This is a genomic window from Variovorax nivicola (genome assembly GCF_051216475.1).
Classification (GTDB): Bacteria; Pseudomonadota; Gammaproteobacteria; order Burkholderiales; family Burkholderiaceae_C; genus Variovorax.
Genome location: NZ_JBPJZK010000002.1, coordinates 334,131 through 445,831, shown reverse-complemented (window position 1 = coordinate 445,831; position 111,701 = coordinate 334,131). Strand labels below are relative to the sequence as shown.

Annotated in this window: 106 protein-coding genes and 1 tRNA gene (2 of these 107 cut by a window edge); 52 read left to right on the top strand and 55 right to left on the bottom strand. The window is 64.7% G+C overall.

Annotation, left to right across the window (positions count from 1 at the left end; all coding sequences use genetic code 11):
• From ACSFBF_RS10680 to nac, 5 genes are all read right to left on the bottom strand, one after another.
• Positions 1-767 carry the 5' portion of a 5-oxoprolinase subunit C family protein gene (locus ACSFBF_RS10680; RefSeq protein ID WP_435466688.1) on the bottom strand. Its footprint begins 217 nt before the window's first position, so 767 of the gene's 984 nt are visible here — the first part of the coding sequence; it begins with the start codon at positions 765-767; its stop codon lies off the left edge, out of view.
• On the bottom strand, positions 764-1,435 hold the full coding sequence (gene pxpB, locus ACSFBF_RS10675) for a 5-oxoprolinase subunit PxpB (protein WP_435466686.1): 672 nt from the start codon (positions 1,433-1,435) through the stop codon (positions 764-766). The genes ACSFBF_RS10680 and pxpB overlap by 4 nt, the downstream gene beginning before the upstream one ends.
• The gene (gene accC / locus ACSFBF_RS10670; protein ID WP_435466684.1) at positions 1,432-2,784 is read right to left on the bottom strand and encodes an acetyl-CoA carboxylase biotin carboxylase subunit; all 1,353 of its coding nucleotides are present in this window, start codon (positions 2,782-2,784) and stop codon (positions 1,432-1,434) included. Before accC ends, pxpB begins: the two co-directional genes overlap by 4 nt.
• A gap of 13 nt (positions 2,785-2,797) precedes the next feature.
• Positions 2,798-3,235, bottom strand: a complete 438-nt coding sequence (locus ACSFBF_RS10665) for an acetyl-CoA carboxylase biotin carboxyl carrier protein (RefSeq protein ID WP_435466682.1) — start codon at positions 3,233-3,235, stop codon at positions 2,798-2,800.
• Between the two features lie 136 nt (positions 3,236-3,371).
• Positions 3,372-4,310 carry a nitrogen assimilation transcriptional regulator NAC gene (gene nac, locus ACSFBF_RS10660; RefSeq protein WP_176928866.1) on the bottom strand — a complete coding sequence of 313 codons (939 nt, stop codon included), beginning with the start codon at positions 4,308-4,310 and terminating at the stop codon, positions 3,372-3,374.
• A gap of 136 nt (positions 4,311-4,446) precedes the next feature.
• On the opposite strand from nac, the gene ACSFBF_RS10655 reads away from it, so the two are divergent.
• Positions 4,447-5,661, top strand: coding sequence for an aspartate transaminase (locus ACSFBF_RS10655; RefSeq protein ID WP_435466680.1), 1,215 nt, complete (start codon positions 4,447-4,449; stop codon positions 5,659-5,661).
• A gap of 29 nt (positions 5,662-5,690) precedes the next feature.
• Complete coding sequence (locus tag ACSFBF_RS10650) at positions 5,691-6,362, top strand: RraA family protein (RefSeq protein WP_435466678.1); 672 nt, start codon at positions 5,691-5,693, stop codon at positions 6,360-6,362.
• Between the two features lie 11 nt (positions 6,363-6,373).
• Here the strand turns inward: ACSFBF_RS10650 and ACSFBF_RS10645 are convergent, their stop codons facing one another.
• Complete coding sequence (locus tag ACSFBF_RS10645) at positions 6,374-7,309, bottom strand: LysR family transcriptional regulator (protein ID WP_435466676.1); 936 nt, start codon at positions 7,307-7,309, stop codon at positions 6,374-6,376.
• Positions 7,310-7,417: 108 nt separating this feature from the next.
• On the opposite strand from ACSFBF_RS10645, the gene ACSFBF_RS10640 reads away from it, so the two are divergent.
• Genes ACSFBF_RS10640 through ACSFBF_RS10625 form a run of 4 tightly spaced genes read left to right on the top strand, consistent with a single transcriptional unit; the run spans position 7,418 to position 11,278 of the window.
• Positions 7,418-8,356: a dihydrodipicolinate synthase family protein gene (locus tag ACSFBF_RS10640; RefSeq protein ID WP_435466674.1), complete on the top strand. Its 939-nt coding sequence runs from the start codon at positions 7,418-7,420 to the stop codon at positions 8,354-8,356.
• 48 nt (positions 8,357-8,404) lie between these two features.
• Positions 8,405-9,376, top strand: coding sequence for a Bug family tripartite tricarboxylate transporter substrate binding protein (locus ACSFBF_RS10635; RefSeq protein WP_435466672.1), 972 nt, complete (start codon positions 8,405-8,407; stop codon positions 9,374-9,376).
• Positions 9,366-10,076, top strand: coding sequence for an SDR family NAD(P)-dependent oxidoreductase (locus ACSFBF_RS10630; protein WP_435466670.1), 711 nt, complete (start codon positions 9,366-9,368; stop codon positions 10,074-10,076). The genes ACSFBF_RS10635 and ACSFBF_RS10630 overlap by 11 nt, the downstream gene beginning before the upstream one ends.
• A 35-nt stretch (positions 10,077-10,111) precedes the next feature.
• Positions 10,112-11,278 carry a mandelate racemase/muconate lactonizing enzyme family protein gene (locus ACSFBF_RS10625; RefSeq protein WP_435466668.1) on the top strand — a complete coding sequence of 389 codons (1,167 nt, stop codon included), beginning with the start codon at positions 10,112-10,114 and terminating at the stop codon, positions 11,276-11,278.
• Between the two features lie 12 nt (positions 11,279-11,290).
• On the opposite strand, the gene ACSFBF_RS10620 is transcribed toward ACSFBF_RS10625, so the two are convergent.
• Positions 11,291-12,277: a tripartite tricarboxylate transporter substrate-binding protein gene (locus ACSFBF_RS10620; protein WP_435466666.1), complete on the bottom strand. Its 987-nt coding sequence runs from the start codon at positions 12,275-12,277 to the stop codon at positions 11,291-11,293.
• A gap of 188 nt (positions 12,278-12,465) precedes the next feature.
• Between ACSFBF_RS10620 and ACSFBF_RS10615 the strand changes: the two genes are divergently transcribed.
• Positions 12,466-13,014, top strand: coding sequence for a MarR family winged helix-turn-helix transcriptional regulator (locus tag ACSFBF_RS10615; protein WP_435466664.1), 549 nt, complete (start codon positions 12,466-12,468; stop codon positions 13,012-13,014).
• 1 nt (position 13,015) lies between these two features.
• Here the strand turns inward: ACSFBF_RS10615 and ACSFBF_RS10610 are convergent, their stop codons facing one another.
• A complete protein-coding gene (locus ACSFBF_RS10610; protein WP_435466662.1) occupies positions 13,016-13,378 on the bottom strand; it encodes a FlxA-like family protein in 363 nt (120 codons plus the stop codon).
• 134 nt (positions 13,379-13,512) lie between these two features.
• Between ACSFBF_RS10610 and ACSFBF_RS10605 the strand changes: the two genes are divergently transcribed.
• Positions 13,513-13,959 (top strand): universal stress protein, encoded by a 447-nt coding sequence (locus ACSFBF_RS10605; protein WP_435466660.1) that lies wholly within the window; start codon positions 13,513-13,515, stop codon positions 13,957-13,959.
• Here ACSFBF_RS10605 and ACSFBF_RS10600 read toward each other — a convergent pair.
• Positions 13,956-14,888 (bottom strand): LysR substrate-binding domain-containing protein, encoded by a 933-nt coding sequence (locus ACSFBF_RS10600; RefSeq protein WP_093179277.1) that lies wholly within the window; start codon positions 14,886-14,888, stop codon positions 13,956-13,958. The genes ACSFBF_RS10605 and ACSFBF_RS10600 overlap by 4 nt on opposite strands.
• 130 nt (positions 14,889-15,018) lie before the next feature.
• Between ACSFBF_RS10600 and ACSFBF_RS10595 the strand changes: the two genes are divergently transcribed.
• From ACSFBF_RS10595 to hpaI, 4 genes are read left to right on the top strand one after another with little or no spacing between them, the layout of a single operon-like run.
• Positions 15,019-16,014 (top strand): tripartite tricarboxylate transporter substrate binding protein, encoded by a 996-nt coding sequence (locus tag ACSFBF_RS10595; RefSeq protein ID WP_435466657.1) that lies wholly within the window; start codon positions 15,019-15,021, stop codon positions 16,012-16,014.
• A gap of 55 nt (positions 16,015-16,069) precedes the next feature.
• Positions 16,070-17,593, top strand: a complete 1,524-nt coding sequence (locus ACSFBF_RS10590; RefSeq protein WP_435466656.1) for a UxaA family hydrolase — start codon at positions 16,070-16,072, stop codon at positions 17,591-17,593.
• 31 nt (positions 17,594-17,624) lie between these two features.
• Complete coding sequence (locus ACSFBF_RS10585) at positions 17,625-19,097, top strand: NAD-dependent succinate-semialdehyde dehydrogenase (protein ID WP_435466654.1); 1,473 nt, start codon at positions 17,625-17,627, stop codon at positions 19,095-19,097.
• A gap of 42 nt (positions 19,098-19,139) precedes the next feature.
• Positions 19,140-19,949, top strand: coding sequence for a 4-hydroxy-2-oxoheptanedioate aldolase (gene hpaI / locus ACSFBF_RS10580; protein ID WP_435466652.1), 810 nt, complete (start codon positions 19,140-19,142; stop codon positions 19,947-19,949).
• Between the two features lie 67 nt (positions 19,950-20,016).
• Here hpaI and ACSFBF_RS10575 read toward each other — a convergent pair whose 3' ends face one another.
• From ACSFBF_RS10575 to kdpF, 10 genes are all read right to left on the bottom strand, one after another.
• Complete coding sequence (locus ACSFBF_RS10575; protein ID WP_435466650.1) at positions 20,017-20,508, bottom strand: PTS sugar transporter subunit IIA; 492 nt, start codon at positions 20,506-20,508, stop codon at positions 20,017-20,019.
• Between the two features lie 59 nt (positions 20,509-20,567).
• Positions 20,568-21,266: a DUF1826 domain-containing protein gene (locus ACSFBF_RS10570; RefSeq protein ID WP_435466648.1), complete on the bottom strand. Its 699-nt coding sequence runs from the start codon at positions 21,264-21,266 to the stop codon at positions 20,568-20,570.
• 1 nt (position 21,267) lies between these two features.
• Positions 21,268-21,612 (bottom strand): hypothetical protein, encoded by a 345-nt coding sequence (locus ACSFBF_RS10565; RefSeq protein WP_093057336.1) that lies wholly within the window; start codon positions 21,610-21,612, stop codon positions 21,268-21,270.
• A gap of 427 nt (positions 21,613-22,039) precedes the next feature.
• A complete protein-coding gene (locus ACSFBF_RS10560; protein ID WP_435466646.1) occupies positions 22,040-22,939 on the bottom strand; it encodes a TorF family putative porin in 900 nt (299 codons plus the stop codon).
• Positions 22,940-23,064: 125 nt separating this feature from the next.
• Complete coding sequence (kdpE, locus tag ACSFBF_RS10555) at positions 23,065-23,757, bottom strand: two-component system response regulator KdpE (RefSeq protein WP_093179898.1); 693 nt, start codon at positions 23,755-23,757, stop codon at positions 23,065-23,067.
• Positions 23,758-23,762: 5 nt separating this feature from the next.
• On the bottom strand, positions 23,763-26,507 hold the full coding sequence (locus tag ACSFBF_RS10550; RefSeq protein WP_435466644.1) for a DUF4118 domain-containing protein: 2,745 nt from the start codon (positions 26,505-26,507) through the stop codon (positions 23,763-23,765).
• Between the two features lie 183 nt (positions 26,508-26,690).
• Positions 26,691-27,272 (bottom strand): potassium-transporting ATPase subunit KdpC, encoded by a 582-nt coding sequence (gene kdpC, locus ACSFBF_RS10545; protein ID WP_435466642.1) that lies wholly within the window; start codon positions 27,270-27,272, stop codon positions 26,691-26,693.
• A 13-nt stretch (positions 27,273-27,285) separates the two neighbouring features.
• Positions 27,286-29,388, bottom strand: a complete 2,103-nt coding sequence (kdpB, locus tag ACSFBF_RS10540) for a potassium-transporting ATPase subunit KdpB (protein WP_435466640.1) — start codon at positions 29,386-29,388, stop codon at positions 27,286-27,288.
• Between the two features lie 10 nt (positions 29,389-29,398).
• Complete coding sequence (kdpA, locus tag ACSFBF_RS10535; RefSeq protein WP_435466638.1) at positions 29,399-31,204, bottom strand: potassium-transporting ATPase subunit KdpA; 1,806 nt, start codon at positions 31,202-31,204, stop codon at positions 29,399-29,401.
• Between the two features lie 2 nt (positions 31,205-31,206).
• Positions 31,207-31,305, bottom strand: a complete 99-nt coding sequence (gene kdpF, locus ACSFBF_RS10530) for a K(+)-transporting ATPase subunit F (protein WP_093059552.1) — start codon at positions 31,303-31,305, stop codon at positions 31,207-31,209.
• A gap of 503 nt (positions 31,306-31,808) precedes the next feature.
• Here kdpF and ACSFBF_RS10525 point away from each other — a divergent pair.
• Positions 31,809-32,063, top strand: a complete 255-nt coding sequence (locus tag ACSFBF_RS10525; RefSeq protein ID WP_435466636.1) for a hypothetical protein — start codon at positions 31,809-31,811, stop codon at positions 32,061-32,063.
• A 21-nt stretch (positions 32,064-32,084) separates the two neighbouring features.
• Positions 32,085-32,297 (top strand): hypothetical protein, encoded by a 213-nt coding sequence (locus tag ACSFBF_RS10520; RefSeq protein ID WP_435466634.1) that lies wholly within the window; start codon positions 32,085-32,087, stop codon positions 32,295-32,297.
• A gap of 46 nt (positions 32,298-32,343) precedes the next feature.
• Here the strand turns inward: ACSFBF_RS10520 and ACSFBF_RS10515 are convergent, their stop codons facing one another.
• Positions 32,344-33,135 (bottom strand): alpha/beta fold hydrolase, encoded by a 792-nt coding sequence (locus ACSFBF_RS10515; RefSeq protein ID WP_435466632.1) that lies wholly within the window; start codon positions 33,133-33,135, stop codon positions 32,344-32,346.
• Between the two features lie 271 nt (positions 33,136-33,406).
• A complete protein-coding gene (locus ACSFBF_RS10510; protein WP_093059556.1) occupies positions 33,407-34,015 on the bottom strand; it encodes a TetR/AcrR family transcriptional regulator in 609 nt (202 codons plus the stop codon).
• Between the two features lie 108 nt (positions 34,016-34,123).
• Between ACSFBF_RS10510 and ACSFBF_RS10505 the strand changes: the two genes are divergently transcribed.
• On the top strand, positions 34,124-35,155 hold the full coding sequence (locus ACSFBF_RS10505) for an MBL fold metallo-hydrolase (RefSeq protein WP_435466630.1): 1,032 nt from the start codon (positions 34,124-34,126) through the stop codon (positions 35,153-35,155).
• Between the two features lie 30 nt (positions 35,156-35,185).
• Here the strand turns inward: ACSFBF_RS10505 and ACSFBF_RS10500 are convergent, their stop codons facing one another.
• Complete coding sequence (locus tag ACSFBF_RS10500; protein ID WP_435466628.1) at positions 35,186-35,989, bottom strand: FadR/GntR family transcriptional regulator; 804 nt, start codon at positions 35,987-35,989, stop codon at positions 35,186-35,188.
• 112 nt (positions 35,990-36,101) lie between these two features.
• Between ACSFBF_RS10500 and ACSFBF_RS10495 the strand changes: the two genes are divergently transcribed.
• The 5 genes from ACSFBF_RS10495 (at position 36,102) to ACSFBF_RS10475 (ending at position 42,946) form a co-directional block, all read left to right on the top strand.
• Positions 36,102-36,551, top strand: coding sequence for a nuclear transport factor 2 family protein (locus tag ACSFBF_RS10495; RefSeq protein WP_435466626.1), 450 nt, complete (start codon positions 36,102-36,104; stop codon positions 36,549-36,551).
• Positions 36,548-37,000 (top strand): GlcG/HbpS family heme-binding protein, encoded by a 453-nt coding sequence (locus tag ACSFBF_RS10490; protein WP_435466624.1) that lies wholly within the window; start codon positions 36,548-36,550, stop codon positions 36,998-37,000. Before ACSFBF_RS10495 ends, ACSFBF_RS10490 begins: the two co-directional genes overlap by 4 nt.
• Positions 37,001-37,058: 58 nt before the next feature.
• Positions 37,059-38,036: a tripartite tricarboxylate transporter substrate-binding protein gene (locus tag ACSFBF_RS10485; RefSeq protein ID WP_435466622.1), complete on the top strand. Its 978-nt coding sequence runs from the start codon at positions 37,059-37,061 to the stop codon at positions 38,034-38,036.
• A 172-nt stretch (positions 38,037-38,208) separates the two neighbouring features.
• Positions 38,209-40,329, top strand: coding sequence for a TonB-dependent siderophore receptor (locus ACSFBF_RS10480; RefSeq protein WP_435466620.1), 2,121 nt, complete (start codon positions 38,209-38,211; stop codon positions 40,327-40,329).
• Between the two features lie 52 nt (positions 40,330-40,381).
• The gene (locus ACSFBF_RS10475; protein ID WP_435466618.1) at positions 40,382-42,946 is read left to right on the top strand and encodes a PepSY domain-containing protein; all 2,565 of its coding nucleotides are present in this window, start codon (positions 40,382-40,384) and stop codon (positions 42,944-42,946) included.
• 14 nt (positions 42,947-42,960) lie between these two features.
• Here ACSFBF_RS10475 and ACSFBF_RS10470 read toward each other — a convergent pair whose 3' ends face one another.
• Positions 42,961-43,605 carry a TetR/AcrR family transcriptional regulator gene (locus tag ACSFBF_RS10470; RefSeq protein WP_435466616.1) on the bottom strand — a complete coding sequence of 215 codons (645 nt, stop codon included), beginning with the start codon at positions 43,603-43,605 and terminating at the stop codon, positions 42,961-42,963.
• A gap of 240 nt (positions 43,606-43,845) precedes the next feature.
• On the opposite strand from ACSFBF_RS10470, the gene ACSFBF_RS10465 reads away from it, so the two are divergent.
• The gene (locus tag ACSFBF_RS10465; RefSeq protein WP_435466614.1) at positions 43,846-45,549 is read left to right on the top strand and encodes a tannase/feruloyl esterase family alpha/beta hydrolase; all 1,704 of its coding nucleotides are present in this window, start codon (positions 43,846-43,848) and stop codon (positions 45,547-45,549) included.
• Positions 45,546-46,706, top strand: a complete 1,161-nt coding sequence (locus tag ACSFBF_RS10460; RefSeq protein WP_435466612.1) for an ABC transporter substrate-binding protein — start codon at positions 45,546-45,548, stop codon at positions 46,704-46,706. The genes ACSFBF_RS10465 and ACSFBF_RS10460 overlap by 4 nt, the downstream gene beginning before the upstream one ends.
• A gap of 34 nt (positions 46,707-46,740) precedes the next feature.
• Here ACSFBF_RS10460 and ACSFBF_RS10455 read toward each other — a convergent pair whose 3' ends face one another.
• The 7 genes from ACSFBF_RS10455 to ACSFBF_RS10425 form a co-directional block, all read right to left on the bottom strand.
• Positions 46,741-47,646, bottom strand: a complete 906-nt coding sequence (locus ACSFBF_RS10455; RefSeq protein ID WP_435466610.1) for a 2OG-Fe(II) oxygenase — start codon at positions 47,644-47,646, stop codon at positions 46,741-46,743.
• A gap of 19 nt (positions 47,647-47,665) precedes the next feature.
• A complete protein-coding gene (locus tag ACSFBF_RS10450; protein WP_435466608.1) occupies positions 47,666-48,337 on the bottom strand; it encodes a hypothetical protein in 672 nt (223 codons plus the stop codon).
• Between the two features lie 47 nt (positions 48,338-48,384).
• Positions 48,385-49,038, bottom strand: coding sequence for a hypothetical protein (locus ACSFBF_RS10445; protein ID WP_435466606.1), 654 nt, complete (start codon positions 49,036-49,038; stop codon positions 48,385-48,387).
• Positions 49,035-50,438, bottom strand: a complete 1,404-nt coding sequence (locus ACSFBF_RS10440; protein ID WP_435466604.1) for a cytochrome-c peroxidase — start codon at positions 50,436-50,438, stop codon at positions 49,035-49,037. The genes ACSFBF_RS10445 and ACSFBF_RS10440 overlap by 4 nt, the downstream gene beginning before the upstream one ends.
• 161 nt (positions 50,439-50,599) lie before the next feature.
• Positions 50,600-53,050, bottom strand: a complete 2,451-nt coding sequence (locus ACSFBF_RS10435; RefSeq protein ID WP_435466602.1) for an alkaline phosphatase family protein — start codon at positions 53,048-53,050, stop codon at positions 50,600-50,602.
• Positions 53,051-53,607: 557 nt separating this feature from the next.
• Positions 53,608-54,819 carry an MFS transporter gene (locus ACSFBF_RS10430; protein WP_435466600.1) on the bottom strand — a complete coding sequence of 404 codons (1,212 nt, stop codon included), beginning with the start codon at positions 54,817-54,819 and terminating at the stop codon, positions 53,608-53,610.
• Positions 54,820-54,917: 98 nt separating this feature from the next.
• Positions 54,918-55,889, bottom strand: coding sequence for a LysR family transcriptional regulator (locus ACSFBF_RS10425; RefSeq protein ID WP_435466596.1), 972 nt, complete (start codon positions 55,887-55,889; stop codon positions 54,918-54,920).
• A gap of 74 nt (positions 55,890-55,963) precedes the next feature.
• Between ACSFBF_RS10425 and ACSFBF_RS10420 the strand changes: the two genes are divergently transcribed.
• The 7 genes from ACSFBF_RS10420 (at position 55,964) to ACSFBF_RS10390 (ending at position 62,243) form a co-directional block, all read left to right on the top strand.
• Positions 55,964-56,533, top strand: a complete 570-nt coding sequence (locus tag ACSFBF_RS10420; RefSeq protein WP_435466594.1) for a GAF domain-containing protein — start codon at positions 55,964-55,966, stop codon at positions 56,531-56,533.
• A gap of 2 nt (positions 56,534-56,535) precedes the next feature.
• Entirely contained in the window at positions 56,536-58,137 is a 1,602-nt protein-coding gene (locus ACSFBF_RS10415; RefSeq protein WP_435466592.1) for an FAD-dependent monooxygenase, read from the top strand.
• Positions 58,138-58,141: 4 nt separating this feature from the next.
• Complete coding sequence (locus ACSFBF_RS10410) at positions 58,142-58,549, top strand: VOC family protein (RefSeq protein WP_435466590.1); 408 nt, start codon at positions 58,142-58,144, stop codon at positions 58,547-58,549.
• Positions 58,546-59,337 (top strand): alpha/beta fold hydrolase, encoded by a 792-nt coding sequence (locus ACSFBF_RS10405; RefSeq protein WP_435466588.1) that lies wholly within the window; start codon positions 58,546-58,548, stop codon positions 59,335-59,337. Before ACSFBF_RS10410 ends, ACSFBF_RS10405 begins: the two co-directional genes overlap by 4 nt.
• Positions 59,334-60,152: an ABC transporter ATP-binding protein gene (locus ACSFBF_RS10400; RefSeq protein WP_435466586.1), complete on the top strand. Its 819-nt coding sequence runs from the start codon at positions 59,334-59,336 to the stop codon at positions 60,150-60,152. The genes ACSFBF_RS10405 and ACSFBF_RS10400 overlap by 4 nt, the downstream gene beginning before the upstream one ends.
• Positions 60,153-60,164: 12 nt before the next feature.
• Entirely contained in the window at positions 60,165-61,052 is an 888-nt protein-coding gene (locus tag ACSFBF_RS10395) for an ABC transporter permease (protein WP_435466584.1), read from the top strand.
• Between the two features lie 87 nt (positions 61,053-61,139).
• On the top strand, positions 61,140-62,243 hold the full coding sequence (locus tag ACSFBF_RS10390; protein WP_435466582.1) for an ABC transporter substrate-binding protein: 1,104 nt from the start codon (positions 61,140-61,142) through the stop codon (positions 62,241-62,243).
• Positions 62,244-62,283: 40 nt separating this feature from the next.
• Here ACSFBF_RS10390 and ACSFBF_RS10385 read toward each other — a convergent pair whose 3' ends face one another.
• Positions 62,284-63,072, bottom strand: coding sequence for a DeoR/GlpR family DNA-binding transcription regulator (locus ACSFBF_RS10385; protein WP_093059624.1), 789 nt, complete (start codon positions 63,070-63,072; stop codon positions 62,284-62,286).
• Positions 63,073-63,335: 263 nt separating this feature from the next.
• On the opposite strand from ACSFBF_RS10385, the gene deoC reads away from it, so the two are divergent.
• The 8 genes from deoC to ACSFBF_RS10345 all read left to right on the top strand — a co-directional run bounded on the left by deoC (position 63,336) and on the right by ACSFBF_RS10345 (position 73,013).
• The gene (gene deoC, locus ACSFBF_RS10380; protein WP_435467398.1) at positions 63,336-64,355 is read left to right on the top strand and encodes a deoxyribose-phosphate aldolase; all 1,020 of its coding nucleotides are present in this window, start codon (positions 63,336-63,338) and stop codon (positions 64,353-64,355) included.
• Positions 64,356-64,359: 4 nt separating this feature from the next.
• Positions 64,360-66,768 (top strand): aldehyde dehydrogenase family protein, encoded by a 2,409-nt coding sequence (locus ACSFBF_RS10375; protein ID WP_435466579.1) that lies wholly within the window; start codon positions 64,360-64,362, stop codon positions 66,766-66,768.
• Between the two features lie 123 nt (positions 66,769-66,891).
• Positions 66,892-67,344, top strand: a complete 453-nt coding sequence (locus ACSFBF_RS10370) for an RbsD/FucU family protein (RefSeq protein ID WP_435466577.1) — start codon at positions 66,892-66,894, stop codon at positions 67,342-67,344.
• A gap of 4 nt (positions 67,345-67,348) precedes the next feature.
• A complete protein-coding gene (rbsK, locus tag ACSFBF_RS10365) occupies positions 67,349-68,293 on the top strand; it encodes a ribokinase (protein ID WP_435466575.1) in 945 nt (314 codons plus the stop codon).
• A gap of 13 nt (positions 68,294-68,306) precedes the next feature.
• Positions 68,307-69,359: an ABC transporter permease gene (locus ACSFBF_RS10360; RefSeq protein ID WP_435466573.1), complete on the top strand. Its 1,053-nt coding sequence runs from the start codon at positions 68,307-68,309 to the stop codon at positions 69,357-69,359.
• Positions 69,360-69,367: 8 nt separating this feature from the next.
• Positions 69,368-70,372, top strand: a complete 1,005-nt coding sequence (locus tag ACSFBF_RS10355; protein WP_435466571.1) for a substrate-binding domain-containing protein — start codon at positions 69,368-69,370, stop codon at positions 70,370-70,372.
• 11 nt (positions 70,373-70,383) lie between these two features.
• Positions 70,384-71,973, top strand: coding sequence for a sugar ABC transporter ATP-binding protein (locus tag ACSFBF_RS10350; RefSeq protein ID WP_435466570.1), 1,590 nt, complete (start codon positions 70,384-70,386; stop codon positions 71,971-71,973).
• A complete protein-coding gene (locus ACSFBF_RS10345; RefSeq protein WP_435466567.1) occupies positions 71,970-73,013 on the top strand; it encodes an ABC transporter permease in 1,044 nt (347 codons plus the stop codon). Before ACSFBF_RS10350 ends, ACSFBF_RS10345 begins: the two co-directional genes overlap by 4 nt.
• 16 nt (positions 73,014-73,029) lie before the next feature.
• On the opposite strand, the gene ACSFBF_RS10340 is transcribed toward ACSFBF_RS10345, so the two are convergent.
• Entirely contained in the window at positions 73,030-74,391 is a 1,362-nt protein-coding gene (locus ACSFBF_RS10340; protein WP_435466565.1) for an MFS transporter, read from the bottom strand.
• On the bottom strand, positions 74,388-75,671 hold the full coding sequence (locus ACSFBF_RS10335; protein WP_435466563.1) for a metal-dependent hydrolase family protein: 1,284 nt from the start codon (positions 75,669-75,671) through the stop codon (positions 74,388-74,390). The genes ACSFBF_RS10340 and ACSFBF_RS10335 overlap by 4 nt, the downstream gene beginning before the upstream one ends.
• Before the next feature lie 155 nt (positions 75,672-75,826).
• Between ACSFBF_RS10335 and ACSFBF_RS10330 the strand changes: the two genes are divergently transcribed.
• Complete coding sequence (locus ACSFBF_RS10330) at positions 75,827-76,096, top strand: hypothetical protein (RefSeq protein ID WP_435466561.1); 270 nt, start codon at positions 75,827-75,829, stop codon at positions 76,094-76,096.
• Between the two features lie 26 nt (positions 76,097-76,122).
• Here the strand turns inward: ACSFBF_RS10330 and ACSFBF_RS10325 are convergent, their stop codons facing one another.
• Complete coding sequence (locus ACSFBF_RS10325) at positions 76,123-77,028, bottom strand: helix-turn-helix transcriptional regulator (protein ID WP_435466559.1); 906 nt, start codon at positions 77,026-77,028, stop codon at positions 76,123-76,125.
• Positions 77,029-77,407: 379 nt separating this feature from the next.
• Here ACSFBF_RS10325 and ACSFBF_RS10320 point away from each other — a divergent pair, with 379 nt between their 5' ends.
• Positions 77,408-79,114: a tannase/feruloyl esterase family alpha/beta hydrolase gene (locus ACSFBF_RS10320; protein WP_435466557.1), complete on the top strand. Its 1,707-nt coding sequence runs from the start codon at positions 77,408-77,410 to the stop codon at positions 79,112-79,114.
• Between the two features lie 3 nt (positions 79,115-79,117).
• Here the strand turns inward: ACSFBF_RS10320 and ACSFBF_RS10315 are convergent, their stop codons facing one another.
• From ACSFBF_RS10315 to ACSFBF_RS10305, 3 genes are all read right to left on the bottom strand, one after another.
• Positions 79,118-79,879, bottom strand: a complete 762-nt coding sequence (locus ACSFBF_RS10315; protein WP_435466555.1) for an ABC transporter permease — start codon at positions 79,877-79,879, stop codon at positions 79,118-79,120.
• Positions 79,876-80,805 carry an ABC transporter ATP-binding protein gene (locus ACSFBF_RS10310; RefSeq protein WP_435466553.1) on the bottom strand — a complete coding sequence of 310 codons (930 nt, stop codon included), beginning with the start codon at positions 80,803-80,805 and terminating at the stop codon, positions 79,876-79,878. Before ACSFBF_RS10310 ends, ACSFBF_RS10315 begins: the two co-directional genes overlap by 4 nt.
• Positions 80,806-80,960: 155 nt before the next feature.
• Positions 80,961-83,345 carry a DNA polymerase II gene (locus ACSFBF_RS10305; RefSeq protein ID WP_435466551.1) on the bottom strand — a complete coding sequence of 795 codons (2,385 nt, stop codon included), beginning with the start codon at positions 83,343-83,345 and terminating at the stop codon, positions 80,961-80,963.
• Between the two features lie 42 nt (positions 83,346-83,387).
• Here ACSFBF_RS10305 and ACSFBF_RS10300 point away from each other — a divergent pair, with 42 nt between their 5' ends.
• The 3 genes from ACSFBF_RS10300 (at position 83,388) to ACSFBF_RS10290 (ending at position 86,629) form a co-directional block, all read left to right on the top strand.
• A complete protein-coding gene (locus ACSFBF_RS10300) occupies positions 83,388-83,654 on the top strand; it encodes a hypothetical protein (RefSeq protein ID WP_435466549.1) in 267 nt (88 codons plus the stop codon).
• Positions 83,655-84,037: 383 nt separating this feature from the next.
• Positions 84,038-85,711, top strand: coding sequence for a discoidin domain-containing protein (locus ACSFBF_RS10295; RefSeq protein ID WP_435466547.1), 1,674 nt, complete (start codon positions 84,038-84,040; stop codon positions 85,709-85,711).
• Positions 85,712-85,828: 117 nt separating this feature from the next.
• Complete coding sequence (locus tag ACSFBF_RS10290) at positions 85,829-86,629, top strand: hypothetical protein (RefSeq protein ID WP_435466545.1); 801 nt, start codon at positions 85,829-85,831, stop codon at positions 86,627-86,629.
• Positions 86,630-86,842: 213 nt separating this feature from the next.
• Here the strand turns inward: ACSFBF_RS10290 and ACSFBF_RS10285 are convergent, their stop codons facing one another.
• Positions 86,843-87,547, bottom strand: a complete 705-nt coding sequence (locus ACSFBF_RS10285) for an HNH endonuclease (RefSeq protein WP_435466543.1) — start codon at positions 87,545-87,547, stop codon at positions 86,843-86,845.
• An 11-nt stretch (positions 87,548-87,558) separates the two neighbouring features.
• The gene (locus tag ACSFBF_RS10280; RefSeq protein WP_435466541.1) at positions 87,559-88,719 is read right to left on the bottom strand and encodes an HNH endonuclease; all 1,161 of its coding nucleotides are present in this window, start codon (positions 88,717-88,719) and stop codon (positions 87,559-87,561) included.
• 229 nt (positions 88,720-88,948) lie between these two features.
• Here ACSFBF_RS10280 and ACSFBF_RS10275 point away from each other — a divergent pair, with 229 nt between their 5' ends.
• Entirely contained in the window at positions 88,949-90,397 is a 1,449-nt protein-coding gene (locus tag ACSFBF_RS10275; RefSeq protein WP_435466539.1) for a hypothetical protein, read from the top strand.
• A gap of 278 nt (positions 90,398-90,675) precedes the next feature.
• Here ACSFBF_RS10275 and ACSFBF_RS10270 read toward each other — a convergent pair whose 3' ends face one another.
• Both ACSFBF_RS10270 and ACSFBF_RS10265 read right to left on the bottom strand, forming a co-directional pair.
• The gene (locus ACSFBF_RS10270) at positions 90,676-91,383 is read right to left on the bottom strand and encodes a hypothetical protein (protein WP_435466537.1); all 708 of its coding nucleotides are present in this window, start codon (positions 91,381-91,383) and stop codon (positions 90,676-90,678) included.
• A gap of 159 nt (positions 91,384-91,542) precedes the next feature.
• Positions 91,543-92,502, bottom strand: coding sequence for a restriction endonuclease (locus tag ACSFBF_RS10265; RefSeq protein ID WP_435466535.1), 960 nt, complete (start codon positions 92,500-92,502; stop codon positions 91,543-91,545).
• A 228-nt stretch (positions 92,503-92,730) separates the two neighbouring features.
• Between ACSFBF_RS10265 and ACSFBF_RS10260 the strand changes: the two genes are divergently transcribed.
• A complete protein-coding gene (locus tag ACSFBF_RS10260) occupies positions 92,731-93,915 on the top strand; it encodes a tyrosine-type recombinase/integrase (protein ID WP_435466533.1) in 1,185 nt (394 codons plus the stop codon).
• A gap of 168 nt (positions 93,916-94,083) precedes the next feature.
• On the opposite strand, the gene ACSFBF_RS10255 is transcribed toward ACSFBF_RS10260, so the two are convergent.
• The 6 genes from ACSFBF_RS10255 to ACSFBF_RS10230 all read right to left on the bottom strand — a co-directional run bounded on the left by ACSFBF_RS10255 (position 94,084) and on the right by ACSFBF_RS10230 (position 99,055).
• Positions 94,084-95,100 (bottom strand): radical SAM protein, encoded by a 1,017-nt coding sequence (locus tag ACSFBF_RS10255; RefSeq protein ID WP_435466531.1) that lies wholly within the window; start codon positions 95,098-95,100, stop codon positions 94,084-94,086.
• Positions 95,101-95,105: 5 nt separating this feature from the next.
• Positions 95,106-95,483, bottom strand: coding sequence for a hypothetical protein (locus ACSFBF_RS10250; RefSeq protein WP_435466529.1), 378 nt, complete (start codon positions 95,481-95,483; stop codon positions 95,106-95,108).
• A 37-nt stretch (positions 95,484-95,520) separates the two neighbouring features.
• The gene (locus ACSFBF_RS10245; RefSeq protein ID WP_435466527.1) at positions 95,521-96,531 is read right to left on the bottom strand and encodes a radical SAM protein; all 1,011 of its coding nucleotides are present in this window, start codon (positions 96,529-96,531) and stop codon (positions 95,521-95,523) included.
• Positions 96,525-97,313 carry a S8/S53 family peptidase gene (locus tag ACSFBF_RS10240; protein WP_435466525.1) on the bottom strand — a complete coding sequence of 263 codons (789 nt, stop codon included), beginning with the start codon at positions 97,311-97,313 and terminating at the stop codon, positions 96,525-96,527. Before ACSFBF_RS10240 ends, ACSFBF_RS10245 begins: the two co-directional genes overlap by 7 nt.
• 672 nt (positions 97,314-97,985) lie before the next feature.
• On the bottom strand, positions 97,986-98,321 hold the full coding sequence (locus ACSFBF_RS10235; protein WP_435466523.1) for a hypothetical protein: 336 nt from the start codon (positions 98,319-98,321) through the stop codon (positions 97,986-97,988).
• 317 nt (positions 98,322-98,638) lie between these two features.
• Positions 98,639-99,055: a hypothetical protein gene (locus ACSFBF_RS10230; protein ID WP_435466521.1), complete on the bottom strand. Its 417-nt coding sequence runs from the start codon at positions 99,053-99,055 to the stop codon at positions 98,639-98,641.
• 197 nt (positions 99,056-99,252) lie between these two features.
• Here ACSFBF_RS10230 and ACSFBF_RS10225 point away from each other — a divergent pair, with 197 nt between their 5' ends.
• From ACSFBF_RS10225 to ACSFBF_RS10205, 5 genes are all read left to right on the top strand, one after another.
• Positions 99,253-99,543 carry a helix-turn-helix transcriptional regulator gene (locus ACSFBF_RS10225; protein WP_435466519.1) on the top strand — a complete coding sequence of 97 codons (291 nt, stop codon included), beginning with the start codon at positions 99,253-99,255 and terminating at the stop codon, positions 99,541-99,543.
• Positions 99,540-100,097 (top strand): hypothetical protein, encoded by a 558-nt coding sequence (locus ACSFBF_RS10220; protein WP_435466517.1) that lies wholly within the window; start codon positions 99,540-99,542, stop codon positions 100,095-100,097. The genes ACSFBF_RS10225 and ACSFBF_RS10220 overlap by 4 nt, the downstream gene beginning before the upstream one ends.
• Before the next feature lie 26 nt (positions 100,098-100,123).
• On the top strand, positions 100,124-100,651 hold the full coding sequence (locus tag ACSFBF_RS10215; protein ID WP_435466515.1) for a hypothetical protein: 528 nt from the start codon (positions 100,124-100,126) through the stop codon (positions 100,649-100,651).
• Positions 100,652-100,803: 152 nt separating this feature from the next.
• Positions 100,804-102,717 (top strand): DUF927 domain-containing protein, encoded by a 1,914-nt coding sequence (locus ACSFBF_RS10210; RefSeq protein WP_435466513.1) that lies wholly within the window; start codon positions 100,804-100,806, stop codon positions 102,715-102,717.
• Between the two features lie 326 nt (positions 102,718-103,043).
• Positions 103,044-103,487, top strand: a complete 444-nt coding sequence (locus ACSFBF_RS10205; protein WP_435466511.1) for a DUF4124 domain-containing protein — start codon at positions 103,044-103,046, stop codon at positions 103,485-103,487.
• An 81-nt stretch (positions 103,488-103,568) separates the two neighbouring features.
• On the opposite strand, the gene ACSFBF_RS10200 is transcribed toward ACSFBF_RS10205, so the two are convergent.
• The 3 genes from ACSFBF_RS10200 to ACSFBF_RS10190 form a co-directional block, all read right to left on the bottom strand.
• Positions 103,569-103,847, bottom strand: a complete 279-nt coding sequence (locus ACSFBF_RS10200; protein WP_093059669.1) for a DUF3892 domain-containing protein — start codon at positions 103,845-103,847, stop codon at positions 103,569-103,571.
• A 206-nt stretch (positions 103,848-104,053) separates the two neighbouring features.
• On the bottom strand, positions 104,054-104,557 hold the full coding sequence (locus ACSFBF_RS10195; protein WP_435466509.1) for a DUF1643 domain-containing protein: 504 nt from the start codon (positions 104,555-104,557) through the stop codon (positions 104,054-104,056).
• A gap of 13 nt (positions 104,558-104,570) precedes the next feature.
• Positions 104,571-105,107 (bottom strand): lysozyme inhibitor LprI family protein, encoded by a 537-nt coding sequence (locus tag ACSFBF_RS10190; RefSeq protein ID WP_435466507.1) that lies wholly within the window; start codon positions 105,105-105,107, stop codon positions 104,571-104,573.
• A gap of 506 nt (positions 105,108-105,613) precedes the next feature.
• Between ACSFBF_RS10190 and ACSFBF_RS10185 the strand changes: the two genes are divergently transcribed.
• From ACSFBF_RS10185 to ACSFBF_RS10175, 3 genes are all read left to right on the top strand, one after another.
• Positions 105,614-105,844 (top strand): helix-turn-helix domain-containing protein, encoded by a 231-nt coding sequence (locus ACSFBF_RS10185; protein WP_435466505.1) that lies wholly within the window; start codon positions 105,614-105,616, stop codon positions 105,842-105,844.
• 231 nt (positions 105,845-106,075) lie between these two features.
• Complete coding sequence (locus ACSFBF_RS10180) at positions 106,076-106,354, top strand: hypothetical protein (RefSeq protein ID WP_435466503.1); 279 nt, start codon at positions 106,076-106,078, stop codon at positions 106,352-106,354.
• 71 nt (positions 106,355-106,425) lie between these two features.
• Positions 106,426-107,460 (top strand): ParA family protein, encoded by a 1,035-nt coding sequence (locus ACSFBF_RS10175; protein WP_435466501.1) that lies wholly within the window; start codon positions 106,426-106,428, stop codon positions 107,458-107,460.
• A gap of 718 nt (positions 107,461-108,178) precedes the next feature.
• Here ACSFBF_RS10175 and ACSFBF_RS10165 read toward each other — a convergent pair.
• From ACSFBF_RS10165 to ACSFBF_RS10145, 5 genes are all read right to left on the bottom strand, one after another.
• Positions 108,179-108,266, bottom strand: a tRNA-Ser gene (locus ACSFBF_RS10165).
• Between the two features lie 32 nt (positions 108,267-108,298).
• Positions 108,299-109,561, bottom strand: coding sequence for a radical SAM family heme chaperone HemW (hemW, locus tag ACSFBF_RS10160; protein ID WP_435466497.1), 1,263 nt, complete (start codon positions 109,559-109,561; stop codon positions 108,299-108,301).
• The gene (locus ACSFBF_RS10155) at positions 109,561-110,160 is read right to left on the bottom strand and encodes a non-canonical purine NTP pyrophosphatase (protein WP_435466495.1); all 600 of its coding nucleotides are present in this window, start codon (positions 110,158-110,160) and stop codon (positions 109,561-109,563) included. The genes hemW and ACSFBF_RS10155 overlap by 1 nt, the downstream gene beginning before the upstream one ends.
• Before the next feature lie 53 nt (positions 110,161-110,213).
• Positions 110,214-110,948 (bottom strand): ribonuclease PH, encoded by a 735-nt coding sequence (gene rph / locus ACSFBF_RS10150; RefSeq protein WP_258353088.1) that lies wholly within the window; start codon positions 110,946-110,948, stop codon positions 110,214-110,216.
• A gap of 46 nt (positions 110,949-110,994) precedes the next feature.
• On the bottom strand, positions 110,995-111,701 hold the 3' portion of the coding sequence (locus tag ACSFBF_RS10145) for a PP2C family protein-serine/threonine phosphatase (protein ID WP_093059685.1). 202 nt of this gene lie beyond the right edge of the window; the window shows 707 of its 909 coding nt (coding positions 203-909); its start codon lies off the right edge, out of view — the gene reads right to left on this strand; its stop codon occupies positions 110,995-110,997.

The following is a 111,701-nucleotide window of genomic DNA, read 5'->3' as shown; positions in this document are numbered from 1 at the left end:
ATGATGGGCTGCCCGTTGTGCGGCACCTGGATCACGCCGGGCACGATGCCGTGGGAGCGCAGTTCCATCGGCGCGATGGGCCGCAGCGCCTCTCCGTCGAGGCGGTAGCCGTAGCGGTCGCTCTGGGAGGTGATCTTCCATTCGCCGGCCCAGAAGGCATCGCGCGAGGTCGGCTCGAAAGCCGTGTATTCGGCCGCGGGCAGCACGCGCACGGCTGCCACGCCGTCGCGCTCCAGCGGCAGTGCGAGCGCGGGCGGCACGAGGCCGAAGCCGGTGCGGCACGCATTGCCTGCGTCGGCTGCGCGAAGCACATCGCCCCGGCGCAGCGCGCGCCCCTCGTGCCCGCCGAAGGCGCCGCGCAGCTGGGTGCTGCGCGAGCCCAGCACCTCGGGCACGTCGATGCCGCCGGCCACGCACAGCACGGCGCGGCTGCCGCGCTGCGCGCCGCCTTGCGGCAGGCCCAGCGTGAGCACCTGGCCGGCGCGCGCCTGATGCACCCACCAGGGCAGCAGGGGCTGGTCGTCGAGCTTGGTGGCGCAGTCGGCGCCGGTCAATGCGAAGGCACAGTCTTCGTCGAAGCGCACCTTGAACGGGAACACCGGCACCTCGATGGCAGCCGCACCGAGCGCATTGCCCAGCAGCAGGTTGCCGGCGGCCAGCGCGAGGTTGTCCATGGCGCCGGAGGTGCCGACACCCCAGCGCAGGCTGCCGGTGCGGCCCAGGTCCTGCACGGTGGCGAGCGCGGCGGACGAAAGGATTTCGATCATCGGACGATGCCCTCCACGCGGAAACGGATCATGTCGCCCGGCTGCAGCATGGCGGGCGGGTCTTGCGCCGGATCGAAGAACACCATCGAGGTGCTGCCGATGGTGTTCCAGCCGCTGGGGCCGGCCGATGCCGACACGCCCGTCTGCGCACCGCCGATCGACACCGCGCCACCCGGGATGCTGAGCACTGGCGTCTTGCGACGCGGCGTGGCGATGCGCGGGTCCATGCCGCCCAGGTAGCAGTAGCCGGGATGGCTGCCGAGCGCATACACCGGGTAGAGCGGCGCGCTGTGCAGCTCGACGATGGCCTCGACGCTCAGGCCCGTGTGGGCCATCACGTCGGCCATGTGCGGACCGCCCTCGCCGCCGTAGACCACGGGGAGCTCGACCACGCGGCCTTCGCGCGGCACGGCGGGGGCCGCGCTCCAGGCGTCGCACAGGCGCGCGCACAGCGCATCGAGATGGCGCGGCGCGCGCGTGAAGGTGAGCATCAGGTTGTTCATGCCCGGCACGGCCTCGCGCACTTCGGGCCAAGCCTCGGCTTCGTGCGCCAGCGCCCAGATGCGCTGCTGCGACGGCAGGTTCATGTCGCCGGGCGCTTCGAACAGCAGCGCCGTGGTGCCCAGAAGGCTGATGGACGGTTCGGTACGGGATGCCTGTGCGCTCACGCCGCGCTCCTTTGCTGCAGCCAGCGTTCGAGGTGATGGATGTCGACGCCGCCGGCGGCAAAGCCGTCGTCGCGCAGCAGTGCGCGGTGCAGCGGCACGTTGGTGGCAATGCCTTCCACGTACGTCTCGGCCAGGGCCAGGCGCATGCGGTCGAGTGCATCGGCGCGGGTGTCGCCGTGCACGATGAGCTTGGCGATCATCGAGTCGTAGTACGGCGGCACGCGATAGCCGGCGCCGGCGTGCGAATCGACGCGCACGCCGAAGCCGCCGGGCACCTGCCAGCCAGTGATGCGGCCGGGCGCGGGCGCAAAGGTGTCGGGGTTCTCGGCATTGATGCGGCACTCGATGGCATGGCCCTGGCAGCGCACGTCGGCCTGCGCCAGCGACAGGCGCTCGCCGAGTGCCATGCGCAGTTGCTGCTGCACGATGTCGATGCCGGTGGTCACCTCGGTCACCGGGTGTTCCACCTGCAGGCGGGTGTTCATCTCGATGAAATAGAAGGCGCCCTTCTCGTACAAAAACTCGAAGGTGCCAACGCCGCAGTAGCCGATCTGCCGGCACGCGGCCGCGCAGCGCTCGCCCACCTCGGCCATCAGCGCGTCGTCGATGCCGGGCGCGGGGGCCTCCTCGATCACCTTCTGGTGGCGGCGCTGCAGCGAACAGTCGCGGCTGCCCAGCCACACGGCGTTGCCGTGGCTGTCGGCCAGCACCTGGATCTCGACATGGCGCGGATGCAGCAAGAACTTCTCGATGTAGACCTCGGGGTTGCCGAAGGCCTGGCGCGCTTCTTCGCGCGTGAGCGCCATGGCGTCGAGCAGCGCGGCCTCTTCGTGCACCACGCGCATGCCGCGCCCGCCGCCGCCGCCCGCGGCCTTCACAATCACCGGGTAGCCGATGTCGCGCGCCAGGGCCAGCACTGCGGCCGGGTCGTCCGGCAGCGCCTCGTCGGGACCGGGCACGCAGGGCACGCCGGCCTTGCGCATCGCGCGCTTGGCAGAAACCTTGTCGCCCATGGTGCGGATGCAGGCGGCGCTGGGCCCGACGAACACGAGGCCGGCCTGCTCGACGCGCGCGGCAAAGCCCGCGTTCTCCGAGAGAAAGCCGTAGCCGGGATGGATTGCCTGCGCGCCGCTCACCTCGGCGGCGAACAGGATGGCGGACTGGTTGAGGTAGCTCAGGCGCGGCGCTGCGGGCCCGATGCACAGCGCCTGGTCGGCCTGCGCGACATACATCGCGTCGCGGTCGGCCTCGGAGTACACGGCCACCGTTCGCAGGCCGAGGCCCCGGCAGGCGCGCTGGATGCGCAAGGCGATTTCTCCCCGGTTGGCAATGAGCACGGTGTCGAACATCGCGCGTGCCTCCTTACCCGAAGCGGAACAGGGGCTGCCCTGCTTCCACTTCCTGGCCCGAGTGAACGAGCACCTGCTGCACGGTGCCTGTGCGGTCGGCGCGGACTTCGTTGAACATCTTCATCGCCTCGATCACGCACAGCAGTTGGCCGGCTTCCACGGCCTGCCCCGGTTGCACGAAGGGCGCCTCACCGGGCGCGGGCTGCAGGTGCACCACGCCGAACAGCGGTGCAAGGCACTCGGCACTGGCAACCGCCGTTGTTTCGTCCAGGGCCTGTCGCGGAGCCTTGCGTACGCCGGACGGGCTTCGCGCAACGGATGGAGCGGGCGCGGCGCCCAGCGCCGACAGCTTCACCAGCCGCAGCGTGCTGCCGTTCTCGCTGTACTCCAGTTCCGCCAGGTCCGATGCGGCCAAAGCGTCGATGAGCGTCTTGATCTGTTCCTGCTTCATGCCGGTGGCTGTGATGGCCGACGCGTTCCGCGAACGCGTGACGGCATGCATGAAAGGTAACGGGCCGCGGGCCTGAAGCCAAAGACGGATTGGCTGTGCCGGGATAAGGGCGCCTTATGACGGGCGCCTTGCGGCCTTACGACAAGGCGGCGAGCTCGGGCTCAGGCGTCGATGCGACGGTGCGGGCCAGGTCGACCACGAGTTCGAGCAGGATGTCCTTCACCGCCTGCGCGGGCTCGGACAGCGGCAGGTGGTCGGACTGGCACAGCGCCAGCGGCGCCTCGATGACCGGGTCGACGATGGGGAATTGCCAGGCCCCGCAGCTCGCGACCACCTCGCGCGCCATCGACGCCGGCAGGATGGTTGCGCCCAGCCCGTCGGCGATGGCCGCCGTGAGGGTGAAGGCCGATTCGATCTCCGCCACCACGCGCGGCACCATGCCCGCGCGCACGAAGGCCGCATCCACCAGCTTGCGCACCACGTTGTACGGGCGCGGCAAAAAGAGTTCGATGTCACGCAGGTCGGCCAGCTTCACCGGCTGCGAGGGTGCGGGCATCGATGCGGGGCCGACAAGGAACAGCGGCTCCTTGAGCAGCGGCAGGAACGTGAGCCCGTGAATCGCCTTGTCGCCATACAGCACGGCCAGGTCCATGCGGCCGTTCATGATGAGCTCGCTCAGCGTAGTGCCGTAGTTCTCGTTCAGGTAGAGCAGGATGCCCGGGTGGCGCGCGCGCACGGTGCGCAGCAGCGGCAATGACAGCGCCGATGCGGCCGTGCCGGGCGCGAGCCCCACCGACACCTGGCCCGAAAGCCCTTCGCCGGCAGCCTCCATGTCGACGCGGGCCTGCTCGCACTGGCGCAGGATGATCTGCGCATGGCGGTACAGCACCTTGCCGGCTTCGGTGGGCGTTACGCCGCGCTTGGTGCGCACCAGCAGTTGCTGGCGCACTTCGCCCTCGAGCGTGGCCAGTTGCTGGCTCAGCGCGGGCTGGGCAATGAAAAGGACCTCGGCGGCCTGCGTCAGGCTGCCGATGTCCACGATCTTCACGAAATATTTGAGGCGTCGCAGGTTCACGCCTTGTCCCCAAGCAAAAGCCAAGCCTAGCACCGGCCCTGCACAGCCGGTATCAGGGCTCACCATAAGCTGCGCCTATACGACCAGTGAAAAGTCGTCTTGGCCTCGCACCTTCGATGTGCGTACCGTTCGGTCCATGCAAGCCACTACCTCCCGCATTGCCGCCCGCGTGCGGCGCATCAAGCCCTCGCCCAGCACCTCGGCCGCCGACCGCGCCAACGAACTGCGCAGGCAGGGCAAATCGATCGTGAACCTCGTGGTGGGCGAGCCCGACTTCGACACGCCGCCCCACATCCGCCAGGCCGCGGCCGCCGCCATCGAGCGCGGCGCCACGCGCTACACGCTGATGGCCGGCACGGTGGAGCTGCGCGAAGCCATCGTCGCCAAACTCGAACGCGAAAACGGCCTGCGCTACGCGATGAACGAGATCATTGCCACCAGCGGCGCGAAGAGCGCGATCTACAACGCCTTCGCGATCACGCTGGAGCCGGGCGACGAGGTGATCATTCCCGCACCCTACTGGGTGTCGTACCCCGACATGGTGCTCGCCTGCGAAGGCACGCCCGTCACCGTGGCCTGCCCCGAAGCTCAGGGCTTCAAGCTGGCGCCCGCGCAGCTCGAGGCTGCCATCACGCCGCGCACGCGCTGGCTGCTGATCAACTCGCCGAGCAACCCGACCGGCGCGAGCTACACCGCCGCCGAATACCGCGCGCTGGCCGAGGTGCTGGAACGCCATCCGCACGTGATGGTGATGACCGACGAGATCTACGAGCACATCCGCTTCGACGGCGAAGCAACGCCGCATCTCCTCGTGGAAGCGCCCGCGCTGCGCGATCGCACGCTGATAGTGAACGGCGTCTCCAAGACCTATGCGATGACCGGCTGGCGCATCGGCTATGCGGCCGGGCCGGTGGACCTGATCAAGGCGCTGGACACGCTGCTGTCGCAGTCCACCGGCAACTGCTGCTCGGTGAGCCAGGCGGCGGCCGCAGCAGCACTGAACGGCGACCAGAGCTTCGTGGCCGAGAGCGTGGCCGTGTACAAGCAGCGGCGCGACCGCACGCTGGAGCTCGTCAACGACATTCCCGGCCTGAGCTGCGCCACGCCGCCCGGCGCCTTCTATCTGTACATCAACTGCGGCGGCCTCATCGGCAAGACCACGCTCGAGGGCAAGCGCCTGAACGAGGACGGCGACGTGGTGATGTACCTGCTCGAAAGCGAAGGCGTGGCCGTGGTCGCGGGCACCGCATACGGCCTGTCGCCCTACTTCCGTCTTTCCATTGCCACGTCGATCGAGACGCTGGAAGAAGGCTGCACGCGCATCGCGCGTGCCGTGGCCGCACTGCGCTGACGCGCGCTGAAAACTCACAAGGACCAGTCATGCCCTACAAAGCCATCCGCAAGAACCCGTCGGCCCCGCAGGTTGCGCCGGCCATCATCGCCGCGCTGCGCGACATTCCGGTGGCCGCGCTCAGCGACAACCTGCACCGCAACATCGGCAGCGTCGGCCTGCAGCCGTACCACCGCCCCGGACACAAGACCATGGCGGGCACGGCCGTCACCGTGAAGACGCGCGGCGGCGACAACCTCACGCCGATGCGCGCCTTCGAGTTCTGCCGGCCCGGCGACGTGCTGGTGATCGATGCGGGCGGCGACGTCACCAACGCGGTCATCGGCGGCATCCTGTCGTTCTATACCGCGACCATCGGCACCGCGGGCCTGGTGCTCGACGGCGCCATCCGCGACGTGGCCGAGATCCGGGAGCGCGACTACCCGGTGTACGCGCGTGGCGTGAACCATCGCGGCCCGTACAAAGATGGCCCCGGCGAAATCAACGTGCCGGTGTCGGTCGGCGGCATGATCGTGAACCCGGGCGACATCGTGGTGGGCGATCAGGACGGGCTGCTGGCCTTCTCGCCCGACGAGGCCGAGTTGCTGATCGAGAAGGCTCGCGCGCACCTGGAGACGGAAGCACGCACGATCCAGGCGATGAAGGAAGGCCGCTGGGACCGCTCCTTCCTCGATGCGCTGGAAGCGCGCTGCGCGAATTGAAACTGAAGCAGTCAGGCGCCTGAAGCGCCACCGCTGACCAGCGCCCACAGCGCCTCGGCCACCGGCGCCATGTGCGCCTGCTGGCGGTACAACCGGATGTCCACCGGCACGCGCCATCCGCCCGCGCCGGCATCGACCAGCGTGCCGCTGCGCAGATCGTCGGCCACCAGGCTCATCGGCAGCCACGCAAGGCCGCGACCTTCGAGCGCCATGGTGCGCAGCAGCGCGGCATGGTGGGCCGTGAAAACGATCGACAGCGACGCGGCGAAGTCCTTGCCGAACTCGCTGTCCTGCATGGCCCGCATGATCCGGCCCAGTCCCGAGGCATCGCTGTAGGCCAGCACAGCGGGCGACTGGCCGGCGCCCAGCGCATGCAGCGGCGCGCCGTTCGCATCGGGCGCGCTCACAGGCACCAGCACGTCTTCGCTCAAACGCTGAACCGGGTAACCGGTGTCGTCGAGCCGCCCCGGCGCACCCGCGTGCCCGTGGCACAGCACGAACTGCACGCGGCGCTGCAGCATCAGGTCTTCGCAGGCGTACGAGCTGTCGGAAACGGTCTGGATCGGGCCCATGCTCAGGCGCGACTCCACGCTGCCCAGCCAGCGCGGAAAGAATGTGAGCGACAGCACGTGCGTGGCGGCGAAGCTCAGGCTGGCGGCGTCGAGGTCGTGTGCGGCGCGGGCCTTGATGCGGGCGGCTTCAAGGCCCGCGAGCACTTCCTGCAGCAGGGGCTGAAAGCGCTTGCCCGCCGCCGTGAGCGCGGTCGGGTGCCCGCTGCGGTCGAACAGGTCGACCCCCACCCACTCCTCCAGCGACCGGATGTGGCGGCTGAAGGCGGGCTGCGCAATGGAGCGCGCCTGCGCGGCACGCGAGAAATTGCCGGACTCGGCCAGGGCCAGGAAATCTTCCAGCCATTCGAGGTCGAGGGGTCGGTTGCCGGGGCCCATGCGCAGCGCAGTTGAATAGTTGTATGCGATTCGAGTATTGGACGGCCCGCGCCCCGCCGGCAAAAGATGCACCCATTCCTGCACCTTGAACCACAACGGAGACACAGCATGCCTTCCATCGCGAATTATCGCGGGATCATCCCCGCCATTTCCTGCCCCTTCACGGTCGATCACCGCATCGACGAACCGGCACTGCGCAAGCTGGCTTCGTGGCTCGCCGGCCATGACGGCGTGGTGGCGATCATGACCAATGGCCACACCGGCGAAGTGTTTTCGCTGACGCCTTCGGAGCGCGCCGAGGTGACGCGCATCGTCGCCGACGAGCTGCGCGGGCGCACTCCGGTGATTTCATCGATCGTGTGCGAGGGCCTGGCCGAGGCCGCCGAGCATGCACGCGCCGCGCAGGCCGCGGGCGCGGTGGCGCTCGACGTGATGCCGCCGCACCACTGGCTGCGCTTTGGCTTCACGCCCGGCCATGCGCTGCAGTACTTCGAGGCCATCCACCGCGCCGCGCCGGAGCTGGACCTGGTCTGCCACGTGTACCCGGCATGGACGCGCGCCTCGTACTCGTCGCAGCTGCTGGCCGAGCTGGCGCGCCTGCCCTACCTGCAGGCCTTCAAGGTCGGCCAGCGCGACATGAACAAGTACGCCCGCGACATCCAGGCGATCCGCGAGGCCGATGCATCGAAGGCCATCCTGACCTGCCACGACGAGTACCTGCTGGCCTCGATGGTGCAGGGCGTAGACGGCGCGCTGGTCGGCTTCGCGACCTTCATTCCGCAACTGATCATCGACCTGTGGAACGCGGTGAAGGCCGGTGACCTGAAGAAGGCAATGGCGGTGCAGGCGCTCATCACGCCGCTGAAAGATGCCGTGTACGGCGGCGGCGAGCCGACCGGCGAGGCGCATGCGCGCATGAAGGGCGGCATGTTCCTGGCGGGCGTGCTCGACAACGCCACCGTGCGTCCGCCAACCGAAGCGCCGAACGCGCGCGAGATGGATGCGCTGCACGCCGCCGTGCAGCAGGCCGGCCTGTCGAAGCACTGAGCCACGGGCCACGTTGCCCCGATGAAAAACCACAAGGAGACAAGAGACATGCAACGCAACCATTTCCTGCGGGCCACGCTGGCCGCCCTCGCGCTGGCTGCAGCGTCAACCGCCGGCTTCGCCCAGACCTGGCCCAGCCGCCCGGTGCGCATGGTGATTCCGTTTCCGCCCGGCGGCACGCTCGACACCATCGGCCGCCTGCTGGCGCAGAAGCTCGGCGAGCAGACGGGCCAGAGCTTCATCGTGGAGAACCGCGCGGGCGGCAACGGCGTGATCGGTGCCGACGTGGTGTCGAAGGCGCCGGCCGACGGCTACACGCTGCTGTTCAACGCCTCGACCTTCACGACGGCGCCGATGACCATGAAGTCCGTGCCGTACGAGGTGGTGAAAGACTTCACCCCGGTAGCGCTGGTGGCCAAGGCGCCGCTGTCGGTGGCCGTCAACAAGAACCTGCCGGTGACGGACGTGAAGTCGCTCATCGCATACGCCAAGGCGCACCCCGGCAAGATGACCTTCGCGGTGGGTTCCATCGGATCGGCCGGGCACCTTTCGACCGAACTGCTCAAGCGCGCGGGCGGCGGACTCGACTACCTGATCGTGCCGTACAAGGGCACGGCACCCGCGTTCCAGGACCTGATCGGCGGGCAGATCGACGGCTTCATCGACCCCATCCTCGGCTCGCTGCAGTACCACAAGAGCGGCATGCTGAAGGTGATTGCCGTCACCTCGGCCACACGCGCCACCAGCCTGCCGAACGTGCCCACCGTGGGCGAGAGCATTCCGGGCTACGAGTTCTACAGCTGGTATGGCCTGTGGGGGCCGGCGAAGCTGCCGGCCGCCGTCACGCAGCGGCTGAATGCCGAAGTCAACAAGGCGCTCGGCACCGACATGCGCGAGACGCTGGGTGCGCAGGGCCTGCTGCTGACGCCGGGCAGCGTCGAGGACTTCGTGAAGTTCCAGGCCGACGACATGGCGCGCTCGAAGAAGATCATCGTGGAGGGCAACATCCATGTCGAATGAGGCCACCACTGCCCCGCACGCGGTGGTGACGGGCAGCAGCGGCGGCATCGGCCGCGCCATCGCGTCGCAGTTGCTCGAAGCGGGTTGGCGCGTGAGCGGGCTCGACCTGGCAGCGCCCACGTTGTCGTCTCACGCGCGCTTTGCGCATGTGGCTGTCGACCTGTGCGATGCCGATGCCATCGCGCGCACAGCCGCCGCGCTTCAGGACGCCGATGCGCTGGTGCATGCGGCCGGCGTGCTGCGCGTCGGCCCGCTGGGCGCGCTCGACCATGCGGGCGGCGAACTGATGTGGCGCCTGCACGTAGACGCAGCCACGCGGCTGGCCGATGCGCTCGTGCCAGCGATGGCCGCGCGCGGCCACGGTCGCGTCGTGTTCGTCGGCAGCCGCGTTGCACAGGGCCTGCCCGGTCGTGGCCAGTACGCCGCGACCAAGGCGGCGCTGATCGCGCTCGCGCGCAGCTGGGCGGCGGAGGTAGCCGCACAGGGCGTGACCGTCAATGTGGTGTCGCCCGGCGCAACGCAAACCTCAATGCTGCAGGACCCGGCCCGCGCGGGCAGTGCGCCGCGCATGCCGCCCATCGGCCGGCTGATACAGCCCGAAGAAATCGCTGCGCTCGTGGGCTTTCTTCTGTCGCCGCCAGCGGCGGCCATCACGGGGCAGGACGTCGCCATCTGCGGCGGCTCGTCGCTGCACCGCTGAACGTTTCTTCGCTTTCCCATCCCTCGAACCCGACCATGAAAATCGTCAACATCCTCGAATCCACCCGCCCCATCAAGTCGGACATCCGCAACGCCTACATCGATTTCTCGAAGATGACCCTGAGCCTCGTGGCCGTGGTCACCGACGTGATCCGCGACGGCAAGCCCGTCATCGGCTATGGCTTCAACTCCAACGGCCGCTATGGCCAGGGCGGGCTGATCCGCGAGCGCTTCCTGCCGCGACTGCTCGAAGCCGAGCCCGCGTCGCTGCTCGACGAAACCGGCGACAACCTCGATCCGCACAAGATCTGGGCCCGCATGATGATCAACGAGAAGCCCGGCGGCCACGGCGAGCGCTCGGTGGCCGTGGGCACCATCGACATGGCCGTGTGGGACGCGACCGCCAAGATCGCGGGCAAACCTCTGTACCAGCTGCTGGCCGAGCGCTACGGCACCGGCACGCCCAACCCGCGCGTGTTCGTCTACGCGGCGGGCGGCTACTACTACCCCGGCAAGGGCGTGGAAGGCCTGCAGCGCGAGATGACCAGCTATCTGGAGCGCGGCTACTCGGTGGTGAAGATGAAGATCGGCGGCGCCACGCTGGCCGAAGACTGCGAGCGCATCGAATCGGTGCTGAAGATCCTCGGCCCCGGCCAGCAACTGGCAGTGGACGCCAACGGCCGCTTCGACCTGAAGACCGCCATCGACTACGGCCGCGCGCTCTCGCAGTACCCGCTGTTCTGGTACGAGGAAGCCGGCGATCCGCTCGACTACGAGCTGCAGGCCAAGCTCGGCGAGGTGTACGCCGGCCCGATGGCCACGGGCGAGAACCTGTTCTCGATGCAGGATGCGCGCAACCTCATCCGCCACGGCGGCATGCGGCCCGACCGCGACTGGCTGCAGTTCGACTGCGCGCTGAGCTACGGGCTGGTGGAGTACCTGCGCACGCTCGACATGCTGAAGGCGCACGGCTGGTCGCCCTCGCGCTGCATTCCGCACGGTGGCCACCAGATGTCGCTGGCCATCGCGGCCGGCCTCGGGCTCGGCGGCAACGAGAGCTACCCCGATCTGTTCCAGCCCTACGGCGGCTTCCCCGACGGCGTGAAGGTGGACAACGGCTACGTCACGCTGCCGCCGCTGCCGGGCATCGGCTTCGAGGGCAAGGCCGATCTCATTGCGCAGATGCGGGCGCTTGCGAGCTGACGAAAGAAAGTCTCAGGGCTGAAAGCCGGAGCGGCGCACGACCGGCTCCCATTGCGCGCGAAAGGCCTTGAGCATCTGCGCAGTCTCGGCCGCATTGCTGACCACGGGCGTGATGTAGAGCGCGTCGGCCGCCTTCTGCAGCCCCGGGTCTTTCATGACGTCGCGGATCGAGTTGGCCAGCAGCTGCACCTTGGCGGGCGGCATGGTGCTGGGCGCGAAGAAGGTGTTCCAGCCGTCGGCATCGATCTTCATGCCGGCTTCGCGGAAGATGGGAATGTTGGGCGCGAAGCTCGCGCGCTTCTTGCCCGAGGTGGCCAGGATGCGGATCTTGCCGGCCACGTGCTGGGGATAGAGCGAATCGAGCGTATCGATGGCAATGGGCAGGCTGCCGCCGCTCAGGTCGGCCGCCAGCGGCGCCGAGCCGCCGTAACCCTTGATCTGCGGCTGCACGCTCAGCGCATCGCCCACCATCAGGCCGAAGAAGTGAGGCAGGCTGCCGGTGGCAGGCACGCCGAAAATCGCCTCTTCCGGATGCGCCCACAGCCGGCTGACGAGGAACATCGCGCGGTCGAGCTGGAGCTTGTTGCCCACCGCAAGCGCGAAGTCGTAGCTGCTGACTTGCGAGACGGGCACGAAGTCCTTGTCAGGGTCGTAGCCCGCGTCCTTGAAGACCAGCGGCGCGACCACCATCACGGCGGGGTTGCCGAGCATCAGCACGTTCTGCCCAGCGGGGGCCCGCTTCACTTCCTTGGCCGCGAGCCGGCCGCCCTCGCCCGGACGGTTTTCCACGCTCACCTTGACGCCGAGCTTCGGCGTGAGCCGGTCGGCAATCAGGCGCGCGATGCGGTCGGTGCTGCCGCCCGGCGCATAGCCGACCACGAGGGTGAGCGGACCACCGTCCAGCGCGGCGGGCGCCTGGGCGTGGACCATGGGAGCGCAAGCGGCCAGGGCAATGCCCCACGCCATGATGAGCTTGCGCCTGGAAAGAAATGCGGGCATCGGATCTCCTGCGAGCGGTTGTCGTGAACGGGAACGCGCGAGTTTTCACGGCGAAAATCGCGCGCCAAGACTGTTTCCGTTCGTTCAAATTTGTTACCGGTTTATACGTATGGGCAAACAGTTGATCTAATCCACTACCAGTGCTCCGAGGCGGGCGAACCACACTCCCCACCCCACTTTCCATCCGTATGCAACAAGCTTTTCCCGATGCAGCAGCGTTGCGCGCGCCCCGTTCCCTGAACGACCTGCTGCTGTACCGGCTGGCACGTGCCATGCGCTCGGGCAGCGGCATGGCGACCCGCCTGGTCGAAGGAGGCTTCGGCATCACGCGCCGCGAGTGGGGAATGATCGCCACGCTCGCGCAGGAGGGCGAGATGACTTCGTCGACGCTGGCCACGCACCTGCACCTGGACCGCGTGCGCACTTCGCGCGGGCTGCGCAGCCTGGTCGAGAAGAAGCTGGTGGTGCGGCGGCAGGACGCTCAGGACCGCCGCGAAGTGCACGTGCGGCTGAGCGCTTCGGGCCAGCAGCTGTTCGGCAGGCTGTTTCCGCGGATTGCGGGGCTGAACACCGAATTGCTCGAAGGCATCGAGCCCGCGGATCTCGATGCCTTTCTTCGCTGCCTGCAGCATCTGGAACTGCGCGGAGAGCAGCTGCTCGCGCAGGGTGCGGTCATGGAGAAGGCGGACCGGCGCTCGGGAGGCACACGGCACCGGTGGCCGGAGCGCGGGGGCTGAATCAGGCCTTCACGTCCAGCATGCTGCCGATCGAAGTGCCACCAGCACCACCGGCGTTGGCGCGCTGCGATGTGCTGCCACTGCTGCTGCCGCTCTCGTCCATCGAAGCCATCGCGCTCTTTTGAACGCTGGCCGTGCGCAGCGCATTCATCTGCTGCTGCAGCATGGCGAGCTGGGCTGCCAGCGCTTCGATCTGCTGCTGAATCGCCTTGCGCGCATCGCCCTCGGGCACGCTGAGCAGCTGGCCCTGCGTCTCCTTGATCTGTTTCTGCGTCGCCGTGATCTGGCGCTGGATCTTCGCGATCTCGGCGTTGACGTCGCCTCCGCTCCTCGCACCGCCGGTCGCACTGATGGCATTCAGCATCTGGGTCCTCTGTTGTGTCCTCAAAGGGGGGTTATCGGCAGCTGGAAGAAGAAATGAAGGGCCTTGCATGACCGCAATCGCGAACTAGACTGAACATGAGGGCACCCGCGGTGCCGGGGGCCAAGGAGCCTGCCATGTACAAGCGTGTTCTTGTCGCAACCGACGGCTCCGCGCTGTCGGAGCAAGCAGTCAGCGCCGCCATCGACCTGGCCCTGTTGACCAACGCGGAACTGGTGAGCGTCACCGTCGCGCACATCGAACCGGTCGGCTACTTCGAAGGCTCGATGATGCTGAGCCAGCGCGACATACAGGCCACGCAGGAGCACACGGACCGCGCCGCGCAGCAACTGGTCGACAAGGTCGTGGCCACTGCGGTCGCCAAGGGCGTTCGCAGTCCGCAAGCCATCGTCATGAAGTCGAACCAGGTGGCCGAAGCCATCATCACGACCGCGAAGAACCAGCAGTGCGACCTGATCGTGATGGCCTCGCACGGACGGCGCAGCCTGGCGCGCCTGCTGATGGGCAGCGAGACGCTGCACGTGCTGACGCACTCGCACATTCCGGTGCTGGTGCTGCGCTAACGCGGCGGCGCAACCTTTCGCAGGCACTCCATCAAGAGCTGACTGGCGGGCGTCTGCGAGCGCCCCCGCAGCGTGATGATGCCCACGGGCGGAAGCTCGATGGGCACGTTGATCTTCAGGATGCATAGCTGCCCCTGCTTCGCAAAGTGCCGGGCGACGCTTCGCGCCAGGAACCCCACGGCCGGCCGCTCATGCATGACGGACAGCGTGACGAGAAACGAAGCGGTCTCGACGATGTCCGCCGGCGGCACGAGGCGGTGCTTGTAGAACATCTGGGCCAGCTTCGAGCGCGACGAAGCCCACGGCGGGGGCACCACCCAGGGCAATTCGGCGAGCATCTTCCAGCTCGGCCTGGAAGCCTCCGCCAACGGGTGCCCGGGGCTCACCACGATGCACATCGGCTCCGTGTAGAGGGCCTCGGTTTCGAGGTCTGGCGAGGCATAGCCGGGCTCCAGCCGGCCGACGATCAGGTCGAGCTCGCCTACGCGCAGGCGGGGGAGCAGCCGCGTGAGGTCGCCCTCTTCCACCATCACGGTGGTCAGCGCCGACTGCTTCTTGAGCTGCTGGATGGCCTTGACGAGCAGGCTCGGCGTGGCCACCACCATCGCGCCCACACTGGTGCGGCCGGCACCGCCGCTGGCCACGGCGTCGATCTCGTCGCGCGTGCGCTGATAGTCGGCCAGCACCGAGCGCGCAAAGCGCACCACCGTGACGCCGAAGGGCGTGGGCTCGGTGCCGCGCGTGGAGCGCGTAAACAGTTTCAGATCGAACATGCGCTCGATCTCTGCCAGCATCTTCGAAACGGCCGGCTGCGTGATCGAAAGAAACTCCGACACCCGCCCCAGGTGGCGGAACTCGTCCAGCGCAACCAGCAGTTGCAGGTGACGCAGCTTGAGGTTGGAACGAAGAACGCGGTCGATCTGGCTCATGGCGCTTTGAGCGGGCTTTCTGCTTCATAACCTGCAGCTCATGAAGAGAGTCCGCTATTTCATTGGATGGCAATGATTGTCTCCGGAAGAATCCGCTGTGCTTGCCGAACAACGATTTCTGGAGACAACGATGAAAACCCCTCGCAACATGGCGCGGCGTCAGCTCGTGCTGGGCGGCCTCGGCGCCGCCGCGCTCGCCACCGTCCCCGCTCGCGCGCTGGCCGCCGACTACCCCGAACGCCCCCTCACATTCATCTGCCCGTGGCCCGCGGGCGGCACGGCCGACCGGTCGATGCGCATCATCTGCCAGATCGCCGCACGCGAGCTCGGGCAGCCCATTGCGCTGGAGAACCGCGCAGGTGCCTCGGGAATGATCGGCACCAAGGCCCTGGCCTCGGCGCGGCCCGACGGCTACACCATCGGCCAGATACCGATTTCGGTCACGCGCTTCTCCCAGATCGGCACCGTGCAGCTCGATCCGCTGAAAGACCTCACCTACCTCGCGCGCACTTCTGGCCAGACCTTCGGCATCGCGGTGCCGGCGCGCTCGCCGTTCAAGTCGCTGCGCGACGTGGTGGCGCAGGCCAAGGCCCAGCCCGGCACCATCACCTATGCGCACGCCGGCATCGGCGGTGCAACGCACGTGGGCATGGAGCAGTTCGCGCAGGCCGCTGGCGTGAAGTTCAATGCCATCGCCTACAAGGGCGGCTCGGCCGCGCTGCAGGACGTGCTGGGCGAACAGGTCGACATGCTGGCCGACAGCAGCTCGTGGGCGCCGCATGTGGAAAGCGGCAAGCTGCGCCTGCTCGCCACCTGGGGCGAGGCGCGCACGCCGCGCTTCAAGGACACGCCCACGCTCAAGGAGCTCGGCTTCGACGTGGTGGTGGAAGCGCCCAACGGCATCGGCGCGCCCAAGGGCCTGCCGCCCGCAGTCGAGAAGCGGCTGCGCGATGCGTTCCGCACAGCCGTCAACAGCGAAGAATTCCGCAAGGTGGCGGAAAGCATCGATGCGCCCGTCATGTACCAGGACGGCCCTGAATACCAGAAGTACGTGCAGACCGTGTACCGGCAAGAGACCGACCTGATCCGCAAGCTCAACCTCAAGGAGCTGATGGAAAAGGGCTGATGAAGCCCTCGCCCACCGGCATCCGAACCTGCTCGAAGCAACCCCACGCCACGCCATGAACGACAGCCCCCTGCTTCGCCTGCACCCGAACGACAACGTGCTGGTCGCCAAGAGCGCCATTGCCCTGGGCGAGACGATCGCCGAGTTCGGCGTGCGCGCCAGGGCGCAGATTCCCGCCGGTCACAAGATCGCGTCGCGCGCCATCGCCTCCGGCGAGGAAGTGAAGAAGTACGACACGGTGATCGGCGTGGCCTCGCGCGACCTGCAGGCCGGCGACTACGTGCACAGCCACAACCTCACGCTGGTCGACAGCTACCGCGATCCGGCCTTCTGCCAGGACGTGCGCCCGGTGGACTTCGTGCCGGCTGCAGAGCGCGCGACCTTCATGGGCTTCGAGCGGGCTGGCGGCGGCGTCGGCACGCGCAACTTCATCGGCATCCTGTCGTCGGTGAACTGCTCGGCCACGGTCATCAAGCGCATCGCCGCGCACTTCACGCCCGAGCGCATGGCCGCGTTTCCCAACGTGGATGGCGTGGCCGCCTTCGCGCAGACCAGCGGCTGCGGCATGTCGTCGCCGAGCGAGCATTTCGACGTGCTGCGCCGCACGCTGGCGGGCTACGCGCGCCATCCGAACCTGGCCGGCGTGCTGATCGTGGGCCTGGGCTGCGAGCGCAACCAGGTCGATGCGCTGGTCGATTCGCAAGGGCTCGAAGCAGGCCGTCTGATGCGCACGCTGGTGATGCAAGAGGTGGGCGGCACGCGCCAGACCATCGAGGCGGGCATCCGCGCAATCGAGGAAATGCTGCCCGAGGCCAATGCGGCGCGGCGCACGCGCGTGGGCGCGCATCACCTGAAGATCGGGCTCGAATGCGGCGGCTCCGACGGTTTCTCGGCCATCACCGCCAACCCGGCGCTCGGTGCGGCGATGGACGTGCTGGTGCGCCATGGCGGCACGGCCATCCTGTCGGAGACGCCAGAAATCCATGGTGTGGAATTCATGCTCACGCGCCGCGCCGCGACGCCCGAGGTCGGACAGAAGCTGCTCGACCGGCTCGCATGGTGGGAGCGCTACGCGGCCGGCCAGAACGCGCAGTTCAACGGCGTGGTGGGCCATGGCAACCAGGCCGGCGGCCTGGCCAACATCTTCGAGAAATCGCTGGGCTCGGCGATGAAGGGCGGCACCACGCCGCTGCGCGCGGTGTACGAATACGCCGAGCCGATCAGCGAGCCCGGCTTCGTCTTCATGGACTCACCGGGCTACGACCCGGTGGCCGCAACGGGGCAGATTGCCAGCGGTGCGCAGTTGATCTGCTTCACCACCGGACGCGGCTCGATGTTCGGCAGCAAACCTGCGCCGACCATCAAGCTCGCGAGCAACACGCCGATGTTTCGCCGCCTCGAGGAAGACATGGACATCAACTGCGGCGTGGTGATCGACGGCGAACTCTCCGTGCCCGAACTGGGCCAGCAGATCTTCGAGCAGATCCTGCGTCACGCTTCAGGCGAGCCGACCAAGAGCGAGACGCTGGGCCTGGGCGACCACGAATTCGTGCCATGGCATCTGGGCATCGTGAGCTGACTGCCTTCTTTCCTCCTTTCTTCTTCTCGCCATGCCCCTGACCCTTTCGCGCCCCAACCTGCAACGCACGGCCAACTTCATCGCCGGCGAATGGCTGCGCTCCGCTTCCGGCCGCACGCTCGACGTGACCGACCCGGCCACCGGCGCCCTCATCGCGCAGGTGCCCGACTCCAATGCAATCGACGCGCGCGCAACCGTCGATGCCGCGCATGCCGCCTTCCCCGCCTGGCGCAGGACGCCCGCCAAGCAGCGCGCGCAGATCCTCAAGCGCTGGAACGATCTGGTGATGGCGCACCAAGAAGACCTTGGACGGCTCATCTCGCGCGAGCAAGGCAAGCCGCTGGCCGAGGGCCGTGGCGAGGTCGCCTATGCGGCCAGCTACATCGAGTGGTTTGCCGAAGAAGCCACGCGCGCCAACGGCGACATCATTCCGGCGCCCATGCCGGGCCGGCGCATGTTTGCGCTGCGCGAACCGGTCGGCGTGGTCGCGGCGATCACGCCGTGGAATTTTCCGGCCGCGATGATCGCGCGCAAGATCGCGCCAGCGCTTGCTGCGGGCTGCACTGTGGTGTGCAAGCCGGCCGAGGACACGCCGCTGACCTCGCTGGCCCTCGTGGCGCTGGCCGCCGAAGCCGGCGTGCCACCGGGCGTGCTGAACATCGTGACCGCATCGCGCGAGCGCACGCCCGAGGTGGTCGATGCCTGGCTCGACGATGCGCGCGTGCGCAAGATCACCTTCACCGGATCGACGCCCATCGGCAAGCATCTTGCGCGCCGTTCAGCCGACACGCTGAAGAAGCTGTCGCTCGAACTCGGCGGCAACGCGCCATTCATCGTGTTCGAAGATGCAGATATCGAGGCCGCGGTGGAAGGCCTGATGGCCGCCAAGTTCCGCAACGGCGGCCAGACCTGCGTGTGCCCGAACCGGGTCTTCGTGCACGAAGCAGTGCACGAGCGTTTTGCCGAGCTGCTGGTCGCACGCGTGGCGGCATTGCGCGTCGGACCTGCCAGCGATGCGGCCTCGCAGATCGGGCCGATGATCAATGCGCGCGCGGTCGAGAAGATCGAGCGCCACGTGCAGGACGCGGTGGCGCGCGGCGCGCGCGTGCTCACCGGCGGCACGCGGCTTCCCGAGTTGGGCGCGAACTACTTCGCGCCAACCGTGCTCGCCAATGCAGATGCCACCATGGCCTGTGCCTGCGAGGAAACCTTCGGCCCGGTCGCGCCGCTGACGCGCTTCTCGAACGAGGCCGAAGTGATCGCGCAGGCGAACGACACACCCTTCGGCCTTGCCGCGTACTTCTATTCGCGCGACGTGCGCCGCATCTGGCGGGTGGCCGATGCGCTGGAGACGGGCATCGTCGGCATCAACGAAGGCGCTCTGGCAGCCGAGGCCGCGCCCTTCGGCGGCGTGAAGGACTCGGGCTACGGCCGCGAGGGCTCGGTCCACGGGCTGGACGACTACCTGCACACCAAGTACGTGTGCCAGGGGCAGCTGGACTGACTCCCTGCCCCTATTCATCACTACTCCAGGAAGACAAGCCCCATGCCCGCTCACAACCCGTTCAAGGCGTCACTGGCCGCGCGCCGGCCGCAGGTCGGCCTCTGGCTTTCGATGGCCGATCCGTACATGGCCGAGGTCAGCGCGACCGCCGGCTTCGACTGGCTGCTGATCGACGGCGAACATGCCCCCAACGACCTGCGCTCGACGCTGGCTGCGCTGCAGGCCGTGGCGCCGCATCGGGCCCAGCCGGTGGTGCGCGCCGTGCAAGGCGACACCGCACTCATCAAGCAGCTGCTCGACATCGGCGTAAAGAACCTGCTGGTGCCGATGGTCGACACTGCCGAACAGGCGCGTGCACTGGTGTCCGCCACGCGCTATCCGCCGCGCGGCATCCGCGGCGTGGGCAGCGCGGTCGGACGCGCGTCGCAGTGGAGCGCGCGCACCGACTACCTCGATGCGGCCGACGACGAAGTCTGCCTGCTGGTGCAGGCCGAGACGGTGCAGGCGCTGGGCAACCTGGCGTCGATCTGCGAGGTCGATGGCGTGCACGGCGTGTTCATCGGCCCCGCCGACCTCGCGGCCTCGATGGGCCATCGCGGCCGGCCCGGCCACCCCGAAGTGCAGGCGGCCATCGAAGGTGCGATGCGGACCATCGTTGCGTCTGGCAAGGCGGCCGGCACGCTGACCTCCGATCCGGCGCTGGCGCGTCGGTACCTCGAACTCGGCTGCACCTTCGTCGCCGTCGGCGTCGATGTGCTGCTGTACGCGGGCGCCGCGCGCAAGCTGGCGGCCGACTTCCTCGGTGCGCCGGTTGCTACTCCCGTGCCGCCTGAATCGCGCGGGGCGTACTGAGCCACAGCGCATCGGCAGAACGACAAGTGCTGCCGGTGCCACAGGAAGCGGGATAGAGAACCCCTGGCTACGAGGAGGCAGAAGCCACGCGCGCAGTCCCGGCCCGAAACGCGTCCTCGACCGCCACCGCATCCCGCGCGCCATCGAGCTGCGCCCGGAAACGATGTTCGGAGAACAGGCGGGCCATCAGTGCGAGCAACTGCAGATGATCGCCCTTGGCGCCGTCCTCCGGCACCATGATGGCCAGCAGTCGGGAGACCGGCTTGCCGTCCGGGGCATCGAAGGCAATCGGTCGCCTGGTGCGAATGAACAGGGTGATCGGCCGTTCGATGCCGTTGATGCGTGCATGCGGAATCGCGAATCCATCGCCGAGGGCGGTCGATCCGGCCTGTTCGCGTCGACACAACGCGCGAAAGACTGGTGCCGGGTCGAGGCCGCGAGCACCGCAGATCGTCGCCGCAACGAGTTCGAGTACGTGCGTTCGATCCCGGACATCGGCTTCGAACAGGATGTCCTGCGGTTGAAGCCAGGCAGCAATCTGCGCGATGTCGTGCGTCATCGAATCGTCTCCTCGAATTTCATGAAAATGCGCCCGAGATGCGCCCGGTCAGAGCGCCTCTACCGCAGTTCGTCCAGACGCAACACGTAGCGGTATGACCCAAGGTTGCGCAGTTGCGGCGAACGGTGCACCAGCCCTCGATCACAGCCTCGCGCATCCACGCCACACCCCTGAAGGAGCGCAACGGCCTGGAGCGGCATGCGCTCGAAAGGTCCCATAAAGCACTTCGGCATCCGCAGTGCCGTGTCTGCGTGCGGAGATGCCACCCACTCCGTGCCCAGGCCGCTGTAGCTGCACAGCAGATGCAGTCCGGCATGGTCAAGGTGCCAGTTCTCTTCGATGTCACAGCCGAGAACCTGCAGCGTAAGGGTCATCCGGGGGCTTCCGGTGATCAGCGCGAAGCGTGTGGCGAGCATGTCGATGTCTGCCAGCAGGGCGTCTCGCCCGGGCCCACGCGGTGTGCGCGAGGTCTTGCACGCCGCGTGCAGCGCAGCCGCCACATCGGCCGCGCGCAATTGCAGTTGCGCCACGGGATGCCTGGCCGGGGGCAAGGCGTCCAGCCACGCAGCAATCGGAGCCTGCGGTTCGCGCCGCCACAGTGCCAGGTCGATGCCCGGTTCCAGAATGCGTTCGAGCACGTCGATGTCCTGGCCGAGCAGGATCTCCGGCGGGAGCCGCATGGGCTCTGGCCGACTCAGGCAATCGCGGAGAAAGGTCTTGCCGGAGTCGATCGGCGCATCGGCGACCGCGCTCTCCATATCAGCCGCCATTGGCCAGACCACAACGCTGGAGATGCTCGCGCCAGCTTGTGAGGTGGCCGATCTCGCCATCGGGCGCGCATTCGAGCAGACAGTGCACCACGGAGGCATAGCTCTCCAGGGGCAGACGAATCATGAGGCGGGCGCGCGGAGCGCCATTTGCGCACGTTGCATTCACACGCATCAGGGGCTCGCAACGCAGCACGCCGGCACCCTTGCATGCGGCAATGCCGCGCCGCACGCGGCACGCGTCGACCGACGGCACCGTGACATCGAGCACCTTGAAAACTGTCTCGCTCTTGGCACGCACAGTGCCTGCGTATTCCCGATAAGCGGCGTAAGCCATGAAACTCCTGCAATGGAAAAGAACACGGCTTCAGTATCGGCAGGCGCGTGTGAAAACGGTGTAAACAATGCACCCTGCGGTGGAAATGCCGCGTAAATATGCTGGCTTCAGCGCTGGCCCGATCTGGAACTGGCCGTCGACGAGCAAGAGATTTCCCAGTAACCCGGGCGGCCCTCTTGCGGAACAACGCTCAACCAACGCGCTCCGCAATGACCGCAGGAAGCCAGGAGAACTTCAGCGCCGTCTTCGCTTCGAAGGCGCTCCTGCACGGGATCGAGCATGGGCGTGCCGCAGCAGGACCAATGCAGGCTCATGTCAGGCAAGGCGCGAGCCGCCCGAACCCACGCCGCAGCGCGAGACCTGAGCGTTTCTCCTGGAGGCATGGTGTCCACGAAGGCGGGCCGCAGCCCGCCTGTCGCCTTGAGGATCAGAGCGTCTTCGTCAGCGTAAGGATGAAGCGCGCCTTGTTCGGCGAGTAGGTCGTCTGGCCGAAGGTGCCGAAGCCCAGGTCGACGCCGGGGTTGGCCACCGCGAGGTACGAGCTCTTCTTGTTGGCGCCCTGCACCGAGCCGGTCAGCGACAGGCCGTTGCCGAAGTCGTAGCTCGCACCGACGTTGTAGTCGACATAGCTCTTGTAGCCCAGGCTGCGGATGTCGCTGGACATGTTCGTGTAGCCCACGGCCGCCTTCAGCGTGACCTTGGGCACGATTTCCTTGCTGTACGACAGGTTCAGGTAGCCGGTGTTGGTGCCCTTCAGGCCCGAGCCGGCCTTGTTGCCCGCGTAGCCGAAGTAGTCCTTGGACACGGTGTGCGAGTACTTGGCGGTAAACGAACCGAGGGTTTCGTTGGCGTAGGTGCCCGCAACGTACAGCTCGGTGGTGTTGCCCGAGGAGTTGCCCGGGTAGATGTAGGTGAGTGCGCCGACGTCCATGTCCAGCGGGCCGGCCTTGAACTTGTAGCCGCCGTAGATGTCGCTCTCGATGCTGTTGCCCTTGAGCCAGTTGACGCTGGAATTCCAGTTACCCACGTAGAAGCCGCTGTCGCCGAAGGCGTAGTCCAGGCCGCCCTGGATGGCGGGCTTGAAGCCCTTGGTCTTGGCGTAGTCGTTCTTGCCGATCATGTCCTGATCCTGGCCACGGAACTTGTAGTTCGTGGTGAGGGACACGTTGCCCGTGAGATTCGGGGCGGGAGCGGCTGCCGGTGCTGCTGCGGCATCCGTCGTTGCTGTCTGCGCCAAGGCTGCGCCCGAAGCGGCGAATGCAGTGATCAACACGAGCGCATGCTTGACTGCGATGGTGGAAGCGGCCCTGCTGGGGATTTTTTTCATGAGGCAAAAGTTAAAAAAACGGAAGCGCATAGCCTAGAAGCCGCCTCATAAAAGCCTTGTAAAAAGTAGCGCCGTGCGCATAAAGATTTCATCGCGGCTTCGTGCTCCGGCGCTGCCGGACCTGGTCAGACGGACAGCCTGTAGCCCACCGCCGTCTCGGTCAGCAGGTGGCGCGGCTGCGCAGGGTCGACTTCCAGTTTCTGGCGCAGATGCCCCATGTAGATGCGCAGATAGTGGTTCTGCTCCGTCTGCGCCGGCCCCCACACGGTGATCAGCAACTGGCGTTGCGTCAACACGCGCCCCACGTTGGCAATCAACACCGACAGGAGACGATATTCCGTTGGCGTGAGGTGCACTTCGACACCGGCGCGTCGCACCACCCGGGCAACGTGATCGACCTCCACCTCGCCGAAGCGAAAGACGGCTTCGGCCTCCTCCGCACCGCTGATCGGGCGCGGCCGGCGCAGCGTGGCCCGCACGCGCGCAAGCAACTCGCCGGCGCCGAAGGGCTTGGTCAGATAGTCGTCGGCACCGGCATCCAGCGCGGTGATCTTGTCGGCCTCGCTGGTGCGTGCCGACAGCACGATGATCGGCACGGCGGACCAGCGGCGAACGTCGAGGATGAGCGATACGCCGTCGCCGTCCGGCAGTCCAAGGTCCAGAACGAGCAGGTCGGGCCTGCGGGTTCCTGCGGCCGTCAGGCCTTCGCGCAGCGTGCCGGCCTCGTGCACCTGCCAGCCTTCGGTTTCGAGCGCACCGCGCACGAACCGCCGGATCTGCGGCTCGTCTTCAATGACAACGGCTGTGTGGGAGGACATGTTCTTCAGAGTTGGGCTTCCATGGATACCGGCGGGGCCCGCCGCGGCAATGTCACGACGAACTCGGCGCCACCGTCATGCGCGTTCGAGGCAGTCACGTCTCCGCCGTGCGCATTGACCACGGCCTTGCAGATGGCAAGGCCCAGGCCGACGCCAGGCGTGGCCGATTCCGCCTGGCCACGCGTGAACTTGTCGAACAGCGTCTGCTCATGGCCCTTCACGACGGCGGGCAGGCCGGGCCCGTGGTCGCGCACCGTGAGCACCAGGGCGGCGTCGGTGACGGAGCCGCTCACCACGATCGGCGGTGCGCCATATTTCGCGGCGTTCTCCAGCAGGTTGACGAGCACGCGCTCGATGAGCACGGCATCGAACTCGACGAGCGGCAGATCGACCGGAAGCACCGTCTGCACGTGCACGCCGCCCAACGCCGGCTCGGCCGCCCGGATCGCCGACCCGAGGACTTCTTCGACCGACTGCCAGTCGCGCCGCAGATTCACCGCGCCGCCGGCAATACCGCTTTCGAGGCGCGCCATGTCCAGCAGATTGCTGACCAGCGCGTGGAGCTGGTGTGCCTGCGAGACGATCGCGCGAGCGGCCTCCACATGCTCGTCGGATGGCAGGTTCTGCAGCGACTCGGCCAGTGCGATCAACGCGGTGAGCGGGGTGCGTACGTCGTGCGAAATCGCCCCTAGCAAGGCATTGCGCAGGCGCTCCGATTCCATTTCGACCACCGCCTGCTGGGCCACCTCGACGTAGTGCACGCGCTCCAGCGCGATGGCGATTTGCCGCGCCAGCGTCTCGAGCTGCTGCGCCTGCTCGGGAATCAGCAGCCATCGAGGCTGCGCCGGCGACAACGCGAGCACGCCGCGAATGCGCATCGGCGCCTGCAGCGGCACGTAGTGCCAGGGCTGCGCCGCCAGCGTGGCGGTTGCGAGTCCGGCCGGCTGGCCCTGGCGAAACGACCAATCGGCGACGGAGGCGTCGAATCCCTTGGGTGCCTGCGACGGCATCACGAGACGGTCGTTCGCGTCCGTCACCAGCACCAGCGCGCGGCCGCCGAAATGGCCTTCGACCGCCGCCGCTCCGAGCTCGACGACCTGCGTGCTCTCGAGCGCAGCCGACAGCTCGCGCGTCAGTTCGAACAGCGATTGCGCGCGCCGCTCGCGGCTTGCCGAAACGCCGGCCGCGAAGCGCAGCCCGGCGGTCAGCTGCCCCACCAGCAGGCCAACGCCGAGCATGACAACGAAGGTCAGGATGTACTGCACATCGCTGACGCTGAAAGACAGCCGCGGCGGCACGAAGAAGTAGTCGAACGCCGCAACGTTGAGCAGCGCGGCGAAAGCCGCCGGTCCACGCCCGAAGCGCAGCGCCGAACCGACCACGCCGAGGAGGAACAGCATCACGATGTTGGTCAGCTCCAGCACATTCGACAGCGGCATGGCAACCAGCGTGATGCCCACGCTGATCGCCGCGGTAAAGGCGTAGCCGGGCCATCGCGCCCTTGGCCGGTCTGTGTCTTCCACGTTGTCGTCGGCAAGCCGGCCGGGGCGCCCATGCGCGATTCGCCGGGAGCTTTCGGCTCGCGCGACCTCGACGATGTCGAGGCCCGGGGCGTGGCGGGCGAGCTCGTGCGTCAGCACAGCCGAAGGCCACCATCGCAACCAGCCTTCGGCCGGTTCGGCACGCCCCACGACCAGCGTTGCGCAGTTGAGCCGCTGGGCTTGTCCGGCAAGTTCCGCTGCAACGTCGACGCCGGTCAGCACCGCAGTCACCGCACCCAGTTCCTCGGCCAGCTTCAGCACCGCGAGGATGCGGTCGCGCTCCTCCGCGGCCAGCCGTTGCAGCCGCGGCGTTTCGACATACGCCGCATGCCAGCGCACATTCAGTTGACCCGCGAGACGCGCCGCAGTGCGCACCGTCTGCGCCGCGCCTTCGTGCGGGCCGACGCAGGCGAGGATCGCACCCGATGTGTTCCAGGCCTGCAGCTCGCGGCCCTGCCCGTTGCCACCAACGCCCGACTGCTCCACCCGCCAGCCACGCACGTCGTCTTCCACATGCTCGGCGGTGCGGCGCAGCGCGATCTCGCGCAACGCGATCAGGTTGCCCTTGCGAAAGAAGTTCTGCGCGGCGCGCTCGGCCTGCTGCGGCAGATAGACCTTGCCGGCCGCGAGCCGCGCCGTGAGTTCGTCGGGCGTGACGTCGACCAGCACCACCTCGTCGGCCTCGTCGAGCACGGTGTCGGGCACGGTCTCGTGCACGCGCACGCCGGTGATGGCGCCCACCGTGCCGTTGAGGCTTTCAAGATGCTGCACGTTGAGCGCCGACCACACCTCGATGCCGGCGGCCAGCAGTTCCTGCACGTCCTGCCAGCGCTTGGCGTGGCGCGAGCCGGGGGCGTTGGTGTGGGCCAGCTCGTCGACCAGCAGCACGGCGGGCTTGCGGGCGAGCGCTGCGTCGAGATCGAATTCGGCGAGCGTGCGGCCGCGGTAGTCCAGCTCGCGCAGCGGCAGCGCCTCCAGCCCCGTGAGCAGCGCGGCGGTTTCGCTGCGGCCGTGGGTTTCGACCACGCCTATCAGCACGTCGCGCCCGGTGGCGCGCTCGCGCTGCGCGGCGCTCAGCATCGCCCAGGTCTTGCCGACACCGGCGCTGGCGCCGAAGTAGATGCGCAGCTTGCCGCGCAGTGCGCGCGCTTCGTCGTTTCGCAGTTGGGCCAGCAGGGCGTCGGGGTCCGGGCGAATGACATCTTGCATGAACAAGGCCTGCTAACGTTGCTTGGGGTCCTTGCGCCTGGCTCCACGCTTATGCCGGCGTGCAGTGCGGGACACGATGAACCACGCGAACCCCAGAGGAATGAACAGCGCCGCCATCGCGCAGAGGACGTGGAACAGGTCAGTCACCATGATGCAGCTCGTGCGACGCGGGCGTCGCGCTCCTTACTTCACCTTGTCGAGGGCAATGTTGAGCGACAGCACGTTGACGCGCGACTCGCCCAGCAAGCCGAACAGCGGAGCCTGGGTGTTGCTGGCAATCAGCGCGTTGACCTGCTCGATCGGCACGCCGCGCACGCGCGCCACGCGCGCGGCCTGGTATTTCGCGGCGGCCGGGCTGATGTCGGGGTCGAGCCCGCTGGCCGAAGCCGTGACGAGGTCGACCGGCACCGGCGCGGTGTTGCCCGGATCGGCCGCGCGCAGCGCCTCGACGCGCGCCTTCACCGCATCGGTCAGCGCGGGGTTGAGCGGGCCCTGGTTGGAGCCGCCCGAGGCGGTCGCGTTGTAGGGCTGCGGCGCGGTGGCCGACGGGCGGCCCCAGAAGTGCTTCGGGTCGCTGAAGTTCTGGCCAATGAGCCTGGAGCCCACGGTCGTGCCGTCGAGCACGATCAGGCTGCCCGCCGCCTGCGACGGAAACACCGCCTTCGCGGCGCCGGTGACGGCCATCGGATAGATCAGGCCGGTGAGTGCGCTCAGCAGTGCAAAGACCACGAGCACGGGGCGAACGATATTGCCGTTGTTGTTCATGATTGGGAACTCCTCAGACGAGATGGACGGCTACAAGAAGCCAGTCAATCAACTTGATGCCGATGAAGGGGACGACCAGGCCGCCCAGGCCATAGATGGCAAGGTTGCGGCGCAGCAGCGCGGCGGCACCAACGGGCCGGTAGCGCACGCCCTTCAATGCCAGCGGAATCAGGAACACGATGACCAGCGCGTTGAAGATCACCGCGCTCAGGATGGCCGACGACGGGCTCGCGAGCCGCATCACGTTGAGCGCACCCAGCTGCGGGTACGTCGACACGAAGATCGCCGGAATGATGGCAAAGTACTTCGCCACGTCGTTCGCAATCGAGAAGGTGGTGAGCGAGCCGCGCGTCATCAGCAGCGCCTTGCCGGTTTCCACCACTTCGAGCAGCTTGGTCGGGTTGGAGTCGAGGTCGACCATGTTGCCGGCCTCTTTCGCAGCCTGCGTGCCGCTGCCCATGGCCACGGCCACGTCGGCCTGCGCGAGCGCGGGGGCGTCGTTGGTGCCGTCGCCGGTCATGGCCACGAGGCGGCCTTCGGCCTGGTACTGGCGGATGAGCGCGAGCTTGTCTTCGGGCGTGGCTTCGGCCAGGAAGTCATCGACGCCGGCTTCGGCTGCGATGGCTGCGGCGGTGAGCTTGTTGTCGCCGGTGATCATCACCGTCTTGATGCCCATGCGGCGCAGTTCGGCAAAGCGCTCCTTGATGTCGGTCTTGACGATGTCCTTGAGCTCGACCACGCCGAGCACGCGGTTGCCTTCGGCCACGGCCAGCGGCGTGCTGCCGCGGCGGGCCGCTTCTTCGGCCGCGCGCAGCACCTCGGGTGCCATGCTGCCGCCGAGCGCCTCGACGTGGCGGCGCACCGCATCGACCGCGCCCTTGCGCAACTGAACGGCGTCGGTGTCGAGGCTGTTGGGTGCGGCGGGCAGGTCGACGCCGCTCATGCGGGTCTGCGCGGTGAAGGGCACAAAATGCGCGCCATCGACCGGCGTTGCTGCGTCGAGGCCGTCACGGCGGGCCAGCTCGACGATGCTGCGGCCTTCGGGCGTTTCGTCGGCCAGCGATGCGAGCATCGCAGAGCGGGCCAGGCGGGCCTTCGGAATGCCGGGCGCGGGCAGGAACGAGGTGGCCTGGCGGTTGCCGTGCGTGATGGTGCCGGTCTTGTCGAGCAGCAGCACGTCGACGTCACCGGCGGCTTCCACCGCGCGGCCCGAGGTGGCGATCACGTTGGCCTGCATCATGCGGCTCATGCCGGCCACGCCGATGGCCGACAGCAGACCGCCGATGGTGGTCGGGATCAGGCACACCAGCAGCGCGACCAGCGCGGTGAGCGACACCACGGTTCCCGCATTGGATGCACCGACGCTGAATATCGAGAACGGCAGCAGCGTGGCGGTGACGATCAGGAACACCAGCGTAAGCGCAACCAGCAGGATGGTGAGCGCGATCTCGTTGGGCGTCTTCTGGCGTTTGGCGGCCTCGACCATGGTGATCATGCGGTCGAGGAACGACTCGCCCGGGTTCACCGAGACGCGCACCACCAGCCAGTCGGACAGCACGCGTGTGCCGCCGGTGACGGCCGAGAAGTCGCCGCCCGATTCGCGCACCACGGGCGCCGATTCGCCGGTGATGGCGCTTTCGTCGACCGAGGCCACGCCTTCGATGACTTCGCCGTCGAGCGGAATGACGTCGCCGGTCTCGACCAGCACGACGTCGCCCTTGCGCAGGTTGGGCGCCTGTTCGGGCAGCCACTGCGCGCCATGGTGCGGCTCATGCAGCTTCTTGGCCCAGGTGTCCTTGCGCAGGCCGCGCAGCGATGCGGCCTGCGCCTTGCTGCGGCCTTCGGCCAGTGCTTCGGCGAAGTTCGCGAACAGCACGGTGAACCACAGCCAGATGGTCACGGCCAGCACGAAGGCGGGCTTCATGCCGGTGTCGCCCGGGAAGCTCATCGCATGCACCCAGAGCAGCGTCGTCAGGATGCTGCCGATGTAGACGATGAACATCACCGGGTTGCGCCACTGCACCCGCGGGCTCAGCTTGGTGACGGAGGCCCAGAGGGCGGGCCGCAGAAGCGCTGCATCGAACAGCGAAAGGGAAGTATTGGTCTTTGTAGTCATGGTCCGGGCCTCACTTCGCCCACAGCATCAGGTGCTCGACGACCGGTCCCAGCGCGAGCGCCGGCACGTAGTTGAGCAAGCCCACCAGCAGCACAGTGCCGATCAGCAGCGTCACGAACAGCGGACCATGCGTGGGCATGGTGCCGGCCGTGACCGGAAGGCGCTTCTTGGCGGCGAGCGCGCCGGCAATGGCGAGCACCGGCACGATCACGCCGAAGCGGCCGAACCACATGACGACCGCCAGCAGCACGTTGTAGAACGGCGTGTTGGCCGAGAGGCCCGCGAAGGCGCTGCCGTTGTTGTTGCCGGCCGAGGTCAGCGCGTACAGGATTTCCGAGAAGCCATGCGCGCCGGGGTTGGCGATGCCGGCCTTGCCCGCATCAGCGATCACGGCAATGGCCGTGCCGGCCAGCACCAGGATCGGCGTCACCAGGATGGCGACCGAGGTGAGCTTCATCTCGTAGACCTCGATCTTCTTGCCGAGGTACTCGGGCGTGCGGCCGATCATCAGGCCGGCGATGAACACCGCCAGGATCGCGAAGATCAGCATGCTGTAGAGCCCGGTGCCCACGCCGCCGAACACCACTTCGCCGAGTTGCATCAGCACCATGGGCACCATGCCGCCGAGCGGGGTGAGCGAGTCGTGCATGGTGTTCACCGCGCCGCACGAGGCGGCCGTGGTGATGGCGGCGAAGAGAGCCGAGGCGTCGATGCCGAAGCGCACTTCCTTGCCTTCCATGTTGCCGCCGCTTTGCAGCACGCTCGACATCTGGTCGACGCCCAGCGGCGTCAGCAGCGGGTTGCCGGCCTGCTCGGCGGGGGTGAGCACGATCACGGCGATGACGAAGATCACCGTCATGGCCGCGAGCACGGCCCAGCCCTGGCGGATGTCGCCGACCACGCGGCCGAAGGTGAAGCACAGCGCCGCCGGGATCACGAAGATCGCGAGCATCTGCAGCAGGTTCGCAAGCGCCGTCGGGTTCTCGTAGGGATGCGCCGAGTTGGCGTTGAAGAAGCCGCCACCGTTGGTGCCCAGCATCTTGATGGCTTCCTGCGAAGCGACCGGACCCATGGCGAGCGTCTGCGTCTTGGTGGTGGCGTCTTCCATCACCGGCTGGCCCTTGTCGTCCTTCAGCGGCTGGCCGTTGGCGTCGTTCTTCGGCTGCTGGAAGGCGGTGGTCTCGAGCGTGTCCACCGTCTTGTAGGCGTCGAAGTTCTGGATCACGCCCTGGCCCGCGAGGAACATCGCGAGCACGAAGGAGATCGGCAGCAACAGCCAGGTCGTGATGCGCGTGACATCGACCCAGAAGTTGCCCACGAACCCCTTGCCGTCGGTTCGGCGCGCCGCAAAGCCGCGCACCAGCACGAAGGCCACTGCAATGCCCGTGGCGGCGGAGAAGAAGTTCTGCACCGTGAGACCGAGCATCTGCGTGAGATAGCTCATGGTCGATTCACCGGCATAGCCCTGCCAGTTGGTGTTGGAGACGAAGCTCACCGCGGTGTTGAAGGCCGAGTCGGGCGACACGGCCGTCATGCCCGCCGGGTTGAACGGCAGCCAGCCCTGCAGTCGTTGCAGGCCATAGACAGCCAGTGCACCGACCGCGTTGAACGCGAGCAGCGCAAAGGCGTAGCTGCGCCAGTGCATGGAGTTGTCGGGCGAGACCCCGGCAAGCTTGTAGAGCGGTGCTTCGACGCGTTGAGTCCAACGCGGCATATGGCCATTGCACATCGCCGCCAGAAAACGTCCGAGCGGCCATGCAAGCAGCAGCAGCACGACGAGATAGAAGGCCAGAAGCCCCCAGGCCGAGCTACTCATGATCAGAACTCCTCGGCGCAGATGAGCGCAAAGACGAGGTAGGCGAACAGGATCACGGCAATAAGCCCCGCGAACCCGTAAAGGACTTCAAGACCGATCATGGCCGTTCTCCCTTGGGCGTATCGAGCTTGTGCAGCCCGACTACCAGTTCGGCCACTACGACCCACATGACCGCAATGGCGGCAATCCACACGATGTCCATTCATCACTCCTGCAAACGAAACAAGTCAGTGAGTCTCTGCAGGCGCGCGTAAAAACAGGGATAAATCTTGGGAGCGGGCTGTAAAAAGAATATAAAAATCGGGGGAATGGAGGCCCCGCATCTTGATCGCGGTTGGAGGGTGTTCCGGCATATTCCTCGCCCATCTTCGAGATGGCGTCCGACAAACCTTAGACCGCGGTATACGAAGGAATGACGCATCGCTTTGAAACATGCGAAAGCACGCGTCCCTCAACGAAAAGTCGGTGCTAGACTGCCCCGCTCCACCCGGAACGCCCTGGTGCCGAGCCTGAAGGTAAGACAGATTGCCTAAGGGGCTGCAGGCAGGCCAAGGCTGCGGTTCGCCGCTGTGACAGCGCTCGAAAGACCCCACAAAGGACCCCGATGAACGCGATCAAAGAAGCACGCCAGATCATCACGGCCGACCCGAACGGCGAGGAGTCCTTGACTCTGGCTCGACTCGTGCTGGCCCTGGAATCCGAGGCCGACTTCCCTCTTGCCAACCTCTACACGCTGAACCTCGACACCTTCAGTCTTGCAATGGAAATCCTGAAGGAGTGGCGCCTGGACCGCTATTACGCGAGAAAAGGAAAGCTGCTGGATGTGTCTTATCAGGCGCAGGTCCTGGCAGCACACTGAAACACCACCGGAGGCCGCACCTTGGAGCGCACCATGGTCCCGGCAAGCCAGCTCCGAGTCCTCATCGACGAGGTTGAACCTCACGCGTTTTCCTGGACGCTCATGGAGCGCAAGGAGACGGACATCATCGATGTGCAGGTGGCGCGCTCTCCGAAGAACTTTCCCGAATTCGATCTTGCATTGGAAGACGGCTTTCTCGCGCTGAAGGAGTTGGCGCGCGAGCACAAGCGTTGACTGACGGCGCTGCCCGGTGCGTCGCACCAGGCAGCACCCGGATCCATTACTTGGCAGCGGCGACAGACACCTTGTTCGCGGCTTGCTTGATCAGCGCTGCAACAGCCTTGGGATTCGAAACGTAGACAGCGTGGCTGCCAGGGACTTCCGTGACGACGGAACCCGCGCGCTTGGACATGTTGCGCTGCGCCGGCGGCGGGATCATCTTGTCGTCCTTGGCCACGAGGTACCAGCTCGGCTTCGACTTCCACGCCGGCTCGCTCACCGCGCCGCCCAGGGCGGCAACACCCCACGGCACCTGCGAATTCGCCATGAAGGCGGCCGTTTCGCCCTTCACGTCCGCTGCGAAAGAGGCAGCGAACTTCGTCTTGTCGAGCATCAGGAAGCCGTCGACCGGCGCAAGGATCGGGGGCACCGGCGCGCCGGGCGGCGGGTTCTTGATCAGCGAGTCGACCGACTCGCCCTTGTCGGGAGCGAACGCGGCAATGTAGACGAGGCTCGCCACTTTTTCGTCGTTGCCTGCCTCGGTGACGACGACGCCGCCATAGGAGTGGCCGACGAGAACGACCGGCCCCTTGTGAGTGGCGATCGCGCGCTTGGTGACTGCGACGTCGTCGGCCAGCGAGATGGTCGGGTTCTGGACGATGGTGACGTCATACCCGTCTTTCGACAGGATCTTGTAGACGCCTTCCCAGCCGGAGCCGTCGACGAAACCACCGTGCACCAGCACGATGCCGGGCTTTGCCGGCGTGGCGGCGGCAGCGCTGGCCGCACCCGTTGCGATGACTGCGGCGCCGAAAGCGGCGGTGAAGAGCTTTGCGATCTTGAGCATGGACATTTGCAACTCCTGAATGCGCGCTTCAGCGCGCTGCTGATTGAACAAGTGCGGTAGAGGTGATGCCACTGAAAGCCGCACACGAACTCTCGTGACGCCACAAATTTACGACTCAATAGTTTAAGTGTCAAGTATTTAGTGATAAAGCTGTTTTCCGCTCGCGAGGGTTGACGAAAGCCGCGTTGGTGGGATGAAAGTGACGCACGAAATTACGGCCGTCGGCACCTTGCGGGCGCGGACGGCCGTAATCTCGTGCAGTAGCGCGAGCCTCGGCTTATGCCTCGTAGTGGCTGAGGAACAGGTCGACCGCCGCATTGGCGATCTGCCGCTGCGCACGCGGCGCCAGCTTGGGCTGGCCCAGTGCGACCTGCGGCCAGAAGGCCACGCCCTTGACCAGGCTTTCCAGTTGCTGCGCGGCCAGCGAAGCGTCGCCTGCCTTCAGGCGGCCGTCCTTCTGTGCGGCGCGAATCCAGCCGAGTACCCCGCCTTCCTTCTGGCCAAGGCGATTCATCATCTCCTGCACGCGTTCGGGCGAATGGATGGCGGCCGCGATGGCCACGCGTGCGAGGTCGAGAAAGTTGTCGTCGGCCAGCAGGGACATTTTCTGCATCAGCAAGGCTAGCAACTGCTCGCGCACCGGTGCATCGGCGCGATAGGGCAGCTCTTCCTGGCTCGCGGCGCTTTCCCACAGCACGCGCAGGATCTCGGCGAAGAGTTCGTCCTTGCTCGGAAAGTGGTTGTACAGCGTGCGCTTCGAAACCTCGGCGCGGGCGGCGATCTTGTCGACGCTCGTGGCCTCGAAGCCACTGGCGCGGAACTCGGCGATGGCGGCCTGGACGATCGCCTCGCGCTTGCGGTCGGTAAGACGTATAGCCTGGGTCATTGGCGGATTTTACACCGCTGAGTTTACTTTTTTGGAATTCGCTGTACACTCCGAAAAATTACACCGCACGGTGTACTTTCAGTTTCCCTCTTTATCGGAGTGCTCCGCATGACCAACCAGTCCCTCTGCCTTCGCCGTAGCGAGCCCGTCGTTCGCGCCTCGTCGCCGCGACAGCTTGACGGCAAGTTCCGCAACGTCGTGCCGCGCGAGGAACCCGGTTTCGCCAAGACGCTCGCCATCGCCTGGCGCATATTGACGCAGAAGCCCGACACCACGGTGCCACGCGCGCCGATTCCGGTGCAGCCCCTCAGCGCGGCAGCACTGGCCGCCGCACCCGACGCAAGCCTGTTCCGGCTCGGGCATTCCACACTGCTCCTGAAGCTCGCCGGCGAGTTCTGGCTCACCGACCCGGTGTTCTCTGAACGCGCATCACCGTTCCAGTGGATGGGGCCGAAGCGCTTTCATGCACCGCCCATTGCCATCGATGACCTGCCGCCGATCAAGGGCGTGATCCTGTCGCACGACCACTACGACCATCTCGACCACGCCGCCATCATGAAGCTGGCGCCCAAGGTGGATGTGTTCATCACGCCCATCGGCGTGGGCGACCGCCTGATCGCCTGGGGCGTGGACGCGGCCAAGGTGCAGCAGCTCGACTGGTGGCAGCAGACGGCTGTGGTAGGCGTGCGGCTGGTGGCGGTGCCGGCGCAGCATTTTTCCGGACGCAGCCTTACCGACAGCGACCGCACCCTGTGGGTGTCATGGGTGATCATGGCCGGCGACCTGCGCCTGTTCTTCAGCGGAGACACCGGCTACCACGCCGACTTCAAGACCATCGGCGAGCGCTTCGGCCCCTTCGACGTGACGATGCTCGAAACCGGCGCCTACGACGCCCAGTGGCCCGAGGTGCACATGCAGCCCGAAGAAACGCTGCAGGCCCATCTCGACCTCAAAGGCCGCTGGCTGATGCCCGTGCACAACGGCACCTTCGACCTGGCGATGCATGCCTGGCACGAGCCCTTCGACCGCATCCAGGCGCTGGCCGAAGCGGCCGGCATCGCACTGGCTACACCGGCCATGGGCGAGCAACTGTCGCTGGCCCAGCCGCACACGGGGCAGCGCTGGTGGCGAGAGGTTTAGAACTCCAGGCTGCCACACGCCAAGGCGCTTCTACGTGTGCGCAGTCTGAAAGAGGCGCGCCAGCATCGGGTCGTCGATTCGCACGCTGCTCGAACGGGGCAAGGAGCCGATGACCGCCAGCGCCCGCTCGTGATACGCACGAGCGGCGGCTGACGCAGCCTCCGGGGTGCGCGCTTCGATGGCGTCAACCAGCCGGGCCCGTTCGGTCGCCAGCTTGCGCACCGTGCGGCGCCAGTCCTTCAAGGTCTCGCCCGAGTGCTCGCGCGCGATGTCGATCTGAATGCGCGAAAGAAAGCGGCAGAGCACCGCCAGCAAGGGATTGCCAGAGGCCACCGCGAGCACATCCAGAAAAGAAGCCAGGCCTTGAGACACGCCTTCGCGGTCGGTTGCCGTTTCGATGGATTCGAGCGCCTGGCGCATGGCGGCTATCTCGGCGTCCGTGGCGCGGCGTGCAGCCACTTCCGCGGCATGCGAGTTGAGCGCACCGAGCACGCCGAAGATCTCCGTGATGCCGACTTGCTCGAGCTCGATCACCGAGTGCAAAGGCGCCGATAGCAATTGGTCGGGACGCGCCGTCACATAGGCGCCGCTTCCGTGTCTGACTTCGATCAATCCCAACGTTGTCAGGCCACGTACCGCCTCACGCACTGTTGCGCCGCTCACGCCGTAGCCGGCGGCGAGCTGCTTTTCGGTGGGCAAGCGCGCCCCGCGAGCGAAGACGCCGGAAAGAATCCGCTCGCGCAACTCCTGAAGGATTTGATCGGCGGCATTGCCGCGCTCGATGCGTCGGGGAGTCCAGGGAGCCGGGGGGGGCGGGAAGGGTGTTTCGGGCATTTGACTTCTGTTTTCCCAATGGCTACATTTTACCAAGTCACCTAGTGACTTTGATTTGAATGACTCAGACGCACTGAGTGCCCGATCGTATGCCGCATCCCAACGACCAACCATGCAATCCACATTGACTCCCGAGCCGACGCAAGCCTGCCAGGTCCCTGCCGCCGACCAGGTGGCCATCGAACGACTTCTGACCGACTTCGCGTGGCATGCCGACCACGGCGATGCTTCGGCGCTGGGCGAGCTGTTCTCGCTCGAAGGCACGCTGCGCGTGGGCGGGCTCGACCTGAGCGGCCGGCAGGCGATCACCGACGACTGCCTGCGCCGCGCGGCACAGCCTGGCCGCCGCACGCGCCATGTCTGGTCGAACTTGCGCATCGAACGCGCACTGCCTTCGCACATCGTCGCCACCGCGGTGCAGGTCACGTACGAGCAGCCGGGCGAGGGGCAGGCCATGCAGGTGCGGGTGAACGACATGGCCGACACCTTCGTCAAGGATTCCGACGGCCGCTGGCTTTTTGCGTCTCGCCGCGTCGAACGCGCCCTGGCGTTTTCAGCATGAGCACCGCCACCAACTCATCAAGCCGCCTCGACCTTGCCTCTGCATCGCAGATCGCCGAGGTCGCACTGGCCCGGGGCCGCAGCCTCGAACTCAAACCGCTCACGGTGGCCGTGCTCGATGCAGGCGGCCATCTGGTGGCCTTTCTGCGCGAGGACGGCTCCGGCATCCTCCGGCCCCAGATCGCGATCGGCAAGGCCTGGAGCGTGCTGGGCATGGGGCTGGGCGGTCGCACGCTGGCCGAGCGCGCCCAAGCCCACCCGGGCTTCTACGCAGCGCTGGCCGCCGCATCCGAAGGGCGCATGGTGCCCGTGCCAGGCGGCGTGCTCGTGCGCAACGAACAAGGAGACGTGGTCGGCGCAGTAGGCATCAGCGGTGACCTGCCGGACAACGACGAAGACTGCGCGCTCGCCGGCATCAAGGCCGCTGGATGGCACGCCGACCCTGGCTGAGACCAGGAACCGGGCACCGGCTGATCGCAGACAAATAAACAACCTCGAGGAGACAAACATGCTGAACCGACGGCGCTTCGCCGCAACGACCGCAGCGGCCATGGGCGCACTGACATTGCCCACCGCCCGCTCACAGACCACGAACTACGGACGTGTCATCAGCGGCTTTCCGCCCGGGTCTTCCGGGGACAGCGTCGCGCGCCTGGCCGCCAACCAGCTCACTCAGAGCACGCTCAACTACGTCGTGGAAAACCGCACCGGCGCCGGGGGCCGGCTCGCGGCCGAATACGTCAAGCGCGCTACTGCCGACGGGCACACGCTGCTCGCCACGCCCGACGCGATCATGGTGATGTACCCGCACGTCTTCCGCAATCTGCCCTACGCGCCGCTGACCGATTTCCGTCCCATCACCACGTTGTGCACGGTGCCGATTGCGCTGGCGGTCGGTCCGGCCGTCCCGGCGGACGTGCGCAACATGAGCGACTTCGCCCGCTGGTGCAAGGCCAATCCGGCGCTGGCGGCATTCGGAACCTCGGGCGCCGGCTCAACGCTGCATTTCACCGGCGTGATGTTCGCCCGCGTCACGAAGATCGAGCTGACGCACGTTCCCTACCGGGGAGCCAACCTCGCAGCACAAGATGCCGCGGGTGGACAGATCGCCGCCTGCGTCGGCGTGCTGACCGATCTGCTGCCGCTTGCCAGCGGGGGCAAGCTGCGCATTCTGGGCACCTCTGAAGCGAAGCGCTCGCGCTTCACGCCCAACGTGCCGAGCTTTCGGGAACAGGGCCTGCAGGAGATCGAGTCGTCGACCTGGTTCGGTCTGTTCGCGCCCGCGGCGACCCCCGACGCCGTGGCTGAGGCACTGCATGCGCGCGTCGTCGCTGCGCTGGCGCAACCTGCAGCCGCCGAGACGCTGGCCGTGATCGGCATGGAACCGAAGTCGATGCCGATGGCAGCGTTTGCGGCGCTCCTGCGGTCCGACACGGAGCGATGGGGCACGATGGTCAAGCAGGTCGGATACACCGCTACGGACTGAGCGGCCCTGCTTGGGCGCGGCAGGAGGAGGAGCCGCCGATAGCAGCGAACACTGCATCGAGGACATTCGCGCGAAATAGAGAATGATTCTCATCCGTACGCATGAGATAAAATTCGCCTGAATACTCTTTGAGTACTGCGCGCTTTTCACGCGGCGCGGGCTCACACGCTCCATGCACAAGCTCTTTCTGGCAACGCCGCTCGCGCTCGCGGGCGCCGTTTCTTACTCTCACGCACAAACGCCCGATCCCGCCTCCGATGCGACCGGGCAACTGAGCACAGTCACGGTGCAATCCAGCGCCACCAACGGGTTCGTCGCGAACACCGTGGAGGCCGGCACATTCCGGGGTGCCAACATCCTGGAGGTTCCCGCAACGGTCAACACGGTCACGAGCGACGTGTTCGAGCTCCAGGGCGCGACAGGCATCTATGACGTGCTGCGCAACACCGCCGGCGTGACGCGCCAGCAGAACGGCGGCGACACCTTCGACCAGCTCGTGATCCGCGGCATCGCGGTCGAGAACCGCACGAACTACCGGCTCAACGGCTCCCTCGCAATTCCCAACATCTCCGAGATTCCCATGGAGAACAAGGAGCGCGTCGAGGTGCTGAAGGGCGCCTCGGCGCTCTACTACGGCTTCACCACGCCGGCCGGCATCATCAACCTGGTGACCAAGCGCGCCGGCAGCACGCCGGTGACCTCCATTGGCCTCACCGTCGACGACAAGGGTTCGCTACAGGCCAGCACCGACATCGGGCGCCAGTTCGGCGACCAGAACCAGTACGGGGTACGAATCAACGCGGCCGGCGGCCGTGTCGGCTCCAACATCGACGGAGTAGACGGCAACCGCAGGTTCGTGTCGGCCGCTTTCGACTGGCGCGTCAACAGCCGCCTCACCCTCAAGGCCGACGTCGAAAACTACCGCAAGCGCATCACCGAGCAGGCCGGCATCACGAGGCCGGCGGCCGTCAACGGCGTGATCACCTTGCCAGCCCTGCCCGATCCGAACAAGCTGCTGGGCCCGGCCTGGGCGGTCTTCGACGCCGAAGTCACCAACACCCAATTGCGCGCCGACTACTCGCTCAGCGACAACTGGGCACTGACCGTGGAAGCCGGCCACTCCGAAGCCGAGCGCGACCGCAGGCTCGCCAGCTTCAGCAACTACAACGTGCGGACCGGCGCCGGCCGCATCACCGGCAACGACCAGAGCCTGAAGCAGACCTCCGATCTGTTCCGCACCGAGCTGTTCGGCACGTTCTCGACCGGCAGCGTGCAGCACGAACTCACCATCGGCGCAGCACAGAGCAAGAAAACGCAAGACCCGATCTTCCAGCGCAACTACGGCGGCGCGAGCACCGCGCAGAACCTGTACAACCCGGTCGTCATCGGCTACCTGCCGCTGACCGCGCTCCCGACCCGGCCCACCACCGGGGCACAGGACAGCAAGGAACTGGGCCTCTACGCACTCGACCGCATCACCTTCTCGCCGCAATGGCAACTGGTGGTCGGTGCGCGCCATACGCACTTCGAGAGCACGCAAGGCGCCAGCGCCACGATCCCCCTGATCGCCTTCGACGTGCGCAAGACCACGCCGCTCGCGGCGCTCAGCTACAAGTTCACGCCCGACCTGGTGGGCTACGTGTCGTACGCGCAAGGTGTCGAGGAAGGCGAAATTGCACCCGCCGGCACCGCCAACCAGAACGCCCATATGCCGCCCGGCGTGAGCAAGCAGAAAGAAATAGGCCTGCGCTGGCTCACCAGTGGCGGCATGCTGCTGTCCGGCGCCCTGTTCGACATCGAACGCCCGGGCGCCTACACCAACAGCGCCAACACCTTCGTGGCCGACGGACGGCAGCACTACCGCGGCCTCGAACTCTCGGCGCAGGGCCGCCTGACCCGCGCACTTGCGTGGCAACTCTCGGCCCAATCGCTCGACGCCGAGTTCCGCGACATCAATGCGCAGTACAACGGCAAGATGCCCGAGAACACCGCCAAGCAAACGGCCAGCGCCTTCCTCTCGTACGACATCGCGGCAGTGCCGGGCCTGTCGGTCAATGGCGGGGCCTACTACACGGGGCGGCGCCCGGTGGACGACCTGAACCAGGCCTTCATCGGCGGAAACACCATCTTCGGCCTGGGCGCCCGCTACGTCACGCAGCTCTTCGGCAAGCGCACCCTGTGGCAGATCAACATCGACAACGTCGCCGACAAGCGCTACTGGGCGGCGGCCGGCACGCGGCTGGCCGTTGGAACGCCGCGCTCGGTCAAGGCAACGCTGAAGATCGATCTCTGACACGAACAACAACCCGGTCGCGCCCACGGCGGCCCTAACCCCACTTCTCGACATGGCCCTCCTGAGGCGCGCCTGGTTCCAGATCCACTGGTTCATCGGCATCACGGCCGGGTCCGTGCTCGTGCTGATCGGGCTGACCGGCGCCACGCTCTCCTTTCGCGCCGAGATCATCGACGCGATCAATCCCGAACTGCGCCACGCACCCAACCCGGGCGGCGCGGTGGCACTGCTGCCCGCGGCACTGGCTGAACAGCTGCAGGCGGCGCAACCGAAGCGCCGGATCGTCACGCTCACCGTTTTCGCCGAACCTGGGCGGCCGGCACGCGTCAATTTCGCCCCACCGGAAGGCCAGCGCCAGGGCGAAGTGCGGCTGGTCGATCCATGGACGGCCGACTTGCTGCCCGAACCGAAGGGCGACGCCTTCTTCGAGTTTGTCGAAAGCCTGCACCGGTGGCTCCTGCTGCCCCGCGACACGGGCAAGCCCGTCACCGGCACCCTGGCCACGGGCCTGTTGATCCTGGCGTTGTCGGGCCTCTATTTGCGCTGGCCGCGCCGGCCGCTTGCCTGGCAGGCCTGGCTGAAGCTGGACTTCGCGCTCACCGGTCGCGCATTCCTCTGGAACCTGCATGCGGTGGTCGGCACCATTGCGCTGCTGGCCTACCTCGCCTCCAGCCTGACGGGCCTCTACTGGGGCTTCGATGGTGTGCGAACGCTCGTTGACAACGCAGCTGGCGAGGGTCGCATGGTCCGCACGCAACGCATGCAGGCCGGCGGCGCGCAGGCCAAGGCAACTGCAGCGCCCAAGCCCGATCTGCAGCGGGTGTGGCAATCCTTCCTGCAGGAAACCAATGGCGACTGGAGCCTGGTCACGCTGCGCATGCCGGCGCGCAACGCCACGCAGATCGAAGCGACCTACCTGCGTGCCAACCCCGAACACGAGCGCGCACGCAACCGCCTCTATCTCGATGCCGTCACCGGCGAAGCCACGCAGCATGAACGCTACGCCGACAAGCCGTTGGCAGGCCGGCTGGTCAACAGCATCTATCCGCTGCACATGGGAACCTACTGGGGTCTGCCGGGCCGCATCGTGATGACGCTCAGCAGCCTGGGGCTGTCGCTGTTCGCGATCACGGGATGGATGCTCTATCTCGGGCGCCGGCGCACGAAGCGCGCCGTGCGCGACGAACGCGCACGCCTCAGCCCCGCCCCGCAACCGGCCGGCCCCGGCGCCGAACCAGTGCTGCTCACCTTCGCGACCCAGACCGGTCACGCGGAGCGCATCGCGCTGCAGACGGCGGCGGTGCTGCAATCGGCTGGCGTTGCGGTAGTGCTGCAGCCACTGGTCCGCCTGAGCGTGGATGCGCTGCAGCGCTACCGCAAGGTGCTGCTGGTGGCCAGCACCTTCGGCGACGGCGATCCGCCGGACAGCCTGCGCGCCTTTGCGCGCCAGTTCGCGCGACAGACCGGTTCAGGCTTGCAGCACGTGCGCTACGGTCTGCTCGCCTTGGGCGACAGGCACTACGTCAACTTCTGCGGCTTCGGCAGGGCGCTCGACCACGATTTGCGCGGCCATGGCGCGCAGGCGCTGTTCCCGATGATCGAGGTGAGCAACGGCGATGCCGGCGCTCTCGCGCGCTGGCAGCAGTCGCTGGCCGAAGCGTTCTCGGTGCAGGTCGACACGTGGCAAACGCACCAGCCGAAGGCGGCGCACTTCGAGCCGTGGCGCCTCGCGCGTCGCACCCTGCTCAACGCAGGCAGTCAAGGCGATCCACTCTTCGAAATCGAATTGACCAGCCCCGATCTGGCAGCCTGGGAGCCAGGCGCACTCGTCGAAATACTGCCGCGCCAGGCCGGCCCCGCGGTCGAGAAATTCCTGCGCGACGCCGGGCTCGACGGACGAACGCTCGTCCACTTCGATGGCCATGAACGCACGCTCGAAGATGCCTTGTCGCGCAGCACGCTTGCGGCGGCAGCACCCGCTGCAACAGCGCAAGCACTGGCCGACACACTGGTGCCGTTGGCGCCGCGCAGCTATTCGGTGGCATCGATTGCGACGGACGGCTGCGTGCAATTGCTGGTGCGCCAGGTCCGCCTCGATGACGGACTGGGCATCGCATCGGGCTGGCTGACCGCCTTGGCATCCGCAGACGCCGCCATCGAGTTGCGCCTGCTGCCCAATCCCGGTTTTGCGCTGGTCGACGACGAGGTGCCGTGCATCTTCATCGGCAACGGCTCCGGCTTTGCCGGCCTGCGCGCGCATCTTCGCGAACGCGCGCGGCGAGGACACGGGCGCAACTGGCTGGTCTATGGCGAGCGGAACGCCGCACACGATGCCTTCTGTGCCTCAGACATCGCGCAATGGCAAGCCGCCGGAGCGCTGGAGCGCGTCGACTTGGTGTTCTCCCGCGACCAGACGCAGCGCCAGTACGTGCAAGACCGGTTGCGCGAGGCGGCCGACGCGCTGCGGCAATGGGTTGCCGACCGTGCCGTGATCTATGTCTGCGGCAGCCTCGAAGGCATGGCTCCGGGCGTCGATTCAGCGCTGCGCGAGGCTCTGGGTGAACAGGTCTTCGACGACCTGGTCGCGCAGGGCCGCTATCGCCGCGATGTCTATTGAGTCGCGGCGGGATATCAGGATGACTTCACCGGGCGCTTGCCCCGCGTCGTCTTCCTGGGCTCGATGTCCAGCCCCGAGATGCCGTTCACGAACAGCTGGGTCGCAATCGGCACCATCTGCTCGTAGGTGAAGCGCCCTTCGGGGCGGAACCAAGTGAACATCCAGTTGAGCATGCCGAACAGGAACATCGTCAGCAGCTTGTGAAGCTGCGCGTCGTGCAGGTCCGGGCGTGACGCGGCGATGGCGTCGGCAAACACCTGCACCACCGTGCGCTCCTTGTCGAGCACGCGGGCTTGCGCTTCAGGGTCCAGGAAGCGCACGTCTTCAGTGAGCACGCGGTGCTCGTTCTGCGCCTCCGCGTACTCGAGCATGAACGCCTCGATCAGCTCGGGCAGCCTTTGCTCGGCGGCGAGGTCCAGCGCCTCCACCCCCGTCACGATGTCGACCAGGCGCGAGACATGGCCGTCCGCGATATAGAACAGCACCTCGGCCTTGTCCTTGAAGTGGTGATACAGGCCAGGCTTGGACAGATGGCTGGCTTCGGCGATCTCGTTCATCGACGTCGCTGCGTAGCCCTTGCGGGCAAACAGCTCGGCAGCGCTCTTGGCGATCAGGCTGCGCTGGTCGCCCGGGCGGGAAGAGAGGGGTTCAACGGTCATGGGTCGGGATGGATGGGCCCTGCGCAAAGCAGCGCGACCGCCGATCTTAGGGGTTAGTCCCGAGCTTTCTCCGCTTGCCTGCATTCGCGCTCCTGCGTTAGTCTCGCCCAGCTCTCAAACCGACCGGTCGGTCGGTAAGTGGATCGGTAAGTAGATCGGTAAGTCGGACGATTGAGCGATGAAGCAACCAAGCGAGATTTGCCGGGCACCCGGCGCACGACTCAAACACTGGAGATAACCATGCGCGACGAAAAACGTGTACCCCGAGCCCTGCTGTCAAAGGGCTTGCTGCTGGCTGCGGGCCTGGCCCTGCAAGCCTGCGGAGGCGGCGGGGGAGGAGGCGGTGGCTTTCTGCCGATCGTTCCTGCGCCCGCGCCCGCTCCGGCGCCCCCTGCACCGCCGCCGCCTGCGGGGCCCACCGCCGAGCAACTCAAGGCCACCTGCAATGCGCTCACCGGACAGGTCATCGAAGGCGTGACCGTCACGGGCACTGTGCGCTTCGAGGCCAAGGCGCCGATCTACCCGTCAGGCTTTTGCCAGGTGCTCGGCACGCGCGCGCCGTTTCTCGACATCGAGATCGACGTACCGGACAACTGGACCGGACGGTACTGGCAGCAGGGCGGCGGCGGCTTCGACGGGCGCATCGCCTCGGTGATGACAACGAATGCAGGCGGCGCAGTGACCGCGGTCAGCCCTGTGCTCGCACTCAAGGGCGCGGTGTACGCGGCATCGAACGGAGGCAACCGGGCGAGCGTGCCCGCGCAGGCCGCGCCGGGCGTCTGGGCAAGCGGCACACCCGAAGGCCAGCAGTCGGCCATCGACTATGCGTACGCTGCGGGGGGCACCACGCTGCGTTTCGGCAAGGCCGTCGCCAAGGCCTTCTTCGGCAAGGTGCCGAGCCACAGCTACTTCAGTGGCTGCTCCAACGGTGGACGCAACGCCTACATTGCCGCGCAGCGCTGGCCGCAGGAGTTCGACGGCATCGTCGCCGGCTGTGAAACCATGGACATGGGCGGGGCCGTCACCGGCCTGATGAACACGGCCGCCAAGGTTGCCACGCCGGCCGAAATCACCCCTGCCCAGTACGCCGCCGCCTACTCAGCCGCAGTGACAGCCTGCGACGCCAGCGACGGCGCAACCGATGGCTACCTCGCCAACCCCGGCGCGTGCACCCTCCCCGCCGCGTCGCTGCAATGCGGCCAGCCCGGCGCGAATGCCGACCCCACCCTGTGCCTGTCGGCCGCGCAGGTTCCCACGCTCGCGGGCCTGCTCAGCGACCTGACGCTGGCCACCGGCGCTACCGCGTACAGCAAGTACAACTGGACCAACTTCGCTCCTGCGTCCCCCATTCCCGGCGTGCCGGCGCTGGGCGTCACGAGCTATGGCGGCCTGGGTGGCGGTTTCGCGTTCCTGGCGACGAACGATCCCCTGTGGTTCGGTGCGCCTCCCCCGGGCACGGCGCCGGCCCCCAACCTGGCAAGCTTCGATATCAACCGCGACTACTACGTCTTCAGCAGCGGCCTTCAACGCATCGGAGCCGACCACGACAAGAACGCCATCGCGGCCTACGTGGCGTCGGGCCGCAAGCTGCTCTCCTGGCACGACGCAGGAGATCCGCTGCTGTCGGTCAACGATCACGTCCGCAACTTCACCACCATGTCCGGTGTCGCCAAAACGTTCGGGTTGGCCGACCCTCGCACCAACGCCCGCATGTTCATCGTTCCCGCTTCGACCCACGGGGCGGGTGGCAACCTGAACGAGGTCGACTGGCTCAGCGCCATCGTCGACTGGGTGGAGAGCAGCAAGGCGCCGGATCAGCTGACCTACCAGTTCACGGTGGGCGCCACGGCCCGCACGATGCCGGTCTGCGAGGCTCCGAAGTATCCGCGCTACAGCGGTACGGGCGACGTCAACTCTGCGGCCAGCTTCACCTGCACGCCGTGACGGCCGAAGCTACGGCAACGCGACGTCGGGCCTTGCGGATCATGGGCGCGGGTGCGGCAGCGCTGGCTGCGGCGCCGTGGGCATCGCCGGCCCAACGCGCCGAGGCAGACACCGAGATCCTGATCGGCCAGTCGTGCCAGCTGAGCGGCCCGCTCGCTCCGCTGACGCGCGAGATCCAGGAAGGCGCGGCGTGGTGCTTCGAGCAGGTCAATGCCAAGGGCGGTGTGCACGGGCGGCAGATCAGGCTCGTTGCGCTCGACGACGCCTACGACCCCAAGCGCACAGCAGAAAACGTGCGGCAGCTGATCGAGAAGAATGGTGTTTTCGCGCTCTTCAATCTCGCGGGCACGCCAACCACCCTGGCCGCGCTGCCGGTATTGCGGGAGCACAAGGTGCCGCTGATTGCGCCCTTCACCGGGACCGATGCCCTGCGCAGCAGCTTCGACAAATACGTTTTCAACGTGCGCGCAGGCTATGCGGACGAGATCGAGAAGATCGTGCAGCACCTCAGCGTGCTGGGCATCGATCGCGTGGGTGTGGCCTATCTGAACAACTCGTTCGGCACGGGTGGGCTCGACGCCGTCAAGAGCGCGACCACCAAGCGTGGCGTGGCGCTTGCGGCAGCAACGCCGCTGGAAATCGACGGCAGCGGGCTGCGAGAAGCGGCGCAAGACCTCGCGCGCTCCAGGCCGCCGGTGATCATCCTGGCCACGGCAGGCAAGGTCACGAGCGACTTCATCGCGGCCTATCAATCGTCCGGGTCCGGCGCGCAGTTCTACGCCTTGTCCGTGGTCAGCTCCCAGCAACTGATTCAGGCCCTTGGCGATCGCAGCAAGGGAGTCGCCATCGCCCAGGTGATGCCCTACCCCTGGGGCAGCGGCACTAGGCTTGCACGCGAGCTCTCCGACCTCGCAAGCCGCAAGGCAGTGGAGGTCGGCTACAACCACATGGAGGGCTTCGTGTCTGCCAAGGTGCTCGTCGAAGGATTGCAGCAGGCCGGTCCGTCCCCGACGCGCGAGAGCCTCGTGCGAGGCCTCGAAGGGCTTCGCGAACTCGACCTCGGCGGATACGTGGTGCGCTTCTCCGACCGCAACCACAACGGATCGAACTATGTCGAGCTGACGATCGTCGGTGCTTCGAAACGGGTCTTGCGCTGATCTGCAGAAATCCGGATGGGCACGAAGATGATCTTCAAAGCCCCGCGAAGGGCCGCGCCACTTCGCCGGCGGCCACGAAGCGGCGCTCGCGCATCCACTTGGTCATGACCCACTTCTCGCCCCGGGTCACGGTCGCGCTGGCGTGCAGGGAGCGCGTGTCGACGCGGCCGTTTTCATCGCCGTACTCGAAGTAGCAGGCATTGCCGCGAATCGGCGAAACCGCCAGGCCAAGCTGCGGAAAGACGGTCTGGCCACCGTCCGCCACGTCGTTGAGATAGGTCACCAGAGTACTCACGCGCTGGCCGCTTCGCGCGATGGATTCACGGTTGGCGGCGTTGGTGGGGGCCAGATAGTCATAGTGAGGCTCGCTGCCTGCGCCGGTCGGGTAGTACAGCACCTGCAGCCCCTCGCCGTTTTCCAGCGGAAGGTTCATCAGCGCCGACAGGCGCCGATCGAGACGGGCGACCAGATCGTTCTCGCCCAGGCGGAAGAACATGCCCCAGCTGGCGCGCTTGTCGCTCACCACATCGCGGCCGCTGGTTGGATCGACGAGCGTAGACGGCTTCAGGCGCGGGCGCGCCATTTCGATGATGCCCTTGCATTCGTCGGCGTCCACGACGTTGCCAAGCGCGGCAAAGACCGGGTCTTCGCCTCGCGAGTGCACGACGATCTCGCGGTCGGCCGCCGAGATCCGCGTGCCCGGCGCGAGTCGCGCCACGGGCTTGGATGGAGCCTCGTCCGGCAGTTCGATGGCGTCGGCCGGCATCGCTGCGCCACGCTGGCGCGCATCGACGTAGGCCGCAACGATGGCCTGCGCCGCGCGCTCGTTCATGCCTTGCTTGAGCATCGTGGCCACCAGCGCGTGTGGCGCCTGGCCGGCATTGAGGTTGTGCGTGAGCCAGCGGCCCAGATCAGGCGAGAAGCGGACGACGGTGCTCATGAGGCATCACAGATGCGAGTCAAACCGGCCCCATCCGGGCGACCCAGCCCTTGTCGCCGAGCGTGAAGCCCTGGCGCAGTTGCAGCTGCCCGCCCGCGCCATTCGTGACGCGCGTGATCATCGGGAACACGCGCTGCGCGTCGGCGTTCTGCATCCACGGCGCCGTGTCGATCTGGTAGGTGTAGCTCACCACCGCCAGCGGATGGTTTGCGTCGGATGCGTCGACCTTGACGTCGACGATCTTCTCGCGCTTGAGATGCGCCACACAGAAGTCGTTGGCGTGCTCGGTTCCATGGTTTGCGTACGGATGCGGCTTGTAGAACTTGCGGCCAGCGTCGGTCAGCTCGAATCGTTTGACCGCGCCGTCCGGGTTCTCGCTGCTCTTCGGTACGGAGACGATGGTGCTGTGCACCAGGCCCAGTTGTTCCATCACCGGAAACTGGATGGCGTGGCGTGCACCGGAGCCGGCCTCGGCTTCGGTCAGGTCGATCGGCCAGTCGAACATTGAAAGGCAGATGTCGCCGCGCTGGGCCAGGTGGTCATCCAGTGCGGCCGCGAGATTCTCGGCGGTGGGTGCCTTGGCATCGTGGCTGGCGCTGCATGCGGCCAGCGCGCAGACGATGGCGATGCCTGTCAGGGTCTTGATCGAAGTCCGGGTGTGCCGGCTCGGGCTGATAGAGCGGAGATTCATGAGGTTTCTGGTTGATTTACGGGTAGCAGTGCATGGCGATCGCGGACCTAGTGCGCATCCAGTTCGTCCGCGACCCAGCCGCGCCGCGTGAGGTGAACGCCAAGGCGCACCTGCATCGTTCCTTCGCGCTGGATGGCGCGCGCCAGCAACGGGAAGACCTGCTGCACTTCGGGCGCGGTTGCCCAGGGATCGGGCGCGATGCGGTAGGTGAAGAGCAACGAGGTCGCGGTGCGGCCATCGCGTGTTTGCGGCGGGTCCCAGCCGATCAGGCGATCCAGGCTCAGGGTGGCCGCGCAGAAGTCGGCCGGGTGCGTGACCGTCTGCGTCGTGGTGCGTATCACCACGGGCACCTGCAGGTAGTACTTGCGCCCCGCATCGGTCAGCGCGTATTCGCGGGCCGGCACGGTGATGGCGACATCCTTGCCGGTCACCAGGCCCAGCTTCTCGAGCACCGGCATCTGCTGCGCATCGGGTTCGTGCGATCCGGCCGGCACCGTGATCGGCCAGGCGTATTTGGCCAGGCACACGTGCCCGCGCTGCGCGAGATAGTCGTTGACCGTCGCCGTGAAGTTGTCGCGATCCGGAAAGCGCGCCTGTTCGTTGTCGCAGCCGGCGAGCAAGGCCAGCGAGGCCAGCAGCACCAGCAGGGACGCGGCGCCGCCGATGCGTTGGGCAAGAACCGAGGTTGTGTTCGTCTTCACTTCACGCACCTGCCGGTGGTCGGTGGCGCAGAGGAAGGCTGGTAGCCGTCGCTCAGCGCACCCAGGAAGCAGACCAGGTCGGCGATCTGCTGCGGGGTCATCACCGGTGGGGAGCCAGGCGCGCGCGGCCGCGTGCCGCTGGCAAGCGTCTTCTCGCCGCCCTCGCCGGTGCCCATCGGAACTTCCTCGTCGATGCTGCCCTGCTGCGAGGCCGGCAGGTCGTTGTACTTGTTGACCGTCGCGCCCGGCACATGGGTGGGTTGCAGCGCCCAGCCCGGGTTGGCCTGCGGCGCACCGGTGCCGTCGTTGTTGGCGGGGTACCAGTACTCCGGGTTGGTGTCGCGCGTGTTGTAGAAGTTGACGACCTGCTCCAGCGAGTGGAGCACGCCGTTGTGGAAGAAAGCGCCCCGCGTCGCCACGTTGCGCAGCACCGGCACCTTGAACATGCCGCAGTACGGGTTTGCCGTGTTCGGCGTGGCAGGCATGTGGTCGGTGCGGAAGGGACCGCACAGTCCCATGTCGAAATATTTCGGGTCGTCGTTGGCCGAAATCGGGTCCGGATTGTTCGGGATCGACCTGTCATTGCGCGGCGCACCCAGGGTCTGGTAGGTGAAGTCGGTCATCAGGCCGGTGCTGCCATTGAAGTTGGCGCCCGTGTAGTGGCAGCCCGAGCAATTGGTGACGCCGGTGCTGTGAAACAGAACCTCGCCGCGCCGTTCGGCCGGCGTCAGCGTGCCGCCGATCTTGTTGAAGACATAGAGGTCGTACTTGCTGCTGTACGGGTGAAAGCTCAGGTCTTCCGTCTCCAGCGCCTGGATAGCGGTGCCGAGGGCGTCGAAAGCCTTGTCGGTGTTGCTGAACACATCGGCACCGAAAGCCTGTTTGAACAAGCCTGCATAGGTGCTGTTCTGAACCACCTTCACGACCGCCTCCTTCGAGGTGTTGTTCATCTCGACCGGATTGAGCAGCGGCATCCCGGCCTGTATCGCCAGCGTCGCCGCGCGGCCGTCCCACATGAGACCGCCACCGGGCGAATTGGTGGTCACGCCGTCAGGGTTCGGCGCGTCGTCGCTGTAGGCCGGCGTCGATGCCCTATAGCGCAAGGAGGGCACGGCGCGCGCGCCGGTCTGCGTGATGTCGGAGCCCAGTTGCACCGAGATGCTGTTCGGTGGACCGTAAGCGTATTGCGGGTCATGGCAGCTCGCACACGACATGTTCTTGCCGCTCGACAGATTCTTGTCGAAGAAGGCCAACTGCCCGACCTGCGCGCCCAGGCTCAGGGGCGGCTTGCGCGGGCCAGTGGCGCTGCTTGCCGTCGTTGCCGCGCTCTTGCCATCGCAAGCCGCTAAAGCCAATAGCGCTACCGAGAGCGCCATGACCAGCGGGACCGTCTTGTCCATTACCAGATTCATCATTCACCGTTGCATCTCGCAAGAGCTGCCATGTCGCCTTGGGTGAGTTCGCCTTGCGCGAGCTCGAAGGCCAGAAAAAAGCTGTTCCAGGCGGCCCCGCAAAGGATTCCGCCTGGAACACCGCACCCCTGGGGGGAGCGGCCTTCGGCTTACTTGGTCGCCCAGACGTTGTTCTGGCTCGCGTCGGGACCGACTTGCGGGGTGATCTGACCTTCCAGCTTGCCCGTAGCGGCGTCCTGCACGCCGACGATGTCATTCGCGTACAGCTTCTGGGTGTAGTTGGCCGGGATCACGTAGGCATGGTTGATCGGTCGCACGGAGTCGAAGTGCGTGTCCGCGCTGCTTTGGTATTCCGGCAGCGCAAGGATGTTGGCCGTGATGAACGCTTCCGTGTATTTGGTGCGGTTCAGGTACGACGCATCCACAGCCGGGTCGGCAATCTGGAACATGTCCTGCAGCGTGCGCAGGAACGCGAAGTGGCTGTAGGCATCGCTGTCTGCAACCTGCTTCTTCGCCGTGCCCAAGTCTTGCTGGTTGGACATGATGCCGAAGATCGAGTTGCCGTGACCGAAGTTGCCTCCGGCGTAGCCGCTCGGAGGGGTGGTGGCCGTCGCCTTGCCGTTCGCGTCCACGGTCACCGGCGCGGCGCCGGAAGCTGGGCCGCCCGCGTTCCAGCCGCAGCAGGAGCCGTTGTTGCCGCCTTCACCTTCGTCGTACATCACGACGATCGCGACGCGCTTGTGCGGGTTCTTCCACAGCGCCGAACTCCGGATCTTGTTGACCACCATGCCCAGATAGATGTCGGCGCGCACGGTGCCGGCGGCCTGGCCGTCGTTGTTGGTGTTCGCGCAGCTCGTGTCGGAGCCGACACCGTGCATGTCGTCGCACTGGTCCGGAACGATGAAGTTGATGTTGCCCACATCGCCCGTGTCCAGGTCCTTGCCGAACTGGTCGTAGATCCAGCCGCCAGGAACCGGGAAGATCGATGACTTGAGCCAGTCCGCTTCCTGGTACTGCGTGCCGAAGATGGTGCGGTTGTTGGCCACGAAATCGGGCAGGCTGCGGGCGCCCTGGAAGGCGATCGACGGGCCGTGCTTGACCTTGTAGAGGCCACCTTGCGCGGGGAAGTTGGGGGAGCCGACGAGGGTGGCCGGGGCGGAGCCGTCGAGGTTGGTGGCGCCCTTGAGCTTGCTCGAGTCGTAGGTGGCGGTAACGACATTGTCGAGGATGCTGTCGGCGCGCACGTCCTGGCCGGGGTTCATCGACTCGCTGTAGGTGCGGATGGTCAGGCCCGCCTTGGACATCGCCGTGAACAGGTTGCTGCCCGGGATGTTGTGCACGGTGCCGCCGGTCGGGTTATCACCGCAAGTCGTGTCGGCTGCGGAGTAATGGGAGCGGCTCTGGCTGTTCGCCGGCGGGAGCTTGCCCTGAGCGGGCATGGTCTGGCCGTCAGAAGCCGTGCCACCGGCGAATGCGACGTCCTTGATGTCGTAGGGAGCGACAGCGCCGCAACCGAACCAGTTGTCGTCGGTGATGCCGAAGTCGTCGCCGCCACCCAGCGCGGTGTAGTTCGGCTCGGACGGGTTGCCGGTCGAGTAGTACGTCTTCAGCTGGTTGTAGTTGTTCAGGATGTAGTTGATGTTGGCCGCGCGCGGGTTGCCAAGGATCACGTCGGTCGACTTGTTTTCCTCGACGATGACGAAGATGTTGTCGTAAGCCGGCACGCCTTCCACGTTGAAGGCCGCCTGCTGCGCCTGCGCGAAGGTGATGGGCGTCTGCTTTTGCGTCGGCACCGTGGGGGTGGCCTTGCTGCCATCGCTGTTGGTGAGTGTCACGCTCGACAGGCCGACGAGGCGGGGGTCGCCGCCCGCGACGGCCAGGTTGTCGGGGAACAGGTCCTTGCGGTCGAGCTTGGTCGTCGCGTAGGTGTAGCGGTTGGTCAGCTGGTTGTCTTCATACAGCGCCGCATACTGGGTCGCGCCGGCCAAGGTGTTGACGTCTGCCAGCGGGTCGGTGAACGCGGCCGTGCCGAGATTGAAGGCCGGCCCATTCAGGCGTGCGACGAGGTTGGCCTTCTCGGCCGCGTAGCTGCTGCCGTTGGCTTCCACCAGGCGTTGCGCTTCGCTCGACAGCGGGCTGATGACGATCTTGCTCGCGCCCTGGTCTGCGATCTGGGCGGCCGAGGCGCGCAGGATCAGGTGGCTGGCCACGGCGGCGCCGGTCGCGGTATTGATCGCGGCGGTGCCGATATCGGCCACCAGCGGTCCGGTCTGGGTGGTCGTCAGCGTGAACTTGCCGCTGGCGTCGGTGACGGTCGAGACTTCGCCGCTGTCGAGCACGCCGTTGCCGTTGGCATCGACGAAGACCGTGGCCTTCTGGTAGTAGCCAGCCTTCAGCGTCGGGTTGCCCGTGGTGCTGCCCGGCACGTAGCCGCTGGCGGTCACCACGCCGCTGAAGGTCGTGCTGGGAGTGCTGGCGGGCGGAGTGGTGATCGGGAAGAAGCCGCCGCCCCCGTCATTTCCTCCCCCGCAAGCGGCGAGCACGCAAGCCGCAACCGTCGTCAATGACGTGAGCAAAGCTTTTTTATTGAGAATGGGCATGTATATCCTGGGGCAGTGAGTTATGGATGGTTTTTACCGACCGGCAAGGGACAGCTGGGCATCGTCTTTTTCAGTAAGAAGCGCCAGATCGAGGAGGAATGTAGAAATAACGGGTGACATTTGTGTGTCAAAGGAGCAATGCATTTCCAATTCACGGAGTACTTGCTGACCCGCAATTTCTTTGCTCCCGCAATTCGCTGACCACAAGCTGACCAGAGAATTAGAAGACGATTAGCAACTAATTAGAAAAGAATTAGTAATGCAGCTTGCAGGCAGGCCTGCAGCCTTGCCACCCCGCTGATGGAGATCGGTTCGCGCAGGGCTTCGCCTCCGGAATTTCCTGTCTGGAAATTGGAGATGGAGTTCTGCTTGGGGAGTCCTGGACGGAAATTGCTGCGTCAAGTGCGCCGTTTTTCGGCAGCAATAGATTCACGGAATCAATGAATCCTTTGAGGCACGGCCCTACCCCGACCTGATTGCGGACGCGAAATTAGAGACCTCAGGTCTACGTGCGAGTTGGCCGGTCATGTAATTGACCATCGCTGAATTTTTGGAACTCAGTGCCCGTGCCGCGGAATCCAATACGCCAGCGTTCCCGCCGCGGCAAAGGCGATCAGTCCTGTCACGGCGATTCCCGCGGCAAGGGACAGGCCACCCGCCAGAAGAGACAGCAGCGCCGGGCCGCACGAGGAGCCGATGTCGGACATCAGGCGCCATATGCCGAGGAAGTGCGCGCGTCCGTGACGCGGCGAGTGGTCGGCGCCGAGGGTCATGATCATTCCCGAGCCGATACCGTTGCCGAAGCCGATTGCCAGCGAAGCGATCAACAGCGTGAAAACGCCGGACGTCAGGGGCATCAGCAGCATTGCCAGCCCCATGATCAGCATCGACGGCACCGCGACCCAGCGCCTGCCCTTCCTGTCCATCACCTTGCCCGCCGGGTAGAACACCAGCATGTCGACGCCACCGGCCAGACCGTAGATCAGCGAAGCCACCGAGGGCGCCAGCATCAGGTGGTCGGCCCACAGCGGAATCACGGCTTGGCGCGAAGCGCGTACCGCGCTGACCAGCACCACGCCGACACCAAGCGTGAGGAACACATGACGGTAGTCCCGCAGCGTCGAGACAACGGACGTCGAGGCCGGCGCCGCCTGCCCGGTCGGGAGCGGCGGCGCCTCGAGGTCGGGAATGCGCGCGCCAATGGCCGCAGCCCCCATCACCGCCACGATGCCGACCACATAGGCCGCCGACAGGCCGAACACATGCACCGCCCCGGCCGCGAGAAAAGGCCCGGCGAACATGCCGATGCGCATGACGCCGCCCAGCGTCGACAGCGCCCGCGCGCGGTATTCGATGGGCACCGCCTCGGTCATGTAGCTCTGGCGCGCGAGGTTGTAGACCGCTTGCGACATGCCCACCATGAAGCACCCCGTGGCGAACAGGCCGAGATGCGAGGTGAGCATGCACAGGAGCATGCCAAGACCGCTCCACACACCCGCCGCGACGATGGCCCAGCGCTCGCCCCAGCGCATGGTGATCATCGAGGCCGGGATGTTGTTGAGCAGCGAGCCGATGCCGATCATCGCGATCACCAGCGCGGCCATGGGCACGGAAGCACCGAGGCCGCGCGCCGTCAGCGGCACGATCGGCAAGATGGCGCCCTCGCCCAACCCGAACAACAGCGAAGGGGCGAAGGCCGGTACGGCGATGCGCCACAGTGAAAACGAAGGCGTGGAGGAAGAGGTCGAAGCGGCGGGCGGGATTGACATGCGCAGAAGGGTTCGGATTTGTGCCGCCGCCCGCCGGGCGGACAAAGGCGCGGCAATTGTCTCGCCGATGCCGAATGTCTGCAGAGCCTCTCCTTTCCTCACCCCGTCCTGCGTTGCATCTCCCGCGCGGTCTTGCCCACCACGTCCCTCAGCGACTGCACCATCGGATGCCCTTCCAGTTCCTTCAGCGTGAAGAAGCTCACCGGCGGCAGGTTCCAGTTCAACCTGTAGGGCAGCGCCGCCCAGTGCCCTGCGCGCTCCATGTCGGCCACCACGTCCCGCGCCAGGATGGCGATCGCGTTCGGCTCGGTCCGCAGCACCATCTCCATGCTGCGGATCGACGTGGTCTCCAGCATCGGCACTGGCGGCTGCACGCCGGCACCCACGAAGATCGCGTTGTAGGTCCTGCGCATGGGCGTGTTCGGCGGCGGCAGGATCCAGTCGAGCTGCGCCAGTCGCGCCCAATCAAGAGGCCCACGCGACAGGCGCTTGACGCTCTTCGCGGCCACCACGAGGCAGGGCTCCTGCTGGTAGATCGCCTCCTGCACCAGCCCCGTTGCATCGCCGTCGTACGAACGGCCGATCGCGCAGTCGAGCTCGCGCGCAACGAGGCCGGCGACGAGCTCGTCCGTCGTACCTTCGCGCGTCATCACGGCCATGCGCGGGGTGCGATCCAGCAGATGAGTGAGTGCCGCGGACAGCAGCTGTTGCGGCACCTGTTGCGTGAGGCCCAGCCGCAGGCGCCCGCTGCGCCCCGCCTCCAGTGAGGTGAGCACGCGCGTGGTGGCCTCCAGCTCCGCGAGCCAGCGCTGCGCGTAGTGCAGCACGGCCTCTCCGGCCAGCGTGGGCACGAGGCCGCGGCTGGTGCGCTCGAAGAGCCTGCTGCCGAAGATGTCTTCCGCCTCGCGCAGTGCCTTGGTGATGGCCGGCTGGCTCACCCGCATTTCGGCGGCCACACGGCCCAGCGTGCGGTGGCGGTCGATGGCCTGCAGAAGCGACAGCTGCCGCAACTTCAGGCGGGAGAGCAGTGTGTGCTGCAGGTCGGCGGCGGGGTCGCGGGCGGTCGGCATGGCCATAACTCCCAGGTTATCGGGTCATCAGAATTTAATGCACTTCGGTGAATTACGGCGCCTAGACTTTCTTCATGCCCATCGCCACCGCATCGATGCCCATGGCCCTCACGAACGAGCTTCTGGACTTGCTCGCCGAGGCGCGCAGCGCCGATGCAGCCCTGCGCCAGGTGGACCGCATGCGCAGCCTGATCGCAGGCGAAAGCATCTTCAGCATCCAGCAGAACGTGACGACCGCGCACGACCCGGCGGGCGAGATCCGGCTGCGCCGCTTGTATTCGTCCGAGACCGAGCGCCATCCGGTGGGCGGCACCAAGCGCAAGACGCTCACGCCGTGGACGCAATGCCTCTTCGTGCAGGGCCGGGTGTTTGTCGCGGAGGGCGCGGAAGCCGTGGCACCGCATTTCGACGACTTCGAGCAGATGCGCCCGTATGGCCTGCAGAGCGTGATCAACGTTCCCCTGCTCCGGGGCACCGTCTGCTACGCCACGTTCAATGTCTTCGGCACACGCCCCGAATGGCAGCCGCACGAAGTGCTGGGCATCCGCCTCCTGGCGCTGGCCGCGGCGCGCTGGGTGCCGGCCGCGCCCGGGCTCGCGTACCGCTTCACCGATATGTCCTTCACTTCGCCGATGGAGAGCTGACCATGCCAACAAAAATTCCTGTCGTGATCGTCGGAGGCGGCCCAGTGGGGCTGTCGATGGCCATTCTTCTGCAGCGCTTCGGCATCGAATTCGTGCTGCTCGAACGCAGCCCGACCACGACCGATCACCCCAAGGCGCGCGGCACGTACACGCGCACGATGGAGATCTTCCGGCAGTGGGGCATCGACGGGCTGATGAAGCGCCACGCGCTGCCCGACGGCGCGGACTTCTTCGCGTTCTGCGAATCGATGACCGGCCACGAATGGGGCCGCACCAACCCCGAGCCCAACGTGGGCCACTCGCCGTGCTGGAAGATCATCCAGTCGCAGGACACGGTCGAGGTGGAACTGCTGGACCATGCGCGCAAGAGCAAGATTGGCCAGTTCCTGTTCGGCCATGAGTTCGTGCAGTACGAAGAAAGCGCCGACGGCATCGCCGTGAGCGGCCGCAAGCTGGACACGGGCGAGATGCTCGCCTGGCAGGCCCAATACCTGATCGCAGCGGACGGCGCCGCCAGCTCGGTGCGCCGGCAGGCCGACATCGAGATGCGCGGGCCGGCCACGCTCGCGGTGATGGCCAACGAGTTCTGGCAGGCCGACCTCTCCCATGTGCGCGATGCCAAAACGTGCGCGGGCTGGCGCGTCTACGCGAAGGAGTCGCCCTACCCCATCACCACCGTGCTCAACACGAACGGCAAGGACCGGTGGCTCAATCTATTGCCCGTGGGGCGCGAGGTGGACGAGCGCACCGGCGAGCGCAGCGATGAAGAAGTCGTGCGCCTCGCCCGCACGGTCTCCGGCGTTCCCAACCTCGATGTGAAGGTCATCAACAGATCGGTGTGGCGCATGAGCCGCCAGGTGGCCGCGAGCTTCCGCAAAGGCCGCGTGCTGCTGGTGGGCGACTCGGCGCACCGCTTTCCGCCCAACGGCGGCTACGGCATGAACTCCGGCATCCAGGACGCGCACAACCTCGCGTGGAAGCTGGCGTTCGTGCTCACGGGACGCGCCGGCCCGCGCCTGCTGGACAGCTACGAGCAGGAGCGCCGCCCCGTGGCCGAGTCGAATGCCGACGTCAGCCTGCACAACGCGACGCGCTTCACCCGGTGCGACGAGGCGCTGCGCTCGGGCAACAAGGACCGCATCGACTTCTGGATTCGCGACAGCGACAACCACATCCACAGCATCGGGCAGTCGCTGGGCTTCTGCTACGAAGACGGCGCGGTCGTTCCCGACGGCACGGGCAGGCACGTGATGCGCCCGCGCTGGTACGAACCCACCGACCGGCCGGGTGCGCGCTTTCCGCACCTCTGGCTCGACCTGGCGCGGCGCCACACCACGCTCGACTGGTTCGATCGCGAGTTCGTGCTGGTCGCAGGCCCCAAGGCAGACGGGTGGATGGAGGCGGCGCGCGCCGTGTCCGGCAAGAACGGGCGCCTGGTGCAGGCACACCAGCTGGAAGACAGCCACGAGAAGGACGGCCTGCTGCTCGGCCTGCGCGGCGCGGTCCTCGTGCGGCCAGACGGGCACGTGGCATTCCGCATGCCGTGGACGCCATCGGACCCGACGGCCGAACTGTCTGCCGTTCTCGCCCGACTGCTGGACTGATGCCATGCCCGTCACCGCACTGCACCACTACACGATCCGCTGCACGCCGGACGAGCTGCCGCCGCTGGTCGACTTCTACACACGCGTGATGCGCCTGCAGGTCGGGGCGCGCCCGGAGATCCCCGCGCCCGGGGCCTGGCTCTATGCGGAGGGCCAGCCGATCGTGCACCTGTACGCGCACCTCGCGACACCTGACGCAGCGAGGCAGCCAGTCACGGGCCACGTCGATCACATCTCGTTCCGGTCGCGCGGACTGAAGGAAGTGCGCGAGCACCTCGATGCGCTGGGGGTGCCATACACCGAGGCGCCGATTCCCGGTTGGAACATCCACCAGCTGTTCCTGAACGACCCGCGCGGGCTGAAGATCGAGATGACCTTCTGGCTGGATCAAGAAGAAGGCGGTGCGGCATGACCGACTTCGTGCAGGCCGGCGAAGTGCGCATCGCCTTCGAACGCGAAGGACAGGGCCCTGCGCTGGTGCTGATGCACGGCGCGGAAGCAACGCGCGGAATGTTCGCCGCGCTGGTGCCGCACCTGTCGAAGCACTTCACCGTGATCTCGTACGACCAGCGCGATTGCGGCGACACGGAAGGACCAGAGCGCGTGGCGACGCTGGCGGACCTGGCCGGCGACGCACACCAGTTCATCAAGGCGCTCGGGCTCAAGCGTGCGCACGTGTTCGGGTCGTCGTTCGGCGGCAGGGTGGCGCAGGCCCTGGCGCTGCTGTATCCGCGGGCTATCGACCACCTGGTGCTCGCCAGCACCTGGCCGCTGCCGCGGCCGTATGAAGAACTCTGCCCGGAGGCACGCCGCCTGGCCGAACTGCGCCACGGACTGCCCGACACGGCCGACGAATTGGCGACCTGGTTCTTTCCGGAAGCTTATCTGCAGCAGCGGCCCGAACTGCGGCGCGTGTTCGCGAATGCCCGGCCCGAGTCGGCGCGCTCCCGGCGGCGAACAGCCACCGTGGCAACGGCCCTGGAGAACGGCGTGGCGGACATCGTGGCACCGACCCTGGTGCTGGCCGGCGAACTCGATCGCGTGGTGCCGGCTGCGGTAACGCTGGCCATGGCCGGCCGCATCCACGGTGCCGACGCCGTGCTGCTGCCAGCGATCGGGCATGTGGCGGCCATGCAGGCGCCGGAGGTTCTTGCCCATCACCTCATCCGCTTCCTGAAGCCCGAAGGAGCCAAGGCATGAACACCACCCTCCCCCTGCTGCAGGCGGCTCCCGAGGCGAAGAGCAGCGCCGACTACATCCGGATCGAGGGGCTCTCCAAGCACTTCGGCACGGGCAGCGAAGGCGTGCTCGCGCTCCAGCAGATCGACTGCAGCATCCAGCAGGGCAGCTTCGTCACCATCGTCGGCCCCAGCGGCTGCGGCAAGAGCACGCTGCTGCGCATCCTGGCCGGGCTGCTCGACTACCAGGTCGGCAGCGTGATGCTCGACGGCCAGCCGATCCAGGGCACGCGGCGCGACGTGGGCGTCGTGTTTCAAAGCTCGATCCTCCTGCCCTGGCGCACGGTGCTCGAGAACGTGATGCTGCCGGCCGAGGTGATCGGGCTGGACACGAAGAAGGCGCGCGAGCGCGCCATGCAACTGCTGCACATGGTTCGCCTCGACGGCTTCGAGCACAAGCTGCCGCGCCAGTTGAGCGGCGGCATGCAGCAGCGCGCCTCGATAGCGCGTGCGCTGCTGCACGACCCCAAGATCCTGTTGATGGACGAGCCCTTCGGCGCACTGGACGCGATGACGCGCGAGCGCATGAACCTCGAGCTGCAGCGCATCTGGATGGAGAGCGGCAAGACTGTCGTGCTGATCACGCACTCCATTCCCGAGGCCGTGTTCCTGGGCGACAAGGTGTTCGTGATGTCGCCTCGCCCGGGCACGCTGGAGCGCGTGCTGCCCATCGACCTGCCGCGGCCGCGAACGATGGAAGCAATGTCGCATCCGGCCTTCGCGTCGGCCTCCGCCTCGATCCGCGAGCGCTTCTCGCACGCCGCTTCATTCGACTGAAAGGACGCTGCCATGACGACCGCCATGTTGACCCCCGATTCCACCGCGCAGCCCGACGCCGTTGCCGCCCGGCCCAAGAAGGCGCCGCGCCCGCGCCGCGCCAACCCGCTGGCCTCCACGCGCGTGCAATCCATCCTGCTGTTGATCACGCTGCTCGGCTCGTGGGAAGCGGCCGTGCGGGGGTTCAAGTTGCCCAGGCACCTGGTTCCGCCGGTCAGCGACATCGCGGTCGCGCTCTGGCGTGGCTTCGCCACCGGGCCGATGGCCAAGGACGGCTTCTGGTACCACGGCGGCGTGACCCTCGCCGAGATCCTGCTGGGTTTCTTCATCGGCAGCGGCATCGGCCTGGCGATCGGCATCGTGGTCTCGCAGATGCCGAAGCTGGAGGCACTGCTGGAGCCCTACGTGGCCGCGCTGCAGAGCGTGCCCAAGGTGGCGGTGGCCCCCATCATCGTGGTCTGGCTCGGCTTCGGGATCAGCTCCAAGGTGGTGATCATCTGCCTGCTCACCTTCTTCCCGGTGCTTGTGACCGGCATCGCGGGCTTCAAGGCGGTAGACCCGGACCGCATCGACCTGCTGCGGTCGTTGTCCGCCACGCGCTGGCAGATTTTCCGCAAGGCCAAGTTCCCGAGTGCCCTGCCCTACATCTTCGCCGGCCTGAACATGGCCGCCGCCTTCAGCGTGGTGGGCGCGGTGGTGGGGGAGTTCGTCGGTGCCCAGGCCGGCCTGGGCGTGCTGATCCTGCAGATGGAGGCGCAGGCCGACACCGGCGGCAGCTTTGCGGTATGCGTCGTGCTCTCGGTCATCGGCATCCTGCTGACCGGGCTGCTGCGCCGCGTGCAGCGGCGGGTGCTGCACTGGATGCCTGCCGACACCTCGCAGCGCACCGTGAACGTTTGACTCGCCCTTGTGCGGCGGGCGCCTCCAGCCGCACGAACGACTGTTTTCTTCCAACGTGGCCGGCGCCCTGCCGGCAAGGAGTGGACCATGTTGACGCGACGTGATTTCGGCCTGGGGCTGGGTGCCCTCGGACTCGCCGGCGGGCTGCCGGCACTGGCGCAGAACCTGCGCGTGATGAAGGTGGCGAACACCGCGGCGGTCAACGACCCGCAGCAGTGCTTCGTGACTGCGGGCCAGCATCCGAAGCTGAACTTCTACAAGCCCGGCGGCGTGGACGTGGAGTACGTCAACATGTCGAACATGACGCAGGCGCTGCAAAGCCTGCGCGGCGGCCACGTGGATTTCGGGCCCGCCGTGCCCGGCATCCTGCTGCCGGCGATGGCCAAAGACCCGACGCTGGACCTGGTGAGCGTGTACAAGTGGCTGCCGCGCAATGCCAACGTGATCGTGGTGAAGCCGGGCAGCCCCATCAAGTCGGCCGCGGACCTGGCGGGCAAGCGCATCGGCGTGCGCAGCCAGGGCGACAGCGGCATCGTGGTCACCAAGACCATGCTCGCCGAGCTGGGCCTGAAGGACGAAAAATGCGAATACATCGCCATCGGCGACGGCGCGCCGGCCGGCGCGGCGATAGACAACGATCGCGTCGACGCGGTGGTGAGCTTCGACACCGCCGCGGCGCGCATCGAACTGATGGGCACGAAACTGCGCTACGTACCGATCACGCCGAAGTTCGCCCAGGTGGGGTCCGGCTGGATCTGCGTGCCGCGCAAGCTGCTGAAGGAGGAGCGCAAGGCGCTGGTGGCGCTGTTCCGCGGCATCGCGAAGTCCACGATCTTCGCGCACAACAACCTCGATGCCGGCATCGATCTGCACTGGGCCGTGTACCCCGAAAGCCGGCCCAAGGGCCGCACCGAGGAAGAAGTGCGCAAGGAACTGGCGTTCGTCCTGAAGGACCGCAAGAACAGCTGGATGCGCCGGCCGGACGATCCCGACCAGCGCATCGGCGCGTCGTCGCTGGCCGAGTGGAAGGCCAACATCGAGATGACCGCCGAGAGCAGCAAGAACCCCAAACTGGCCGAGGAGCTGGGTGATCCGAACCGGCTGTTCACCAACGAGCTGATCGACGAGATCAATGCCTTCGACAAGCAGGCGGTGGTGGAGATGGCGAAGGCGAAGGCTTTCAAGCTGTAGCCGCCTTTTGCGTTGTGGCCGACTGCGGACGCGTCTTGATTCAAGCAGTTGTGGGCCGCGCAAACTCGATCGGCAAATCCTTGAACTGCTTGCGCAGACCCGGCACGGGCGCCCCGCCCACCACGATGCGCGCAAACGCATCGAGCGGACTGAAGAAAGCGGGCCGCAGGCGGTTGAGCTTGCTTTCATCCACGATCAGGAAGCTCTGCGACGCACTGCGGATCGCCGCCTGCTTCACCGGCACTTCGTGAAAGTTGGAGCAGCTCGCGCCCCGCTCCAGGTCCAGCCCGCCGGCTGAAATGAAGGCCTTGTTCACGCCCAGCCGGTTGAGATATTGCAGCCCTTCGTCGGAAAAGAACGTGGCCGACGACGCGTGGTACAGCCCGCCCAGCAGCATCAACTGCGTGTTCGGCCGGCGGCTGAGGATCGACGCGATGTTCGTGGAGTAACACACCACGCTCAGCGGCATGTCGGGCGGCAAGGCCTCCGCGAAATGGACCATGGTGGTGCCGCAGTCGATGAACAGGCTGTCGTGCGCCTGCACCCATGTGGCGGCGCGTTCGCAGGCCACGCGCTTGTGCGCCGCGTGCTGGTCGCTGGCCTCGTCGAGCGAGTACCTGTCGGCGCCCGGCAGCGTTGTCGCAAGCACGTAGCCACCGAGGGCGGTGAGCGGTGAATCGGCGGCCGACAAGTCGCGGCGGATCGTCATTTCCGTCACGTCCAGCCTCTGGGCGGCCTGCTTGATCGGCAACGGTCCGCCGGCCTCGACGAGCTCCTGCATCTTTGCAAGGCGCAAGGCCCGAGCCTCGGCGCCGGCGGTCTTTCGCATGTTCTGGTTCCTCTGGTCCACAAGTCTGAGTATCGGGCATCGAAAATGTTATTTCAAAAACATCTTGCGCAGATAAATGTTATTGAAATAACATTCACTCCAATGCGCCACCGGCCCTGCACGGCGGCCTGCACAACGATCGGAGACAAAGACATGCCCCTTGCCTGCCTGCCGCTCACGCGGCGCCTGCGCGCCCCGGCGCCCTTCACTCCATGACCTCCACTTCCCTCGTTCGCGCCAGCGGCGCGGTGCGCTCGCGCCCCATTCCGACCGTCGCGACTGCGTCGCCTCCTGCCGCTGCCACCGCGACGACGCCCGACAAAAAGCCGCACACCATCGCGCGCAACGCCGTGCAACCCTTCGACACCGGCTGGTTCGACAACATCCGCGTCAACCTCTCGGCCGCCGAACGCCGCGTGGCCACGCTGCCCGGCCGCCGCTCGGTCAAGAAAGATGCGCAGGCCGGCTGGCTGCTCAAGGCCATCACCTGCATCGACCTGACCACGCTCAACGGCGACGACACGGCCGAGCGCGTGCGCAGGCTGTGCGCCAAGGCCGTGACCCCCGTGCGCCCCGACCTGCTGGCCGCGCTGGGCTTTGCAGATCGCACGCTGCACACCGGCGCGGTCTGCGTCTATCACCGCTTCGTGGCCACGGCCGTGGATGCGCTCGCGGGCACCGGCATTCCGGTGGCAGCAGTGTCCACAGGCTTTCCGGCGGGGCTGATTCCGCACGAGCTCAAGCTCAAGGAGATCGAAGCCTCGGTGCGCGACGGCGCGGCCGAGATCGACATCGTCATCACGCGCGAGCACGTGCTCACCGGCCAGTGGCGCAAGCTCTACGACGAGATGCTCGACTTTCGCCTCGCCGCGGGCGATGCGCACGTGAAGGCCATCCTCGCGACGGGCGAACTCAAGACGCTGCGCAACGTGGCCAAGGCCTCGATGGTCTGCATGATGGCCGGCGCCGATTTCATCAAGACCTCTACCGGCAAGGAAGGCGTGAACGCCACGCCGCTGGTCACGCTGGTGATGCTGCGCATGATCCGCGAGTACGAAGCCCGCACGGGTTTTCGCGTGGGCTACAAGCCCGCAGGCGGTGTCTCCACCGCCAAGACCGCGCTCGACTACCAGGTGCTCATGAAGGAAGAGCTGGGCCGCGCATGGCTCGAGCCCGACCTGTTCCGCATCGGCGCTTCCACCCTGCTGGCCGACATCGAGCGCCAGCTGGAACACCACGTCACGGGCCGCTACTCGGCCTTTCACCGCCACCCGATCGGATGACCCGATGAGCAGCAACAGCAGCGTCGCACGCTATTTCGACACCATGGACTACGGCCCCGCGCCAGAGAGCGACACCGACGCCCGCCAATGGCTCTCGCGCCATGCAGAAGGCTTCGGCCACTTCATCGGCGGGCAATTCACCGCCGCATCGGCCGGCCCGCATTTCGACACGGCCGAACCAGCCACCGGCCAGCGGCTCGCCGGCATTGCACAGGGGTCCGCGCAGGACGTGGACGCCGCCGTCGCCGCGGCGCGCGCCGCGCAGCCCGGCTGGCTGGCACTCGGCGGCCACGGCCGTGCACGGCATCTGTACGCCCTGGCGCGCATGGTGCAGCGCCATGCGCGCCTGCTCGCGGTGGTCGAGGCGCTGGACAACGGCAAGCCGATCCGCGAGACCCGCGACCTCGACGTGCCGCTGGTGGCGCGCCACTTCTATCACCACGCCGGCTGGGCCCAGCTGCAGGAGCGCGAGTTCGCCGACCAGGTGCCGCTGGGCGTGATCGGCCAGATCATTCCCTGGAACTTCCCGCTGCTGATGCTGGCTTGGAAGATCGCGCCCGCGCTTGCGCTGGGCAACACGGTGGTGCTCAAGCCCGCGGAGTTCACGCCGCTGAGCGCCCTGCTGTTCGCCGAACTCGCGGCGCAGGCCGGCCTGCCCGCCGGCGTGCTGAACGTGGTGACCGGCGACGGCGCCACGGGCGCGGCGCTGGTGGCGCACGAAGGCGTCGACAAGATCGCCTTCACCGGCTCGACCGACGTGGGCCGCCTGATTCGCGAAGCCACCGCCGGCTCGGGCAAGTCGCTCACGCTGGAGTTGGGCGGCAAGTCGCCCTTCATCGTGTTCGACGACGCCGACATCGATGCCGCCGTGGAAGGCGTGGTCGACGCCATCTGGTTCAACCAGGGCCAGGTGTGCTGCGCCGGCTCGCGGCTGCTGCTGCAGGAAGGCATTGCGGCCGACTTCATCGAACGCCTCAAGCGCCGCATGCAGAGCCTTCGCGTAGGCCTGCCGCTGGACAAGGCAATCGACATCGGCAGCCTGATCGACTCCTCGCAGCTCGAACGCGTGCGTTCGCTGGTGGCCACCGGCGTGCGCGAAGGCGCAGTCTGCTACCAGCCACCGGGCGCGCTGCCTGCGGGCGGCAGCTTCTTTCCGCCCACGCTGCTGATGGGTGTGCACCCTGCTTCCACCGTCGCGACCGAAGAGATCTTCGGCCCGGTGCTGGTGACCATGACCTTCCGCACGCCCGACGAGGCCGTGGCACTGGCCAACAACACGCGCTACGGTCTCGCCGCCAGCGTGTGGAGCGAGACCATCGGCCTTGCGCTGGGTATCGCGCCGCAGCTGCAGGCCGGCGTGGTGTGGGTCAACGCAACCAATCTGTTCGACGCGGGCGTGGGCTTCGGCGGCTACCGCGAATCGGGCTACGGCCGCGAAGGCGGACGCGAAGGCTGCTACGAATACCTGAAGCCGCGCGCGTGGGCCGCGCGCAAGCCGCGTTCGGCAACTGCATTTGCCCAAGCTGCGAACGAGGCAGACAAGGCACCGGTCGCTGCCGGGCTCCCGGCCATCGACCGCACGGCCAAGCTGTTCATCGGCGGCAAGCAGGTGCGCCCGGATGGCGAGCTCTCGCACCCCGTGCTCTCCGCCGCCGGCCAACGGCTCGGCGAGGTGGGCACCGGCAACCGCAAGGACATCCGCAACGCCGTGGCCGCCGCGCGCGCCGCCGCGGCCTGGTCGAGCGCCACGCCGCACCGCCGTGCCCAGGCGCTCTACTACCTGGCCGAAAACCTCTCTGCACGCGCCGGCGAATTCGCCGCGCGCCTCACGAGCCTGACCGGCGTGGCCGCGCGCGCCGCGCAGGCCGAAGTCGATGCCGCCGTGAGCCGCCTCTTCGCCTACGGTGCATGGGCAGACAAGTACGAAGGCACTGTGCACGTGCCGCCGCTGCGCGGCGTGGCGCTCGCCACCGTCGAGGCCATCGGCGTGGTCGGCGTGGTGTGCCCCGACGAGGCGCCGCTGCTGTCCTTCGTGAGCCTGCTGGCGCCGCTGCTCGCCATGGGCAACCGCACGGTGATCGTGCCGAGCGAGAAGCATCCGCTGATCGCGACCGACTTTTATCAGGTGCTCGAGACCTCCGACCTGCCGGCCGGCGTGGTCAACCTCGTGACCGGCCCCGCCGCCGGCCTCGCACAGACGCTGGCCGAGCACGACGACGTCGATGCGCTGTGGGCCTTCGGTGCGAAGGAGTTGTCGCGCACCGCCGAGCGGCTGTCGATCGGCAACCTCAAGCGCACGCTGGTCGATCACGGCCTGGCCACCGACTGGCACGACGGCGCGGCGGCCGAAGGCCCGCTGTTCCTGCGGCACGCCACGCAGGTCAAGAACATCTGGATTCCCTATGGCGAATGAGCGTTGTCAGCGCCTCCAAAGCCTCGAAAACCAAGGGAAATCCCTGAATAGCAAACGTTTGCGCAAACGTTTTCTTTCCCTAAGATCGCAGCCAATCGAACCGTTCCATCGCCAGGAGTCCGCATGCTGAAGTCCATCCATCCGCTGCTCAATGCCGACGTGCTGTACGCCTTGCGCGCCATGGGCCATGGCGACGAACTGGTGCTGTGCGATGCCAACTTTCCGGCCGACTCGGTGGCGCGCCAGACCACGCTGGGCCGGCTGCTGCGCATCGACGGCGTGGGCACCACCGAGGCGGCGCGCGCCATCCTGTCGGTGCTGCCGCTCGACGAGGCGGTGGACGATCCGGCGCGACGCATGGAAATCATGGGCCAGCCACACGAGATCCCGCCGGTGCAGCAGGAAATGCAGCGCGAGATCGATGCGGCCGAGGGGCGCGTGCGTCCGCTCGGCTCCATCGAACGCTTCGCCTTCTATGAAGCCGCGCGCCGCGCCTACTGCGTTGTCGCCACCGGCGAGCGCCGCTTCTACGGCTGCTTCATCTTCAAAAAGGGCGTGCTCGCGCCGCAGGCCTGACCCCATGACCGTCATCACTTCCAGGCAGCACGGCGTTGCCGTGCTCGGCATCTTCGTCGCCGACCTCGCGTTTCGCGCGTCCAGCCTTCCGGGCGTGGGCCAGACCATCGCCGGCTCCGGCTTCGCAATGGGCCCGGGCGGCAAGGGATCGAACCAGGCCGTGGCAGCCGCACGCGCAGGCGCCCGTGTGACGTTCATATCCAAGCTGGGGCAGGACGCCTTCGGCAACGACGCGCTCGCCCTGTGGTCGCGCGAAGGCATCACGCCGCGTGCGCCGCAAGTGACGGCGCAGCCGACCGGCGCGGCGTTCATCTACGTGCACGAAGTCACCGGCGACAACGCCATCATCGTGGTGCCGGGCGCCGCAATGCTGATCGATGCCGCCGACGTCGACGCGGCGGCCGATGCGATCCGCGGCGCACGCGTGTTCGTCACCCAGCTCGAACAGCCGGCCGCCGCTGCGCGCCGCGGGCTGGAGATTGCGCGTGAAGCCGGCACGGTCACCGTGTTCAACCCCGCGCCCGCCCTGCCCTTCGACGACGCGCTCTACGCGCTGTGCGACTACATCACGCCCAACGAGCACGAAGCCGCTGCCCTGAGCGGCATGCCCGTCGAAACCATTGAGGACGCGCGCCGCGCGGGCGACTTCTTCCTCGCCAAGGGCGTGGGCTGCGCGCTCATCACGCTCGGCGACAAGGGCGCCCTGCTGCACAGCGCCGAGGGCTCCGAGCACATTCCGGTGTTCCGGGCCGGCGCGGTGAAGGAAACCGCCGGCGCGGGCGACGCCTTCAACGGCGGCTTTGCGGCCGCGCTGGCCGAAGGCGCCACCGCCCGCGAGGCGGCGCGCTTCGGCGCGGCGGTCGCGGCCATCTCCGTGACGCGTGCCGGCACGGCGCCCTCGATGCCCACGCGCGCCGAGGTCGATGCGCTGCTGGGCCGCGCCGCCTGACAGGACCTTGCCCATGAAGCTCAAGTTTTCAGACCGCGAACTCAACTTCCTGGTCGGCATCAACGTCCTCATCCTCGTGGTGGCGACGGTGCTGTCCAAAGGGGACTTTCTCGACGTCTACAACTTCCAGTCCATGGGTGGCCAGCTGCCCGAGCTCGGCCTGCTGGCCATGGGCGTGGCGCTGTCGATGATCTCGGGCAACGGCGGCATCGACCTGTCGGGCGTGGCACTGGCCAACCTGGCCGGCGTGGTGGCCGCCACCCTCGCGCCGCAGCTGGCCGCGCCCGATGTATCGCCCTGGCTCTACACCGGCTGGTTCGCCGTCATCGCGCTGGCGGTGGGCCTGGCCGGCGGGCTGCTCAACGGCATGCTGATCGCGAAGGCGGGCCTCACGCCCATTCTCTGCACGCTGGGCACGCAGCTGCTCTACACCGGCCTGGCAGTGGTGCTCACGGGTGGCTCCAGCCTGCGCGTGGGCGATGCCGAGGCGCTCTCGGCCATCGGCAACGAGATGGTGCTGGGCGTGCCGATTCCGTTCGTGATCTTCCTCGTGATGCTGATGGCCGTCGGCTGGTTGCTGCGGCAAAGCCCCTTCGGCATCCGCCTGTTCCTGCTCGGCACCAACGCCAAGGCGGCGCGCTACGCCGGCATCTCGCAGGCCCGCATGCTGATAGCGACCTACGCGCTGTGCGGATTCCTCGCAGCCGTGGCCGGCGTGATCATTGCCGCGCGCACCGCGAGCGTGAAGTCGGACTACGGCAACTCCTATCTGCTGATCGCCATCCTCATCACGGTGATGGCGGGCGTTCGGCCGCAGGGGGGCTACGGGCGCATGGTGTGCCTGTTCTTCTCGGCAGTGGCGCTGCAGCTGCTGTCGAGCACCTTCAACCTGCTGGGCATTTCCAACTTCTTCCGCGACTGCGCCTGGGGCCTGCTGCTGCTGTTCTTCCTGGCCTACGGGCGCTTCGGCCTGCAGGACCTGCGCGTCTTTCTTTCCACTTCGCGCTCCAGCGCACCGCCGCACCAGCTCCCTCCTGGCGCGACGCAAAGAAACCCCGAGGGCTAGGAGACAACATGCTGAAGAAAACAAAGATCGCCTGCACCGTACTCGCGCTGACCACCGTGGCCTTTGCCTCGGCGCTGCACGCACAGGGCAAGCCGCAAGACATCGTCACCGTGGTCAAGATCACCGGCATCAGCTGGTTCAACCGCATGGAAGTGGGGGTGAAGGAATTCGGCGCGAGCACACCGGGCGTGACCACGCGCCAGATTGGCCCGGCCCAGTCGGACGCCGCGCAGCAGCAGCGCCTGGTCGAAGACCTGGTGGCCAAGAAGGTCGACGCCATCGCAGTGGTCTCGATGGACCCGCCCACGCTGGAGCCGGTGCTCAAGCGCGCGATGGAGCGCGGCATCAAGGTCGTGACGCACGAGGCCGACAACCAGAAGAACACCATGGTCGACATCGAGGCCTTCGACAACACGGCCTACGGCGCGCGCATCAACGAGCGCCTGGCGGCCTGCATGGGCCAGCAGGGCAAGTGGACCTCGCTGGTCGGCTCGCTCGGCAGCCAGTCGCAGGTGCAGTGGGCCGACGGCGGCGCCTCGAACGCGAAGAAGTACCCCAAGATGCAACTGGTCGATGCCAAGAACGAATCGCTCAACGACGCCGAGAAGGCCTACGGCAAGGCCAAGGAAATGCTGCGCAAGCACCCCGACCTGAAGGGCTTCCAGGGCTCGTCGTCGCTCGACGTGCTGGGCATCGGCCGCGCGGTGGAAGAAGCCGGCCTGCAGGGCAAGGTCTGCGTGTTCGGCACGGGCCTGCCCAGCGAAGCGGCCAAGTTCCTCGAGTCGGGCGCGGTCGGCGGCATCGCCTTCTGGGACCCGAAGGACGCCGGCCTCGTCATGAACAAGGCGGCCAAGATGCTGATCGACGGCAAGACCATCGCCGACGGCGCCGACATGGGCGTGCCGGGCTACAACAAGGTCTCGGTCAAGAAGGGACCGGGCGTCGGCATCATCGTCACGGGGCAGGCCTGGGTCGAGGTCGACAAGCAGAACTACAAGAAGTACGCCTTCTGAGCCTGCGAACCATGACTCTTGCAGCAGCGCCCTCCCCGCCCGTCCCGCAGTTTCCGGCCGCGCCGGCGGGGCGCCGCGTCTTTCTCGAAGTGCAGGACGTGCACAAGCGCTTCGCGGGCGTGCACGCTCTGCGCGGCATCGACCTGACGATCGAGGCCGGCGAGATCTACCACCTGCTCGGCGAGAACGGCTGCGGCAAGAGCACGCTGATCAAGATCATCTCGGGCGCGCAGCCGCCGAGCCAGGGCCGCATCGTGATCGACGGCATGCCGCACGATGCGCTGTCGCCGCTTCAGGCGCTCACGCTCGGCATCGAGACGGTCTATCAAGACCTCTCTCTGCTGCCGAACATGAGCGTGGCCGAAAACGTCGCGCTCAGCGAGCAGTTGGTGAGCACCGGCGGCAAGCTGGCGCGGCGCTTCGACGGCAAGGCGGTCGCCGCCACGGCCGTGCGCGCGCTGGAGACGGTGAAGCTGCCGACCGACGCCGCCTTCCTGGCGCGCCGCGTCGACGAACTGCCCATTGCCACGCGCCAGCTGGTGGCGATCGCGCGCGCCGTGGCCACGCGCGCGCGCATGGTCATCATGGACGAACCCACCACCTCGCTCACGCAGAAGGAGGTGGACAACCTCGTGCACGTGGTCGAGGCGCTGCGCGCGCAGGGCGTGGCGGTGCTGTTCGTGAGCCACAAGCTCGACGAGTGCATGGCCATGGGCGGCCAGGCCATCGTGTTCCGCGACGGCACCAAGGTCGCGCAGGGGCCGATCAAGGGTTTCACCAAGGCCGAGCTCGCGCACTGGATGACCGGCAAGCAGCTCGACGGCGCCCGCTATCGCCACCGCTCGCATGACGGCGACGCGCTGCTGAAGGTCGAAGCGCTGGGCCGCGGCACGCAGTTCAGCGACGTGGGCTTCACGCTGCACAAGGGCGAGATCCTGGGCATCACCGGGCTACTCGACTCGGGGCGCAACGAGCTGGCGATGGCGCTCGCGGGCGTGCAAGCCGCAGACCGCGGCCGCATCTCGCTCGCAGCGAAGGAGATCGTGCTGAAGACACCGGCCGACGGCATCCGCCAAGGCATCGGATATGTGCCCGAAGACCGGCTCAGCGAAGGCCTCTTTCTCGATAAGCCGATCCGCGACAACATCGTCACGGCCGTGCTCAGCCGCCTGCGCGGGCGCTTCGGCGCGCTCGACGGCAAGCAGTGCCAGGCGCTGGCAGAGCGCACGGTGGCCGACCTGCAGATCGCCACGCCCGACGTGGACCGCCCGGTGCAGTCACTCTCGGGCGGCAACCAGCAGCGCGTGCTCATCGGCCGCTGGCTCGCCATCGATCCGCGGGTGCTGATCCTGCACGGCCCGACCGTGGGCGTGGACGTCGGCTCGAAGGACACGATCTACCGCATCGTGCAGCGGCTGGCCGAGCAGGGGCTGGGCGTGATCCTGGTCAGCGACGACCTGCAGGAACTGCTGCAGAACTGCGACCGCATCCTGCTGATGCGCAAGGGCCGCATCGCCCACGACTTCGACGCGCAAGGGCTGGCCGAAAGCGAGCTGTACCGCGCGCTGGTTTCCGACACCCCCTCTCCCGCATTCTCATGACGGCTTCCACCATGCAAGCGCACACCACCGCTGTGCCCGCAGCGCCCGAGCCCCGTGCCCGCACGTCCTGGCGCCACTGGCTCGCGCAGCGCCCCTCGGTCTTCACACTGGCGCTGATCGTGCTGGTGAGCCTGGTGGTGGGCGCGATCAACCCGAGCTTCTTCCAGTTGCCGGTGCTGTTCGACATCGTGCGCGCCTGCACGGTGCTGGGCCTGTTCGCGCTCGGCGTACTGATCGTGCTGGCCGCGGGCGGCATCGACGTGTCGTTCGCGGCGATTGCCGCGCTCACGATGTACAGCATCACCAAGCTCGTGCTGAACTATTTTCCGGAAGCGCCGATCGCGCTGCTGCTGGTGGCGGGTGCGGCCAGCGGCGCGGTGCTCGGTGTGCTCAACGGCCTGCTGGTGCACTGGCTCAAGGCGCCTTCGCTGATCGTGACCATCGGCACGCAGTACCTGTACCGCGGCATCCTGCTGACCTTTGTCGGCACCGTGTTCTTCATGAACGTGCCGCTGCCGATGGATTCCTTCGGCAAGCTCGCGCTCTGGCGCTTCGACACGCCGCAGGGCCTGCACGCGGTGCTGCCGGCCACCGTGCTGGTGCTGGCCGGTGCGGCGGTGCTGACCTGGTGGCTGCTGAACCGCACGCTGATCGGCCGCGCGGTGTACGCCATCGGCGGCAGCCTGGCGATTGCAGAGCGGCTGGGCTACAACCTGCGCACCGTTCACATCTTCGTGTTCGCGTATGCGGGCTTCCTGTCAGGCCTCGCGGGCATCGTGCATGTGTCGAGCACGCGGCTGGCCAATCCTTTCGACCTGGTGGGCAACGAGCTGGACGTGATCGCTGCCGTGATCCTCGGCGGCGCGCGCATCACCGGTGGCAGCGGCACCGTGGGCGGCACGCTGCTCGGCGTGGTGCTGGTCACGCTGATCAACAACGTGCTGATCCTGGCGGGGGTGCCCAGCACCTGGCAGAAGGTGATCATCGGGGCCTTCATCCTCGTGGCCGGGGCCTGCTTCGCGATGCGCAAGCAGGGCTGAGGGCTTCACGCCCATATCAAAGGGCGGATCGACGACGGTCAAAGCCGGGCATCGACCGGTTGAATCTGCCGTCCTCGTTTGCCCTGAGCCACCGCAACGCCACCCACAACGTCGCACCGGCAAGCAGTGCGCTGGGAATGGCGACGATCAGCAGCCCATGGCCGATCATCGACGGGCCCCCGATCCGCTCGCTGACCCAGCCCGTGAAGAAAGGGCCGCTCCCGCCCCCGCCCACCGTGTTCAGGAATGCAGCCACCGCAATGACCTGCGCCCTGAAAGCCCTCGGCGCAAGCACCTGAATCGGGATGGCCGACAGCGCCAGGTACATCGCGAACAAAAGCGCCGTGCTGGCGTAGAGCACCATCGCCAATGTCGTGCTCGCCACCAGGTAGGTTCCCGCAATGAGCGGAACGACCGCGAGTGTCACGCCCATTGCGATCTGGACGATCCGCCGGGCAGCGAGTTCGTCCGGCGCCCTGCTTGCAAGCACCCCGCCCAGCAAGGCACCGCCCAACCCGAAAAAGATGTTGATGGGACCCAGGATGCGCCCGACATCGGCCGCGCCCAGGTGATGAACGCGAATGAAGAACGAAGGCGCCCATGCCGACTGCGAGTAGAAGCCGACCGTGACGAGCATGCCGCCGATCAGGTACGGCGCGAAGAAGCCGATCCGGTCTTTCACAGCCCCGGGGAAAGTGGCGCTCGCCGTGGGCAGCGCCGATGGCTGCTGGCGAACGGGTTCGCGCACGGTCGCGAGAAGAACCGCACCAAGCAGCAGCCCGGGCGCCCCCACGCACACCAGAACGCTTTGCCAAGGCTCCAGCACGCCGACAAGCGGCAGCGACAGACCGCCGGACTGCGTGAACCCTCTGAGCAAAAGGCCGCCCAGCACGAGCGACAGGCCACCGCCCACAAAGGGCGCGGTCATGAAGACGGATGTTCTGCCCACCAGCCGGCGCGGCGAGAAACTGTCGGTGAAGATCGACAGGGCCGCCGGGATCAGCCCGGCTTCCGCCACCGCGGTGACCGCCCGCGCCGCCATGAAGGCGTGGAAATTGGGTGCGAGTCCGCACGCGATGGTCGCAAGAGACCACACCAGCACGCAGACGCCAGCGATCCTCACGCGGTTCCCTTTGTCCAGCGCCCGCGCCAGCGGGATGCCCATTACCGCGTAGCAGACCGTGAACGCAAAGCCCTGTACCAATCCGATCTGGGCATCGTCGATGGAGAACGAGTGCTTCAGCGCATCGACGAGGATGCTGACCACCGTCCGGTCGATGTACGAAATGATCGCGCACAGCCAGAACACGCAGACGACATACCAGCCTCTGGATGGGGTCAACAAGTCGGCCTGTGGGGTTGCAGCGGAGACGGTCATGACACCGCCGACGGCTCGATTCCGGCGTCGGGATCGGCGGGGAAAAATCGCAATGCGTCGCGGCACACGACGCCGGCCTTCATCACCAGAACCACCGTGGATGCGGGGTCGCGAAAGACCGTGATGTCTTCGACGGGGTTCTTGTCCAGGACGATCAGATCGGCATCGAAGCCCGCCTTGATCCGTCCCACCTGCTCGTCGATGCCCAGCAGTTCGGCATTCACCGATGTCGCGGAGCGCAACACATTCAGCGATGAACTCAGTTCTCCGCGCAGGACGAGTTCATGGGTTTCCTTCCCCTGAAGCGAGCCCAGCAAGTCGGTGCCGAGACCGACCTTGACGCCTGCTCTTTCGCCGTGCCCGATTGCTGCGTACATGGCGTCCACCAGGTACTTGAGTTTGTCGAGCGCGCCGGCAGGCAACCGGACCTCGCCGTCGAGCATGTGCTTGACGATGCCCAGGGTGGGAACCACGAAGGCGCCCTTGCGGGCGACGATCTCAGCGGCCTCGCGGTCCATCATGCTGGCGTGCTCGATGGAGCGAACGCCGTGCTCGGCACACCGCACGATGGCTTCCTTCGTGTGCGCATGCGCCATGACATAGCTTCGCCACCGCGCCGCCTCTTCCACGGCAACCGCAATTTCAGCGTTGCTGAACTGCTGCGACCAGATGGGATCGGTGGGCGACAGTACGCCGCCGGAAACGAATATCTTGATGTGATGCGCGCCCTGGCGAAACTGGTCGCGCACCGCCTCCCGAACATGGTTTTCTCCGTCCACCACACGCGTGAAGGCGCCAACGAGGTCGCACTTGCAAGGCGAGGCGGCCCGGTGTCCCCGCATGTCGCCATGCCCGCCGGTCTGGGACAGCGCCTTGCCTGCAATCAGGTAGCGGGGCCCCTCGAGCAGCCCTTCTTCCAGCGCCTGCACCAGGCCCTGCTCGCCTCCTCCGGCATCGCGGATGCTGGTGAAGCCCTGCTGCAGCATGTTGCGCAGATAGCGCCCGGCATAGTGGGCGAGGTAGGACGGTTGCAGCTTGTCGAGGCTGCCCACGTCGAGACTGGCTCCGGTGGCATGCGTGTGCGCGTCGATGAGGCCTGGCATGACCAACCGCCCCCCAAGGTTCACGCGACGGATGTCTGGCCCTGCAGCCCTCTCGCCGTCACCTCGTTCGACGGAAGAAATCTTCCCGTCCGAAATCCCGATGGCGTGGTGGTCGTCACCGAAGTAGCGATCGCCGTCGAACAATCTTGCGTGGGTGAGAACGAGCTGCGGTGACATGGATGCCCCTTTGCGGCCAATTCTAGAAATGGGGGTGGCATTTCTCTTGTCTCTGCATGCATGGCGATTGATCCTGCGTGCCGATCCTGGGCCCTTCGAGATTCTTTTCCATGGGATATGCTGCGCGGCGCAATCTTTGAACTTGGAGTGAATCGATGGAAGACGTGAAGATCCTTCAAATCATGCCCGCCGAAGGGTGGGTCGCCGTATACGACGGCGGCGATGAAGGAGAAATGGAAGAGCCGCTGGCCTGTTTTGCGCTGGTGCAGGTCGACTACAAAAATGGCGACGGTATCCAGACCGAAGTACGCGGAATGGCGCCCGACGAAAAGGTCATGGCGTTCGTGGAAGACGCTACCAACTTCGTGACGGTTCGCCGCGCTGAAGACACCGAAGACGAAGAAGAAGACGAGGCAGCCGAGTAGCTTTTCCCTGGCAGGGCTGGCAGGCCTCAACGGGAGGAGACACTGCCAGCTTTCCGCCGGAACTCTCCCGGCGTGATTCCATAGGTATCCCGGAACAGACGGGTGAAGTGGCTCTGGCTCGAAAACCCCGCCTTCGCCACCACGTCCACCAACGTGGAGTTCGATGAACGAATCAGCCCGCGTGCGACCTCGAGCTGCTTGTGAACGATGAACTGATGAGGGGACGTCCCTGTGGATTTCCTGAAGATGCGAACAAATTGCGACTTGCTCATGCCGACGCTTGTCGATAGTTCCATGAGAGTCAGCTCACTCATCGGCTTCTCGGCAATCAGCTCGTTCAGTCGCGACCATTGCCATTCCGTCAATTTCCCGCGCTCTCTTACCGGGGCCTGCCCGCGGCTTCGGATCAGGTGTGCCAACACGCCGCAGCTCAACGACTCGGCGTAAAGAGGCCCGTTGGGGCAGCCGCGCTTGACTTCTCGCAGCATCGCCCGGAGCACCGCGGTCAGGGCAGGATCGTAGAACTCGACGGCCTGCCGAAGATTCACCAACAGGTCTTCTTCTCGCTCCAGGCCTTGATGTTCGAGCGCTGTCAGATCGAGTGGGAGCAGCAGTCGGCGGGCGTCCCGGCAGTCGACCTGGCTCACCCGAACTCGTGTTTCTGCGTTGAACAGCGTCAACGAGCCAGCGCTTGCATTGAGGTCGTACCCGCGACCGCCCACGGTCATGCGTGACGTGACGGCGCCGGACTCGATCAGCGACAGCGTTGGGGCTAACGTGGTGAAACTGCTTGTCCAGGGGCCCTCCGGGGTACCGACCCACGCGAACGGCAGGCCGTTCCAGGCGGCGGTCAGCGATGGCGCAAGAAGACTCGCGTTCTCGCGATTCCGCGCTGCTTCGTCAAGTGCGGTCCGACCTAGCTTGAACACCATATTTCCTCCAGGACGTGGGCGATCCGACGCGACAACCCCGCCACTCTAGTGTTTTCGATGAGGGTCGTTTGTTCAAAAGTGAGTCGAACGAGCAAGACCGGATTTCGCTTGCACATTGAAATCGGCCAGCGGCGGTCAATCACGCCGCGCGGCCGTGCAATTTCTGCTCGCCGAACAAGAAACCCGGAGATAGACAATGACCAGTGAGCGGTATCGTCGTTGCAATCAATGGCATTTTCCAGTGGTCGCACTCTTGCTTGCAGCATTGACGGCATGCGGAGGAAGCGGGAACGGCAGTTCGACACCCAGCCTGGTCTTGCCTCCCGTGCCACCTCCGACCGCCGTATCGGGTGCTCAAGGCCTCGAATGCGACGACTCGATGAAGACCGGCTTCGCGCCGGACGCAAACACCACGGTCTTGCTGGCGAAGTCATTCAAAAAGGGAGACCCACTCCTGCTTTCCGGCACCGCAACGTCGACAACTCCCATTGCGCAAAGCGACTTGTGCCTGGTGAAGTTGATCGTGGGGCCGGGGCACACCGGACCTTCGGACGCCCCCTCCACCTCGGCCGGGATCGGAATCGAAATATGGTTGCCCGGCAAGGCTGCCTGGAACAAGAAGATTCATTTGATCGGCGGCACCGGCTGGGCGGGTGGAACCCAAACCTCCCCGAGCGTGATCTCGTTCAGTCCGCTCACCAGCCCCTGGGATGTGGCCGGCGTGGAGGGCGCTGTATCCGCAACGACCGATACAGGGCACACCGTGTCCAACGGCGACTTCCTGATGAACCCCGATGGAACAGTGAACACGGTGGGATGGTCCGATTTCTCGGAGCGCGGCATTCATGAAATGACGGTAAAGGCCAAGGCGCTTGCCAGGGCGTACTACGGATCGGACGCGAAATACACCTACTGGCACGGCAGCTCGACGGGAGGGCGCCAAGGGCTCAAGCAGGCTCAGGCGTATCCGGGTGATTTCGACGGAATCATTGCCAGCTCGCCAGCCATCAACTGGACCAGGTTCAATACCGCCATGCTCTATGGCCAATTGATCACGCAGCGCGATCTTGGCGGCGTCGCCACGAGCGTTGCACAGGTCAATGCGGTATCTGCCGCGGCACTCAATGCATGCGATCTGGTCGGTGGCAAACATCTTGGGTTCCTGATCGACCCCTCTCAGTGCACATACGACCCGCAGCAGGACCTGCAGGTGCTTTGCACTGGCAGCGGGGGCAGCAATACAGACCCGACCACCTGCGTTTCAAGCGCGCAAGCACAGAGTCTCAATAAAGTTTGGTACGGGCCGACGCGAGATGGCTCGGTGCCCGCTCCGGCGACGGACACGGGATACGCCGTCGGCCTGACAGGGCTGCATCTGTGGTACGGCTATCCACGCGGCGCGCCGCTTGCGACTTCACCATTTGGAGGCGGTGCAATCTTTGGCCCATTGAATCCACAGACTCTGGCAACGGATACGGTTGCACTTATTCGGCAGGACCCCACGCTGGGAACGCCGAGTTTTCTCAACGCCACAGGGAACGGGGTCGATGGCTGGAAGAACCTCAGCTATTCCGACCTCGGCAGCATTTTTGATCGTGGAAATGCACTTCAAACCGAGTTCAGCCGCATCAACACAGACAACCCCGATCTGACGGCGTTTCAAGCGCGTGGCAGGAAGCTCATTACCTTTGTTGGACAGTCAGATGATCTGATTCCCCATCAGGGGCTGCTGCAGTACTACGCCGCCGTGGCGAATCAGCTCAATGCTTCATTGAAGTCGCCACCCGCCAGCACTTTTGCTGCGGTGAATTCTTTCTACAAGCTCTATCTCGTTCCTGGGATGGGGCACTACGGAACGAATGGGACCGTCAATGTCGACGCGAATCCACCGCTTCCCAGCGAGGCGCTCAAGTACGCGATGTTGACCGACTGGGTAGAAAAGGGAATCGAGCCAGGGCGCGTCGATGTGACAAGCACGGCGACAGCGACCGCGCCCGGCAAAGGTCAGCCGTTCTGCGTCTATCCACTGAAGGCGACCTACCAATCGGGGGATATTTTTGCCGCCGGCAGCTACGCATGCCGGTAAAGATCAGACCTTGAGCCTGTACCCAGTCTTGAAGATCCAGCGCACGGCGATCACGCACAGCGCCAGGAACACGAGTGTCACGCCCATGCTGATCGGCAGGCTCACGTCGGAGACGCCATAGAAGCTCCACCGGAACCCGCTGATCAGGTAGACCACCGGATTGAACAGCGAGACCTTCTGCCAGAACGGCGGCAGCATGTGGATCGAATAGAAACTCCCGCCCAGGAAGGTCAGCGGCGTGACGATCATCAAGGGAATGATCTGCAGCTTTTCGAAGCCGTCGGCCCAGACGCCGATGATGAAACCGAACAGGCTGAACGTCACCGAGGTGAGCACGAGGAAGGCCACCATCCACAGCGGGTGCGCGATCTCGTACGACACGAACAACCGGGCGGTGATCAATATGATGATCCCGAGGATGATCGACTTGCTCGCCGCCGCGCCAACGTAGCCGCACACAACCTCGACATACGAGACAGGCGCGGACAGCACCTCGTAGATCGTGCCCGAGAACTTGGGAAAGTAGATGCCGAACGAGGCATTGGCGATGCTCTGCGTCAGCAGCGACAGCATCACCAGGCCCGGGATGATGTAGGCGCCGTAGGCGATGCCGTCGACATCCACCATGCGCGAGCCGATGGCCGAGCCGAACACCACGAAATACAGCGAGGTGGAGAGCACGGGCGAGGCCACGCTCTGCATCAGGGTGCGCCACGTGCGCGCCATCTCGAACAGGTAGATGGCGCGGATTGCGTACATGTTCATGCTTGCCCCCTCACGAGGCTGACGAAGATTTCCTCCAGCGAGCTTTCGGAGGAATGCAGGTCCTTGAAATCGATGCCGAGCTCGCCGAGTTGGCGCAAGAGGCCGGCGATCTGGTTGTCGTCGCCCTGCTTGTCGAAGGTATAGATCAGCGAGCGGCCGTCGTCGGCCAGATCGAGCTGGTAGCGGCCAACGAGTGCTTCGGGAATGGCAGCCAGCGCGTTCCGAAGGCTCAGCGTCAATTGCTTCTTGCCGAGCTTTTTCATCAGCACGGCTTTGTCTTCCACCAGGATGATCTCGCCCTTGCGGATCACGCCGATGCGGTCGGCCATCTCCTCGGCCTCTTCGATGTAATGCGTGGTCAGGATGATGGTGACGCCGCTTTCCCGCAGCTTGCGCACCATCTCCCACATGCCGCGTCGCAACTCCACGTCGACGCCGGCGGTGGGTTCGTCGAGAAAAAGAATCCGGGGTTCATGCGACAGCGCCTTGGCGATCATCACGCGACGCTTCATGCCGCCCGAAAGCGCCATGATCTTGGTGTCCTTCTTGTCCCACAAAGAAAGATCGCGAAGCACCTTCTCGATATGGGCCGGATTCGGCGGATAGCCGAACAGGCCGCGGCTGAAGCTCACCGTACCCCACACGGTTTCGAAGGCGTCGGTGGCCAGCTCCTGTGGCACCAGGCCGATCTTCGTGCGTGCGGCCCGGAAGTCGGTGACGATGTCGTGCCCATCGGCCAGCACCGTGCCTTCGCTTGGGTTGACGATGCCGCAGATGATGTTGATCAGCGTTGTCTTGCCCGCCCCGTTGGGGCCGAGCAGCGCAAATATCTCTCCTCGGTGGATGTCCAGATCTACACGCTTGAGTGCCTGGAATCCCGACGCGTACGTCTTGGAAAGCTGATTGACCGAGACGATTGGCGGCACGAGACCTCTTTGAGTCTGTAGGGGGAGGCTGGAATCTTACGCTTGGGTCGCGCTGGGGCTGAGGCTGCACTCGCTGCCTCCTGGAGTGCGCGGTCGAAGTGGCAACCGGCCGTCTCAAAAGCTGAAGAGGTCTTGAGCACTTCCATTCAATCTCGCTAGAAGAGCCCGCGCTGTGACGTCGTCAAAGCCATGAAGCTTTCTCCAATGGGCTGAAGAATGGCATCGGCAATCGGCTGAAGCTGCCTGGTCAGGTAGTGTTCGTAGTCGATTCGGGACTGACGAATCTCCATGGGTTCAGGGCCGCTGCGAGTCATGACATACCGGATCCAGCCGCCGTTCTGATACTGCCTGGGTCGGTTGACCCGGCTGTTGTGATCGTCAGCAATCCTTGCCGCACGTACCTGCGGCGGTACGTTGACCAGGTAGGCATCGAGGCGGTGGCGCAGGCGCTTCCTGTAGATGAGCAGGTCGTCCATCTTGCCCGCCAGCAGCGCCTCTGCATAGTCGGTCACGAACTCCTTGTACGGCTCGTCGTGGAAGATGCGCGAAAGCAGGCCTTCCTGGAACTGGCGCGCCAACGGGGTCCAGTCGCTTCGAGCCATCTCGAGACCGCGATAGACCATCTCCTCCTTGCCGTTGGCGTCGACGCTCAGGCCCGCATACCGCTTCTTGCTGCCCACATCCGAGCCGCGAATGGTCGGCATGAAGAACTTCCTGTAGTGGGTGTCGAACTCGATCTCGAGGAAGTTCTGCAGGCCGTGCTCCTCGCGAAGGGAGTTCGTCCACCATGCGTTGATGTCTCTCACCAAGGTGGTCGCGACGGCGTGTGCGTTCTCGTTGGTGTGGGTACGCCTGAGCCAGATGAAGATGGAGTCGGTGTCGCCGTAGATGACTTCGTAGTTGCGGTCTTCCACGAATTCGCGCGTGAGCTTCATCATCTCGTGGCCACGAAGGGTGATGGCGGACACCAGTTTGGGATTGAAGAAACGGCAGTCGGCCGCACCCAGCACGCCGGCGAAGGAATTCATGAGCAGCTTCAGGGCCTGGGACAGCGGCTCGTTCTTCGTCCGCTTGGCTTCGTCCCGGGCGCGCCAGAGCGTGGTCACGATTTCCGGCAGGCAATGCTTTTCGCGTGAGAAGACAGTCCCCTGCGGGCCCTTGACGAGCGTGGCCGCGTCGCCAGTGTTCGAGCCCTCGATGAAGCCGACCGGATCGACAAGGAAGGTCCGGATGATCGAGGGGTAGAGGCTCTTGTAGTCCAGCACCACGACGGAGTCGTAGAACCCCGGCTTCGAGTCCATCACGTAGCCGCCGGGGTAGGCCTTGCTCGCAATCTCGCCCACGTTCGGCGCTACGTAGCCCTGGCGATGCATCCGCGGCAGGTAGTGATGGCTGAACGCGGCGATGGAGCCACCGAAGTGGTCGGCCTGCAGGCCTGTGGTCTGGGCCCGCTCCATCACGAACTGCAGCAGCTTCGCCTTGTCGAAGATGCGCAGGACCAGCTCGCAGTCCCGGATGTTGTAGAGCGCGAGCGCGGGCTTGTCTTCCTGGTACCGCCGCTCGATCTCCGCCATCTTGTCGTACTCGTCGCCGATGGCCTTGCCCTCGCCCAGCAACGTTTGCGAGACGGTCTCCAGGCTGAAGGAGGGAAAGCTCCACACGGCGGCCTTGAGGGCGTCGATGCCATCGATGATCACCCGGCCGGGCATGGGCGCGAACAGGTAGCCCTGATTGCCCGGATGGGTGCGCCATTCGATGGGCCGCCGCTCCCGCCCCAGAAGGAGCTGCGTCCCACACTCGTTGGCAGTCTTCTGAAGCACTCGTAGGTCGAACTGGATGACGTTCCAGCCGATGATGACATCCGGGTCGTTCCGCTCGAACCAGTCGTTGAGCTTCTCGATCATGGCCTTGCGGGTCGGGCAATAGATGAGCGAAAAGTCCATGGGCCCACCTGACCCGGATGGCGGCTCTGCTGGCGGCTCTCCCAGCATGAACACGGCACGGTCTTGCGTACCGTCCAGCGCAATGGAATAGAGCTTCTCCTCCTGGCTGGTCTCGATGTCCAGCGACACCACCTTCAGCACCGGCCGGAACTCGGGCGCTGGCTTGAGCTTGCAGTCGAAGATGGTGGAACGGTCTGCCCGCCCTCCTTCCACCAGCACGCCAGCGGTGATGAACCGTTCCATCAGGTAGCGATCGTGCGGGCGCACATCGGCTTCGAGCAGGGGAATGCCCTGTGCCTGGAGGGCACGCATCAACCGGCCGAGTTGGCGGAAGTGCTTCGCATAGACACCGGTGACGGGTTCCTGATGAAAAGTCTTCAGCTCGAGCTCACGTATCTGCAAGCCTGGCATGGCCATGAGTTGCGCTTCTACCGCCGCCCTGTGCGGGGTTGCGACGAATGCGACGGAGGTCTGGGAGGTCAGGACCACCTTCACTGGCCCCGCATCTGTTGCCAGCCAGTACTCGATCTCCGTGCCGGCGGGCGCATCCCGCCAGTGGCGAGTGAGAATGAAGCCCTTGAGTTCGGTAGACGTCACGAGAGCTTGGTGAATCGGATAGGACAAGAGAGTGGACTTGGCGTGGCCGATTTTCGCCCGGCTATGTCCAATTGCTGTCTGTGCAGGCGAGGGCCAGGCAGTCCCGCGCCATCTGCCCTGCTGGAGGTCATCACGCCTCAACGGCCCGCGCGCGTAGCAGGGTACAAGCAGAAGATCGACGAGACCCCATGGATCGTCGCCAGCGTGCGCCACACGCTTGACGGAGCCGGCTATGTCAGCCAGCTAACGCTGGAAACCGAGCAGGCTGCTGGTGTCGAGGGGCAAGAAGGCCCACTCGCCGATGCCTAACGATCCGCCGTGACGCCCCCCTGAGTACATGCGGGTTCGGTGCAGTGCACGCCGGCATGCATAGTTGCTTAGCTGCTGATCGTGCATGCGTTCTCTCGGCACTCAACGCAGAAGCAATAGCCAACCGCCCCGCCGAGCAACGAACTCCTCTAGAAGCACTTAGCAAGTGCTTAACTTCACCGTTTTGTAGAAGCTGCTACTTTTGGGCTCTTTCGTTGTTATGACATCCGCTTACATAATCTCCATGGCTCACATTGCAGTTATAGAGTTCTGCCGCTTGCGATCGCATTATTCATGTTGATACGTTCGCAGTTGAAAAATAGGAAGGCGTCTCGGCAGATTTCTGAGCGCTTACTTTGATACTCACATCGGGAGGAATTTAAATGAATCGCCTGCTTCAATTATTTTTCTTAGCGCTTGCACTATTTTTCTTTCCTTTAATTTCAGCGCACTCAGCAGAATATCAGCCAGTTACTGCCAGCAGTTCGAGCCAATTGTGGCCACTAACCTCAGCCTACGATGGCAATAATTCAACCATCTGGAGCAGCAACACTCATGCGTCTCCCGCAGCCACGGAGGAAATCGCTTACTGGTGGTCGGGAGATCAGAGCGTCAATTATGTGAAACTGCTGCCGCGCTACGTGCAGTCTTGTGCCGCGCTCGGATTTCCCATAGATTTTAAAATATATTATTCCGGCGGACCCAATAATTGGGTAGAAATCGGAAACTACGTAGACTATCCTCGGCCCAATCGATGTGATTGGATTATCATTCCCCTTCCAACAACTGTTCAGACGGGGGGAATTCGCATTATCGCCACGAAACTAGGTGGCGACGATGCGGGGACTCCAGTTTTCCAGCTGGCAGAGGTCAAGGCGGGGATTGATACCGGCTTCAATCAACTCTCTTTTGGCGGCAACAACGCGGCTGCCTTGCCAAATAAAACACAGGTTGCGGGGATTCAAGCGAATCCGTTCAATCCAACTCGACTCAGCAACTGGAACTACGACGAGCGAGGATCTTCGATGATTGCACCAAATCCTGGTGCGTATCGAAACATCTATTCCCCTCAAGCGGTTCAATTAAGCGGGTCTGTTTGGCGCATATATTTTCATGGTTGGGACGGAATTTCCCCTCCCTTATATGACCGTATATACACCACCGTTTCTTTCGACGACTTCATGAACTTCGACGCGCATTATGTTCAGATCGATCATGGCAATTGCCTGAACGTCGGAAATGAATCAGTGGTACGAGTCGCTCCAGGAGATTGGCGCATGACTTATACATGCATGCGACCGGACAATCTCAATAAGACCGGCTATGCCACTTCAGGCGACGGAGCAAATTGGAATCCAAGTACAGGAGGCTCCAGCATGATCAATGTCACGGGCTACCCGAACTGGACAGCCGGCGATTACAACGGCGTTAATCCAATTATTAAAGATTCCAATTCTGTCTGGCACTACTACTTCATGGAATCGAGCACCAACCCGGGGGTAGAGCATGCTACGAGCACCGATGGCGTGAACTTTGCGTTTGTCAATCGCGCTCAGCAGGAGCCAATGCGAGCATTGAATGACGTAAAAGCCTTTTCGTATGGAGGTTCCACCCACTATCTTTCGTGCTATCACATGGGACAGTCGAATTTGTGGATGTCCACCAGCACAAGCCTGAGCAATCTTGGCTCGACCAAAGTTGCCTTCAGTAGCTATAGCAACGAAGACAAGATGATGATCACATGCGGCTGGGTGCAGGATGGCACGCGGGTGTATGGAATGTTGTACGGCGCATGTGCCGCCGATTGCGACCCCGCTGCCCCAAGTCGAAATCGCTTGTTTGCTCGCTGGCTTCAAAAGAAAGTTGTCTTCCAAAACAATTACGTAACTTGGGACGTAAATACTGGATTTGGAATGAAAAACTCTCGGCTGGCCATGAGTAATAAGATCGAGACCGGCGTCTTTAAAATTTACGACACTGATGGGCAAACGCTGCTGTACACGAGCCCACTTGTCACAGTGCGGGAAGGTGATCTGTGGAACTACGCCGGACCGTAGTCGATCTTTCTTATCCGCTCTTGCATTGAATAGCGCGGCGCTTCGCAGCTCCGGCGTCCGCCCGTGCTACCGAGAGTGATTTGAAGCAGTCCCTCCAACTCGGGCATTGCAAAGCGCTTGCGCAAACAGCCCACGCCGAGCAGCAAGGTGCCGCCCCCGGTAGTGATCACCCGCCGGGGCGGCGATCAGCACAGCTGGAGTCGCGCCGACCGCGACACGTACAGCGGCGTGAAGCCTTGGTGGAACAACATCAAGACGGGGCGCCGAAGCAGCGTCATCGCCGGCCTGAGCGGCCGCGCGAAGGAACTGCGCACGACCTTCGCGAGCGAAGCGGACGCTCTGGCCGCGGCCCGCGCCGAGTGGTTGCGCATTCAGCGCGGGATCTTCGATTTCGAGATCACCCTCGCCTACGGCCGCGCCGACATCACGCCTCAACGCCCAGCGCGTGTGGCCGGCTACAAACGGAAGATCGACGAGACACCGTGGATCGTCGCCAGCGTACGGCACACGCTTGACGGCAGCGGCTACGTGAGCCAGCTCACGCTGGAGACCGAGCAGGCCAAAGGCGTGGAAGGCCAAGAAGGCGCGAACCTAGAAGCTAATGCTCGGCCAGGAGTGCCAAGGCCCATTCGCCGGCGTCGTGATCCGAACTTGAAGCGAAGGATCCACGAGCGCGAACCTTCGATGATCTGGAGATTCAGGCCGGGGATGCCGCCGACGTTGTGGTCGCCCTCTTCCCTCAGGCGCCCCACCTCCATCGCAGACAGTTCACGAGATCGCTTCGGCGTTGCTTCCTACCGGCCATACAACAGGCCATCCCCGAAGCACTTTCACGGCGCGTTACGGCTGCTTGGGGCGGCCAAGTATAGGCACTCTCCCAATGAGAAACGCGCCCTGAGGCGCGTTTCGGCATGTTGAAAAGTTGTTCCTGGCGGAGAGTGTGACCACTGGGCGTAGGCGCCAGAACGTGTCACATCAGATCATCGCGCGCCGCCTGGCAATGACCCTCAAGATCAGCTAACTGCCACAGCGCTTCACGCCAACGCACGAAGTCGCACAGTGGCGGATGGGGAGAAGGATGGGGGAAGGCTGGAAAGTTCCCTGAGCGGACCGAAGGCGGACGCACACGGGCTACCCACTCTTGAACTCCTCCGCTCGATGGTGCGCCATGTATTTCTCGTGCTCGGGCTTCAGCGCGATCTTCATCGAAGGCGTGATCCCAAGTTTGGCGGCCTCAGCGAGAAGGGGTGAGAGACGAATCGCCCCGTCCATCTCGAACGTGATAAAGCCTTTGTCAAACGCCTTGTCCAGATTTGGCGAAAGCAGCAGCCCGTTCCACTCGTCCAGTCGCTCACTGTTCGTCGACTTCTTCCATGGTTTGATGTGAGACGCAACAAGGAGGCTAGTGTCGCTAAACCCCGTCACAGCGCAGCCGCTCCAATGCAGCAACACCTTGTCTCGGAACGAGCCCTGCCCGATCCTGGACTTGATCAGCGCCGTCTTCTCGGTCGTCGTCGTGGTCGGATCGCTGATGATCTGCTCAAGGTCGCCCTGCACGTCATCGCTACCGTTACTCTTGAGATATGTGGCGAACTGCGACAACGTGGCGCTGTACATGTGATGCCCGCGCGCATTTCGCTCTTTGAAGACGGGCAGTTCCTGGATGCTCGGGGAAATGGCGTCAAAGGCTGAAGAACTGGTCAATGCGATCAGGGGACCTGAGATCAGGCCGCTATCCATCACCCATTGGGAAAGTGCGCCACGGAGCGCTCCGTCGTAGCTCCTCGCTGAGGACTTCGACAGCCCTTTGTGGATCATCCAGTCGTAGAAGTTCATGCAGTAAGAAGTCAGGGAAGTCCGGGGACGAACTCTCGATAGTGGGCGGCAATGTCGGCGGCCTCGAACTTGCAGGAACCGTCATCGCCAAATGTCACCAGCCCCGAGTCATAGAGGGCATGGATGTCTTTGCGAAGCAAGATTCCGTCAGCGGCTTGGTTGTGCCCCAAGCGCCAATCTCTGCCGGTTCGGTGTGCTGCATCAAGAGCTTCGACTATCCGACAACCCGTCACCCAGCAAGCGCCGTTGTATGCCAAGAAGACACGACGTCTGAAGGCGGCTTGCTCTGGTCGAGAAGCAACCCTTGCAAACTTACTTGCGCGGATGCGCAGCGAGGTCTTGTCATCTCCTTCGTCCTGCCCCTCCCCCGTGAGGTCAGCATTCGAGTGATGCTCGCCTGTACCGTCAGACCAGAAGGCATAACAGTCCCGTCGTTCCGCAATGTCATCCCGCCTAAATTCCTTGAAGAATCCCGGCGAACAGCGCCCATCGGCACCGACGATCAAGGATGTGAGGATCGGCTCTCCTGCATCAAGACAAGCATGGCCCAAATGATCCATCGCGTGACGATGCTCGAAGGGCCTTATCTGAAAAGGTTGCCGAGCTTCTGCGTAAGTGACGGTCCGGCCGCTTCTGGCGACCTCGATCAGCCACTCCCTCATCGCGGGCAACTTGGCCACATAGCTGGACCCAGCATTGGGGATCTTTTTCGTCTTACTCGGCCGATCAGGGAACAGGCCGTCTGCGGGCGATAGCCGATGGTGCTTTGCGTGCGCCCTTAGTTTTCCTATCGGGACCTCTTCGCCTAGTTCCGCAATCACAGCCCCATCTTCGCCAGCAATCAACGACGTTATCGCCCGAACCGCCTCCTCATCAAACGACTGAATAACCTTGGTTGCCGCATTCGGGTCGACAGCCGTAGCTAAAACGGCGTAGCCAGCGATTCCTCCGGACCAGAGGATGCGCAACTGATCAATCCGCTCTGGCAAGCCAGGCGAGGCCCTCGTCCTCTTCGCCGACCGACCTGCGAGTACGGGTACGTAGCGCCCGTCCGGAGAAAGGTCATGCGTCCAAACACGCAGAAGCACTCCATCTGCATTCCGCGCTCCCCATGACCATCGGGCATTGCTCAGCGGAAAACCAAGACGTTCAAAAAGCTTAGTGATGCTCATACAACCTCGAATCCGAAATCGACTCCTAGCCTAAATCGATTGTCAAGCCGCGTGCAGAAGGTCTGCGCCTTGCCGAACTCAGCATGACGCCAAAGCCAACGGTGCAGCGGTTGCGCGCGTCGATAACCGCAGGGCAAACAATTTCGTAATGCTAGTAAAAGCCAGCTAGACAAATTCAAAATGCCATGCAAGCATCTGTGTCTATATATTAAATGGGCAGGATCATTGTATGGCAGCGCATGGGCCGCATTCTAGAGTTTCTCAATTTTTTGGACTCAATAGAAATCAAAATACGCTCGATTTTGTGGATGTGCCAATTGGCAACGATGCTGCGGTATTTCTCGATCCCTCACGACTTCGAGCGATGGATACATCATGGGCTACTGAGTGCAATTCATTATTGCAGCATTTCTTTGAAACTCTTTTGCGATGCCTTGCAGAGAATAACGAAGCTTTCGGTCTCAGCATGCTCACAGCGCTCAGCGAAAAAAATGAGTTTCATCTAGGGCTTTGCAAAGGAAAATCGGACGGCCGCGCATTTGGTCCGAAATATGCCGGCCGCGTCTGGTCAACTCTACAGAAAAGCGCAGCCCGTGGCAGTGGATTACTCAGAGATCTAGAAGACACAATCTTGTTCATCGAGGGCATTGGCCCAGATCGAGTTTCCGATGCTGTCTGCAATGTAATACGTGGCCCATTAATTAAGTACACGCAAGCGATGTGTCAGTACTACGATATTCCGCTTACTCAAGATGTACCCTCGGGCCCAGTGTGGGATGCGACCACAGAGACGTGGGAGGAAGCCATGATTCCCCTTCCGACGACGCCTTATGGTCCACTCTTACTGGTTCCCAAGATCGCAGTTCGACATCGGCTTGTCTATGACTCGAATAATTATTTCACGCACTACCTGTTGCCAGAGATGCGGATACACGAAATACAAATGCGAACCGGCCTCGTGCATTTATTGAAATCAACCGGCGAGCCGCGCGTAACAAAGAAATCATTAAAAGAGAAATACGGAGTGACTAAGCTGACAATAGTCGATCAGAGCATTAAGCATCCAGGAGCTCTGGACCAATACCGGCAATCACTCCCACGTCGATCAGCGGCGATCTCCCATGAGCAGCTTGCGAGCATTGAAAATATCGCGCCCCCAAATTTTTCGGCGCTCCTGCGCGCTGTCACCGAGACGCCCGTAGGACGTGACGCAGCTTCCGCTTACGAAGACGCAATTGAGCGGCTTCTTAGCCCTCTATTTTTTCCAGCTCTCACTTCGCCGACTAAGCAACATCAGATACATCAAGGTAGGAAGAGAATTGATTTGACGTATCTGAACACTGCGTCAACGGGCTTTTTTTCGTGGTTGCACCAGCACTATCCAAGTGCTCATATCTTTATTGAATGCAAAAACTACGGGCGTGAAATTGCAAATCCAGAGCTTGATCAGCTGACGGGGCGGTTCTCACCGAGCAGAGGACAAGTTGGGCTATTGGTCTGTCGCTCTCTTGCCGACGCGGCGCGTATCGAGAGAAGCTGTAGAGATACGGCTAACGATCATCGCGGTTTTGTCATGGTCCTGACGGACGCTGACCTCACCGAACTCGTCCGAAGCCTGAGTACGGATGGCCTTGGGTTCGAGATGCTTCGGACCAAATTCCAGAATCTGATCATGTGAGCCGCTTACATTCTGCTTACCGACTGCGCCGACGGCCCGAACCAAAAAAAAGCATGCGCCCTTTTGACCACTCGGCGGATACCCGCAAGTAGTGTCACCAAGCCCCACAGTGTGCGTGCTCGTCGACGCGTCGCATGAAGGTCACGTCTCGCGGGCCATCTCTGCGGCTCACCCAGTCGCATTTGTTCTGGTGGGTACTTGGATGGGTGAAGCTATTTTTCACTCCATCAGTGGACAGTCAGTCATCACTCGTTGGGAGCGCTATGCACGGGGCGTCACTACCGCATCTTCCGCGTCGCAACGCCTTCCAGACCTTCGCGAGGGAGAGTTCTGCTGCGCTGCAAGTTGACATCAAACAACGCGATGTGCGATGGCGAGCTGTCCAAGATATACCCCTTGGCCACCTCGTTCCCGCCCTTGAGAAACTGCACGCAGACCGCCTTTGACTTTTCGCAGCCAAGATGAAAATCGGCCAACTCTTGCTCCGCAGCTGATTCCCCCACCGATTCGGCAATGACAGCCGGAATCGCCGCAATGGCAACGGCAAGGAACAACGCGAACGGAAGGAAAACGAGGGCCAGCAGAGATTTCAGCACGTACCCAGCTACCTTCCCCCAGGCGGTTTGAAGCCAGGCCCATTGCTTGGTCTGCAGACGGTCCAAGCCCAAGGGGGAGAGCAACAACCACACATAGACGCCCAGCGGAATCGATGCGAGCAGCACCCACAGAAAGTTGTGGAAGATTGCCGTCAACGACTGGATGCCGAAGGTGACGAGGCCGTTGTAACCACCGCTCAGTATCCAGTCGGCGGCCTTCGGAAACAGATCCGAGTCGACTGCCCACTGCCGTAGGTAGGTTCGATGAATCTGGCCTCCGAGCAGATGGAGGCAAACGGCGCCTGTGGCAGCCAACGCGGCCAACACCGAAAGCACAGCCTGCAGGCTGAGGCGCGGCCGGGAAGACGGGGCATTGAACGATTCAGTCATGTAGGGAATTTAGCTCGCCCTCGTAGCCGATTGAGCTATCCGCGCCCATTCACACATACCGCCTCTGATCAGTGTGGTGCTGCGCCACACCAGTCCGCCGGAAAACCACGGAGTCAAGGGGAGCTTGCATGTTGGCCTGCGGCCGCTAGGGCGGCGCGTTCATCCGAGAATACGAAGGTACGGATTTTTCTCGACGATGGCCGCTCGGTGCTTGGACTTGAGAAAGTCGACGAGATCGCCCTGTCGATGCAGCAGCATCACGATCTCCTCTAGCGAGCACAGTGTCATAGTTTTCTGGGCCAGCGCGGTGGTGCACTCTTTGATAACCGGTTCCGTGAAGCCGGATGACGAAATCAAGATGCCATGGGCATTCGCTCTGAGAAAGAGGCGCCCCAAATGAGGAAAGAAATCCCCTGTACCTACCGGCTCCTTGAGCCACTTCATTTCTACGAGATGGACGATGCCGTCGATCTCGATCACCCCATCAATTTGCTCGACCGTCGTCGACGTATCTGGATCCTTCCGTCGAAAGTCTTCTCGAACCAAGATCCCGTGGGCCCTGAAAAGGTCGTTGAGCACACCTTCCAGCAGTTTGCCGCGTTCCTGGGGCCTGTCATCCATCCCGAATAGAGCGGCGAGCCGGTGCCCGACATCTTCAATCTTTGCTTGCTTTTCGGCTGCTGCAGCTTTCGCGGCGCGCACTGGCGCCAAAGCTGCCTCACGATCTTCGTCCCGCTGCTGCTTCATCTTCGTGAACGAGTCTTTCGCGTTCACAGCCTCCCGCACACTCGCGACCAGGCCTTTGGCCTTGAGACGATCCTCATCCCAGCAAGTGTCGAAGTTCTCGACCTCGGTGACCCGCTTGATAATTTCTCGTCTTGGTCGCAGCCCACTGTCGCCCCGCGCATTCACTTTGGCGAGCACTTTGCGCACAATCTCGAACTTGTTGATCGATCCAGGATTGGTGCGAACAATGGAGTCCACCTCTGCGAGATCTTCGGCAGCCACCCCCGCGCCTTGCAGAAACAGAACTACGCCTTTCTTGCCTCGATTGAGGCGAGCGATTGTCTCGACAAGCAATTCAAGGACGTGGGGCGGATAGTGAAATTCTTCGGCCATGTGAGCAGATTCTGCCCGATGCCGCACCTAGCGCCACCGCGCTCAGCATCCCGTACACGCTTCCAACGTGGCGTCAGCGCCACAAAGAAGTTCGACGGATAATTTCACACCGTCTCATGCCAAGTCACGCGCGTGACTGCCTCTAGATTTCCCTAGGAAACCTCGTGAAACTCGCTGGATCGAATCCAGTTTTCACTGATGGGGATATAGATGGGTAAGGCAAAGGAGATGGGTGCACTGGAGGTGTCTCGGATCACCCGGCGCGGGATGAACTTCGTGGGCGGCGTGGCCGGCCTCGGCATGAACGTGAACGCCGGCGGCTCGCGTAGCTGGGTCCTGCGGGCCCGGGTCGGCGGCATCCGTCGAGACATGGGGCTGGGCGGCTACCCCGACGTGCCGCTGGCGCAGGCGCGCGAACTCGCCCGCGAGGCCCGAGCGCAGATGCGGCTGGGACTGGACCCTATCGAGGAGGGCAAGAAGCTGCGCAGCGCGCTCATCGCGTCGCGCGCCTCGGCCATCACCTTCTCCAAGGCCGCGACCCTCTACATCGAAGCGCACGAGGCCTCGTGGAAGAACGCGAAGCACCGGCAGCAGTGGGAGAACACCCTGAACACCTACGCGAAGCCGGAGATCGGCTCGCTGCTAGTGCGCGACGTGGAGCTGCCGCAGGTGCTCAAGGTGCTGGAGCCGATCTGGAAGGAAAAGACGGAGACAGCGTCGCGACTGCGCGGGCGGGTCGAGTCGGTGCTGGACTGGGCGACGGCGCGGGGCTACCGCATGGGGCCGAACCCGGCGCGCTGGAAGGGACACCTGGACAAGCTGCTGCCGGCACCGGGAAAGATCGCGAAGACGGACCACCACCGCGCCCTGCCCTACCGGCAGATCGGCGAGTTCATGACTCGGCTGCGGCAGGCGGAGGGCGTCGGCGCCCGGGCGCTGGAGTTCACGATCCTGACGGCGGCGCGCTCGGGCGAGGTGCGCGGGGCGACGTGGGGGGAGTTCGACCTGGACGGCGCACTGTGGGTCGTGCCGGCCGAGCGGATGAAGGCGAAGAAGGAACACCGCGTGCCGCTGTCGGATCGAGCGGTGGCACTACTGCGGGCCCAACTGAAGATCAGCCACAGCGACTTCGCATTCCCGGCGCCCAGGGGCGGGATGCTCAGCGACATGACGCTTACGGCAGTGCTGCGCAGGATGGGGGTGGACGCCGTGCCGCACGGCTTCCGCTCGACCTTCCGCGACTGGGCGGCCGAGCAGACGGACTACCCGAACGAGGTAGCGGAGATGGCGCTGGCGCACGCCGTGGGGAACAAGGTCGAGGCCGCCTATCGACGCGGCGACCTGCTGGAGAAACGCGTCCAATTGATGACGGACTGGGCCGCATTCACAAATATGACACGACAATCAGACTAGGGCTGATGCTGATCTTTGCGCCGCCTTCGGGTTCTTGGTTCAGCCCCAGTCGTAAACCCAACCGCCGCGCGAGTCACCATCCCTCTACTCTCGATCACCTGAGTCCGATCGATCTTTTCCGCCCAGTCACGCGATTGATGCGGCATGCATAACGCGGCAGTCGTGACCTCATGGCCGTGATCCAAAGTGCACCGCTTCCCAGCGACGCGTGGGCAGCGAATCGGCCGGTCGCGAGGCAAATCTGTGTGGAACAGTGTCGCTTCGAAAGGTTGTCCCACATAGGGAACAGGTACGAGCTTGATCGCGCAGTTCGGCAAGCCTACGCCCCCTCCAGATCATCGCGATGGACTCAGTTTGTATGTTCCCAACGAGATGCCCTTGACTCGCCGAGTAGTAGCAAGGGTAGACACAGCCTTGACTATCAATGTACAGGCGCGTATGGGTGCAGCAGCAACCTTGCACTTGATCGAAAACACTGCCTCTTTCGCTTCTGCGCACACGCCGATAGGGCAACATGATCCTGATGCCTCCATCCTCAGGGAACCGCGCGGATACATCTGCCACAAAGGACTCAAAGCTCGCCCAGTACTCCCTTCGACTATGTTCGTTGCCGAGCTCCGCCTCTCCGCGAGGGACACGAGGAAAGAAAGAGAAGCTCTTCACTCTGCCCACGTAGTGCTCAAGAAGCGCACGTGCATGCGTCAGGTTGTGTTCGGCAACAACACAACTGATGTTGACTGGTTGCTTCGCAGAGAGGCAATTTTCGATTGCCTGCTTCGCCTTTCTTGCGCCTGCACCGCGCTGGGCGTCGCTCGTGTTCTCGTCTAGGCTGTCCAAACTTATGGAAATGAGCGCGCGCGGAGCCGATTCAAATACTCGCTCGGCAAACGCCGGGTCTGCAAGGCGGATGCCATTTGTGTTGACCGTCAAGATCGGGATTCCCGAATTGGCGGCTGAAAGAATATCGAGAATCCCGGGGTGCAGCGTCGGCTCACCACCGGAGATCAGCAGCGAAAAGACTTGAAGATCTATCAGCTGCGAGACCGTGTCTAACGCAACTGCAGTGTCGATGTCATGACCTCGCAACGGAGCTGCAGAGCAGTATGTACAGTCCAACTGACAGCGAGACGTAACATCGAACTCCACATCCAGCGGAGCAGAGCTCATACTCGGGGTGGTTTCCATTGCGATCAGATCAGGTTCAGATCGCGAACCGTCTTTTCAAAGTCGGCGACTTCCCGCGGGGTCAGCGGTCCAGGGTTAGATCGAATCTCCTCGATCAACTCCCCGCCCTTCAAACGCTCGAAGATTGCGATCGCAGACAGATCCAGCTTGTAGACCGATGCAGAAGGGCCATGCACAAGGAATCCACCCCAGTCCTCCCGCCTGATGGCGATGTGCGGAAGACGCTCACCTGCAGCGGGAGATTTACTGATCTGCAAGATCGGGGCTGCCGTGGCCATCTCTGGTTTGGCCATGCCGTGAATCCACCCCACCTCAGCAAAACCATCGTCAGTCAGCACGGAGTGATCGTGATTGACCTTGGCGAGATACAGTTCAATTTTCATTGCCGTAACCCTCAAACAGGTATGGTTGACTTTGAACCTAACCCAGGTACTGCAACCGCCGCAGCCAAGTTGCCGCCATGCTGTAGATGCAGTGAACCTCATGCTCGCGAGGCGGTAGCGCATTCCAGCGCGTAGTGCGTCTCGCCAGCGCCAATATAGCAGGAGTTGGTTGAGGCCCGAGGAGATCTCCGACCACGGACCCCGCAACCTGGGCTCGCTGTAGAACCGCCGCAGGCTCATCCTGATCCCATCGACCGATCGGCAGGTCTGCTAGCAAATCGTGCAAAAGTATGGAGCGATCCGGCATCACTCTGATCTCGGCATAGCTCCCTAGCTGTCGCTTGGTCGACAGCAGGCCCATGGCCAGTCGTTCTCGCCACTGCGATTCGGACAGAAGGTCCGTCGAGTCGCGCGCACCTGCGGATCGCAGAAGCTGCAACTGATCAATCGTCGGTCGATCGCGATCCAGCTTCGTGGCAGCGCGCACCGCAGCAGGTACCGAAACGAAAATATCGCAGGCATCCCGAAGAGCCGACACTTCAACCAGCTGCGCCAACAACTCCATCGCATTGGAGTGGCGGAGCATTAGATTCCATTGAACAGAGATCCCAGCATCTGCCGCGCAACGCGCGAAGTCACGTAGCTGGGCATGAGCGCCATGTCGACGAACGAAAGCATCATGCGTATCCCGCGAACCGTGCAGTGTTAGCCAAACGTGGGAAACGCCGGCCGCTGAAAGGCTTCTAACCGCTTTCGCCGTGTCGCCATCCTTCGGCCAGCCGTGCGTCGGCAAGGGCGCAATCGACGCAAGCAGATCGCACTCCACCAAAATTGCCAACAGCACTTCCAGTGGGTCGAAGTCCAAGATGTCTTTGTAGATATAGACAAGCGGCTTGGCCCTGACGATCTTCTGAAAGTAGTCGATGCATCTGCGGATATCTTCGAGATCTGTTTGTGCCTTGCGAACCTTGAAATCCGAGGCATAGCAGTGCCTGCAAGAGAGTCTGCACGCGGAGGCCTGAATCTCAAGGACTAAGTTATCTAGCATGGCGGCGTCTCCCGCAGACTCGCGATGAATTGCGCGCAGATCGAGATCGACGACGCGGTGGCGCAGGAATGCCAGTGCGCGGCTACCATGCCAGCCACGCGCGCCGCGGCCACAGACGTTCCGCTCGCGCGTTGGCATCCACCATCCCTGTCCAGACAGTCCGTAAAATCGCCGTCAGACACCAAGTTGACACCTTCGCCGTAGTTGGACGCAAGGTCAGGCGTCCGACCTTGCAACCGGTGGCCCCGGTGGTCGACCGCACCCACGCACAAGATATTCCCAAACTTCGTGGACAGCCGTCCGGGGTATCGGGCCAGCGGCTGGTTATCGTGATGTGCAACGGTCACAAGGATGGCGCCCTCTCGAAAGCTGCGTTCCACCGCTTTCGCAAGCTCAGTACTCAAGCCCCACGAGCCAGCCGCGAGCAAGATGATGCCATGTGAGCCGCGGGACAAAAAGTAATCCAACGAGTCATGCATTGCTCCAGCCCAATTGCGCTGGATATCGCGCGCACCATTTCCTATCACCTTCTGTACCAGGATTTCGATAACTACCGAGGGAAGCACTATTTGGTGGAACGCTTCGACGGCGACTGACAGCACGCCGGTCCCGTGACCTTGATCGTCGAATGCCAGTTCATCGGCCGCGACCCAATTGCGCTTCAAGACCAAATGAGCTTGCCCATCCCCTGCAAGCTTCGAAAATCCCGGACCACCAAATCCCGAATCGAGAACGGCCAGACAGATCGGTGAAGTGATGTGGACACTATCTCCAGCCGACATCGACGCACCTCGCTTAGCGGGAAGTTAGAGGGTTAACACTGCATGAGGCGGCGGCGGGAGCGAAACGCATGAAACTAGGGCTACCCCATGTGCATTCGTAGATCGCCGCGATCTTGACACCCACCATGGTCCCCTCATCGTCATCTGCAGATGTTCCTCGCCCTTGAGGATCGTCTTGCATGAAGTATGGCCGCAGCTCGACATCGAATATGGGAAGCATAGCGAACGCCAACGATGAAGGTCAATCACATGCTGGACGAGGCTGCTGGTACATCCCGACTGACAGCGTCCTGCCACAGCCCGAATCCTCTAGTGCCCGTGTGTCGAGAAGGCGCAAACGAACGATCGTTAGGGCGTCTGGCGTCGAGCGCCCCAATCCCTATAGGAGCCGTTCTCAAAAACTCGGCGGGAAACGTCGAGAAATGACCAGCGCCACCGAATTGCCCGTCAGGTCCGATAGAGGGCCCGATCACCGGGACTCGCTTCCCATGCCATCGCCAAAGCTGACCCTCATTGAAATTGCAAGATGCCCGACCCAACGCTCGACGGCTCACTTGGGCCCTTACTTTGAGCGCGATAGACGCCGCGCATCATCACGCATACAGATGCAAAGAGGCGTGAAAATAACCTTCAGCACACCTTCGACGCGCTCAGCGAAGAATCGATAAATCGTCATGACGCCGTCTCGCCCGGCAGTGGACATTCAACTTCAATCAATCGCTGGCGAGCGATCGCCAACTGCTCCTCGCTGAACAAACTCTTCCACTCGTCCTGCAGCGCGAGGTATTCCACAGTCAGCTTCAGCTTGTCCTTGCCTCTCAGGAACAACTCCGTGAAACCATCTGATGGACGCGCCCCAGTCAGCAATTGGGCAGCCGCCGCCCTTCCACCACGCTCTCGCACCATATTGAGAAATCGTTGAGATCTGAAGGGCGGCTTTAGGTCTGCTGCCGCGTCATACAAACCCAGCATCGCATGATGGAACTGCTGCTCAAGGGGGTCTGACATCGCTTGCACCTGGACGAGTTGTTACCCTGCCATTCTGCCCGGCGCCACGGCAACGTAGCCGCGCGCAGGCAAGGCGGACGCACCCGCCGCCAAGGCACGATGCGCGCCAAGCAGTCTTAGGCTGTCGGAAACGCCCCCCATCTACGCCCCCATCAGCAGCACGACTTACACCAGCCGCGCCGACAGCACGGGGAGATAGGGATGGTGGGGATGGTGGGGATGGTGGCCGCCACGCAGCCTCTGCCTCTCTTCCCCATGCCCCCATCGCCTCTCCTTGCCCGATCCGTCACTACGGCGATGAAGAGCAGCCCTCACCCTCAGCAGTCGCTAGGCATTCGGCGCTTCACAGTGTCCCATGGGTAATCGATTGCGGCTAGGTACTCGTCCCTGTGGACGATCTGCCTCTCGTCGCGGGAGATGCGAATACCCCGCAGCCGCTCAATCTCGTCGAAGAACTTCGCGCGGGGCTTGAAGTCCTCGTCCACGATAACAGCGCTTAGGAACGGGCGCCCAGCGGCGTGGTCTTGGTCGTTCGAATCGCGCACCGCGGCGTTCCTCACCTCGGAACGAGACGGCTCCCCGGCCTCCGGCTTCGGGCAGCAGGCATCGACCTCGATCGGCCGAATGAACCGGGTGGGCTCACCCGGCTTGTCCTCAGGTCGCGGCTCCAGCCCGAGCGCGACTCGCTCCAGCAGCCTGATGACGACAAGCTTTCGTTGTTCGAATGAATACATGGTTCGCTTCGCTAGTTAGCGGCCTCGCATGAATGCGAGCCGCCTTGACTGCCTTCAAAAATTTTCTAGGTAATTACCCTGATTTTTGTGATTCTGAGAGGGTGAAAGTGCATCCAGATCTCGTGAGTCCTCAAGCAGGGCAATTTTTCAGGCGGTCTTTTCATGGACACGCCCTGCGAGCCGAACTTGGAACACATATGCATCCCGAATCGAAACACCCGGCATCCCGCATTCTTCCCTACACGGACAAGCGGGCGAAGTCCATCAGCCCCGCGGCGATCTGCGAAGCCGGCACGCCCGCATCCGGTACCCGCTACGTACGCCTACCCGAGCTGCGCAAGATGGTGCCTTGGTCCCCCGCGACGATCTGGCGCCACTCGAAGAATCCGGCCAGCAAGTTCCCAAAATCCATCAAGCTCAGCGCTAGAGTGACCGCCTGGAATCGGGCGGCAGTCGAAGCCTTCCTGGCCGAACGGGAGGCCGCATGAGCAAGGCAGCACGCTGGGGCGCCACGCGGGTGATGGCCGTCGGCAAGACCACTGTGGATTACGACGCGCGCAAGTCGCGGGCCCGCAGTCGCGCTCCCATGGGAAAGCTGCAGTTCGAGCTTTGGAAGGGTTATGAATGGGCCGACGTGCCCCACTTCTACCTCACCATGGAGGAGCATCTCGCCGAGATCACGCAGTTGCACAACGCCAAGCTCGAGCACAAGCGTCGCTCCCCCGAGCACGCGGCACTCCGGATACGCATGCACGACTCTGTGCGGCTCGTCATCGGCGACGCTCCCTTCGCGCGCTTCGTCCCTGGCCGCGTAGGCAACGAGATGCTGTCCATCAACAGCGAAGACATCTTCACGCGTGATGTGGTGTGGGCCAGCTACTGGCCCGTGGACGCCATCGACCAGTTGGCGCGGGAGCTTTATCACGACGCGGCCATGCTGATCGGCAATTACCACCAGGCCCTCTTCAACTGGCAGCAGTTGGTTAAGGCGCACGGGGTCGAGGCGGTCAACGCCCTGCTGGCCGCACGGGAGGCAGCATGAGCAAGCCCGGTCAGGTGCCTGTCCGAATGCTGTGCATCGGCCTATCGGCCTTTGCCCTGGACACGCGCAAGCTGCCGCCGCGCGATCTCTCGCGCATCGGAAACATGCGCTTCGATCTGGAGGAAGAGGGGCCCTATGCTCTCGCGCGCTTCTACGACGCGACGGAGTCCCACTTGGCGCGAATCGCAGAGCTGCACAACGCGAAGCTCGCCCGCGAGTGCGGCTCCTCCCACCACGTGGCACTCCAGCAGCAGATGCGCGACGAGGCGCGGCTCGTCATTGGCGACACCGCCTTCGAACGCTTCACGCCTGGGTGGGTCGATGAGGAAATGTCGCCGTTGAACGGCGACGACAGCCTAAGAAACAAGGCTATGTGGGCCTGCTACCAGGTCGTTGACGCCATCGACGTGCTGGCGCAGGAACTCTGCAACGACACCGGAATGCTGATGGGCAACTACCACCAAGCCCTCTTCGGCTGGTGGCAATTGGTCGAAGAGAACGGTCTCGACGCTGTCACCGAAGCCATCGGCGCGCGCCGGCCGCTCCTGAACTGACGCTCGGCAGCAGGCAGGGGCGGCGGAATCGATACGCGTTCGCGCTGTCGTCCCACCGCCCCACCGCCCCGCTGGCCACACCGCCCCTCTTGCCTCTCGCCGCGCACGACGAGGGGCACTCCCAACTGGAAAGAATTGATCGAACCAACGCCATGGACAAGAACCATCATTCGCCCGACAGCCCTCGCGATGGCGAGGGCCACCTCCCCGAGCAGCCGGGGCAACCCCAACGCAGTCAACATATCGACAAACCGCAAGGCACCGCTGTCGTCCAGGCGCCCGCCGAGCCTCCGCGCAAGCTGGCCCCTCAGCGCTTCCACAACACGGAAGATGGCCTCTTTGCCCTGAACACGCCGGGCGAGGTGGACGGCGCGCGCAACCGCGTCAGCGACGCGATCTACGTGGACGCCCTCGTGCGCAGCGGCGAGGGCATGGAGTGGGGCAAGCTCGCGCGCTGGTATGACCCCGACGGCAACGAGCACCGGCAAGTGATCCAACTCGCCGCGTTGCAAGGCGACGGCTTGGAGGTCTCCCGGGCCTTGGCAAGCGGCGGCCTCATGACCGAACCCGGCCCGCGTGCGCGCAATCAGTTGCTCGACTACCTCGCGTCCGAGCGACCTGAAAGACGAATCACCATCGTGCCGTGCACTGGCTGGCATGGCCCGGAGGGCGCGATGGCGTATGTCATGCCCCACGTGACTATCGGAAGCACCCCCGACGAATCGGAGATGGTGCTGTCGCTGGAGCGCGTTCCCGGATCCCGTGCCAGTGCCGGCACGGTGGAGGACTGGAAGGTGCGCGTCGGTCGGTACTGCTCTGGCAATTCCCGACTGCTACTGGTGTGCTCGATGGCATTCGCGGCGACCCTGCTACCGTTCAGCCGAGTCGATGGCGGCGGGCTGCACCTCACCGGCCGTTCGAGCACTGGCAAGACCCGGGCGGCGAAGACGGCCGGCTCGGCCTGCGGTGGTCCCGATTACATGCAACCGTGGCGCTCGACCCTCAACGGGCTGGAGGCCATCGCCGCGCGGCACAACTGTGCCCTGCTGATCTTGGACGAGATAGGGCAGGTCGATCCGCGCGAGGTTGGGGAGAGTAGCTACATGCTGGGCAACGGCCAAGGCAAGCAACGCGCGATAAAGTCTGGCGCCGCTGCACGCCGCCAGAGCTGGCGACTTCTCTATCTGAGCACTGGCGAAGTCGGGCTGAGCCAGCATATGGCGGTAGCGGGTAAATCGGTCCGGGCTGGGCAGGAGGTGCGCCTCGCCGAACTGCAGGCCGACGCAGGCCAGGGCCACGGCATCTTCGATGTGCTGCACGGCCACGCTAGCGGCGCGGCACTGTCCGACACGATCGCGGCGGGCTGCACCGAGGCGTATGGCGAGGTCGGGGTCGAGTTCATCCGCCGCTGCGCCGCCAATCAGAGCGGGCTGCGCGATCTTGTGGCCTCGGGCACCCAGGAATTCCTGGCCGAGTGCGTGCGGGTCTTCGGCGATGGCCGGGCGTTGGGCGGGCAGGCCCATCGCGTCTGCGAGCGCTTCGCCCTGAAAGCTCTGGCTGGGGAACTTGCTACGTCGTGGGGGCTGACGGGCTGGCAGCCTGGCGAGGCGCGCGCTGCGATCGTGCGCTGCTTCGGCGAATGGCTGAACGCGCGTGGCACGTTGGGGGATACTGAGCCGAAGGTGGTCCTGGACAAGCTGCGCGAGTTCATCTCCCGCCACGAGGACGGCCGCTTCGTGGACCTCGACGCGCGGGCGGTCGTGTTCGACGCGCCACAGCGCTCGAAGCTTGTTCACAACCGCGCCGGCTGGCGCAAACGCTTCGAAGGTGACGAGCGCGAATATCTCATCGATCCTCTCGTGTTCCGGCGCGAGATCTTTGCGGGGTTTGACACGATGTTGGTCTGCCGCGTCCTTGTCGCGGCGGGGTGCATGCAGACCGGGGAGGAAGGCGGGAAAACGCGCTACACCCTGTACCGCAACCTCGGCGGCCTACATGAGCGCCGCCGCGTGTATGTGATCACCAACAAGCTGTGGGCTGACGAAGCGGACGACGCGCTGGCGTAGTCATCAGGGCGGTGGTGACGGTGGGGCAGGTGGTGATGGCGACGTCCAAAGTCCGCCCCACCATCCCCGCGCCCCACCGCTTCGCGTATCGGCGCCGTGCGATAGGCTGTGAAAGGACTTCCCAGCGTACCGTTCGGGAACAGGCGAATCCCCGCCCTCGGGTCTGATGGGTAGCACGCGGGCCCCACAAGCTAATTGCTCTTGCCAGACAACCTCGCGCAGATGCAACGCGACGCGCCGTCGGCACCCACCGCCCCAGTGGGGCACGGTCACCTGTGCGAGAACTACCTCGGTAAGAATTGGGGCACAGCACAAGCCCCCTCGTCATGCGCCTCTTACTCACTCTCTTCCTGCTGCTGGCCGCCCTCTCCGCGTCGGCCGCGCCGCCTGTGTACCGATGCGAGACCGCAGGCAAGGTCAGCTACTCGGACTCGCCGTGCGTCGGCGCAAAGGTGATCGACGCGACGCCGAATCAAGGCGTCGATCAGATGTCGGGCAAGTCGCGGAAGGGCAACGACGTGCAGCGCACGGAACTCAACCACGCCTTCGACGACGCGCTCCGTCCCCTGACTGGAAAGTCACGCGATCAGATGGACGTGATGCGCCAGAGAATCAAGCTGCCAGCACGGGATCAAGGGGAGTGCCGACAACTGGATGCCCGACTGCCCGAACTGGAGGCAGCGACGCAGCGCGAAACCGGCGCGTCGAAGGCCAAGGCCGACGTGGACCTGTACCAAACGCGCAAGCGCTACTTCGACCTGAAGTGCTAGCTGCCGTCTCGCAGGCCAAGCCCGGTTCTGCGGGATAAGCGTCCCCCGGTTCGCGCCTTTATGGTGGGGACTATCGCGCTGCTAAGCGCAAGCGGACAGTGCAAGCAAATTATCGTTGTAGTACCCGTCCGCATGAGTGCGAATGTACGGCCGCTTACCGGCTTCGCGGACCACGCCGACATCCGCGCGCTTGCCGTTGCTGGCTTGGACAAAGAACGTGTTGGTCGCTGCGTCAATGCTGGCGATCACTTCCGCTACGGTCCAATTCCTCGTGAACTGCGGACTACCTACGTGCGTGATGTGCTCATAGCCGCCATTCGTGGCGGACTTTGTTATGCAGGTGATTCGGACATCGCTCATGTTGTGCTCCTCGACGCTCCAACCTCGGATTGAGGCCGCGGCGACTTTGACTACTACTTGGGGCAGCGCCCATCCCATAAACACATTAGGGTGGATGGCCGGCGGTCTTCGCCTTAGTTGGCCGAGCGATGTCATTCGGTCCTGGATGAACGCGCGTGAAGTGACAGCGTTGGTATTCACACTCAACAGCGGCGCATATCCTCGAATCAATCGATGATGTCGTAGGGGGCGAAGGTCCAGCCGTAGTCCAAGCGGCTCGCGTGCCGCGGGTGCCCCGTCGCCGTCAGCTCGCCGAATCGCAGCCACCGCGGCTCGAATCGGGCCAAGCGCCGGTACAGCTCGTCGCGCGCCCGCAGGAAGTAGGCGTGATGCACGACCGGCGCGCCCCACGCGGCCCAGATCACGGGCTCGGCCTGCGCGGCCACCACCTCCTCGATAGCGGTGAGGTTCCGGTCGAAGGCGACCCTGTTCATCCTGGCCGGCAGGGTACGGTAGTCCGTCGCCCTGATCGGGTAGAGGTTCGTCATCACGAATCCCTCGAAGCCGTTCCGTCGCGCGACCTCGTCCACGCGCGCCACCGTGGGGTCGCTGCGCTCCTGCGTGGCCGTCGAGGGGTTCAGGCCGACCGTCACCAGCGTGCGTCGGCCCGCGCGGCCCAGCAGGTAGCGCCACTGGTCGTTCTCGTCGTTCGAGTAGATGTCGTAGAGCATGGCGTGGCCTCGGTCAGCCCTTGGCCGCGAGCTGCTTCGCGCGGGCCTCTGTGAGCTTCGCCTTGCAGCCGGCGACTTCGAGCGCCATGGCGGAACCACCGGCCACGTCACCGCCACTCTCGGCCGCGATCTTGGCTTCGCTGCATGTTGCGTCACGAGTAGTAATCCAGCCACGCTGCTCGTCGCGCAGGGCGGTCTTCCCGGCGTCATCTAGCCGGGCGCGCGCCGCAGCATAAGCGACGTTCAGTGCCTTGTCGGCCGCCGCGTACCGATCTTCTCCGCTGGTCTGCTGCTCGGGGGTCGTGGTGCCTGCCAGCGCGCCGGTGCTGGACGGTAAGGGGATAGCGGTAGGCCCCGTCACGCCGCCGGCCTGCGCCGCCTTCTCGGCCTCGCGTCGGGCATATAGCTCGCTGTTGCTGAACCCGACGCTGAAGCCGGCGAGCGCGAGGGCGAAGGGGTCGATGCCGGAGGCCGACACGCGGATGCTCTGCCCTTCGTCCGAGGGCTGCACGGTGTACTGCACGCTGCCCTGCAGGTTCGGCCCTTGCACCCTGACGCTCGCGTCCGTCCGAGCCGCACTCTGCAGCCATCCGTCGTTCGGATCGAGGTCGTGCGCGTCCGCGTCCGCGGCCACGATAGTCGCCTCGCAGGTCGGGCGGCCACCGTTCTGACCGGGGATGGTAGCGACACCTTGCAGGGCGATCCTGAAATGGGCCTTGCCCGCCGCAGTCACATCGGGTACACGGTCGGGGAAAACCTTCCACGCGACAGCCTTCCCAACGCCCTCCCACACAAGCTGCTCGATGAGCTCCTTCGCGTCGGGGGAGGAACAGCCGGCACGGTCAGCCGGAGAACCTGATGCCGCCGACATCGGAGCCGGCAGAGAGCCAGGAGTAGCGCCCTCCGGCGAACACGCGCTGAGCGCTAGGACTACGACGGTGCCGATGCACCCAGCAATTGCACGAAATGCCATTCTCACTCCTATCTGATTACTAAAAACTCCGAGCATCAAATCCCAAATTGGGATATTCTAAAACGGGATGTACGTTCGCTCGCGTGTCGCGCGGTCTGCAATCTCCCCCATATAAGAAGCTTCGACAGCTTCTCGCACAGGCACGGGCTGACGCAGGGTTAACGCAGCTTCAGGTGGCCGAGTGCGTGAAGCGCCCTCAATCGTTCGTGTCAAAGTACGAGAACGGGGAGCGCCAGCTGGATGTAGTCGAGTTCGTCGCCGTGTGCAAGGCGATTGGTGCATCGCCTTCTTCGCTTATCGATCAAATCATCTAGAAGAAGACGAAACTGCATGGCAGAAACCTTCATAAGCCTCGAAAAAGTACGCGGACGCCGATCCGCGTTCAGACTTCTTTGCAGGTACTGGAAGAGACGCGCCAACGCGATGAATCACGCAAACTCGATCGTCAACGCCATGCCAATAGGAGATTCGACCCATACCGTGTCGGTTTTAGCCCCGCACGATTCGTTCTAACGCAAACCGGCTTTTTACTTCGAACCACAACTATGGCCATCACCTCAGCGCAAGTTCACAGCGGCGGCTTCTATACCACGGCAGCAGGCCAACTTCGCAAGGTCACCGACCTTGAAATTGATCCTGAAGGGCGAACGCGGGTGCGCTACCTTAGCAAGAGCGCTCGAATTCCGAACAGAGAGTTTGATCCCACCCACACCATCAAGAATCCGCCGCTCTTAGACACGTTTGTCGAAGACTGTGACAAGGAATTGAGTGAGTCCGATGTTGCGCTGCTGCGGCGGGAACACATTGTCCTTGCCGACGAATAGCCCAAGCAGGGCGTGCGTGGAACCTCGATGAAGGATTCCAGAGGCCCCATCGGCGCCTCACCGAAAGAAAAATGAACTCTTACTCATTCTGGAACAACAAAGGCGGCGTCGGCAAAAGCTTCTTATGCTTTATTGCTGCTTGCGAGTACGCATACCGTCATCCCGACACCGATATCTATGTTATCGACCTGTGCCCGCAGGCTAACGTATCGGAAACTTTACTTGGAGGTCTTCGGACCAGCCCCAGGCCAATGTCGAAACTGTTGGCAGAAACTCCCAGACGGACTATCGCAGGTTACCTGGAGGAGCGACTAAGCTCGCCATTCAGGATGATTGATGACGTTGAGAGCTTCGTCTCACAGCCAAGCAAGTTCAACGGCTTTATCCCGAAGAATCTATACCTAATATGCGGCGACAACCTGTTGGAACTTCTCTCAGAACCCATGCGGCAAGCCTCTCAGTTAGCGCTTCCGAACGACGCATGGGCTAAAACGCAAAATTGGATTCGCGATCTCTGCATCGCACTTGAGGATAGATCGGCGCCTCGTAATGCGACTTTCGTAATCGACTGCAACCCAAGCTTTGCAATTTATACGCAGCAAGCACTCGTTGCCTCTGATTCACTCGTTATTCCATACACCGCAGACGACAGCTCGCGTCGCGGCATAGAGAACGTTATCGCCCTGCTGTATGGCGTTGGCGATGCGCGGATGTCCGGCTACGCAAAACTTAGCTTCGCACAAAAGGCGCGCGAGGAAAATGTTAGTACGCCCAAAGTGCATACGTTGGTGAGCAACAGGCAAACCCTCTATGACGGGAAGCCGAGCAAAGCCTTTGAGGCCTTGAGCAAGACCATCAAGTCAACGATTGACGGCATCCACAAGAAGAATCGAGCTCTTTTCACGTTTCCCACCAAGCTGCCGAGTAGTGAAGTAATCAACATTCCAGACTATCACGGCGCTTCGATTGTGGCGGCCGCCAACGGCGTGCCTATACATCGACTAAAGGCGGGCCCGCATGACGTAGCGGGCGATCGTGTACAGATCAATCCAGAACCACTAGCTCGCTACACCCAAGCGCTACGGACCTTTGTCGCGAGACTCTGATGACCTCCAGGGCGCGAGCAGATTTCCTGCGGGCGAGGGAGGCTGCACGATTACTAATCGTCGCGGGCGCTGTCACCCCGGTAGTAGCCGCCACCGCATCCGCGCACCGTGCGTCATGCCTGCATGCAGCGCTAGCCATGCTCGTTGCGTCATGGGAGGCCTACCTAGAGCGCCTCGTTAGGGAGGTGCAACTTACCCTTGCTGATCCGACACACGTGCGTACGGCGGCAATATTGTCGCTACTTACGCAGATCAGCAACGCAGAGATTAGCCGCTTTAATACACCAAATGCAGAGAACTCCCGACGACTTCTAGCTACCCATACTGGCTATGACCCAATCAACGATTGGCAATGGCCAAGTGGGGGTTTGAGTGGCCCTCAGACTCGCGACCGACTCGACGAGATTCTGAAAATTCGCCACAGCTTTGCTCACGGCTTCTCCATTCCAACGAATATTGTCTGGGCGCGGGATCGCAATGCGCCCGGCCGACTAAACATCAGCGCGCTCAGATCCGTAGACCAATTTCTTTCGCACATAGTGAGGATTACCGATAGTGGCATGGCAGACCATTTGGTTTCCACGTTCGGTGTCGCTAAGCCTTGGTGAGTGCCGCGAAAGCCATCATTAAGTGCCACCCAGTCGCACTGCCGACGGATGGGTACATGGATGGGTAAGGATATCGAACTGGCCGAGCGTCGATGAGAGACATCGATGGCTGGCGGAGAGTGTGAGATTCGAACTCACGGACGGTTTCCCGTCGGCAGTTTTCAAGACTGCTGGTTTAAACCACTCACCCAACTCTCCGGAGCCACGGATTTTATGCCAGTGGCGCTCCCCTACTCTTCATCGGGCAGGAACATCGCCTGCAGATCGCTCAGAAAATCCAGTCCGCGTTCGGTCGGCCACACGCGGAACAGGTCGCGAGCCACGAGCCCCTTGCGCTCTGCCTCTTCAAGGCCGCGCTGGATCGACGTCATTGCCAGCCCCGTACGTTCGCTGAATTGCGGCAGCGTGAAGCCTTGCTTCAGCCTCAGCGCATTGAGCATGAACTCGAACGGCAGATCGGCCAGCGCCACTTCGTCGCTCTGCGACACCGCGGCCCCCGCGCGTGCGTTCTCCATGTACAGGCGCGGCTCGCGAAAGCGCACCTGGCGCACGATGCGGTGCGCAAAGCTCAGCTTGCTGTGCGCGCCGGCGCCAATACCCAGGTAATCGCCGAACTGCCAGTAGTTGAGGTTGTGCGCGCATTGGTGTCCCTCGCGGGCATAGGCCGACACCTCGTAGCGCGACATGCCGTTGGCGCTGGTGCGCTCGGTGATGCGGTCGAGCATGGCGTAGGCAATGTCGTCTTCGGGCAGCGTGGGCGGGAACTTGGCGAACCATGTGTTGGGTTCGATGGTCAGGTGGTACACCGAGATGTGCGGCGGCGCGAGCGCCAGTGCCTGCGACAGGTCGGCGTCGAGGCCTTCCAGGGTCTGGCCCGGCAGCGCGTACATCAGGTCGAGGTTGAAGGTGTCGAAGGTGCTCGCGGCCTCTTCGAGGGCAGCAATGGCCTGCGCGCGGTCGTGCACTCGGCCCAGCGCCTTCAGGTGCTCGTCGTTGAAGCTCTGCACGCCCACCGAAAGGCGCGTGACGCCGGCCGAGCGGTACGCGCGGAAGCGGTTGCGCTCGAAGGTGCCGGGGTTGGCTTCGAGAGTGATCTCGCAGTCGGGCGTGAGCTTCAGGCGCGCGCGCACGTCGCCCAGCAGGCGGTCGATGGCCTGCGGCGAGAACAGGCTGGGCGTGCCGCCGCCGATGAAGATGGTGTGGACCGTGCGGCCCCAGATGAGCGGCAGTGCAGCATCGAGGTCGGCCACCAGCGCGTCGATGTACGCCGCTTCGGGAATGCCGTCGATCTCGGCCTCGCTCGCCGCGCGCCATTCATGCGAGTTGAAGTCGCAGTACGGGCACTTGCGCAGGCACCACGGCAGGTGGATGTAGAGCGACAGCGGCGGCAGCGCGCTGAGTTGCAGCGGACCGGGCCGCATCCAGTGCAGCACGTCGTTGGCCTGCGGCGCGCCCGTGGGCTGCGCCGGCAGGATCGGGAAGGTGGTGGCCATTACAGCCAGCGCTCGCGCATCAACGCCAGCATGGCCTGCGCCGCGCGGCCGCGGTGGCTGTTGGCGTTCTTCACTTCTGGCGGCAGCTGGGCAAAGGTCTTGCCGAAGGCCGGCAGGTACATGACGGGGTCGAAGCCGAAGCCGTTGTCGCCAACGGGTGCGGGCGCGATCTCGCCGACCACGCGGCCGACGGCGATGAGCGGCTCGGGGTCGTCGTGGCTGCGCAGCGCGACCAGTGTGCTCACGAGCGCGGCACGTCGATTGGCCACGCCGTCGAGCTGTTCGAGCAGCGCCTTCACGTTGTTGGCGTCGCCCTTGGTGTAGCCGAACTGCGTGGCGTAGAAAGCGGTGTCGACGCCCGGCAGGCCACCGAAGGCATCGACGCACAGGCCCGCGTCGTCGGCGATGGCCGGCAGACCGGTGGCGGCGCTGGCGTGGCGCGCCTTGGTCAGTGCGTTCTCGACGAAGGTGCGGAAAGGTTCTTCAGCCTCGCCCACGCCCAGTGCCGACTGCGGCACCAGGGTAACGGCCAGCTCGGCAAACAGTTGCTGGAGTTCGGCGAGCTTGCCTGCGTTGTTGGAAGCCAGAACCAGTTTCATAAAAAGTCAAAAGTGGCTGTGACGCCCGATTGACGAGCGCCAGTAGCTGTTGGTCAGTTCGATGGCAGCAGCGCCTGCTGTTGCAGGGTCACGAGCTCGCCGATGCCCTTCTCGGCCAGGCCGAGCAGGATGTTCATTTCTTCGCGCGTGAAGGCCACGCCTTCGGCCGTGCCCTGCACTTCGACGAAATGGCCGGCGCCGGTCATGACGACGTTCATGTCCGTGTCGCAGGCGGAGTCTTCGGTGTATTCGAGGTCGAGCAGCGGCGTGCCTTCGACGATGCCGACCGAGATGGCGGCCACGTGTCCCTTGATGGGCGAGGCCTTGAGGGTACCTGCGGCCAGCAGCTTGTTGACGGCGTCCTGCGCGGCGACAAAGGCACCGGTGATGGCCGCGGTGCGCGTGCCGCCATCTGCCTGCAGCACGTCGCAGTCGAGGTGGATGGTGCGCTCGCCGAGGGCGGCGAGGTCGAACACGGCGCGCATCGAGCGGCCGATGAGGCGCTGGATTTCCTGCGTGCGGCCGGTCTGCTTGCCCTTGGCCGCCTCGCGGCTGCTGCGGGTGTGCGTGGCGCGCGGCAGCATGCCGTATTCGGCGGTGACCCAGCCTTCGCCGCTGCCCTTCTTGTGCGGCGGCACCTTTTCTTCGACCGAGGCGGTGCACAGCACCCGGGTCTGGCCGAACTCGATCAGCACCGAGCCTTCAGCGTGGATGGTGAAGCCGCGGGTAATGCGTACGGGGCGCAGCTGGTCGGCGGCACGGCCGCCGCTTCGTGTGAAAGCAGTCATTTTTTGAGACTCGAAAGAGGAAAAAGGGAGCGAACGAACGGCGCGCTCAGGTCTTGCGCGCAGCCGAGCGGCGGATCGCTTCGTTGATCTCGGCGATGGAGCGCTCGATGGCGTCTTCGTCGAGGTCGTCGATTTCGTTGTCCGACGGCATGCCGGCCTGGATGGTCGAGGCGAACACGCCGTCTTCGATGGTTTCGGTGGACACGCCGCTGCGATCGTCGCCCGTGCTGTCGGGCATTTCCCATTCGAGCGCGATCAGCGTGACGTTGTCGCTGTGGGCGCCGCCCTTGCGCAAGGCCATCTCGGCGAGATCGGGAGCGGCGTCGGACACGGGCTTGTCGGACGAGAGGGTGTGCACGATCAGTTCATCGTCGAGCACACCCCAGACGCCATCGGAGCACAGCATGATGCGGTCGCCGCGCTGCAGCTGCAGCGGCGCCGAGACATCGAACAGCGGCGTGGTCGGCGAACCGAGGCAGGTCAGCAGCAGATTGCGGTTGACGGGCATGTCGGAGCCGTGCGGCTTGGGGCGTTCGGCGTGCGAGTGGTCGCGCGTGCGCACCAGCAGGCGGCCGTCGCGCACGACGTACAGGCGCGAATCGCCGCAGTGCATCCACGTGGCAGTCGTGCCCTGGAGCACGGCCGCGACGACGGTGGTGCGCGGCGTGTCGAGCATGGCCTTGTGGCTCGCGTAACGCATGATCTGCTGATGCGCGGCCATGGCCGACTCGGCCAGGAAGGCCTTCGCGTCCT

Excerpts from the sequence above, each read along its gene's own strand:
- ACSFBF_RS10245 (WP_435466527.1), bottom strand. The coding sequence starts at position 96,531 with ATGCTAGATAACTTAGTCCTTGAGATTCAGGCCTCCGCGTGCAGACTC.
- ACSFBF_RS10645 (WP_435466676.1), bottom strand. The coding sequence starts at position 7,309 with ATGGGCCCCGGCAACCGACCCCTCGACCTCGAATGGCTGGAAGATTTC.
- ACSFBF_RS10510 (WP_093059556.1), bottom strand. The coding sequence starts at position 34,015 with ATGACCCAGGCTATACGTCTTACCGACCGCAAGCGCGAGGCGATCGTC.
- ACSFBF_RS10260 (WP_435466533.1), top strand. The coding sequence starts at position 92,731 with ATGGGTGCACTGGAGGTGTCTCGGATCACCCGGCGCGGGATGAACTTC.
- ACSFBF_RS10360 (WP_435466573.1), top strand. The coding sequence starts at position 68,307 with ATGAAGCTCAAGTTTTCAGACCGCGAACTCAACTTCCTGGTCGGCATC.
- ACSFBF_RS10350 (WP_435466570.1), top strand. The coding sequence starts at position 70,384 with ATGACTCTTGCAGCAGCGCCCTCCCCGCCCGTCCCGCAGTTTCCGGCC.
- ACSFBF_RS10390 (WP_435466582.1), top strand. The coding sequence starts at position 61,140 with ATGTTGACGCGACGTGATTTCGGCCTGGGGCTGGGTGCCCTCGGACTC.
- ACSFBF_RS10450 (WP_435466608.1), bottom strand. The coding sequence starts at position 48,337 with ATGAATCTCCGCTCTATCAGCCCGAGCCGGCACACCCGGACTTCGATC.
- ACSFBF_RS10235 (WP_435466523.1), bottom strand. The coding sequence starts at position 98,321 with ATGTCAGACCCCCTTGAGCAGCAGTTCCATCATGCGATGCTGGGTTTG.
- ACSFBF_RS10505 (WP_435466630.1), top strand. The coding sequence starts at position 34,124 with ATGACCAACCAGTCCCTCTGCCTTCGCCGTAGCGAGCCCGTCGTTCGC.
- ACSFBF_RS10230 (WP_435466521.1), bottom strand. The coding sequence starts at position 99,055 with ATGTATTCATTCGAACAACGAAAGCTTGTCGTCATCAGGCTGCTGGAG.
- ACSFBF_RS10475 (WP_435466618.1), top strand. The coding sequence starts at position 40,382 with ATGGCCCTCCTGAGGCGCGCCTGGTTCCAGATCCACTGGTTCATCGGC.
- rph (WP_258353088.1), bottom strand. The coding sequence starts at position 110,948 with ATGACTGCTTTCACACGAAGCGGCGGCCGTGCCGCCGACCAGCTGCGC.
- ACSFBF_RS10515 (WP_435466632.1), bottom strand. The coding sequence starts at position 33,135 with ATGTCCATGCTCAAGATCGCAAAGCTCTTCACCGCCGCTTTCGGCGCC.
- ACSFBF_RS10375 (WP_435466579.1), top strand. The coding sequence starts at position 64,360 with ATGAGCAGCAACAGCAGCGTCGCACGCTATTTCGACACCATGGACTAC.
- ACSFBF_RS10280 (WP_435466541.1), bottom strand. The coding sequence starts at position 88,719 with ATGAGCATCACTAAGCTTTTTGAACGTCTTGGTTTTCCGCTGAGCAAT.
- ACSFBF_RS10425 (WP_435466596.1), bottom strand. The coding sequence starts at position 55,889 with ATGCCGACCGCCCGCGACCCCGCCGCCGACCTGCAGCACACACTGCTC.
- ACSFBF_RS10225 (WP_435466519.1), top strand. The coding sequence starts at position 99,253 with ATGCATCCCGAATCGAAACACCCGGCATCCCGCATTCTTCCCTACACG.
- kdpC (WP_435466642.1), bottom strand. The coding sequence starts at position 27,272 with ATGAACAACAACGGCAATATCGTTCGCCCCGTGCTCGTGGTCTTTGCA.
- ACSFBF_RS10665 (WP_435466682.1), bottom strand. The coding sequence starts at position 3,235 with ATGAAGCAGGAACAGATCAAGACGCTCATCGACGCTTTGGCCGCATCG.
- ACSFBF_RS10275 (WP_435466539.1), top strand. The coding sequence starts at position 88,949 with ATGGCAGCGCATGGGCCGCATTCTAGAGTTTCTCAATTTTTTGGACTC.
- ACSFBF_RS10455 (WP_435466610.1), bottom strand. The coding sequence starts at position 47,646 with ATGAGCACCGTCGTCCGCTTCTCGCCTGATCTGGGCCGCTGGCTCACG.
- ACSFBF_RS10355 (WP_435466571.1), top strand. The coding sequence starts at position 69,368 with ATGCTGAAGAAAACAAAGATCGCCTGCACCGTACTCGCGCTGACCACC.
- ACSFBF_RS10575 (WP_435466650.1), bottom strand. The coding sequence starts at position 20,508 with ATGACGCACGACATCGCGCAGATTGCTGCCTGGCTTCAACCGCAGGAC.
- ACSFBF_RS10440 (WP_435466604.1), bottom strand. The coding sequence starts at position 50,438 with ATGGACAAGACGGTCCCGCTGGTCATGGCGCTCTCGGTAGCGCTATTG.
- ACSFBF_RS10655 (WP_435466680.1), top strand. The coding sequence starts at position 4,447 with ATGCAAGCCACTACCTCCCGCATTGCCGCCCGCGTGCGGCGCATCAAG.
- ACSFBF_RS10600 (WP_093179277.1), bottom strand. The coding sequence starts at position 14,888 with ATGAGCCAGATCGACCGCGTTCTTCGTTCCAACCTCAAGCTGCGTCAC.
- ACSFBF_RS10485 (WP_435466622.1), top strand. The coding sequence starts at position 37,059 with ATGCTGAACCGACGGCGCTTCGCCGCAACGACCGCAGCGGCCATGGGC.
- ACSFBF_RS10320 (WP_435466557.1), top strand. The coding sequence starts at position 77,408 with ATGAAGACCGGCTTCGCGCCGGACGCAAACACCACGGTCTTGCTGGCG.
- ACSFBF_RS10465 (WP_435466614.1), top strand. The coding sequence starts at position 43,846 with ATGCGCGACGAAAAACGTGTACCCCGAGCCCTGCTGTCAAAGGGCTTG.
- ACSFBF_RS10500 (WP_435466628.1), bottom strand. The coding sequence starts at position 35,989 with ATGCCCGAAACACCCTTCCCGCCCCCCCCGGCTCCCTGGACTCCCCGA.
- ACSFBF_RS10410 (WP_435466590.1), top strand. The coding sequence starts at position 58,142 with ATGCCCGTCACCGCACTGCACCACTACACGATCCGCTGCACGCCGGAC.
- ACSFBF_RS10415 (WP_435466592.1), top strand. The coding sequence starts at position 56,536 with ATGCCAACAAAAATTCCTGTCGTGATCGTCGGAGGCGGCCCAGTGGGG.
- ACSFBF_RS10370 (WP_435466577.1), top strand. The coding sequence starts at position 66,892 with ATGCTGAAGTCCATCCATCCGCTGCTCAATGCCGACGTGCTGTACGCC.
- ACSFBF_RS10525 (WP_435466636.1), top strand. The coding sequence starts at position 31,809 with ATGAACGCGATCAAAGAAGCACGCCAGATCATCACGGCCGACCCGAAC.
- ACSFBF_RS10610 (WP_435466662.1), bottom strand. The coding sequence starts at position 13,378 with ATGCTGAATGCCATCAGTGCGACCGGCGGTGCGAGGAGCGGAGGCGAC.
- ACSFBF_RS10420 (WP_435466594.1), top strand. The coding sequence starts at position 55,964 with ATGCCCATCGCCACCGCATCGATGCCCATGGCCCTCACGAACGAGCTT.
- ACSFBF_RS10325 (WP_435466559.1), bottom strand. The coding sequence starts at position 77,028 with ATGGTGTTCAAGCTAGGTCGGACCGCACTTGACGAAGCAGCGCGGAAT.
- ACSFBF_RS10620 (WP_435466666.1), bottom strand. The coding sequence starts at position 12,277 with ATGCCCGCATTTCTTTCCAGGCGCAAGCTCATCATGGCGTGGGGCATT.
- ACSFBF_RS10195 (WP_435466509.1), bottom strand. The coding sequence starts at position 104,557 with ATGCTCTACGACATCTACTCGAACGACGAGAACGACCAGTGGCGCTAC.
- ACSFBF_RS10205 (WP_435466511.1), top strand. The coding sequence starts at position 103,044 with ATGCGCCTCTTACTCACTCTCTTCCTGCTGCTGGCCGCCCTCTCCGCG.
- ACSFBF_RS10435 (WP_435466602.1), bottom strand. The coding sequence starts at position 53,050 with ATGCCCATTCTCAATAAAAAAGCTTTGCTCACGTCATTGACGACGGTT.
- ACSFBF_RS10340 (WP_435466565.1), bottom strand. The coding sequence starts at position 74,391 with ATGACCGTCTCCGCTGCAACCCCACAGGCCGACTTGTTGACCCCATCC.
- ACSFBF_RS10550 (WP_435466644.1), bottom strand. The coding sequence starts at position 26,507 with ATGCAAGATGTCATTCGCCCGGACCCCGACGCCCTGCTGGCCCAACTG.
- ACSFBF_RS10395 (WP_435466584.1), top strand. The coding sequence starts at position 60,165 with ATGACGACCGCCATGTTGACCCCCGATTCCACCGCGCAGCCCGACGCC.
- ACSFBF_RS10265 (WP_435466535.1), bottom strand. The coding sequence starts at position 92,502 with ATGGCCGAAGAATTTCACTATCCGCCCCACGTCCTTGAATTGCTTGTC.
- ACSFBF_RS10315 (WP_435466555.1), bottom strand. The coding sequence starts at position 79,879 with ATGAACATGTACGCAATCCGCGCCATCTACCTGTTCGAGATGGCGCGC.
- ACSFBF_RS10200 (WP_093059669.1), bottom strand. The coding sequence starts at position 103,847 with ATGAGCGATGTCCGAATCACCTGCATAACAAAGTCCGCCACGAATGGC.
- hemW (WP_435466497.1), bottom strand. The coding sequence starts at position 109,561 with ATGGCCACCACCTTCCCGATCCTGCCGGCGCAGCCCACGGGCGCGCCG.
- ACSFBF_RS10330 (WP_435466561.1), top strand. The coding sequence starts at position 75,827 with ATGGAAGACGTGAAGATCCTTCAAATCATGCCCGCCGAAGGGTGGGTC.
- hpaI (WP_435466652.1), top strand. The coding sequence starts at position 19,140 with ATGCCCGCTCACAACCCGTTCAAGGCGTCACTGGCCGCGCGCCGGCCG.
- ACSFBF_RS10625 (WP_435466668.1), top strand. The coding sequence starts at position 10,112 with ATGAAAATCGTCAACATCCTCGAATCCACCCGCCCCATCAAGTCGGAC.
- ACSFBF_RS10270 (WP_435466537.1), bottom strand. The coding sequence starts at position 91,383 with ATGACTGAATCGTTCAATGCCCCGTCTTCCCGGCCGCGCCTCAGCCTG.
- kdpA (WP_435466638.1), bottom strand. The coding sequence starts at position 31,204 with ATGAGTAGCTCGGCCTGGGGGCTTCTGGCCTTCTATCTCGTCGTGCTG.
- ACSFBF_RS10345 (WP_435466567.1), top strand. The coding sequence starts at position 71,970 with ATGACGGCTTCCACCATGCAAGCGCACACCACCGCTGTGCCCGCAGCG.
- kdpE (WP_093179898.1), bottom strand. The coding sequence starts at position 23,757 with ATGTCCTCCCACACAGCCGTTGTCATTGAAGACGAGCCGCAGATCCGG.
- ACSFBF_RS10495 (WP_435466626.1), top strand. The coding sequence starts at position 36,102 with ATGCAATCCACATTGACTCCCGAGCCGACGCAAGCCTGCCAGGTCCCT.
- ACSFBF_RS10590 (WP_435466656.1), top strand. The coding sequence starts at position 16,070 with ATGAACGACAGCCCCCTGCTTCGCCTGCACCCGAACGACAACGTGCTG.
- ACSFBF_RS10285 (WP_435466543.1), bottom strand. The coding sequence starts at position 87,547 with ATGAACTTCTACGACTGGATGATCCACAAAGGGCTGTCGAAGTCCTCA.
- ACSFBF_RS10595 (WP_435466657.1), top strand. The coding sequence starts at position 15,019 with ATGAAAACCCCTCGCAACATGGCGCGGCGTCAGCTCGTGCTGGGCGGC.
- ACSFBF_RS10405 (WP_435466588.1), top strand. The coding sequence starts at position 58,546 with ATGACCGACTTCGTGCAGGCCGGCGAAGTGCGCATCGCCTTCGAACGC.
- ACSFBF_RS10295 (WP_435466547.1), top strand. The coding sequence starts at position 84,038 with ATGAATCGCCTGCTTCAATTATTTTTCTTAGCGCTTGCACTATTTTTC.
- ACSFBF_RS10220 (WP_435466517.1), top strand. The coding sequence starts at position 99,540 with ATGAGCAAGGCAGCACGCTGGGGCGCCACGCGGGTGATGGCCGTCGGC.
- ACSFBF_RS10175 (WP_435466501.1), top strand. The coding sequence starts at position 106,426 with ATGAACTCTTACTCATTCTGGAACAACAAAGGCGGCGTCGGCAAAAGC.
- ACSFBF_RS10385 (WP_093059624.1), bottom strand. The coding sequence starts at position 63,072 with ATGCGAAAGACCGCCGGCGCCGAGGCTCGGGCCTTGCGCCTTGCAAAG.
- ACSFBF_RS10630 (WP_435466670.1), top strand. The coding sequence starts at position 9,366 with ATGTCGAATGAGGCCACCACTGCCCCGCACGCGGTGGTGACGGGCAGC.
- ACSFBF_RS10470 (WP_435466616.1), bottom strand. The coding sequence starts at position 43,605 with ATGACCGTTGAACCCCTCTCTTCCCGCCCGGGCGACCAGCGCAGCCTG.
- ACSFBF_RS10335 (WP_435466563.1), bottom strand. The coding sequence starts at position 75,671 with ATGTCACCGCAGCTCGTTCTCACCCACGCAAGATTGTTCGACGGCGAT.
- rbsK (WP_435466575.1), top strand. The coding sequence starts at position 67,349 with ATGACCGTCATCACTTCCAGGCAGCACGGCGTTGCCGTGCTCGGCATC.
- ACSFBF_RS10155 (WP_435466495.1), bottom strand. The coding sequence starts at position 110,160 with ATGAAACTGGTTCTGGCTTCCAACAACGCAGGCAAGCTCGCCGAACTC.
- ACSFBF_RS10430 (WP_435466600.1), bottom strand. The coding sequence starts at position 54,819 with ATGTCAATCCCGCCCGCCGCTTCGACCTCTTCCTCCACGCCTTCGTTT.
- kdpF (WP_093059552.1), bottom strand. The coding sequence starts at position 31,305 with ATGATCGGTCTTGAAGTCCTTTACGGGTTCGCGGGGCTTATTGCCGTG.
- ACSFBF_RS10180 (WP_435466503.1), top strand. The coding sequence starts at position 106,076 with ATGGCCATCACCTCAGCGCAAGTTCACAGCGGCGGCTTCTATACCACG.
- ACSFBF_RS10490 (WP_435466624.1), top strand. The coding sequence starts at position 36,548 with ATGAGCACCGCCACCAACTCATCAAGCCGCCTCGACCTTGCCTCTGCA.
- ACSFBF_RS10640 (WP_435466674.1), top strand. The coding sequence starts at position 7,418 with ATGCCTTCCATCGCGAATTATCGCGGGATCATCCCCGCCATTTCCTGC.
- ACSFBF_RS10615 (WP_435466664.1), top strand. The coding sequence starts at position 12,466 with ATGCAACAAGCTTTTCCCGATGCAGCAGCGTTGCGCGCGCCCCGTTCC.
- ACSFBF_RS10605 (WP_435466660.1), top strand. The coding sequence starts at position 13,513 with ATGTACAAGCGTGTTCTTGTCGCAACCGACGGCTCCGCGCTGTCGGAG.
- ACSFBF_RS10215 (WP_435466515.1), top strand. The coding sequence starts at position 100,124 with ATGCTGTGCATCGGCCTATCGGCCTTTGCCCTGGACACGCGCAAGCTG.
- ACSFBF_RS10565 (WP_093057336.1), bottom strand. The coding sequence starts at position 21,612 with ATGGCTTACGCCGCTTATCGGGAATACGCAGGCACTGTGCGTGCCAAG.
- kdpB (WP_435466640.1), bottom strand. The coding sequence starts at position 29,388 with ATGACTACAAAGACCAATACTTCCCTTTCGCTGTTCGATGCAGCGCTT.
- ACSFBF_RS10400 (WP_435466586.1), top strand. The coding sequence starts at position 59,334 with ATGAACACCACCCTCCCCCTGCTGCAGGCGGCTCCCGAGGCGAAGAGC.
- accC (WP_435466684.1), bottom strand. The coding sequence starts at position 2,784 with ATGTTCGACACCGTGCTCATTGCCAACCGGGGAGAAATCGCCTTGCGC.
- ACSFBF_RS10480 (WP_435466620.1), top strand. The coding sequence starts at position 38,209 with ATGCACAAGCTCTTTCTGGCAACGCCGCTCGCGCTCGCGGGCGCCGTT.
- ACSFBF_RS10560 (WP_435466646.1), bottom strand. The coding sequence starts at position 22,939 with ATGAAAAAAATCCCCAGCAGGGCCGCTTCCACCATCGCAGTCAAGCAT.
- ACSFBF_RS10250 (WP_435466529.1), bottom strand. The coding sequence starts at position 95,483 with ATGAAAATTGAACTGTATCTCGCCAAGGTCAATCACGATCACTCCGTG.
- ACSFBF_RS10210 (WP_435466513.1), top strand. The coding sequence starts at position 100,804 with ATGGACAAGAACCATCATTCGCCCGACAGCCCTCGCGATGGCGAGGGC.
- ACSFBF_RS10570 (WP_435466648.1), bottom strand. The coding sequence starts at position 21,266 with ATGGAGAGCGCGGTCGCCGATGCGCCGATCGACTCCGGCAAGACCTTT.
- ACSFBF_RS10650 (WP_435466678.1), top strand. The coding sequence starts at position 5,691 with ATGCCCTACAAAGCCATCCGCAAGAACCCGTCGGCCCCGCAGGTTGCG.
- ACSFBF_RS10635 (WP_435466672.1), top strand. The coding sequence starts at position 8,405 with ATGCAACGCAACCATTTCCTGCGGGCCACGCTGGCCGCCCTCGCGCTG.
- ACSFBF_RS10585 (WP_435466654.1), top strand. The coding sequence starts at position 17,625 with ATGCCCCTGACCCTTTCGCGCCCCAACCTGCAACGCACGGCCAACTTC.
- ACSFBF_RS10255 (WP_435466531.1), bottom strand. The coding sequence starts at position 95,100 with ATGGAAACCACCCCGAGTATGAGCTCTGCTCCGCTGGATGTGGAGTTC.
- ACSFBF_RS10240 (WP_435466525.1), bottom strand. The coding sequence starts at position 97,313 with ATGTCGGCTGGAGATAGTGTCCACATCACTTCACCGATCTGTCTGGCC.